The organism is Cupriavidus sp. 30B13 (assembly GCF_049059565.2).
Taxonomy (GTDB): Bacteria; Pseudomonadota; Gammaproteobacteria; order Burkholderiales; family Burkholderiaceae; genus Cupriavidus.
In genome coordinates this window covers 3057130-3169745 of the sequence record NZ_CP188224.1, presented here as the reverse complement: position 1 = coordinate 3169745, position 112616 = coordinate 3057130, and the positions used below count along the sequence as shown (strand labels likewise).

At 67.7% G+C, this 112616-nt stretch carries 95 protein-coding genes and 1 pseudogene (1 of these 96 running past the window's edge); 59 read left to right on the top strand and 37 right to left on the bottom strand.

Annotation, left to right across the window (positions count from 1 at the left end):
• Together ACKI2N_RS33215 and ACKI2N_RS33210 are read right to left on the bottom strand one after the other, a co-directional pair.
• Positions 1-521, bottom strand: partial view of an ABC transporter permease subunit gene (locus ACKI2N_RS33215; protein ID WP_420997298.1) — the 5' portion only. It extends 349 nt beyond the left edge of the window; 521 of the gene's 870 nt are visible here — the first part of the coding sequence; it begins with the start codon at positions 519-521; its stop codon lies off the left edge, out of view.
• Between the two features lie 94 nt (positions 522-615).
• Positions 616-1869 (bottom strand): urea ABC transporter substrate-binding protein, encoded by a 1254-nt coding sequence (locus ACKI2N_RS33210; RefSeq protein ID WP_420997299.1) that lies wholly within the window; start codon positions 1867-1869, stop codon positions 616-618.
• Positions 1870-2269: 400 nt separating this feature from the next.
• Between ACKI2N_RS33210 and ACKI2N_RS33205 the strand changes: the two genes are divergently transcribed.
• Together ACKI2N_RS33205 and ACKI2N_RS33200 are read left to right on the top strand one after the other, a co-directional pair.
• Positions 2270-2815: a redoxin domain-containing protein gene (locus tag ACKI2N_RS33205; RefSeq protein WP_420997300.1), complete on the top strand. Its 546-nt coding sequence runs from the start codon at positions 2270-2272 to the stop codon at positions 2813-2815.
• A gap of 176 nt (positions 2816-2991) precedes the next feature.
• Positions 2992-4044 (top strand): alpha/beta fold hydrolase, encoded by a 1053-nt coding sequence (locus tag ACKI2N_RS33200; RefSeq protein WP_420997328.1) that lies wholly within the window; start codon positions 2992-2994, stop codon positions 4042-4044.
• A gap of 19 nt (positions 4045-4063) precedes the next feature.
• Here the strand turns inward: ACKI2N_RS33200 and ACKI2N_RS33195 are convergent, their stop codons facing one another.
• Positions 4064-5383, bottom strand: coding sequence for a sensor histidine kinase (locus tag ACKI2N_RS33195; RefSeq protein WP_420997301.1), 1320 nt, complete (start codon positions 5381-5383; stop codon positions 4064-4066).
• On the bottom strand, positions 5380-6123 hold the full coding sequence (locus ACKI2N_RS33190; RefSeq protein ID WP_420997302.1) for a response regulator: 744 nt from the start codon (positions 6121-6123) through the stop codon (positions 5380-5382). The genes ACKI2N_RS33195 and ACKI2N_RS33190 overlap by 4 nt, the downstream gene beginning before the upstream one ends.
• A gap of 283 nt (positions 6124-6406) precedes the next feature.
• Between ACKI2N_RS33190 and ACKI2N_RS33185 the strand changes: the two genes are divergently transcribed.
• The 9 genes from ACKI2N_RS33185 (at position 6407) to ACKI2N_RS33145 (ending at position 16965) form a co-directional block, all read left to right on the top strand.
• The gene (locus ACKI2N_RS33185; RefSeq protein ID WP_420997330.1) at positions 6407-8191 is read left to right on the top strand and encodes a cytochrome c biogenesis protein DipZ; all 1785 of its coding nucleotides are present in this window, start codon (positions 6407-6409) and stop codon (positions 8189-8191) included.
• A 54-nt stretch (positions 8192-8245) separates the two neighbouring features.
• Positions 8246-8881, top strand: a complete 636-nt coding sequence (maiA, locus tag ACKI2N_RS33180) for a maleylacetoacetate isomerase (RefSeq protein ID WP_420997303.1) — start codon at positions 8246-8248, stop codon at positions 8879-8881.
• A 1110-nt stretch (positions 8882-9991) separates the two neighbouring features.
• Positions 9992-10138 (top strand): hypothetical protein, encoded by a 147-nt coding sequence (locus ACKI2N_RS33175; RefSeq protein WP_420997304.1) that lies wholly within the window; start codon positions 9992-9994, stop codon positions 10136-10138.
• Between the two features lie 34 nt (positions 10139-10172).
• Positions 10173-10913 carry a response regulator gene (locus ACKI2N_RS33170; RefSeq protein ID WP_420997306.1) on the top strand — a complete coding sequence of 247 codons (741 nt, stop codon included), beginning with the start codon at positions 10173-10175 and terminating at the stop codon, positions 10911-10913.
• Between the two features lie 89 nt (positions 10914-11002).
• Positions 11003-12274 (top strand): ATP-binding protein, encoded by a 1272-nt coding sequence (locus ACKI2N_RS33165; protein WP_420997331.1) that lies wholly within the window; start codon positions 11003-11005, stop codon positions 12272-12274.
• Positions 12275-12503: 229 nt separating this feature from the next.
• On the top strand, positions 12504-12926 hold the full coding sequence (locus tag ACKI2N_RS33160) for an organic hydroperoxide resistance protein (RefSeq protein ID WP_420997307.1): 423 nt from the start codon (positions 12504-12506) through the stop codon (positions 12924-12926).
• Positions 12927-13075: 149 nt separating this feature from the next.
• A complete protein-coding gene (locus tag ACKI2N_RS33155) occupies positions 13076-15868 on the top strand; it encodes a PAS domain S-box protein (protein ID WP_420997309.1) in 2793 nt (930 codons plus the stop codon).
• Positions 15865-16239, top strand: coding sequence for a response regulator (locus ACKI2N_RS33150; RefSeq protein WP_420997310.1), 375 nt, complete (start codon positions 15865-15867; stop codon positions 16237-16239). The genes ACKI2N_RS33155 and ACKI2N_RS33150 overlap by 4 nt, the downstream gene beginning before the upstream one ends.
• Before the next feature lie 87 nt (positions 16240-16326).
• Entirely contained in the window at positions 16327-16965 is a 639-nt protein-coding gene (locus ACKI2N_RS33145; RefSeq protein ID WP_420997312.1) for a response regulator transcription factor, read from the top strand.
• 49 nt (positions 16966-17014) lie between these two features.
• Here the strand turns inward: ACKI2N_RS33145 and ACKI2N_RS33140 are convergent, their stop codons facing one another.
• Positions 17015-18079, bottom strand: coding sequence for an ATP-binding protein (locus ACKI2N_RS33140; RefSeq protein WP_420997314.1), 1065 nt, complete (start codon positions 18077-18079; stop codon positions 17015-17017).
• A gap of 363 nt (positions 18080-18442) precedes the next feature.
• Here ACKI2N_RS33140 and ACKI2N_RS33135 point away from each other — a divergent pair, with 363 nt between their 5' ends.
• From ACKI2N_RS33135 to ACKI2N_RS33125, 3 genes are all read left to right on the top strand, one after another.
• The gene (locus ACKI2N_RS33135; RefSeq protein WP_420997316.1) at positions 18443-18817 is read left to right on the top strand and encodes a response regulator; all 375 of its coding nucleotides are present in this window, start codon (positions 18443-18445) and stop codon (positions 18815-18817) included.
• An 89-nt stretch (positions 18818-18906) separates the two neighbouring features.
• Positions 18907-19539, top strand: coding sequence for a response regulator transcription factor (locus ACKI2N_RS33130; protein ID WP_420997318.1), 633 nt, complete (start codon positions 18907-18909; stop codon positions 19537-19539).
• Between the two features lie 211 nt (positions 19540-19750).
• Entirely contained in the window at positions 19751-20779 is a 1029-nt protein-coding gene (locus ACKI2N_RS33125) for an alpha/beta fold hydrolase (protein ID WP_420997320.1), read from the top strand.
• A 1015-nt stretch (positions 20780-21794) separates the two neighbouring features.
• Here the strand turns inward: ACKI2N_RS33125 and ACKI2N_RS33120 are convergent.
• The 5 genes from ACKI2N_RS33120 to ACKI2N_RS33100 all read right to left on the bottom strand — a co-directional run bounded on the left by ACKI2N_RS33120 (position 21795) and on the right by ACKI2N_RS33100 (position 27663).
• Positions 21795-23156 carry an epoxide hydrolase family protein gene (locus tag ACKI2N_RS33120; protein WP_420996616.1) on the bottom strand — a complete coding sequence of 454 codons (1362 nt, stop codon included), beginning with the start codon at positions 23154-23156 and terminating at the stop codon, positions 21795-21797.
• 259 nt (positions 23157-23415) lie between these two features.
• A complete protein-coding gene (locus tag ACKI2N_RS33115) occupies positions 23416-23628 on the bottom strand; it encodes a hypothetical protein (RefSeq protein WP_420996615.1) in 213 nt (70 codons plus the stop codon).
• A 61-nt stretch (positions 23629-23689) separates the two neighbouring features.
• A complete protein-coding gene (locus ACKI2N_RS33110; protein WP_420996614.1) occupies positions 23690-24118 on the bottom strand; it encodes a copper resistance protein CopQ in 429 nt (142 codons plus the stop codon).
• A gap of 367 nt (positions 24119-24485) precedes the next feature.
• Entirely contained in the window at positions 24486-26636 is a 2151-nt protein-coding gene (locus tag ACKI2N_RS33105; protein WP_420996613.1) for a di-heme oxidoredictase family protein, read from the bottom strand.
• 58 nt (positions 26637-26694) lie between these two features.
• On the bottom strand, positions 26695-27663 hold the full coding sequence (locus ACKI2N_RS33100) for a glycosyl hydrolase (protein WP_420996612.1): 969 nt from the start codon (positions 27661-27663) through the stop codon (positions 26695-26697).
• A gap of 1 nt (position 27664) precedes the next feature.
• On the opposite strand from ACKI2N_RS33100, the gene ACKI2N_RS33095 reads away from it, so the two are divergent.
• On the top strand, positions 27665-28279 hold the full coding sequence (locus tag ACKI2N_RS33095; protein WP_420996611.1) for a hypothetical protein: 615 nt from the start codon (positions 27665-27667) through the stop codon (positions 28277-28279).
• Positions 28280-28344: 65 nt separating this feature from the next.
• On the opposite strand, the gene ACKI2N_RS33090 is transcribed toward ACKI2N_RS33095, so the two are convergent.
• Both ACKI2N_RS33090 and ACKI2N_RS33085 read right to left on the bottom strand, forming a co-directional pair.
• On the bottom strand, positions 28345-29298 hold the full coding sequence (locus ACKI2N_RS33090) for a helix-turn-helix domain-containing protein (RefSeq protein ID WP_420996610.1): 954 nt from the start codon (positions 29296-29298) through the stop codon (positions 28345-28347).
• Positions 29299-29652: 354 nt separating this feature from the next.
• On the bottom strand, positions 29653-30582 hold the full coding sequence (locus tag ACKI2N_RS33085; protein WP_420996609.1) for a LysR substrate-binding domain-containing protein: 930 nt from the start codon (positions 30580-30582) through the stop codon (positions 29653-29655).
• 375 nt (positions 30583-30957) lie between these two features.
• On the opposite strand from ACKI2N_RS33085, the gene ACKI2N_RS33080 reads away from it, so the two are divergent.
• Positions 30958-31392 (top strand): DUF6130 family protein, encoded by a 435-nt coding sequence (locus tag ACKI2N_RS33080; RefSeq protein ID WP_420996608.1) that lies wholly within the window; start codon positions 30958-30960, stop codon positions 31390-31392.
• Positions 31393-31417: 25 nt separating this feature from the next.
• Positions 31418-31864 carry a DUF4437 domain-containing protein gene (locus tag ACKI2N_RS33075; protein ID WP_420996607.1) on the top strand — a complete coding sequence of 149 codons (447 nt, stop codon included), beginning with the start codon at positions 31418-31420 and terminating at the stop codon, positions 31862-31864.
• Positions 31865-31957: 93 nt separating this feature from the next.
• Here the strand turns inward: ACKI2N_RS33075 and ACKI2N_RS33070 are convergent, their stop codons facing one another.
• From ACKI2N_RS33070 to ACKI2N_RS33060, 3 genes are all read right to left on the bottom strand, one after another.
• Positions 31958-34042: a pyridoxamine 5'-phosphate oxidase family protein gene (locus ACKI2N_RS33070; RefSeq protein WP_420996606.1), complete on the bottom strand. Its 2085-nt coding sequence runs from the start codon at positions 34040-34042 to the stop codon at positions 31958-31960.
• A 24-nt stretch (positions 34043-34066) separates the two neighbouring features.
• The gene (locus ACKI2N_RS33065; protein ID WP_420996605.1) at positions 34067-34684 is read right to left on the bottom strand and encodes a glutathione S-transferase family protein; all 618 of its coding nucleotides are present in this window, start codon (positions 34682-34684) and stop codon (positions 34067-34069) included.
• Positions 34685-34774: 90 nt separating this feature from the next.
• A complete protein-coding gene (locus tag ACKI2N_RS33060) occupies positions 34775-35422 on the bottom strand; it encodes a cysteine hydrolase (protein ID WP_420996604.1) in 648 nt (215 codons plus the stop codon).
• Between the two features lie 260 nt (positions 35423-35682).
• Here ACKI2N_RS33060 and ACKI2N_RS33055 point away from each other — a divergent pair, with 260 nt between their 5' ends.
• Together ACKI2N_RS33055 and ACKI2N_RS33050 are read left to right on the top strand one after the other, a co-directional pair.
• Positions 35683-36546: an AraC family transcriptional regulator gene (locus tag ACKI2N_RS33055; protein WP_420996602.1), complete on the top strand. Its 864-nt coding sequence runs from the start codon at positions 35683-35685 to the stop codon at positions 36544-36546.
• 104 nt (positions 36547-36650) lie between these two features.
• Positions 36651-37751, top strand: coding sequence for a Glu/Leu/Phe/Val dehydrogenase dimerization domain-containing protein (locus tag ACKI2N_RS33050; protein ID WP_420996601.1), 1101 nt, complete (start codon positions 36651-36653; stop codon positions 37749-37751).
• A gap of 33 nt (positions 37752-37784) precedes the next feature.
• Here the strand turns inward: ACKI2N_RS33050 and ACKI2N_RS33045 are convergent, their stop codons facing one another.
• Entirely contained in the window at positions 37785-38264 is a 480-nt protein-coding gene (locus ACKI2N_RS33045) for a DUF1348 family protein (RefSeq protein ID WP_420996600.1), read from the bottom strand.
• A 306-nt stretch (positions 38265-38570) separates the two neighbouring features.
• Between ACKI2N_RS33045 and ACKI2N_RS33040 the strand changes: the two genes are divergently transcribed.
• From ACKI2N_RS33040 to ACKI2N_RS33010, 7 genes are all read left to right on the top strand, one after another.
• Positions 38571-40523 carry an AMP-binding protein gene (locus ACKI2N_RS33040; protein WP_420996599.1) on the top strand — a complete coding sequence of 651 codons (1953 nt, stop codon included), beginning with the start codon at positions 38571-38573 and terminating at the stop codon, positions 40521-40523.
• Between the two features lie 37 nt (positions 40524-40560).
• Entirely contained in the window at positions 40561-41343 is a 783-nt protein-coding gene (locus ACKI2N_RS33035; protein WP_420996598.1) for an SDR family oxidoreductase, read from the top strand.
• Between the two features lie 36 nt (positions 41344-41379).
• Positions 41380-42228 carry an enoyl-CoA hydratase/isomerase family protein gene (locus ACKI2N_RS33030; RefSeq protein WP_420996597.1) on the top strand — a complete coding sequence of 283 codons (849 nt, stop codon included), beginning with the start codon at positions 41380-41382 and terminating at the stop codon, positions 42226-42228.
• Positions 42229-42246: 18 nt separating this feature from the next.
• Positions 42247-43092: an IclR family transcriptional regulator gene (locus ACKI2N_RS33025; RefSeq protein ID WP_420996596.1), complete on the top strand. Its 846-nt coding sequence runs from the start codon at positions 42247-42249 to the stop codon at positions 43090-43092.
• Positions 43089-43889 carry an IclR family transcriptional regulator gene (locus tag ACKI2N_RS33020; protein WP_420996595.1) on the top strand — a complete coding sequence of 267 codons (801 nt, stop codon included), beginning with the start codon at positions 43089-43091 and terminating at the stop codon, positions 43887-43889. The genes ACKI2N_RS33025 and ACKI2N_RS33020 overlap by 4 nt, the downstream gene beginning before the upstream one ends.
• A gap of 180 nt (positions 43890-44069) precedes the next feature.
• Positions 44070-45746 carry an MFS transporter gene (locus tag ACKI2N_RS33015; protein ID WP_420996594.1) on the top strand — a complete coding sequence of 559 codons (1677 nt, stop codon included), beginning with the start codon at positions 44070-44072 and terminating at the stop codon, positions 45744-45746.
• 106 nt (positions 45747-45852) lie between these two features.
• Positions 45853-47037: a CaiB/BaiF CoA transferase family protein gene (locus ACKI2N_RS33010; protein WP_420996593.1), complete on the top strand. Its 1185-nt coding sequence runs from the start codon at positions 45853-45855 to the stop codon at positions 47035-47037.
• Positions 47038-47092: 55 nt separating this feature from the next.
• Here ACKI2N_RS33010 and ACKI2N_RS33005 read toward each other — a convergent pair whose 3' ends face one another.
• Entirely contained in the window at positions 47093-47827 is a 735-nt protein-coding gene (locus tag ACKI2N_RS33005) for a GntR family transcriptional regulator (RefSeq protein WP_420996592.1), read from the bottom strand.
• Positions 47828-47999: 172 nt separating this feature from the next.
• Here ACKI2N_RS33005 and ACKI2N_RS33000 point away from each other — a divergent pair, with 172 nt between their 5' ends.
• From ACKI2N_RS33000 to ACKI2N_RS32935, 14 genes are all read left to right on the top strand, one after another.
• Positions 48000-49220, top strand: a complete 1221-nt coding sequence (locus ACKI2N_RS33000) for a pyridoxal-phosphate-dependent aminotransferase family protein (RefSeq protein WP_420996591.1) — start codon at positions 48000-48002, stop codon at positions 49218-49220.
• A 333-nt stretch (positions 49221-49553) separates the two neighbouring features.
• Positions 49554-50828 (top strand): MFS transporter, encoded by a 1275-nt coding sequence (locus tag ACKI2N_RS32995; RefSeq protein WP_420996590.1) that lies wholly within the window; start codon positions 49554-49556, stop codon positions 50826-50828.
• A 10-nt stretch (positions 50829-50838) separates the two neighbouring features.
• Entirely contained in the window at positions 50839-51603 is a 765-nt protein-coding gene (locus ACKI2N_RS32990) for a 2-keto-4-pentenoate hydratase (RefSeq protein WP_420996589.1), read from the top strand.
• Between the two features lie 42 nt (positions 51604-51645).
• Positions 51646-54675 (top strand): FAD-binding and (Fe-S)-binding domain-containing protein, encoded by a 3030-nt coding sequence (locus tag ACKI2N_RS32985; protein ID WP_420996588.1) that lies wholly within the window; start codon positions 51646-51648, stop codon positions 54673-54675.
• Between the two features lie 304 nt (positions 54676-54979).
• Positions 54980-56239, top strand: a complete 1260-nt coding sequence (locus ACKI2N_RS32980) for an MFS transporter (RefSeq protein WP_420996587.1) — start codon at positions 54980-54982, stop codon at positions 56237-56239.
• Between the two features lie 40 nt (positions 56240-56279).
• Complete coding sequence (locus ACKI2N_RS32975; protein ID WP_420996586.1) at positions 56280-57128, top strand: dihydroorotate dehydrogenase electron transfer subunit; 849 nt, start codon at positions 56280-56282, stop codon at positions 57126-57128.
• Complete coding sequence (locus ACKI2N_RS32970; RefSeq protein ID WP_420996585.1) at positions 57121-58071, top strand: dihydroorotate dehydrogenase; 951 nt, start codon at positions 57121-57123, stop codon at positions 58069-58071. The genes ACKI2N_RS32975 and ACKI2N_RS32970 overlap by 8 nt, the downstream gene beginning before the upstream one ends.
• A gap of 32 nt (positions 58072-58103) precedes the next feature.
• Positions 58104-59396 (top strand): Zn-dependent hydrolase, encoded by a 1293-nt coding sequence (locus ACKI2N_RS32965; RefSeq protein ID WP_420996584.1) that lies wholly within the window; start codon positions 58104-58106, stop codon positions 59394-59396.
• Positions 59397-59621: 225 nt separating this feature from the next.
• Entirely contained in the window at positions 59622-60254 is a 633-nt protein-coding gene (gene rrtA, locus ACKI2N_RS32960; RefSeq protein WP_420996583.1) for a rhombosortase, read from the top strand.
• A 148-nt stretch (positions 60255-60402) separates the two neighbouring features.
• Positions 60403-61305 (top strand): NAD-dependent epimerase/dehydratase family protein, encoded by a 903-nt coding sequence (locus ACKI2N_RS32955; RefSeq protein WP_420996582.1) that lies wholly within the window; start codon positions 60403-60405, stop codon positions 61303-61305.
• Between the two features lie 84 nt (positions 61306-61389).
• A complete protein-coding gene (gene dkgB / locus ACKI2N_RS32950) occupies positions 61390-62193 on the top strand; it encodes a 2,5-didehydrogluconate reductase DkgB (RefSeq protein WP_420996581.1) in 804 nt (267 codons plus the stop codon).
• 41 nt (positions 62194-62234) lie between these two features.
• Positions 62235-63233 carry an aldo/keto reductase gene (locus tag ACKI2N_RS32945; RefSeq protein ID WP_420996580.1) on the top strand — a complete coding sequence of 333 codons (999 nt, stop codon included), beginning with the start codon at positions 62235-62237 and terminating at the stop codon, positions 63231-63233.
• A 238-nt stretch (positions 63234-63471) separates the two neighbouring features.
• On the top strand, positions 63472-63801 hold the full coding sequence (locus tag ACKI2N_RS32940; RefSeq protein ID WP_420996579.1) for a PAAR domain-containing protein: 330 nt from the start codon (positions 63472-63474) through the stop codon (positions 63799-63801).
• Between the two features lie 137 nt (positions 63802-63938).
• A complete protein-coding gene (locus tag ACKI2N_RS32935; RefSeq protein ID WP_420996578.1) occupies positions 63939-64490 on the top strand; it encodes a hypothetical protein in 552 nt (183 codons plus the stop codon).
• Between the two features lie 113 nt (positions 64491-64603).
• Here ACKI2N_RS32935 and ACKI2N_RS32930 read toward each other — a convergent pair whose 3' ends face one another.
• The 3 genes from ACKI2N_RS32930 to ACKI2N_RS32920 form a co-directional block, all read right to left on the bottom strand.
• On the bottom strand, positions 64604-64909 hold the full coding sequence (locus ACKI2N_RS32930) for a putative quinol monooxygenase (RefSeq protein WP_420996577.1): 306 nt from the start codon (positions 64907-64909) through the stop codon (positions 64604-64606).
• Positions 64910-64990: 81 nt separating this feature from the next.
• Positions 64991-65965 (bottom strand): TIGR03571 family LLM class oxidoreductase, encoded by a 975-nt coding sequence (locus ACKI2N_RS32925; RefSeq protein WP_420996576.1) that lies wholly within the window; start codon positions 65963-65965, stop codon positions 64991-64993.
• A gap of 22 nt (positions 65966-65987) precedes the next feature.
• Positions 65988-67118 carry an alkene reductase gene (locus ACKI2N_RS32920; protein WP_420996575.1) on the bottom strand — a complete coding sequence of 377 codons (1131 nt, stop codon included), beginning with the start codon at positions 67116-67118 and terminating at the stop codon, positions 65988-65990.
• Positions 67119-67371: 253 nt separating this feature from the next.
• Between ACKI2N_RS32920 and ACKI2N_RS32915 the strand changes: the two genes are divergently transcribed.
• Positions 67372-68220 carry a D-amino acid aminotransferase gene (locus tag ACKI2N_RS32915; protein ID WP_420996574.1) on the top strand — a complete coding sequence of 283 codons (849 nt, stop codon included), beginning with the start codon at positions 67372-67374 and terminating at the stop codon, positions 68218-68220.
• Between the two features lie 105 nt (positions 68221-68325).
• On the opposite strand, the gene ACKI2N_RS32910 is transcribed toward ACKI2N_RS32915, so the two are convergent.
• From ACKI2N_RS32910 to ACKI2N_RS32900, 3 genes are read right to left on the bottom strand one after another with little or no spacing between them, the layout of a single operon-like run.
• Positions 68326-69897, bottom strand: coding sequence for a benzoate-CoA ligase family protein (locus tag ACKI2N_RS32910; protein WP_420996573.1), 1572 nt, complete (start codon positions 69895-69897; stop codon positions 68326-68328).
• 55 nt (positions 69898-69952) lie between these two features.
• Positions 69953-71506 carry a 3,4-dehydroadipyl-CoA semialdehyde dehydrogenase gene (locus tag ACKI2N_RS32905; RefSeq protein ID WP_420996572.1) on the bottom strand — a complete coding sequence of 518 codons (1554 nt, stop codon included), beginning with the start codon at positions 71504-71506 and terminating at the stop codon, positions 69953-69955.
• A gap of 46 nt (positions 71507-71552) precedes the next feature.
• Positions 71553-72032 carry a DUF4863 family protein gene (locus ACKI2N_RS32900; RefSeq protein ID WP_420996571.1) on the bottom strand — a complete coding sequence of 160 codons (480 nt, stop codon included), beginning with the start codon at positions 72030-72032 and terminating at the stop codon, positions 71553-71555.
• An 88-nt stretch (positions 72033-72120) separates the two neighbouring features.
• Here ACKI2N_RS32900 and ACKI2N_RS32895 point away from each other — a divergent pair, with 88 nt between their 5' ends.
• The 4 genes from ACKI2N_RS32895 to boxA all read left to right on the top strand — a co-directional run bounded on the left by ACKI2N_RS32895 (position 72121) and on the right by boxA (position 77851).
• Positions 72121-73113 (top strand): helix-turn-helix transcriptional regulator, encoded by a 993-nt coding sequence (locus ACKI2N_RS32895; RefSeq protein ID WP_420996570.1) that lies wholly within the window; start codon positions 72121-72123, stop codon positions 73111-73113.
• A gap of 137 nt (positions 73114-73250) precedes the next feature.
• Positions 73251-74909 carry a 2,3-epoxybenzoyl-CoA dihydrolase gene (gene boxC, locus ACKI2N_RS32890; protein ID WP_420996569.1) on the top strand — a complete coding sequence of 553 codons (1659 nt, stop codon included), beginning with the start codon at positions 73251-73253 and terminating at the stop codon, positions 74907-74909.
• A gap of 126 nt (positions 74910-75035) precedes the next feature.
• Positions 75036-76463, top strand: coding sequence for a benzoyl-CoA 2,3-epoxidase subunit BoxB (gene boxB / locus ACKI2N_RS32885; protein WP_420996619.1), 1428 nt, complete (start codon positions 75036-75038; stop codon positions 76461-76463).
• Between the two features lie 110 nt (positions 76464-76573).
• The gene (gene boxA / locus ACKI2N_RS32880) at positions 76574-77851 is read left to right on the top strand and encodes a benzoyl-CoA 2,3-epoxidase subunit BoxA (RefSeq protein WP_420996568.1); all 1278 of its coding nucleotides are present in this window, start codon (positions 76574-76576) and stop codon (positions 77849-77851) included.
• Positions 77852-77921: 70 nt separating this feature from the next.
• On the opposite strand, the gene ACKI2N_RS32875 is transcribed toward boxA, so the two are convergent.
• The gene (locus ACKI2N_RS32875; protein WP_420996567.1) at positions 77922-78368 is read right to left on the bottom strand and encodes a hypothetical protein; all 447 of its coding nucleotides are present in this window, start codon (positions 78366-78368) and stop codon (positions 77922-77924) included.
• 260 nt (positions 78369-78628) lie between these two features.
• Entirely contained in the window at positions 78629-79444 is an 816-nt protein-coding gene (locus tag ACKI2N_RS32870) for an IclR family transcriptional regulator (RefSeq protein ID WP_420996566.1), read from the bottom strand.
• Positions 79445-79543: 99 nt separating this feature from the next.
• Between ACKI2N_RS32870 and ACKI2N_RS32865 the strand changes: the two genes are divergently transcribed.
• The 4 genes from ACKI2N_RS32865 to ACKI2N_RS32850 are packed head-to-tail and all read left to right on the top strand — an operon-like array spanning position 79544 to position 83773.
• On the top strand, positions 79544-80533 hold the full coding sequence (locus ACKI2N_RS32865) for a tripartite tricarboxylate transporter substrate binding protein (RefSeq protein ID WP_420996565.1): 990 nt from the start codon (positions 79544-79546) through the stop codon (positions 80531-80533).
• 14 nt (positions 80534-80547) lie between these two features.
• Positions 80548-82068, top strand: coding sequence for a class I adenylate-forming enzyme family protein (locus tag ACKI2N_RS32860; protein ID WP_420996564.1), 1521 nt, complete (start codon positions 80548-80550; stop codon positions 82066-82068).
• 53 nt (positions 82069-82121) lie between these two features.
• Positions 82122-82928, top strand: a complete 807-nt coding sequence (locus ACKI2N_RS32855) for a citryl-CoA lyase (RefSeq protein ID WP_420996563.1) — start codon at positions 82122-82124, stop codon at positions 82926-82928.
• The gene (locus ACKI2N_RS32850; RefSeq protein ID WP_420996562.1) at positions 82925-83773 is read left to right on the top strand and encodes an SDR family NAD(P)-dependent oxidoreductase; all 849 of its coding nucleotides are present in this window, start codon (positions 82925-82927) and stop codon (positions 83771-83773) included. The genes ACKI2N_RS32855 and ACKI2N_RS32850 overlap by 4 nt, the downstream gene beginning before the upstream one ends.
• A 21-nt stretch (positions 83774-83794) precedes the next feature.
• On the opposite strand, the gene ACKI2N_RS32845 is transcribed toward ACKI2N_RS32850, so the two are convergent.
• The 3 genes from ACKI2N_RS32845 to ACKI2N_RS32835 form a co-directional block, all read right to left on the bottom strand.
• Positions 83795-84589, bottom strand: coding sequence for an HpcH/HpaI aldolase family protein (locus ACKI2N_RS32845; RefSeq protein ID WP_420996561.1), 795 nt, complete (start codon positions 84587-84589; stop codon positions 83795-83797).
• Between the two features lie 507 nt (positions 84590-85096).
• Complete coding sequence (locus tag ACKI2N_RS32840; RefSeq protein WP_420996560.1) at positions 85097-85792, bottom strand: fumarylacetoacetate hydrolase family protein; 696 nt, start codon at positions 85790-85792, stop codon at positions 85097-85099.
• 87 nt (positions 85793-85879) lie between these two features.
• Positions 85880-86302, bottom strand: coding sequence for a VOC family protein (locus ACKI2N_RS32835; RefSeq protein WP_420996618.1), 423 nt, complete (start codon positions 86300-86302; stop codon positions 85880-85882).
• A 146-nt stretch (positions 86303-86448) separates the two neighbouring features.
• On the opposite strand from ACKI2N_RS32835, the gene ACKI2N_RS32830 reads away from it, so the two are divergent.
• Positions 86449-87339: a LysR family transcriptional regulator gene (locus ACKI2N_RS32830; protein WP_420996559.1), complete on the top strand. Its 891-nt coding sequence runs from the start codon at positions 86449-86451 to the stop codon at positions 87337-87339.
• Positions 87340-87387: 48 nt separating this feature from the next.
• Here ACKI2N_RS32830 and ACKI2N_RS32825 read toward each other — a convergent pair whose 3' ends face one another.
• The 3 genes from ACKI2N_RS32825 to ACKI2N_RS32815 all read right to left on the bottom strand — a co-directional run bounded on the left by ACKI2N_RS32825 (position 87388) and on the right by ACKI2N_RS32815 (position 91129).
• A complete protein-coding gene (locus tag ACKI2N_RS32825) occupies positions 87388-89799 on the bottom strand; it encodes a TonB-dependent receptor (RefSeq protein WP_420996558.1) in 2412 nt (803 codons plus the stop codon).
• An 88-nt stretch (positions 89800-89887) separates the two neighbouring features.
• On the bottom strand, positions 89888-90256 hold the full coding sequence (locus ACKI2N_RS32820) for a DUF2946 domain-containing protein (protein ID WP_420996557.1): 369 nt from the start codon (positions 90254-90256) through the stop codon (positions 89888-89890).
• Positions 90257-90454: 198 nt separating this feature from the next.
• Positions 90455-91129: a DsbA family oxidoreductase gene (locus ACKI2N_RS32815; RefSeq protein WP_420996556.1), complete on the bottom strand. Its 675-nt coding sequence runs from the start codon at positions 91127-91129 to the stop codon at positions 90455-90457.
• Between the two features lie 164 nt (positions 91130-91293).
• Between ACKI2N_RS32815 and ACKI2N_RS32810 the strand changes: the two genes are divergently transcribed.
• Both ACKI2N_RS32810 and ACKI2N_RS32805 read left to right on the top strand, forming a co-directional pair.
• Entirely contained in the window at positions 91294-91614 is a 321-nt protein-coding gene (locus ACKI2N_RS32810) for an amidohydrolase family protein (protein WP_420996555.1), read from the top strand.
• Between the two features lie 180 nt (positions 91615-91794).
• Positions 91795-92013: a hypothetical protein gene (locus ACKI2N_RS32805; protein ID WP_420996554.1), complete on the top strand. Its 219-nt coding sequence runs from the start codon at positions 91795-91797 to the stop codon at positions 92011-92013.
• A 264-nt stretch (positions 92014-92277) separates the two neighbouring features.
• On the opposite strand, the gene ACKI2N_RS32800 is transcribed toward ACKI2N_RS32805, so the two are convergent.
• Positions 92278-94518 carry an NADP-dependent isocitrate dehydrogenase gene (locus tag ACKI2N_RS32800; RefSeq protein ID WP_420996553.1) on the bottom strand — a complete coding sequence of 747 codons (2241 nt, stop codon included), beginning with the start codon at positions 94516-94518 and terminating at the stop codon, positions 92278-92280.
• A 371-nt stretch (positions 94519-94889) separates the two neighbouring features.
• On the opposite strand from ACKI2N_RS32800, the gene ACKI2N_RS32795 reads away from it, so the two are divergent.
• From ACKI2N_RS32795 to ACKI2N_RS32780, 4 genes and pseudogenes are all read left to right on the top strand, one after another.
• Positions 94890-95051, top strand: coding sequence for a hypothetical protein (locus ACKI2N_RS32795; protein WP_420996620.1), 162 nt, complete (start codon positions 94890-94892; stop codon positions 95049-95051).
• Positions 95020-95611 (top strand): annotated as a pseudogene (locus ACKI2N_RS32790) (IS5/IS1182 family transposase); the annotation flags it as partial. The gene ACKI2N_RS32795 and the pseudogene ACKI2N_RS32790, both read left to right, overlap by 32 nt.
• 284 nt (positions 95612-95895) lie before the next feature.
• Positions 95896-97686, top strand: a complete 1791-nt coding sequence (locus tag ACKI2N_RS32785) for a YfjI family protein (RefSeq protein WP_420996552.1) — start codon at positions 95896-95898, stop codon at positions 97684-97686.
• A 1245-nt stretch (positions 97687-98931) separates the two neighbouring features.
• A complete protein-coding gene (locus ACKI2N_RS32780) occupies positions 98932-100119 on the top strand; it encodes a hypothetical protein (RefSeq protein WP_420996551.1) in 1188 nt (395 codons plus the stop codon).
• 105 nt (positions 100120-100224) lie between these two features.
• Here the strand turns inward: ACKI2N_RS32780 and ACKI2N_RS32775 are convergent, their stop codons facing one another.
• Both ACKI2N_RS32775 and ACKI2N_RS32770 read right to left on the bottom strand, forming a co-directional pair.
• Positions 100225-100395 (bottom strand): hypothetical protein, encoded by a 171-nt coding sequence (locus tag ACKI2N_RS32775; protein WP_420996550.1) that lies wholly within the window; start codon positions 100393-100395, stop codon positions 100225-100227.
• A gap of 180 nt (positions 100396-100575) precedes the next feature.
• Complete coding sequence (locus tag ACKI2N_RS32770) at positions 100576-100779, bottom strand: hypothetical protein (protein ID WP_420996549.1); 204 nt, start codon at positions 100777-100779, stop codon at positions 100576-100578.
• 374 nt (positions 100780-101153) lie between these two features.
• On the opposite strand from ACKI2N_RS32770, the gene ACKI2N_RS32765 reads away from it, so the two are divergent.
• Both ACKI2N_RS32765 and ACKI2N_RS32760 read left to right on the top strand, forming a co-directional pair.
• A complete protein-coding gene (locus ACKI2N_RS32765) occupies positions 101154-101837 on the top strand; it encodes a hypothetical protein (protein ID WP_420996548.1) in 684 nt (227 codons plus the stop codon).
• A gap of 972 nt (positions 101838-102809) precedes the next feature.
• Complete coding sequence (locus ACKI2N_RS32760; RefSeq protein ID WP_420996547.1) at positions 102810-103640, top strand: hypothetical protein; 831 nt, start codon at positions 102810-102812, stop codon at positions 103638-103640.
• Between the two features lie 388 nt (positions 103641-104028).
• On the opposite strand, the gene ACKI2N_RS32755 is transcribed toward ACKI2N_RS32760, so the two are convergent.
• Positions 104029-105006, bottom strand: a complete 978-nt coding sequence (locus ACKI2N_RS32755) for a PIN domain-containing protein (RefSeq protein ID WP_420996546.1) — start codon at positions 105004-105006, stop codon at positions 104029-104031.
• Between the two features lie 300 nt (positions 105007-105306).
• Here ACKI2N_RS32755 and ACKI2N_RS32750 point away from each other — a divergent pair, with 300 nt between their 5' ends.
• Positions 105307-109470 carry a PIN domain-containing protein gene (locus ACKI2N_RS32750; RefSeq protein WP_420996545.1) on the top strand — a complete coding sequence of 1388 codons (4164 nt, stop codon included), beginning with the start codon at positions 105307-105309 and terminating at the stop codon, positions 109468-109470.
• Between the two features lie 78 nt (positions 109471-109548).
• On the opposite strand, the gene ACKI2N_RS32745 is transcribed toward ACKI2N_RS32750, so the two are convergent.
• Positions 109549-110250 carry a hypothetical protein gene (locus ACKI2N_RS32745; protein ID WP_420996544.1) on the bottom strand — a complete coding sequence of 234 codons (702 nt, stop codon included), beginning with the start codon at positions 110248-110250 and terminating at the stop codon, positions 109549-109551.
• Positions 110251-111117: 867 nt separating this feature from the next.
• Complete coding sequence (locus ACKI2N_RS32740) at positions 111118-111588, bottom strand: hypothetical protein (protein WP_420996543.1); 471 nt, start codon at positions 111586-111588, stop codon at positions 111118-111120.
• Positions 111589-112616 lie beyond the last annotated feature (1028 nt).

Below are 112616 nucleotides of genomic sequence, written 5' to 3'. Positions count from 1 at the left end.
GCGTTCTGGATCGTGGCCCGCGCGCACACGCCGTAGTTGGTCTTGAAGAACAGCCAGTACAGCGCCAGCAGGATGCCGAGCGCGATGGCCGGCAGCACCGCGCGGTAAGTCGAGAACGAATACTCGCCCAGCGAGAACGAGCCGAACGGCGTGCCGATGCCTTCCAGCGACGGGCCGGCGGCCAGCAGCATGGTCTGCTGGACGATGAGGCTGATGGCCCAGGTGGCCACCACCGAATCGAACAGCCGGTCGTACAGGTGGCGGATGACGAGGCGCTCGACGGCGACCCCGGCCAGGGCCGCCGCGAGCGCGCCGAGCAGCATGGCCAGCGGCAGCGGCATGCCGTGCCTGGCCGTGGCGATGGTCACGTACGCGCCGCACATGATGAACTCGCCGTGCGCGAGGTTGATGACGCCCATCATCCCGAAGATCACCGCGAGGCCGAGCGCGGCGAGCACGAGATAGGCGAAGTTGTCGCCGAACTGGTAGATCAGCGAATAGAGCAACGATAGCGAAGTCACGGGTGTCTCCCCTGGATTGCCCGCCCGGCCGCCCGCGTGGAGCGGGGCGCCGGGGCAGCATCGATAAGCCATGAAACGTGCGGCGTGGCGGCGCTCACGGCGTCTTCGGCAGGTCGGTCGGCGTGTACTGGCGGCGGTCGGGCCGGGCCGGCAGGTCGCAGCCGGCCTTGCCGAGCCAGTACGGCTGCACGTCGCTCCAGACCTTGGGGATTTCCACCGAGTGATCGCCCTTCACGTGGACCAGGTAGATGGTGTGGCTCAGGTGGTGGCTCTTCGGGTCCACGCAGACCTTGCCCGAGGCGCCGTCGGTGCAGATGCCACCGCCTTCGAGCGCCTTGCGCACGGCTTCCTGGCTGGTGGACTTCGCTTTCTCGACGGCGGCCTTGTAGAGGTAGATGGCGTCGTAGGCGTTGGCCGCTTCCTGGTTGATGTAGGGCTCGCCGGGGAATTTCGCGCGGAAGCGCTTCTTGAAATCGTTGCTCGCCGGCGAATCGACCTCCTCCACGTAGTTCGCCGTGACGTACATGTCCTTCAGCGCGGGCGGCTTGAAGCGCTTGTGCTCGTAGGCCTGGCCCACGTTGACGGAACTGGCCATCGGCAGGTTCAGGCGGGTGGCGGCCTGCTGCTCGTAGTAGGACACCTGGTTGGCGCCGACCAGCAGCGTCACCACGAAGTCCGGCCTGGCTTTCTGGATGTTCTGGATGGTCTGGCCGAACTGCGAGACGCTGAGCGGGATGAATTCCTCGCCGACCATCGTGCCGCCGTTTTCCTTGACGATATTGCGCACCCATTCGGCCGAGATCTGGCCGAAGTTGTAGTCGGCTGCGATCGTGTACACCTTCTTGCCGAACTTCTGCATCATCCACGGCAGCAGCGTGGAGAACTGCTGCTCGGGGACCGCGCCGGTGACGAAGGTGTCGGAGTCGCAGACGCCGCCTTCGTACTGGTTGTTGTACCAGTAGAGCTGGTGGGCGCGGTCCATGATCGGGCGGATGGCTTCGCGCGACGCGCTGGAGAACGCGCCGAAAATGGCATCGGCCTTGTCGGTCTGGATCAGCCGGCGCGCCAGTTCCTGGAACTTGGTGTTGTCGGACTGGGTGTCGTAGGCGATCAGCCTGACCGGCCGGCCCAGGATGCCGCCCTTCGCGTTGATTTCGTCGACGGCCAGTTGCGTGGCGTGGATCTTGGGGATCGTGGCGAGCGCGAAATTCCCCGATGCGTCCTCGAGCAAGCCGATCTTGACGGGGTCCGCCGCCATGGCGGCGAGCGAGGTACAGGCAGATCCCAGGCAGATGGCGTGACGCAGCCGGCATGACCAGCGTGACCAGCGTGACGTATCGGGCGACATGGATTTTCTCCGGGGGAAGAACGCAAAGTGGAAAGACAATAAAAAAGCCCCCGACGAACCAGAGGTTCATCGGGGGCTTCTGCGCCGGGTCCCTGCGCGGACGTCGTTGTCGGCTGATCAGGGAAGTGGCTTGATGCTAGAGCACGAAAATCGCAATGTCAACGCGGAGTTTTGCTGCGGCGCAAAGCGCCCGCGCGCCGGCGATGCTCCGGCATGTGCGGTCCCGCGAGCATGACGCGCACCGGCCCTCGGCGCGCGAAGCCTTGTATCGCCCTGTATCCGGACCGCCGCCAGACATGAAACCTTGCATCCGGGGCCACTCGCCGAAACAGGCCCGATACGCGCGCGCGGTGAAATGCGTCTACCCGATCAACGCTCATGCCACCCTGGAGCCTCCATCATGCGTTATGCCATCCGCGCCGGTCTCACCGCCATCGCCCTTCTCGGCGCCATCACCCTGTTCGCGGCCACGGGCATCGGCACGCCGCCTCCCACGCCCGGCGGCAACGGCAAGGCGCCGGAATTCGTCGGCATCGGGCGCTGGCTGAATTCGGAGCCGCTGGCCATGTCGTCGCTGCGCGGCAAGGTCGTGCTGGTCGACTTCTGGACCTATGGCTGCATCAACTGCGTGCGCACGCTGCCGCACGTGACGCAGTGGTACGACAAATACCGCGACCAGGGACTGGTGGTGGTGGGCGTGCACACGCCCGAGTTCGCCGCCGAGAAATCGACCGCCAACGTGCAGGCCGCGATCAAGCGCTTCGGCATCCGGTACCCGGTGGCGCAGGACAACGCCTATGCCACCTGGGGCGCATACGGGAACCAGTATTGGCCCGCGCTGTATCTGGTCGACGCCGACGGCAGGATCGTCTACCAGCACTTCGGCGAAGGGCGCTACGCGGAAACGGAAGCCACCATCCAGCGCCTGCTGGCGCAGCGCAAATAACGCCGCTTTGTAGCGCCATGTATCCGCCGGCGGCGATGCTACACACGCATGCAAAGCACGGGCGGCGGCGATACACGCGCGATACACGCGGTCCCTATGCTGGAAGCAATCGCAAACCAATCAGCAATCGCAAACCAATCGCAAACCGCCAGTCGCAATCCACCTGGAGAGAGATGATGTCCGATGAAATCAATCCGTTGCGCCGCCGCCTCCTCGGCACGGCGGCCCTGACCCTCGCCGCCGCCCCGTTCGGCGCGATCCGTGCCGCGCAAGCGCAAGCGGCCAGCGCAGCGCCTGTCACCCTGCCGGCGATCCGGCCGGGCACCCATACCGCGTTCGGCCAGTTGCGGCAGGTCGACGCGGGCGAGCTGAACATCGGCTACGCGGAAGCCGGGCCGGCCAGCGGGCCCGTGGTGATCCTGCTGCACGGCTGGCCCTATGACATCCACAGCTTCGTCGATGTCGCTCCCGTGCTGGCGGCCGCGGGCTACCGGGTGCTCGTCCCGCACCTGCGCGGCCACGGCACCACGCGCTTCCTTTCCGCAAAGACGTTCCGCAACGCCCAGCAGGCGGTGGTCGCGCTCGACATCATCGCCCTGATGGACGCGCTCAAGATCCAGTCCGCCATCCTTGCCGGCTATGACTGGGGCGCCCGCACGGCCAACATCATCGCGGCGCTGTGGCCCGAGCGCTGCAAGGCGATGGTCTCGGTCAACGGATACCTGATCAACAACCTCGAGCGCAACAAGCTGCCGTTGCCGCCCAAGGCGGAATGGGGCTGGTGGTACCAGTTCTACTTCGCCACCGAACGCGGCCGGGCCGGCTACGAGGCGAACCGCAAGGCGTTCGCGAACCTCGTCTGGAAGGTCAACTCGCCGCAGTGGCACTTCGACGATGCCACCTTCGACCGCGCCGCGGCGTCTTTCGACAACCCGGACTACATCAGCATCGTGATCCACAATTACCGCTGGCGGCTCAGCCTGGCGGCGGGCGATCCGCAATACGACGCGCTGGAACAGCGGCTGGCCGCCGGCCCCGTCATCGCCGTGCCGACGATCACCCTGGACGGCGATTCCGACGGCGTCGCGCCGGCCACCGACGGCACCGCCTACGCCAGCAAGTTCTCGGGCAAGCGCACGCACCGGATCGTCAAGGGCGTGGGCCACAACCTGCCGCAGGAAGCACCGCGGGAATTCGCGCAGGCGGTGGTCGACGTCGACAAATACTGAACCGGCCGCGCGTGGCGGATCAGCGGATGGTGACCTCCGCGCACAGCCCGCCGCCATCGCGGTTGCGCAGCTGGAGCGAGCCGCCGATGGCCAGCGCAAGCTGCTGCGCGATGGCCAGGCCCAGCCCGGTGCCGCCGGTTTCGCGGCTGCGGGACTGCTCGAGCCGGAAGAACGGCTGCATGACCGCTTCGAGCTGGTCCTCGGGAATGCCCTGGCCACGATCCAGTACCTTGATGACGACCGCGCCGCCGGCCTCCTTCTGCACCGACAGCTCCGCGGCGCCGCCGAACTTCAGCGCGTTGTCGATCAGGTTGGTCAGGATGCGGCGCAGCGCGTGCGGGCGCGTGACGATGGCGCCGTCGATCTTGTCGACCAGGGTCACGGTCTTGCCGGTGTCCTGGTAGTCGTAGGCGAGGCTCTCGACGAAGGAGCCGATGTCGATGCGGGAGGATTTCTCGGCGTCGCCGTGCGCGCTGCGCGCATAGGCCAGCCCCTCCTGCACCAGGCGCTGGATCTCGGCCAGGTCCTGCACCAGCTTGTCCTTCTCGGGGGAGTCCTCCGCCATCTCGGCGCGCAGCTTCATGCGCGTGATCGGCGTCTGTAGATCGTGCGAGATCGCGGCCAGGATCTGCACCCGCTCCTCCACGTAATGCGCGATGCGCTCGCGCATGGCATTGAACGCCACCGCGGCGTGGGCTACTTCGGTGGGCCCTGCCTCGCTCAGGCGCGGCGCCTTCTTGTTCGGGTCCAGCGCGTCGGCGGCGTTGGCCAGGTCGGCGAGCGGGCGGATGGCCAGCCTGACCGCGAACCAGCAGCACAGCAGCAGCAACAGCAACTGGATCACCAGCACATAAGGCAGCCACTGCGCCAGCGGCATCGGCGCGGGGTGCACGTCGATGGTCAGCGGGCTGCCGTCGCTCAGGGTCAGGTGGGCCTGCAGGCGCTTGCCGTCGCCCGGTATGGACTCGATCCTGATCGGGTAGCGCTGGCCGGCGGCTTCCTGTATGCGCGCGGCGATGTCCGCGCCCCTGGCGCTGAGGTCGGGCACGCCCGGCAGGCCCGGGCCCAGCACGAAGCGATACGTGCCGCGGTCGAGCCGCGGCACCCACTGCGCGCGCTCGCCGGCGGGAAGGCGGTCGAGGATGGCGATGGAAGTCGCGACGTCGCTCTCGAGCGTGCCCAGCATCACTGCCCTGGCGGTGGCATAGCGCTCGGCAAAGAGCACGCCGAAGGCGAGGCCGTACGCGATGGTCAGGCCGGCGAGCAGGATCAGGAACAGCCGCGAGCCCAGCGTGCGGGGCCAGGGCAGGCGCCGGCGGGGCAGGGCGGCGGCGCTCATTGGCGCGGCTCGGTGATCTCGACCGGCATGGAGAAGACGTAGCCCTCGCTGCGCACGGTCTTGATATAGGCGGGCTCGCGCGCGTCGTCGCATAGGCGCTGGCGCAGCCGGCTGACCAGCAGGTCGATGGAGCGCTCGAACAGCTCGGCCTCGCGCCCCTGCGTGAGGTTCAGCAACTGGTCGCGGTTGAGCACGCGCTGCGGATGGTCGACGAACACGCGCAGCAGGCGATACTCGGCGCCGCTGAGTGCCACCGCCGTGCCTTCCCGGTCGATCAGCTGGCGCCCCAGGGTATCGAGCTGCCACGCGCCGAAGCTCAGCAACTGGCCGGCCTCGCTTACCTGCAGGTTGGGCGGCAGCATGCGGGTGCGGCGCAGCACCGCCTTGATGCGGGCCAGCAGCTCGCGCGCGGCGAACGGCTTTGCCAGGTAGTCGTCCGCGCCCATTTCCAGGCCGACGATGCGGTCGGTCTCGTCGCTGCGCGCGGTCAGCATCAGCACCGGCGTGGCCTTGTGCTTGCCGGCGCGCAGTTCGCGGCACAGGACCAGGCCGTCGTCGCCGGGCAGCATCAGGTCCAGCACGATCAGGTCGACGGTGTTGGTCTCGAGGAACGCGCGCATATGCCGGCCGTCCGGCGCGACGGTCACGCGCAGCCCGTTCTTGGTGAGATAGGCCGAGACCAGCTCGCGGATTTCCCGGTCGTCGTCGACGATCAGGACGTGATCGATATGAGATTCCATCGTAAGCACCTTCGGCGGGTGATTGGCGGACTGCGAGGAGCGGGCGGCGCCGCCATGACACTGCAACGGCACCGCAACGGCACCGAAAATACCGCAAGGCAGCCGTGCCCGGGGAAATTCGGTTCGCCTCTTTGTATCGCAGTGTATCCGGGAGCGTGCCGCTCACACTACCTTACGCTTGCCGCCGATCCCGATACACCGCGGATATGTCGGCGGTGTCTGATGCAGGCATGGCTGATCCGCAGCCGATACCCCCAGCATTCACGTGAAAGGAGAAACCATGATCGCGCTTCTGGTCATTGCCTACCTCGGGGGTGTGCTGACGATACTCAGTCCGTGCATCCTGCCAGTCCTGCCGTTCGTCTTCGCGCGCGCGGACCAGCCGTTCGTGCGCAGCACGCTGCCGATGCTCGCCGGCATGGCGCTGACCTTCGCCGCCGTCGCCACGCTGGCGTCGGTCGGCGGCGGCTGGGCGGTCCGGGCCAACGAATATGGCCGCTATGCCGCGCTGGCCATGCTCGCCGTGTTCGGCGCGACGCTGCTCTCGCGGCGGCTGGCCGATGCCCTGGCCCGGCCGGCGGTGGCGCTGGCGGACCGGCTGCTGGCCACCGGCGCCGCGCCGCCGCGGGCGCGCACTTCCGCGGGCGCCTTGCTGCTCGGCATCGCCACGGGCCTGCTGTGGGCGCCGTGCGCGGGGCCGATCCTGGGGCTGGTGCTGACCGGGGCCGCGCTGCGCGGCGCCAATGCGCAGACCACGGTGCTGCTGGCCGCCTACGCCGGCGGTGCGGCCACGTCGCTCGCCGTGGCGCTGCGGATCGGCGGGCGCGTGTTGGCGGCCATGAAGCGCTCGCTCGGCGCCGGCGAATGGGTGCGCCGCGGACTCGGCGTGGCGGTCCTCGGCGGCGTCGCCGTCATCGGGCTGGGCGCGGACACCGGCCTGCTGGCCCGGCTGTCGGGCGCCGGCACGGCGGTGATCGAGCAGACACTTGTCGACGCCGCCCGCGCGGCGGCCCTGCCCGGGCCGGCCGCCGCTGCCACTGCCGGGACCGGAGGCAGGATGGTCCGGACCGCCGCCGGCGCGCGTGAGACAGTGCGCAGCGGGCTGCCCGACGAGGGGGCCTTCCCGCCGCTGGCCGGCGCGGCCGCGTGGCTGAACTCGCCCGCGCTGACGCCGGAGCAGTTGCGCGGCAAGGTCGTGCTGGTCGATTTCTGGACCTATTCCTGCATCAACTGCATCCGCACCGTGCCCTACCTCAAGGCGTGGGCGGAAAAGTACAGGGACCAGGGCCTGGTGGTGGTCGGCGTGCACACGCCGGAGTTCGCCTTCGAGCGCAAGCCGGAGAACATCCGCAAGGCGATCGGCGACCTCGGCATCCGCTATCCCGTCGCGGTGGACAGCGACTTCAGGATCTGGCGCGCCTTCCACAACAACTACTGGCCGGCCCTCTACTTCGTCGACGCCGCGGGACAGGTCCGGCACCATCAGTTCGGCGAGGGCGACTATGAAAAATCGGAGCAGGTGATCCAGTCGCTGCTGGCCGAAGCACGCGGCCAGCGCATCGCGGCGGGCATGGTGACGCTCAACGCCAGCGGGGCGCAAGCGGCGCCCGACCTCGCCAACATCCGTTCCGCCGAAACCTATATCGGCTACCGGCAGGCCTCCGGCTTCGCCTCGGCGGAAGCGGTGAAGCCCGACGTGGCGCGCGACTATACCGTGGCCGCGCCGCGCCTGAACCGCTGGGGCCTGGCCGGCAACTGGACGATCGGCGCCGAACAGGCAACGCTGAACCGCGGCAACGGCGGCATCACCTACCGGTTCCACGCGCGCGACCTTCACCTCGTGCTGGGCCCCGCGGCCGACGGCACGCCGGTACGGTTCCAGGTAAAGGTGGACGGCAAGGCGCCGGCCGGGAACCACGGCGCCGACACCGACGCGGCCGGCTACGGCACCGTGGGCGAGACCCGCCTCTATCAACTGGTACGCCAGTCCGGCGAGGTCGCGGAGCGCACCTTCGAAATCCGCTTTCTCGATCCCGGCGTCCAGGCCTACGTGTTCACCTTCGGGTGACCCGCCGCCGCCTCGCCCCCGCCCTTCACGCACCCGCCAGCAAGGAGACCGGCCATGAAACTCTATGCCAACGAAATCTCGTCAGCCACGTCCCGCGTGCGCATCGCGCTAGCCCTGAAGGGTCTGCCGGTGCAGACGCACGCCGTCACCATCCTCGGCGACGACGCGCAGAACCGGCAGGCCGACTACCTCCGCGTCAATCCGCAAGGACTGGTGCCCGCGCTGCTGACCGACAACGGCGTGCTGATCACCCAATCGCTGGCCATCGTCGAATATCTGGACGATCGCTTTCCCGAACCCCCACTGTTGCCCGCGGACCCCGAGGACCGCGCCTTCTCGCGGTCGGTCGCGCTGGCCATCGCGTCCGAGATCCACGCGCTGCTTCCGCCGCGCGTGGCAGCGTATCTGCGGACCGTTCCGGGCATGGATGCCGACGGCGTCGCGAACTGGAATCGTCATTGGCTCACAGAGGGCCTGACCGCGATCGAAACGCTGATCGCGGGGCGGCGGACCGGCCAGTACGTGGCCGGCGACGCGCCGTCGGTCGCGGATATTTTTCTCTTTCCGCAAGCGGTCGGGGCGCAGCGTGCGGGTCTGGAGCTGGGGCGGTGGCCGCATATCGCGGAGATCGTTGATGCGCTTGGCGCGCTGCCTGCTTTTTATGCTAATTTGCAGGTGCCTCGGAGATAGGGTATTTTATTATTTTTGTGGTTATGAGAGTGTGTTTTGATTTTGTGGGCCTAGCGGCTTGAGCTTGGTAGCCCATTCGCACACATGTAAGTGTCACTTTTCTTTTCTCGAAAAGAAAAGTAACCAAAAGAAAGCGATTCTTGCAGAAGGCTGGGCGCTCAGACTTTAAATCCGATGGTGGTTTCGTGGTGGGCGCGGTGGCTTCGATAAGACTGCTGGCGCTACCGGTGCTAGCCACGGTACTATATCGAATGGTGTCCGATTCGTGGTGGCGCTGCATGATGGCAAAGGCCCAGGTGGTTCAGGCTGCTGCCGCGACCGGGGCGGATGCTACGTCATAGGACTGGCACTGGTTTCGTGGTGGGCACGGTGGCCCCAGTTTGAACGTAGCCCATATGCTCGCGCCCCGGTCCACCACGCCCACCACGAAAACACGAGGGTGCTATGTCGTGGCCGCCCAAGCCGGTAACGGCAGATGGCAAAACAAGCAGTGCGCCCGCCATCATAGGTCTGACCCCGAAACCAACATAATCCGCATCTTAGTGGCCGCCCGCACCGGTAACGGCAGGATGCCAGCAGAACCGCAGGCCCCACCACGAAACCACGAACAATCAGAAACCCAACGTTTCTGCCCCTGCCGGCCAGGCAGTCCGCTTTCTTTGCCTACTTTCTTTTCGGAAAAAAGAAAGTAGGTCGCTCCGGGGGAGCGAAAGCCTTTGACTTTAAGACTTTGACTTTGAAGTTGATTTAAGGATTTAAAAAAATCAGAATTTCAAGAAGACTGTGAATTTAAATTTCCAAAATAAATCACCAACTTCGTAATCAGAGAATGACAAAACCCATCCATCCGCGACCCCACCCCGGAGAAGCACAGCCCAACACCGACTGAATACCCACGCTCGCCCCCAAATTGCAACACCAGAACCCGGCAAAAAACCCCCACAGAACCTCATCCCCATCTCCAAAAAAACCAAAAAAATAACCCCAGATTGAAAAGTTTCTTATCTGGCAGCAGCCTGGATACAGAACGATACAAGCCCCACCCCAAGGCCCCACATAATTACCTCATCGCGCGATACCGCGCACCGAACCCATGAGGAGGGCCATCGAATGACGCGCCCGCTGCTTGTCGTCGCCATGATCTTGTCCGCGCTCGCATACGAGCTGCGCGCCTCCGCGGCCTGCCGCTGGGGCCCGTCGAATCCGCCCGCCGTGCGGCTCGCCGGCACCAGCCGGCGCAAGACGGTTTCCCGATGAGCGGCCGGTCTTTTTCGCCGTGGGGAAGGCCGCGATGATCCAGCCTGACCATATCCTCGTCGTGGACGACGACCGCGAGATCCGCGAGCTGGTGGCGGCCTACCTGGAGCGCAGCGGCATGCGGGTGACGCTCGCGGCCAACGGCCAGCAGATGCGCGCGGCGCTGGAGACGGGCGCCGTCGATCTCATCGTGCTGGACCTGATGCTGCCGGGCGAGGACGGACTGACGCTATGCCGCGACCTGCGCGCGGGCGCGCGCAGGAACATGCCGGTGCTGATGCTGACCGCGCGCAACGAGGAAACCGACCGCATCCTGGGCCTGGAGATGGGCGCGGACGACTACGTGGTCAAGCCGTTCGCGGCGCGCGAGCTGCTGGCGCGGATCCGTTCGGTGCTGCGGCGCACGCGCATGCTGCCGCCCAACCTGCAGGTCACCGAGGCGGCCACCGTGCTGGCCTTCGGCGCCTGGCGGCTCGACACCACCGCGCGGCACCTGCTCGACGAGAACGAGATCGTCGTGGCCCTGAGCGGCGCCGAATACCGGCTGCTGCGCACGTTTCTCGACCATCCGCAGCGCGTGCTCAACCGCGACCAGTTGCTCAATCTCACGCAGGGCCGCGACGCCGAGCTGTTCGAGCGCTCCATCGACCTGATGGTGAGCCGGCTGCGCCAGCGCCTGCGCGACGACGCGCGCGAGCCGCGCTATATCAAGACGGTCCGCAACGAAGGCTATGTCTTCGCGGCGGCGGTGGAGGTCCGCGAGGAGCGCGCATGAAGCTGCCGCACGGTGTTCCGCGTATCGGGCCGTACCTGTGGCCGCGCTTGCGGCCGCACCTCTGGCCGCGCACGCTGTTCGCCCGCCTGATGGTGATCCTCGTGGTCGGGCTCACGCTCGCCCAGGGGTTGTCCTTCGGGCTGGTGGTGATGGAGCGCATGGAGGCCGCCAACCGGCTGATGCTGGGCAATCTCGAACTCGACGTGGCCGCATCTGTCGCCATGCTGGACCGGCTGCCGGCGGCGGAGCGCCCGGCCTGGCTGGCACGCCTGCGGCGCGCCAACTATGGCTACCTGCTCGATGCCGGCAGGCCCGGCGTGCCGCTGAGCGCGGGCGAAGCGGAGCGCGCGGTCGCGGCGATCACGCAGGCGCTGGACGGACGCTACGACCTGGCCGCGAACGAGCTGCCCGGCCCGCGCAAGCATATCCAGGTGCATCTGCGCCTGCGCGACGGCAGTCCGCTCACCATCGACATCCATCCGGCGCGGCCGGCGCTTTCGGCGTGGCTGCCGGTGCTGCTGTGCGTGCAGCTGGCGCTGCTCGCCGGCTGCGCCTGGATCGCCGTGCGGCTGGCCACGCGTCCGCTCAAGCAACTGGCCGCGGCCGCCGAGATGCTCGGGCCGGACCTGTGGGCCGACCCGATCCCCGAGCGCGGGCCGGCCGAGATCGTGCGCGCCGCCACCGCCTTCAACGCCATGCAGCAGCGCATCGCGGGCTACGTGGCCGAGCGCATCGAGATCCTCGCCGCCATCTCCCACGACCTGCAGACGCCCATCACGCGGATGCGGCTGCGCCTGGACCTGATGGAAGACTCGGAGACGCTGGGCAAGCTGCACAGCGACCTGCGCGCGATGGAGCACCTGGTGCGCGAAGGCGTCGCCTATGCGCGCACCGTGCACGGCGGCGCGGAGACGCCGGTGCGCATCGATGCCGACGCGCTGCTCGACAGCCTGGCGGGCGATTACCTGGACGGCGGGCACGCGGTCGCCATCGAAGGCCGGATCCTGGCGCCGATCCTCACGCGGCCGCAGGCGCTGCGGCGCATCCTGACCAACCTGGTGGACAACGCGCTGAAGTTCGGCAGCGAGGTGGTGGTCTGCGTGTTCCGCGAGCCCGACGGCCGCCTTGCCATCGCCGTGCGCGACCGCGGCCCCGGCATTCCCGAGGCGGAGCTCGAGCGTGTGATGCAGCCGTTCTACCGCCTGGAGATGTCGCGCAACCGCGGCACCGGCGGCACCGGGCTGGGCCTGGCGATCGCGCAACAGCTCGCGCAGGCGCTCGGCGGCCGGCTGGTGCTGGCCAACCGCGAAGGCGGCGGCCTGCAGGCCAAGCTCAGCCTGTCCGCCGAGCTGCCTGGCTGACAACCGGCGCATCGCGCTGCCGGGCCGGGCGATTTTGTACGCCTTTGTATCGCCGGGCGCGCGCGATACGTGGACTCACAGATCCGCCCGCACGCCGATACCGTGCAGATACTCGGGTGGCCTTAAATGCGACCCATGGCGCGGCGCGGATGGCAAGCACACCGGATGTCGCGCCACTTACCCAACCGGCACCGCGTGCCTGCTTCAGACACCCAACGAGGAGTTCATCATGACCCAGACCCAGACCCCGAAAGTGCTGTACACCGGCAAGACCCACACCACCGGCGGCCGCGACGGCAAGTCGCGCAGCAGCGATGGCCGCCTGGACATCCAGTTGTCGTCTCCCGGCACCCCGGGCGCCGGCACCAACCCGGAGCAACTGTTCGCCGCGGGCTGGTCGGCCTGCTTTATCGGTGCGCTTGGACTGGCCTCGGCCAGGATGAAGGTGGTGCTGCCGGCGGACCTGTCGGTGGATGCCGAGGTGGATCTGGTCAAGTCGGCCGACGCCTATTTCCTGCAGGCCCGCCTGAACGTCAGCCTGCCGGGGCTGGACCGCGAGGTCGCGCGGGCACTGGCCGACGCCGCGCACCAGACCTGCCCGTATTCCAAGCTCACGCGCGGCAATATCGACGTGGCGATCAACGTGATCTGAGCCGGACCACGGACGTCGCTCGAGGAGCGCCGGCGGGAACGCCGGCGCGCGGTGCCGCATCGGCCACAAACCGAGACCAAAGTAGGATGGCCGCGCGCCGCGGAAAAGGCGCATCCTCGCATGAGCGAGACTGCCAACGGAGGGCCGGCATGGAGAACGACGCCAGTCGCGTCATCGACGCGCTTGCGGCACTGGTGTGGAGCGCGCGCCCCGACGGGCGGATCGACTTCGTCAACCGGCGCTGGCGCGAATATACCGGCCTCGCCGCCGAAGCCACCGAAGCTGCCGGACATGGCTGGCAGGCCGCGGTCCACCCCGACGACCTGCCCGCCGTGCGCGCGCGCTGGCAAGCCATGCTGGCCGGCGGCGAGCCGGGCGAGATGGAGGCGCGCCTGCGGCGCCGCGACGGCGCGTACCGCTGGTTCCAGTTCCGCATCGGCCCGCTGGCCGACGCCCGCGGGCAGGTCGACGGATGGTGCGGCATGCTGGTCGACATCGACGACCGGCGGCGCGCCGGGCAGGCGCTGCGCGCCAGCGAGCAGCGCCTGCGCCTCATCATCGACGCTCTTCCCACGCTCATCACCCTGCGGGACGCCGCTGGCGACCTCGAATTCGCCAACCGCCATTACCGCGATTACTTCGGCGCGACCTGCGAGGAACTGAAGACGTGGGGCCATACCTTTCATCCGGATGACCGCGAGCGGGCCGTCGCTTCCTGGCGGCGCTCGGTCCAGACCGGCGAGCCGTGGCGCATCCGGGCCCGCCGCCGCCGCGCGGACGGCGCCTACCGCCGCTTCGACTCATGCGGCTTTCCGCTGCGCGACGAGGACGGGCGCATCGCACTCTGGTACCTGCTGCACACCGACATCGAAGACCGCAGCCAGGCCGAAGCGCTGCTCTCGGGCGAGAAGCGGCTGCTCGAGATGGTGGCCGGCGGCGAGCCCATGCCGGCCATCCTCGACACGCTGTGCCGGCTGGTCGAGGGCACCGCCGACGGCGCTTATTGCAGCATCGTGCTGATTGCGCCGGACGGGGTCCATCTCGAGCACGGCGCCGCGCCGAGCCTGCCGCCCGCCTTCGTCGCCGCCATCGACGGCCGCGCGGTCGGCACCGAGTCGGGGCCGTGCGCGACGGCGGCGTACCTCAACCAGCCGGTCATTGCCGCCGACATCGCGTCGGAGACGCGATGGGCGCAGAGCGCGTGGTGCCCGATGGCGCTGGCGCACGGCCTGCGGTCGTGCTGGTCGATGCCGATCGCGTCCGCCGGCGGCACGGTCCTGGGCGTGTTCGCGATCTACTACGACCAGCCGCGCATGCCCACGCCGCACCACCGGGCCCTGACCGACCAGTTCACGCACATCGCAAGCATCGTCATCGAGCGCGCGCAGAGCGACGCAGCGCTCAAGCGCAGCGAGGCCCGCAAGGCCGCGATCCTGAACTCGGCCATCGACTGCATCGTCTCGATCGACCACGCGGGCCGCATCGTCGAGTTCAACCCTTCGGCGGAACAGACCTTCGGCCATGCCCGCGACGACGTGGTGGGCGCGCCGCTGGCCGACATCATCATTCCCCCGGCGCAGCGGCAGCGGCATCTGCGCGGGCTGGCCCGCTACCTGGCCACCGGCGACGCGCAGGCGATCGGCAAGCGCATGGAGGTGATGGCGCTGCGCGCCGACGGCAGCGAATTCCCGGTCGAGCTCACCATGACGCGCATCCCGCAGGACGGGCCGCCGTCCTTCACCGGCTTCTTGCGCGACATCACCGAACGCCGGCGCGCCGAGGAAACGCTGCGGCGCAACGCCGCCTACCTGGCGGAGGCGCAGAAGCTCAGCCTGACCGGCAGCTTCGGCTGGGTCGTCGCCACCGACGAGCATTTCTGGTCCGCCGAGACCTTCCGCATCTTCGGCTACGACGCCGCCACCCGGGTCACGCTCGGGCTGATCCTGGCGCGCGTGCACCCGCAGGACCTTCCGGTCGTGCAAGGGGCGGTCGCGCTGGCGGCCGCGGGAGCCGACCTGGACTACGAATGCCGCCTGTGCATGCCGGACGGCGCGGTGAAACACGTGCACGTGGTCGCGCACGGGAGCGCGGGCGAGGCGGGCCGGCTGGAATACATCGGCGCGGTGCAGGACGTGAGCGAGCGCCGCCTTGCGGAGGAAACGCTGGGCCGGGTGCGCTCCGAGCTTGCCCGCGTGGCGCGGGTCACGACGCTCGGCGCGCTGACGGCGTCGATCGCGCACGAGGTCAACCAGCCGCTGGCAGGCATCATCACCAACGCCAGCACCTGCCTGCGCATGCTGGCGGCCGATCCGCCCAACGTCGACGGCGCGCGCGAGACCGCGCGGCGCACCATCCGCGACGGCAACCGCGCCTCCGATGTCATCACGCGCCTGCGCGCGCTCTTCGGCAAGAAGGAGGCCACGGCCGAGATGGTGGACCTGAACGAAGCCGCGCACGAAGTGGCGGCGCTGTCGCGGGCCGATCTCCAGCGCAACAAGGTGATCCTGCAACTGGAGCTGGCGGGCGACCTGCCGCCGGTCCCCGGCGATCGCGTGCAACTGCAGCAGGTCATCCTGAACCTGCTGCTGAACGCCTCGGATGCGATGAGCGGCATCGAGGACAGGCCGCGGCGACTGCTGATCCGCACCGGGCCGGACGAGAGCGGGCGCGTGCGGCTGGCCGTGCGCGACGCCGGCACGGGAATCGGCCCGGAGGGCGCCGAGAGGCTCTTCGAAGCCTTCTACACCACCAAGCGCGACGGCATGGGAATCGGCCTGTCGGTGAGCCGCTCCATCATCGACAGCCATCAGGGATGCCTGTGGGCGGAGCCGAACGGCGACGGGCCGGGCGCCACTTTCTCGTTCTCCATCCCATGCGCTTCCGGCAGCGCGGGGCGGGCGCCGGATGTGGCGGATACCGTGCGCGCCATGAGGGAGGCATGATGGAAGTACGCTTGCTGGTGGCCGTCGTCGACGACGACGAGTCGGTGCGCGAAGCGCTGCCGGACCTGCTCAGGGAGTTCGGCTACGCGGTCCGGGCGTTCTCGTCGGCGCAGGCGTTCCTGGCGTCCGATTGCATCGGCCAGACGAAATGCCTGATCCTCGACATCGCCATGCCCGGCATGTCGGGCCTGCAACTCCAGCGGGAGCTGCGGCAGCGCGGCCAGGCGATCCCGGTCGTCTTCATCACCGCGCACGCGGACGAGTCCGTGCGCCCGCGCGTGCTGGAACAAGGCGCCGCCGCATGCCTGCTCAAGCCCTTCAGCGAGGAGGCCTTGCTGGCGGCGCTTAGTGCCGCGTTCCGGGGCAATTGAGCGCCACGCCCGCGCCGCGTTGGGGCTACACTGCCTCGAGCAGGCACGCTTGTCCATCCTTCGAGGTCCTTGCCCTTGTCCTTGCCCATGTCCATGCCGCACGCCCAACCCATCGTGTTCGTCGTCGACGACGACGTCTCCGTGCGCGAATCGCTGGAGTTGCTGATTCGCTGCGCCGGCTGGCAGCCGCAGACGTTCGCCTCGGCGCAGGCCTTCCTGGGCCGCCCGCGCACCGGCGACGCGCCGAGCTGCCTGGTGCTCGACGTGACGCTGCCCGATCTCAACGGCCTCGATCTGCAGGCGCTGGTGACGGCCGAGCGCAGCGACATGCCGATCATCTTCATCAGCGGCTACGGCGACGTGCCGATGACGGTGCGTGCCATGAAGGCCGGCGCCGCCGATTTCCTGACCAAGCCGTTCGGCGACGAGGCGCTGCTGGGCGCGATCCGGCACGCCATCGAGCGCAGCGGCAGCGCGCTTGGCCGCGCGGCCGAGCTGCGCGCGCTGCGCGACCGCTATGCCTCGCTCACGGGCCGCGAGCGGGAGGTGATGGCGCTGGTCGTGCGCGGCCGGCTGAACAAGCAGATCGGCGGCGAACTCGGCATCAGCGAGATCACGGTCAAGGCGCACCGCGGCAAGGTCATGCGGAAGATGCAGGCCGACTCGCTCGCCAGCCTCGTGAACATGGCCGGCAAGATCCGCCCCGCGGCCGCGCAGGAAGGCTGAGGCGCCGTCGCCGGCGCGTTCGCCGGCCATGTTTTCCGCTCGCATGCCGTCATGCATCCACGCGTGCCGCCGCGCGCGCGGCGGGCGCGATGGCCTCGGCCGCCACGCCGTGCAGCCCGGCGGGCGCGCCGGCGTGGCAGGGCAGCGCCGCGGGCGTGGCCAGGGCAAGCCGGGCTTCCAGCCCGCCTTCGGCGCGGTTGCGCAGCTTCAGCTCGCCGCCCATCGCCTTGGCGAGCTGCAGCGCAATGGCTAGCCCGAGGCCGGTGCCGGCGCCGGCGCGGTCGCACGCGCGCTCGATCCGGTAGAACGGCTTGAAGACGGCTTCCAGCTTGTCGGGCGAAATGCCCGGCCCGTTGTCGAGCACGGCGACCACCAGCTGGTGGGCGTCGGCATGCACGCGCACGCGCACCTCGCTGGCGAACTTCAGCGCGTTGTCGATCAGGTTGGCCAGGATCCGGCGCAGGGCATGCGGACGCGTCACGATCGGCTGGTCGATCCACCCCTCCAGCAGCACCGTGCGTCCGGCATCCCCGTAGTCCGCGACCATGCTTTCGAGCAGCGCGCGGGCGTCGACGCGGCGGGGCGGCTCCGCGGTGCCGTGCAGCGTGCGCGCGTAGACGAGGCCTTCGCGCACCAGCGCGTTCATGGCATCGAGGTCGCGCAGGAATTTCGCCTGCTCGCGCTCGTCGGCCATCAGCTCGGCGCGCAGCCGCATGCGGGTGATCGGCGTCTGCAGGTCGTGCGAGATGGCGGCCAGGACTTCGATGCGCTCGGCCATGTAGCCGGCCACTCGTTGCTGCATGGCGTTGAAGGCGCGCGCGGCGTCCGCCAGCTCGGCGGGGCCGTCTTCCGCAAGGGGCAGCGCCTTCAGGTCGGGGCCCAGGCCGTCGGCCGCCGCGGCGAGCTGGCCGAGCGGCCGGGCGACCAGCCGCACCGCGTGGCGCACGCAGAGGGCCAGCACCGCCATCTGGAGCGCCAGCGCGCACAGGGTCCAGGCCAGCCTCGCCGCGGGCGGCAGCGCGGCGTGGGCGGCCACGATGGCCACGTCCGTCAGCGCGGCCACCGCGACCACGGCGCCGAGCAACGAGCGTGCGACGGATTTCCGGATTAGCATGGGCGGGCTCCCGCGCGAACGTGATGTGCCGGGGCGCGGCGTACCGTCCCGCATACCTGTGAATCGCCGGCGAGGATGTGCATGGAGACGGTTTCCTTCAAACGGGTGGCGTGCTGGATTCGACGGCTGGCCCGCAGGACGGTCCGTCGCGGACAGGCGGCTCGCGTAAGCGCGGCCTGCAGATCCGATCAAACTACAAGCGCGGGCACGAATCGATTGCACGATGGTATCGGTCGATACTTTTGTGTCGGCCCGCGCGCGGCGGCGCCCGCCGCATACCGACACCAAAGCATCATGGACGTCCGGCGGCAACGTGGCGCATCCTCGCAGCACGGCGACTGCCATGCACGCCGGGAGAGGATCATGATGGCCCTGTGTCTGCTGGTATCGGTGGTCGATGACGATGAGTCGGTGCGCGAGGCGCTGCCGGACCTGCTGCGCGAGTTCGGCTACGCGGTCCGGGCGTTCCCGTCGGCCGAGGCGTTTCTCGGCTCCGATTGCGTAAGCCAGACCGGCTGCCTGATCCTCGACATCGCCATGCCCGGCATGTCGGGGCTCGAGCTCCAGCGGGCATTGCGGCTGCGCGGGCGGACGATCCCGATCGTCTTCATCACCGCGCACGGCGACGAGGCCGTCGGCCCGTACGTGCTGGCGCAGGGCGCCGTGGCATGCCTGCTGAAGCCGTTCAGCGAGGCGTCGCTGCTGGCGGCGCTCAGTGCCGCGTTCCGGGCGGACTGAGTGCCGTGGCGCGCGCCTGCCTTTCGTTATTCCCGGGCGGCGCATCGTGCCTGCGTGCCCGTTCGCTAATCCATCGAGCTTCCTACTCCATGCCGCAAGCCCAACCCATCGTGTTCGTCGTCGACGACGACGTCTCCGTGCGCGATTCGCTGGAGTCGCTGATCCGCTGCGCCGGCTGGCAGCCGGAGACGTTCGGCTCGGCGCGGGCGTTCCTGGCCCGCCCGCGCGTCGAACAAGCACCGAACTGCCTGGTGCTCGACGTGACGCTGCCCGATCTCAACGGCCTCGACGTGCAGACGCTGGTAGCGGCCGAGCGCGCCGACATGCCGATCATCTTCATCAGCGGCTACGGCGACGTGCCGATGACGGTGCGCGCCATGAAGGCCGGCGCCGCCGATTTCCTGACCAAGCCGTTCGGCGACGAGGCGCTGCTCGGTGCGATCCGGCACGCGATCGAGCGCAGCGACGCCGTGCTCGGCCAGGAGGCGTACCGGCGCGCGCTGCGCGGCCGCTACGCCGCGCTCACCAGGCGCGAGCGGGAGGTGATGGCGCTGGTCGTGCGCGGCCGGCTGAACAAGCAGATCGGCGGCGAACTCGGCATCAGCGAGATCACGGTGAAGGCACACCGCGGCAAAGTCATGCGGAAAATGCAGGCCGACTCGCTCGCCAGCCTCGTGCACATGGCCGCGGGGCTGGACCTCGCCACCGCGCGGCCAGGCTGAGACGGTGGCCGCGCGCTTTGTGTCGCCATGTATCCCGTGCGCGCGCGGACAAGGAACCTTGCATTTCCCGCCATTGCCGAAACAGGCGGGATACGCGCGCGCGCTGAAATGCCGCCATGGCGCCGTGGTGCCATCCACGCAGACCCGCGCAGACCCGCGCGGCCAAAGGCCACGGTCCCGACCATTCACTCCCCGCGGGGAAAGGATTCCCATGTCATCACCTGTCAACGACCGGCGCCGCCTGCTCCTGAAAGGCGCCGCCGCCGGCGCGGCCCTGTCCCGGCTGGCATTTGCCGGCACCGCACAAGCCGCCCCGGCGAAACTGGCGGCGGCGTCGCAGCTCGGCCCGCTCAGGCAGATCGACGCCGGCAGCCTCAATATCGGCTATCACGAATCCGGCCCGGCCGGCGGCCCGCCGGTGCTGCTGCTGCACGGCTATCCCTACAGCGTCTACAGCTTCGTCGAAGTCGCGCCGATGCTAGCCGCCCGCGGCTACCGCGTGATCGTGCCGCATCTGCGCGGCCACGGGCCGACGCGCTTCCTCGACAGCGCCACGCCCCGCTCCGGCCAGCAGGCCGCGATCGGCACCGACGTGATCGCCCTGATGGACGCGCTCGCCATCCCGCGCGCGGTGCTGGCGGGCTTCGACTGGGGCGGCCGCGCCGCCTGCGTGGCCGCCGCGCTCTGGCCGCAGCGCTGCGCGGGGCTGGTATCGGTCAACAGTTACCTGATCCAGGACATCGCCAGATCGGTGCTGCCGGTCCCGCCGCAGATCGAATCCGGGCTCTGGTACCAGTATTACTTCCAGACCGAAAGAGGGCGCGCGGGGCTGGAAGCCCACCGCCGCGACGTTGCGAGGGTGATCTGGAAACGGAATTCGCCAGGCTGGCAATTCGACGACACCGTGCTCGACCGCGCGGCCACCGTGTTCGAGAATCCCGACTACGTCGAGGTCGTGATTCACTCCTACCGGCACCGGCTAGGACTCGCGGCGGGATTCCCCGAATACGAAGCCGCCGAGAGACGGCTCGCCGCGCAGCCGGTCATTACCGTGCCAGCCGTCACGCTGGACGGCAAGACCGACGGGAACTATCCCGCAACGGACGGCAAGTCTTCAGCATCGCGATTCAGTGGGCCGCGGATACATCGGGTGGTGGAGGATGCCGGGCATAACCTGCCGGAGGAAGCGCCGGGGGCGTTTGCGGGGGCGGTGGTGGAGGTGGGGGGCATGGTTTTGTGATGGCTGTTTGCCGGGATCGATGGCTTGGGTGGGGCTCTTTGGTGTTTTTATGCGTCGGAGAGTCTGCCGGCTTTTTGTGGGCCTGGCGGATTGGGATTGGTTGGTTTATTTTTGTGTATTTTGGAGTATGCTTGCTTTTGTGGGCTTGGCGGCTTGGGCTTGGTAGCCCATTCGCACACATGTAAGTGTCACTTTTCTTTTCTCGAAAAGAAAAGTAACCAAAAGAAAGCGATTCTTGCAGAAGGCTGGGCGCTCAGACTTTAAATCTGATTGTGGTTTCGTGGTGGTCGCGACAGCTTCGGCTGGACTGCTGACGCTACCGGCGCTGACCATAGCGACATCCCGGGTGGTGTCCGATTCGTGGTGGCGCTGCATGATGGCGTAGGCCTCGGTGGTTCAAGCTGCTGCCGCGACCGGAGCGGATGCCACGTCATAGGCACGACACTGGTTTCGTGGTGGGCGCGGTGGCCCCGGCTTGAGACGAGCCCGGCACACCCGCGCCCCGGTCCACCGCGCCCACCACGAAACCACGAGGGCGCTACGTCGTGGCCGCCCAAGCCGGTAACGGCAGATGGCAGAACAAGCAGTGCGCCCGCCATCATAGGTCTGACCCCGAAACCAACAAAACCCGCAGCTTAGTGGCCGCCCGCACCGGTAACGGCAGGATGCGAGCAGAACCACAGGCCCCACCACGAAACCACCAACAACCAGAAATCCCAACGTTTCTGCCCCTGCCGGCCAGGCAGTCCGCTTTCTTTGCCTACTTTCTTTTCGGAAAAAAGAAAGTAGGTCGCTCCGGGGGAGCGAAAGCCTTTGACTTTAAGAATTTGAATTCAAGACTTTGACTTTGAAGTTGAATTAAACTTAAAAATATAAATGAGATTTAATTGTAAATAAATATACTTATTTTTCATGAAAATATTTTTAAATAAAATAAAAAGGCAGAGTCCGGACCAAGAGGCCCGAACCACCACCGCAGCGTATCTCCCCCTAAAATAGCCCGACCACACCTATCTCAAAACCCCTCCCCCCGCAACGACCTAAACGCCGCCCGCATCTCCTGAGCAAACAACTGCGGCTGCTCCCACGCCGCAAAATGCCCACCCTTGTCCACTTCATTGAAGTAGATGAGATTGTGATAGCTGCGCTCGGCCCAGCTTCGCGGCGCGCGATAGATCTCGCCCGGGAAGACCGTGATGGCGGCGGGAATCGAGATGTCCACGGCGTTGAAGTTGTTCGCGTTGTTCTCCCAGTAGAGCTGCGCGGCGGAGGTGGCGCTGTTGGTGAGCCAGTAGAGCGTGATGTCGTCGAGCATCTCGTCGCGGGTGAGGACCCGTTCCGGCACGCCGCCGCTGTGCGTCCAGGAGGCGAACTTGTCGTAGATCCACGCGGCCTGGCCGGCGGGCGAGTCCGCCAGGCCGTAGCCGACCGTCTGCGGGCGCGTCACCATCATGGCGGAGTAGCCGGTGTTCTTGCGGTAGAAGGTGTCTAGCGAGGCGAATGCCGCTTTCTCCTTTTCGGACAATCCGGCCGGCGCCGGCTCGCCGTTGTTGAGCGCGCGCGCCACGTCGGGCGGCACCGTTGCCGGCATGTTGACGTGGATGCCCAGCAGTCCCGCCGGTTTCTGGCGGGCCATCGTGTCCGCCACCACCGAGCCCCAGTCGCCGCCTTGCGCCACGTAGTGCTGGTAGCCGAGGCGGTCCATCAGCTCCACCCAGGCGCGCGCGATGTGGTCGGGGTTCCAGCCGGTGCCCTTGGGCTTGCCCGAGAAGCCGTAGCCGGGCATCGAGGGGATGATGACGTCGAAGGCGTCTTCCGCGCGGCCGCCGTAGGCCGTGGGGTCGGTGAGCGGGCCGATGACCTTCAGCAGTTCGAATACCGAGCCGGGCCAGCCATGCGTGATGATGATCGGCATGGCATGGGGGTGCCGCGAGCGCACGTGCACGAACTGGATGTCCACGCCGTCGATCCTGGTCACGAATTGCGGCAGGGCATTGAGCCTGGCCTCGGCCTTGCGCCAGTCATAGCCCTTGCCCCAGTAGCGCACGAGTTCCTGGATTCTCTCCAGTTGCACGCCCTGGCTTTCGTCGGCGACGGTTTCCTTGTCGGGCCATCGCGTCTGCGCGATGCGCTTGCGCAGGTCGGCCAGCGCGGCTTCCGGTACCTTGACGCGGTACGGGCGGATTGCGGTGTCCGAGGGGGCCGTGTCGGCTTGCGCGGACGGCTGCGCGGCCGTGGCGGCCGAGGTGGTGGCCGAAGTGGCGGCGAATGTGGCCGGCGCGTAGCCGGAAGCGAGCAAGGCGGCGCCGATGGCGCACGCGGTTGCCGAGCTGGCGAGCCGGTTGCGCCAGGCGGGTGTGGAAGGTAGTGCCGACATGATTTTTCTCTCCTTCGCGGTGAGGTGACGAAAAGGGTGCGCCGTGTGGGCGCTGACGATCTGCGGACGTGGCTGTTCTTCCTGGCGGGAGAGCCAGCCCGGCTGCAGGGGGTTGCGCGCGGCCGGCCCGAGGGGCGCGCTGCGCGAAACATGGACGCGATCAGACCAGAGGCGCGGGGACGGGTCGATAGCACGAAGGTATCGGCCGATACCCAGGTATCGGCCGGCATGGCGGGCGCCGTCCGCGCCGTCCGCGCCGTCAGTCGGCGCCCGGTGCCGGCGCCCGCACGCGCGGGCGCGGGGCATCCCACGCCAGCAGGACAAGCTTCCCCGCCAGGCCGCCGAGGCCGCCGTGCAGATACGCGCCGCACAATTCGTGCAGTGCCGCCCACTGCGGCTGGTCATGCAGGAACCGCGCAACGTCCAGGCGGGGCAAGCGCACGCGCGCCTGCGGCGGGAGGGATGAGGTCATCTTGCTGTTCCTGGTGGCGTGGGCGGCATCGGGACGGCGGTGTCCGGCGGCGCGGGACGGATCAGGCCGCCGCGCGGGCGCCCTCGGTGAAGACGTCGCGGTTGCCGTTGCGCGCGCCGTCCAGATAGGGATCGGCGGTGCGGGCGGGATCGGCCGAGACGCCGGTGCGGTCCAGGCCGGCGACGGTGCGGGCGCCCTCGGTGAAGACGTCGCGGTTGCCGTTGCGCGCGCCGTCCAGGTAGGGATCTGCGGTGCGGGCGGGATCGGCCGAGACGCCGGTGCGGTCCAGCCCGGCGACGATGCGGGCGCCTTCGGTGAAGACGTCGCGGTTGCCGTTGCGGGCGCCATCGAGGTACGGATCGGCGGTGCGGGCGCCGTCGGTGAAGCTGCTGCGCTCGCCGATGCCGGCGGCGAACGTTGCCTGTGCCGCGCCAGCGGCGGCGGCGAGGGCGATGACGGAGACGATGCGCTTTGCGAAGGTGGTGTTCATGATGAAGTCCTCGGTTGTGTGTGGGTCGGTAAGCCAGGCTTGGCGTGGCCGCTGCCGCAACCTCGGCGGGATCATCGGGATCTGTCGTCCGCCGTGCCATGAAGCGTATTTAATGCGGCGCAAGTATCTGGCCCGTACACACGCGGCGGCACTTCTGTGAGCGCGCGTATCGTGCCGGTCGCGCGATACATGCGAATACAAAAAAGCCTCGCGCCGCCGGCGGGGCGGGCGAGGGGGCCACCTGGGGAGGGGAGGAAAACGGGAGGGGCGCGGGAGCGGAGAGCGCGGCAGGAGCTGGCGGAAAATGATCCGGGGCCGCCTCCCGTGCCGCGTCGGAGGCCGCGGCGAGCGCGGCCCGCGCGGGCCGCTACAGCGACTGCAGGAAGGCCACCACCGCGGCGCGGTCGTCCTTCGACAAGGCCTCGAAGCGCAGGCGGCTGTCGTCCGCCTCGCCGCCGTGCCACAGGATCGCCTCCGTCAGCGTGCGGGCGCGGCCGTCGTGCAGCAGGCGTACATTCTGCTCGCCGCCCTGGACGAAGCGCAGCGAACCCACGCCCCACAGCGGCGCGGTGCGCCACAGGCTGGGCGTGGCGCGGCCTTCGGCGAGGGTGTCGGCCAGGCCAGGGCCCATGTCGTGCAGCAGCAGGTTGCTGTACGGATGGATGGTCTGGCCGCGCAGCTCGGCGAACGGGTGGGTGTTGCCGGTCTTCAGCGTCGGCGTGTGGCAGGCCACGCAGCGCGCCTGCGCGAACAGCGTGCCGCCCCGCGCGATCTGCGCCGGGTCGACGTCATGCTCGGGCGACACCCGCACGCCGTCCGGGAAGCCGCTGCGCAGGCTGCGCTGGGCCGGCACGCCGATCAGCGAGAGGTAGTGCGAAAGGCGCTGCAGCTCGGTCTCGGAGACCGAAGTGACGGCCGCGGCGCGGCAGTCGGGCGCGTCGCGCTGGCAGCCGCGGGTGGGAAACACCGGCGAGGTCACGCCCATGTCCTTGACCAGGGCGTCGCCCACCTGCTGCCGTATGCTGGCCTTGGCCGCCTTCCAGCCGAAACGGCCGAGGTGGGTCTTGCCGGTCTCGGGGTCGGCGATCCAGTTCGGGGCGCCGCGCACGCCGTCGCCGTCCTTGTCGTCGGGGTCCGACAGCGCGAGGATGGACGGCTCCGCCACCGCCTCGAGCAGCCCCATGCCGATGACCTGCGGCGCCTGGCGCGCCGAGAACTGCGCCGGCACCGGTCCCTTGAAGGCATAGGACGGCTTGACCAGCTCCACCGTCTCGCCGCCGGACAAGGTGCGTACCGTGGTCTCGTAGGAGCGCACGCTGACGCCGTAGTCGGGCGCCGCCGCGTCCTGCGCGTGCTGCTGCACGTTCAGGCCATAGGTGGGATCGGCCTTGCCGCCGGCGGCGACGAGGACCGACATCGTGTCCAGCCGCGCGCCGATCGCCGGCGCCAGGCTGCGGCCGTTCTGCGTATGGCATTCGATGCAGCGCGGCTGGTTGTAGCGCGGGCCGAGCTGGCCGATGTGTTCCTTGAACACGGGGTTGTCGGCGTCGTGCTCCGAGTGCTTGCCGTCGGCGAACGAGGTGTGGAATAGCCGGCGCCCTTCGACGAAGCGCTGGGTGTTGGCGATGCCGATGTTGTTGGCCATCTGCTGGAACACCCGCATCGGCTCTTCGGAGTAGTTGTACGAGATGCTGGCGTCGCCGCCGAGCAGCGTGTCGTCCGGCAGCGGCGCGGAGTCGAGATTGGGCGCGATGCCGTACCACGGCCGCATGCCCACGCCGACCACGTAGAGCTGCTCGAACGAGTAATAGCGGCTGCCGCCGCCGTCCACCACCGGGTCGCGCTTGAGCCGCGGCGCCGGCGCGAGCTCGATCGGGTCGCCGATCTTCAGCGGGCTGTGCGGATCGGTGCGCCAGTTGGAGTCGACCACCATCATGCAGTCTTCGCGCGGCTGGCCTTCGCGGCAGATGGGCAGGCCGCCTTCCTTCGGATTGTTGAAGCCGTAGTTGAGCGCCCAGCCGTAGTCGCGCACGGTCGGGTCGAGCACGTTGCGGAACAGGCTGAAGGTGGTGCCGTCGAAGATGCCCTGGTTGACGTGCAGGTAGATCTCGATGCGCTGGCGGCCGGCGGGCACGCCGTCGCGGATCTCCAGGCCGAAGGTCCGGTTCTGGAAATAGAAGGTGGGAAAGGTGAGATAGCGGCCCGGGCCGGCATCGGGCGCATCCCACGCCTCGCCGCGTTCGCGCGCGTGGCGCTCGGTCGGGCGCGAACCCATCAGCGTGACCAGCGTGCCGTCCGCCTCGCGGTACTGGATCTGCTCGTTGACCGGCGTGCCGGGCGCGAACAGCGGCGCGTAGGGGGCGGCGTCGGCAGGCGTGGCGGCGCCCGGCGCGCTCCCGCCGTCGCCGCCGCCGCCACAGGCGGCCAGCGCGAGCACGGCAACGAGTACCGCGGCCGCGCGCGGCGCGAGACAGGATCCGGCGCGGCCGGACCCGCGAGGTGGGGCTTGGATGGGCATGGCTATCTGGCTCGGTGGTGTGAGGGAATGCGCGCGGCCCGGGCAGGGCCTGGCGCGGTCAGCGGAACGGCAGCGATACATAGAGCGAGCCGAGTTCGGAGAGCCGGCCGTCGGCACCGAGCAGGCTGGTGAAATGGGTGTCGTTGTCCCAGCGGCCGGTGAACCACGCGTAGCGGAACACGTCGGCGCGCGCTTCGCAGGTCGCCACCATGTCCGTCATCTGCGCTTTCTGTCTGGCCGGCGAATCGATCTGCGCGCCGTCGGGCTGGCTGTGCCAGTTGGCGAACTCGGTGACCCAGAACGCCTTGCCGTATTTCTTGAGCCGGTCGAGCTGGCCGGCCAGGCCGTAGTCGTACCAGTGGAAGGCCAGGTAGTCGATGCGCGGGTCGCGGCCGCCGTTGGCGGTGCGGTAGGCATCGTAGAACGCGTCGAGCCACGCCACCGGGTCCGCATAGCCGGGCATCGTGCCCCAGTTCATGGCCGGGCCGACGATCTGCACGCCGGTGCGCGCCGCGATGCCCTCGAACACCGGCCAGCGCTGCGCGGCTTGCAGCGGCGTGAGATTGGACTGGTCGACGAGGTTGGGCTCGTTCATCACCAGCAGGTAGCGCACGCCGGGATTGGCCGCCAGGAAGGTCTCCACCTCGGCGGTGCTTTCGGTGCCGTTCCACATCATCGGCAGGAAGTCCATCGCGTAGCGCGCGCCGTGGTCCGCCGGCACGCCGGCATTGCGCCGCGGGCTCCAGTTGTACCACCAGCTCACGCCGGGCGACAGCGCGGCGAGATCGGCCGGCGATGCCAGGTCGTAGGCGATGCCGCGCTTCGCGCTCTTGGGCGCGGCCGGGTCCGGTACGCCGGGACCGGGAGCGGGAATGGCAGGGGGAAGGGGCGCGGGAACGGGCGACGCCGGCACGCCACCGGGCGTACCCGCGCCGGGGCCGCCGGATGGCGCGTCTTCGCCGCCGCCGCATCCCGGCAGGGAGGCGGACAGCGCCAGCGCGAGAAGCAGGCCTTTCAACAGGTTCACGTTGTCACCATGGATTGCACGCCCGCGAACGTTCGCCGGCCTTGGTCTTTATGCATTGCGGTTTTCCGGAAATCCGGAAGAACGTATTCCGGATTTCCGGAAAACCGGAGCGATGCGGGCGATATTCCTTCATCCGCAAACGCGAGCCGTGAATCGGATAAATTCGGCATGGCGATTATCGTCGCAATGCAAGAAGAAGTTAAAGGGCGCTGAATCGGTGGATGGCGAATTTCCGAATCGGCGTCGTTTCCACGCGACGGAAATCGACATGGCAATGCCGAAGGCATGCCGGATTCCGACCAGGCGGCAGCGCCGCCGCGGCGCAGGGGAAATGGCCGGAACCGGCTTGCCGATTGGGTTTCAGCGGGATTACCGAGGTCTGCTGGCGGGGTTGTATTGCAATGTATCTGTATTAACAATCAATACAAAGCAAGACAAGGCGGTCGGTGCGGTGTGCGATCGCGGCGGCGGCGATGATGGAGGGCGTCGATATAAATTAAAGGAACGCTTAAATGACAGGGCTGGCATTCATGGCGGTGAATCTTGGACGTACTTATCTTTGTCGCCGCCGGCCGCGCTGGCATTCTGCCGAATAATAAAAAATATTAAATACTGATATAAGGAATGGCGTTGTCGCGCGCGGCGCATTGCCCGCCGGCGCCGCCTGCCCGGACGGACGGCTCAGCGCAGTGCCGGGAGCGGTGCCGGCCGGTTCCTTTCCGCGCCGGCGCCGTTTGCCGCGCGGGCTTCCAGGCACTGGTTCCGCCATTGTCCCGGCGGCGTGCCCACTTCCTTGCGGAAGACGCTGGTGAAATGCGCCTGCGAATGGAAGCCGGTCTGCAGGGCGATTTCCGCCAGCGCGGCGGTGCCTTCCGTGAGCAGCCCTTTCGCCAGTTCCAGCCGCGTGCGGTTGAGATATGCATGCGGGGTCATGCCGGTGGCGAGCAGGAACTGCGCGGCGAAATGCATGCGGCTCAGGCCCGCCTGGTCGGCCATCGACTGCAGGGAGATCGCTTCGCCGGCGTTGGCGGCGATATAACTCATCACCTTGCGCAGGCGCCACGTCTGCAGCCCGGCGGGCCGCGCACTGCTGTTCTGCCGTTGCTCCTGCATGCGCACCAGGTAGGCGATCACGGTCTGGCAGGCGCTTTCCACGAACAGCGACGCGCCCGGCCCGTCATCGGTGCCGGCCTCGGAGAGCGCGGCCATGATCCTGCCCAGGGTCGGATCTGGCCGGTAGCCGGGGTCGCGCAGCACCGGCTGCGCATGCGCGCCGGCGTGGCAGCGCAGCAGGGCTTCGTGCATCGTCGCGCGCGGCACGAACAGGTGGATCGCATCGTTCGGCCGCTCGAAGCGGCAGCAGACCTGCTCGCCGGGCGCGGTGACCTGCGCGGCGCCGAACTGGCCGCGCCGCAGGCAGACGACGCCACCGTCCTTGACGCAGTCCACCACCGTGTCGGACATCAGGATCTCGATGGTGTAGTGATGATCGAGCCTGGGCGACATGACGTGGCGCGCCTCGTGGCGGCGGTCGCTCCATTTGCCGAGCGCGCACGCATGCGGCTCGTCGGCGAGGCTCACGCGGGGGCTGCGGCGCCATTCCGACTCGATCTCCACGCCGGCGGGATAGCGCATGCCGTTACGCGCCGGGCGCGGTGCCGCGGTGGGAGGGGAACGCCGTCGCCGTCGCACCGGCGCATGTCGGATCACGCTTCATGGCTTCCTCGGGTGATTGCGCGGCCGGCGCGCGGGAGCGGATGTCCCGGCCGGCCGCCGCCGCGGACGTGGCCTGCGACAGGCTATTTGCGCAGCTTATGGGCCGGCGGTGAAGACATTTTCGGCAATGCAGCAGCGCTTGGCAATACGCGGGGGCGCGAAGTCGATAAGCCTGCGTTATGTCTCTCCGGGGCGTCCCGGCCTGCGGCGATGGCCGGCAATCACCTTGAAGCCGCGCGGCCCGTGCGCCCGCCGCCATGCTGGCGGCCAGGCCTACAGCGCCGCCAGCCGGGCGGCGAGCGCCGCCGAGTCTTGCTCGAGCTGCACGCGCATCTGCCGGATCAGGCCCTTGGCGGGCTCGGACAATGGCGCGCCGGCGCGGAACGCAATCACGCTGTGGAGGACGACGTCGATCGAAAGCGGCCTGATGACCAGGCCCCTGGTAGCGAAGTCCGCCGCGACCAGCGGATGCGCCACGCCGATCCCGACCCCCGCGAGCGCGAGCTCGCACACGGTGTGCGAGTTCGGCGTTTCCACCAGCGGATTGAGGAAGACATCGGCTTCGGCGGTCAGCGTCTCCAGCAGGACCCGCGTCGGGTCTCCCGAGTTGAGCGCGATGAACGGCTGCTTCACCAGGTCCTGCGGAGTGACCGTGCGCTTGTGCGCCAGCGGGTGGCCGTTTTTCATCACCGCCACCGCGAGCAGCTGCGCGAACGTCGAGTGTTCCAGGCCCGCCAGGGACATGCCCTTGGCCATCAGGCCGAAGTCCACTTTGCCGGCCAGCACCGTCTGGTGGACCTCGTGCGAGTTCATGACCTGCAGCGAGATCTGGATGCCGTGCCTGCCGGCGTCGAACGCGGCGATCACGCGCGAGATGAAGCCGAAGCCGAATGCCGGGTTGATCGCGATGGTGAGCCTTCCCAGCCCGTACGAGCGCAGGTTGCGGATGCGGTGCTCGATGAATTCGAAGCCGGAGAAGAAGCGGTCGACGTCGCTCATCAGCGCGTTGGCGGCGCGGGTGGGGACCAGCCGGCCGCGCGTGCGGTCGAACAGCCGCAGCGCCGCCGTGACCTCCAGCTTGCGGATGGCCTGGCTGACCGCGGGCTGGGAGACGCCGAGCAGAAGCGCGGCCTTGCTCATGCTGCCGGAAGTCATTACCGCGCGGAAGATCTCGATCTCGCGAATGCCCATGGCTGTCTGCATCCAGTCGCGCCGGCGCCGCCGCTCGGCGCGGCTGCCCGGCCGTGAGGGGGAACGCACGGAAAACGCGCGGAACACGCGCGATCCCGCGTCTTTGTCAGGTCGCACTGGCGTCACCATGCATCCAATGTAGCCTGCGCCACCGCCGAGCGATAGGACAAGCACAAGCGGGACCCGCGGGCTCGCCGCGCGGCGAGCCCGCGCTCGTTTGATTTCTCTAGGCATCGTGCTATTCGGGAAGACCTGCCGGCGTGCCCGCCCGACAATGGAACAAACGGATCCGGTGCGCAGCCTGCGCCGGGCCGGGCAGGCCGCGGCCGGCGACATGGCCGCGGCGGTGGAGATGGTCGTGATGGCAGCATGTGCGGGAGAACCGATATGAAATATGCAATCGCCGGCGTCGTGGCCGCCCTGTGCTTTTCCGCCGCGGCGGCGCAAACGGTCAGGGATATCCGCGGCGCCGCGCCGGTCGTGCCGCTCGCCAGCGAGCCGCCGCCGAAGCTTTTCATCGATGCGCCGCTGGCGGTGCCGCTCACGCGCGGCCTGGTCTTCATCCAGTACCGCGCCGAGAACCTGCACATCGTGCCCGTGTTCGGCCCCAAGGCGCTCGACGACTCGCCGCGCATCGGCCACATCCACGTGAGCGTGGACGACCTGCCGTGGCACTGGGCGGACGCGAGCGGCGAGCAGCTCATCATCACCGGGCTGCCGGCGGGTCCGCACAAGGTCCTGATCGAACTGGTCAACGCCAACCACGAGACCATCGACCAGGGCACCGTCAGCTTCGTGGTGCCGGTGATGTTTTCCCGCTAGGCCACCGCACGCACCAGGAGGCGCCATGCCCCGCCATCGCTTCATGCCGGCCGTGCTGGCCGCCTTCGCACTGTCCGCCGCACTGTCCGCCGCGGCGGCCCCGGCCGGCGCGCCGGCGGACCGGACCGTGATCGTCCCCGCATCCGAGATGCGGTTCTACAAGAGCAAGGAGGGCCTCACCGTGGCCAACGGCTGGGGCGATCCCGCGCACGGCGCGCACAGCAACTTCATCCGGATGGACGGCAATACGGCGAGCCCGCCGCACACGCACACGGCGAGCTACTACGGCGTGGTCATCAGCGGCGTGGTGGCCAACGAGCCCATGGCCAGCACCGCCGATCATCCGCTGCCGGCGGGTTCCTACTGGTACCAGAAGGGCGGCGAGCCGCACGTGACCAAGTGCATCTCGCCGGATGCGTGCCTGATCTTCGTGACGTCCCGGGCATCGTTCGATTTCCATGTCGTGAAGTGAGGCGGCGAAGTGAGGCGGCGTAGCGGGGCGGGAGGCAGCCGGATGGCTGCACCTGCGCCGCGGGCGCTTTCCGGGAGATTTTCCCGGAGATTCTCAGAGATCGAGCAGGAGCCGCGCGCCGCCGCCGGTCTCGGCGCTCGCCGGCACCGCGCAGCAGATCAGCGCTTCGTCGTCGGCCACCTTGAACTCGGGCGCGCCGAGGTAGGCCACCGCGCCTTCGACCACCCTGGCGCGGCACGTGCCGCAACTCCCGCCGCGGCAGCCGAACTCCGGCGCCAGCCCGCGCGCTTCCGCGAGGTCGAGCAGCGAGCCGCTGTCCGGCGTCCAGCGCGCTTCCTTCCCCGAGCGCACGAAGGCCACCGGCACGGGAGACTGCGCCGCGCTGCGCACGGGACCCGCGTCCTGCTGCGCGGCGTCGCGCGTGCGCGCGATGCCGGCGGGACCGAAAGCCTCGGCATGAATGCGCGCATCCGCGACGTTCAGGCCGCGCAGGCCGTCATAGGTCGCCTGCATGAAGGCGGGTGGCCCGCACAGGTAGAAGTCGTAGTCGTCGAAGGGCAGCGTCCGGCGCAGCAGGGCCATGTCGATGCGGCCGGCGGCGTCGTAGTCGAGGCCTTCGCGCGCGCCTTGCGTATCGGCCAGCACGCTCACCACGCGCACCTTGCCGTCGGCGCTGTCGGCCACGCGGGCGATCTCCTTCGCGAAGGCGCGCTCGGCCAGCGAGCGCGCCGCATGGAAGATCCAGGTCGGGCGCACGCCGCGCTTGCGCAGCCCTTCGTAGACGATATGGCGCAGCATGGCCAGCAGCGGCGTCACGCCGACGCCGGCGGCCAGCAGCACCGCGGGCCGGCGTTCGGCCGCGTCGACGACGAACTGTCCGGCGGGCGCGCGCGCCTCGATCAGGCTGCCGACCTGCAGGCTGCGGTGCAGGTGCCCGGAAACCAGCCCTTCGCGTTTCACGCTGATGCGGTACAGGCCATCGGACGGCGCCACCGAGATCGTGTAGGTGCGGATCACCGGCCGGGTGCAGCACGGCGGCGTCACGCGGATGGGCAGGTGCTGCCCCGCCTGGTGCGGCACCAGCCCGGCATCGTCGGCGGGCTGCAGGTGGAACGAGCGGATCAGCGTGCTTTCCTCCACGATCTTCGTCACGCGGAACGGCCGCCACGCATCGGCGAGCGCGGCGGCCTTCAGGCGCTCGGCCGCCTCTTCCCAGCTGCCGGTCATGAGCGAGTTGGGCGACCAGCCGTTGGGCAGGAAGTGCCAGCGGATCGGCAGCGCCCCGGGCCGGAACAGCATGCGCTGCGGGGTGAAGTGCCACAGCCGCTCCGCGCCCTGGAACGCGGCGATCTCGGGCGAAGTGAAATCCACCGCGGCGGTGCCCGCCATCTGCAGCATGTCGCCGGTCTCGAAGTCGACGAAGGTGAGCCCGGCCCGCGCGTTGAGCAGGAAGTTGCCGAGCGTGGCGAAGAACAGGTTGCCGGCGAAATCCGGGATCGTGAGCACGCCGTCCTCGCTCAGCCGCACGAAGCCGGCCCGGCCGCCGCGGTTCGATACGTCGACCTGCCGCGGACCGCCGGCCAGGTCCGCATAGGAGGCGACGAACAGCATGTCCGCGCCGCCGATCAGCGCGCGCTCGCGCGCCGACAGCGCGGCCAGCGGCTGCGCGCCGTCCGGCGCCGGCGTGGACGGATCGCGCACGAACTCCACCTCGCGCATCTGCAGGTACTGCGGGCAGTTGCCGAAGCTCTGCGTCACCGCCACCTCGAACGCGGTGGCCGAACGGTTGGCCACCACGCCGTTGAGCCGGTTGCGCCGGCGCGTCTGGAATTCCACGCCGAGCAGGCCGATGCCGCCACCGTCGGCCAGGCCGGCGGCGGCGGGATCGCGCGGATCGGGCGCGATCCCGATGCGCAGCAGCCGGCTGTCCGGCGACGCCACGAAGCCCGGCTTGCCGGCCAGCAGCGTGGCCCACGGATCGCCGTCGGCATCCACCGTGCCCACCACGAGGAACGGCAGGCCGGAGAAGAAGAGCTGGTGCTGCTCCGGCATGAAGTCGCGGATGACGCGGCGGCCGACGTCGCGCATCCGCTCGGCGACGCCCAGGCTCTCCTGGATGCGGAGTTCGCCGGCGTGCCACGGCGAATCCCCGGGCTTGTGCGTGGGAGTCGTGTCCATGTTCGCCCTGTGCTGTGCTGCCGGCTATTGCGGGGCGTCGAGCCCGACCGGTGTCCTGGCGAAGGGCAGGAAGCCCGGCAGCGCCTCGATCCGCCGCAGCCAGGCGTTCACGTTGCGGTAGCCGGACAGATCCACGTTGCCTTCCGGCGCGCGCGCGATGTATCCGTACAGCGCGACATCGGCGAGGGTGGGCCGGGGCTGCGCGAGATAGTCCTTGCCCTCGAGTTCCGCGTCGATGAGCTTGAGCACCGCGTGGGCGCGCGCGATGACTTCCTCGGCGTTCAGGCGCGCGCCGAACACGGTGATCAGGCGCGCCGCCGCGGGGCCGTAGGCGATCTCGCCGGCGGCGACCGAGAGCCAGCGCTGTACCGCGGCCGCCGGCAGCGGCGCCTCGGGCAGCCAGTCGGGCTTGTCCAGCTTCTTGGCCAGGTAGACCAGGATCGCGTTGGAGTCCGTGACGACGTCGCTGCCGTCGACCAGCGTGGGCACCTGGCCGAAGCGGTTCAGCTTGAGGTATTCGGGCGACTTGTGCGCCCCGGCGGCGAGGTCGACTTCGATGGGCTCGTAGTCGACGCCCAGCAGCGACAGGAACAGGCGCACGCGGTGCGAGTGGCCGGAGAGGGGGTGATAGTAGAGTTTCATGGCGTGCTTCCGCGAAGAGGAGGTTGAGGGGCCGGCCGAGCCGGCCGCCGGGAGGCGCTGCGGTACGGCGTCAGTGGCGATGCGGCGGCCTCACGCCATGGCGGCGACCGCTTCGTCGGTCGACAGCGTGGCATGGGCCAGGAACTGGAAGTTGACCATCGCCGCGCGGTAGCCGTCGCCCCACACCGGATGGCGCGGGCCGGCGGTGGCGTCCTTGACCACGGCCACCTCGAAGCCCTGCTCGATCAGCTCGCGCAGATGCGACTCCACGCACATGTTCGCCAGCATTCCGCCCAGCACGATCTTGTCGATCTTGCGCTTGCGCAGCTGGAGGATCAGGTCGTTGGTCTGCGGGCCGAACACCTTGTGCGGCGCGACGACGACGGTGCGGCCGTCGTCGATATAGGGCTTGAAGCGGTCCAGCCAGTCCGCGCCTGAGTTCTCGAAGCCGGCCAGGCTCAGCATGCCGCTGCGGGCGAACGTGCCGGTGCGGAATTCGTCCGCCTCGAGCGGGCCGTTGGCTTTCCAGCCCTTGTCGGTCGGGTAGAAATAGTGCGGCGAGATGAAGACCTCGAAGCCGCCGGCCTTGGCGGCCTTGAACAGGCGCTCCATGTTCTCGACGGTGCGGTTCTCGGTGACGCTCGCGCCCACCGCGCCCCAGTTGGCGCCGCTTTCGCTGAGCACGTCGTTCTGCGGGTCGATCAATACCACGGCGCTGTCGCTTTTCCGGATTTCCATCGCATGCTCCATTCGAATCATCGTGCCCGCGCGGCGCGGGGAACGTTCGGCTCCGTTGGGGGGCCGTGCGGCTTCGGTGGGAAGCGCATCGCATGGTCAAGACTAGGCCAGCGCCGCGGCGCCGGTCTTGCAAGTTCGCACGGGTCGCGATCCTAATGCACGAGGCCATCCCGGCGCGCGCCCCCGCCGTGCCCGCCAGCGCGCGGCGCGTTTCCTTGCGATAATCCGGCACTCCGCACAGCGGCCGGATCCACCTGCACATGACGCATATTGCCCAGCCGGAAACCCGGCGCGCCGACCTCGCCCGCTACGGCGTGCTGCATGCGCCGCGGCGCGTCGAAGTGCTGCATGCGCGCTTCCAGCAACACCGGTTCGGCGAGCATGCCCACGACGGCTGGGCGCTCGGCGCGGTGCTCTCGGGCGCCAAGGACATCGCGCCCCGGGCGGGGCAGCCGAACCGCCTCGCGCGCGGCGACGTCTATGCGCTCGCGCCGCATCAGGCCCACGCCGGCAAGACCGTGGGCGAGGCCGGCTGCGAATACGCGATGATCTACGTGCCGGACGCCGAATGGCGCCTGCAGTGCGCGGCGCGCGGCATGCCGGCGGGCTGGCTTTCGTCCGCGGCGGCCGCGCATGCGCCGCTCTCGGATCATGTGCGGGCCTTCGTCGCGCTGGCGTTGCAGCATCCGCAGCGGCTGGCAACGTGGCCTGGCGAATGGCAACTGTTCTGGGACGGCGTGTGGGCACGATGGGGCGCGGCGCAACAGGCGCCCGGCGCGCCGCCTGCGGCGCCCGACTGGCGCGTCGAGCGCGCGCGCGAGTACCTGCGGGCGCACTACGCCGACGAGGTGACGCTCGACACGCTGGCGCAGGCCGCCTCGCTCTCGGTGTTCGCGCTGTGCCGGAAGTTCGCCGCCGCCTACGGGCTGTCCCCGCACCGCTACCAGCTGGTGCTGCGCGTCCATGAGGCGAAAGCGCGGCTGCTGCGCGGCGGCGCCATCGGCGACGTGGCGGCCGACACCGGCTTCGCCGACCAGAGCCACCTCGGGCGCCACTTCAAGTCCCTGCTGGGCATCACGCCGGGCGCGGTCGCGCGGCAGGCCGCGCGGGCAAGAACGTTCTAGATTCGTCCCGCCGCCGCGCCATAGACTCGGCTATCGCCGCGGCCCTTGCCTTGCGCGCCCCGCTCCGCGTCCGCGAGACGGGCAACCTTTCCCGAGGACAGTACATGCACGCCATCCAGATCCCGACCGACCACGAACACGTCCAGGTCAAGCCCGGGCGCCGCACCGGGCTGCCGGTCATGATCGGCATCCATTCCACCACGCTGGGCCCGGCCATCGGCGGCCTGCGCATCAAGCACTACGACACGCCGTCCGAGGGCCTGGCGGACTGCCTGCGCCTGTCGCACGCGATGACCTACAAGGCCGCGGCGATCGACAACGGCACCGGCGGCGGCAAGTCGGTGGTGCCGCTGCCGGCCGGCGCCAGCGTCACGCGCGCGCTGAAGGAAGCCATCCTGCTGGACGTCGCCGAGCAGATCCATGACCTGCAGGGCGCGTACATGGCCGGCCCCGACGTGGGCACCGGCCCCGAGGACATGGACTTCATCTTCCGGCGCACGCCGTGGGCCGGCGGGCGCAGCAAGGCCGCGGGCGGCGCGGGCGGCACCACGGAGGGCACCTTCGCCGGGCTGGAAAGCGCGATCGAAGCGGCCGCCGAGGTCGCGCTCGGCGCCAGCTCGGTGAGCGGGCTGCGCATCGCCATCGTCGGCCTGGGCGGCATCGGCACGCTGCTCGCGCGCGCGCTCAAGGCCAAGGGTGCCAGCCTGCTGCTCGCCGACATCGACCCGGCCCGCGAAGCGCTTGCGCGCGAGCTCGGCGCCACGTGGTGCGCGCCGCACGACGCGATGCTGGCCGAATGCGACGTCCTCGCGCCCTGCGCGCTCGGCGGCGTGGTGACGCCGGAAGTGGCGGGCCAGCTGCGCTGCCGCGTCATCTGCGGCGCGGCGAACAACATCCTGTCGCACGACGCGGTGGCGGCGCAGCTGCGCGCGCGCGGCATCGACTACGTGCCCGATTTCATCGCCAATGCGGGCGGGCTGAAGTATGCGTCCGCGGTCGAAGTCCACCGCCAGGCGCCGGCCGAGGCCATGCGCGGCACGTGCCGCGGCATCGCCGAGAACGTGCGCACCGTGCTGCGCGGATGCTGGGACGGCGCCGGCACTTCGGTGGAGCTGGCGCTCGCGCTCGGCCAGCGCAGGCTCGATGCGGCGCTGGCCCGGCCCGCGCGTCCCGGCCCGGCGCAGATGCAGGCCGCGCGCGGCTGACGGCGCCGCCGCCGGCCGCTCCCCGAACGGCCGCTACAGCCCGAGATCGCTCAGCGACGGATGATCGTCGGGCCGCCGGCCCAGCGGCCAGTGGAATTTGCGTTCGGACTCCCGGATCGGCATGTCGTTCACGCAGGCGTAGCGGTGATGCATCAGGCCGTCCGGCCCGAACTCCCAGTTCTCGTTGCCGTAGGAGCGGAACCAGTTGCCGGAATCGTCATGCCACTCGTACGCATAGCGCACCGCGATGCGGTCGCCGGTGAATGCCCATAGCTCCTTGACCAGCCGGTAGTCGAGCTCCTTCTTCCACTTGCGCTCCAGAAAGGCGCGGGCCTCGTCGCGGTTATCGGCGAACTCGGCCCGGTTGCGCCACTTGGTGTCGAGCGAGTAGGCGAGGGCGACCTTCGCGGCATCGCGTGTGTTCCATCCGTCCTCCGCCAGCCGCACTTTCTCGATGGCCGATTCGCGGGTAAACGGCGGGAGCGGCGGGCGGACGTCTTGGTTGTCGGACATGATCGGGTCTCCAGTCTTTACGCAATCCAGGGTGCCTGGCGCGGCTACGCCGATGCATGGCGCGCGCCCGGCCGGAGACATACTCTGCGCCCGCCCGCGACGCCGGTCTAGCCATTTCGCACGGTGAATTTCACATTGCCACGGGGTGGGGGGAGGTGCGCGCGCCCGTGCTACGCTGTCGCCGTCTCGCCATAAAAATCAAAGTACGGAACAAGGGCGAATGCGCGCTTGACGATGCTCGCCGGCCCTACGTTAAATGGGTGCCAGAACGAATACTCGGCAAGAGAGCAAACCGGAGACAAGTCCATGAACCACCCGAATTGTCCCGCCTGGGTACCCGGCGAGAGCGATATCGCGTCGTCGTGCTTCCAGTCGCTGGCAACGCAACTGGGTCTCGCCCGCCTGGAGGAACTGTACCCGTTCTCGGTCCGGCACCCCGACCGCTACTGGCGCGCCGTCAACGATTTCTGCGGCATCAGGTGGGACCGGCCCTACCTCCGGTATCTCGACGAGTCCGCGGGCGCGGCGTTCCCGCGCTGGTTCGCGGGCGGCCGGCTCAACTGGACGCGCACCATCCTGGCCTGGGCGGAGCAGCCGGAACATGCCGGCCGCATTGCCATCGCGGCGGAGAACGAACGCGGCGATGTGGCACGCCTGACTTATGCGGAACTGCGCGGGCGCGTGGCACGCTTTGCCGGCGGACTGGCGGGCCTGGGCATCGGCCGCGGCGACCGCGTCGGGCTGCTGATGGGCAATGGCATCGAGGCCGCCGTCTCGCTGCTGGCGGTGGCGTATGTCGGGGCCATCGTGGTGCCGTTGTTCAGCGGTTTCGGCGCGGATGCCATCGCGGCGCGGCTGGCGGCCTGCTCGGCCGGCACGCTGATCGCGTCCACCGGCTTCGAGCGCCGCGGCCGGCGGATCGACCTGCATGCGATGGCGGCGGGCTTGCGCGAGCGCCTGCCGGGGCTGGCGCGGATCATCTGGCACCAGACCGGAACCCGGCTGCCGGACCTCGGCGCGGATCTCGACTGGCAGGACGTCTGTGCCGGCGCCGGGCCGCTGGACGCGCCGCTGTCGATGGACCCCAACGACCCGTTCATGGTGATCTACACCTCCGGCACCACCGGCAAGCCGAAGGGCGCGGTGCACGTGCACGGCGGATTTCCTCTCAAGATCGCCCACGATGCCGCCGTGCATTTCGACATCAAGGCCGGCGACGTGGTCTGCTGGCCGGCCGACATGGGCTGGATCGCGGGCGCGCTGGTGACGGCCAGCGCGCTGATGCGCGGCGCGACGCTGGTGTGCTATGACGGCGCGCCGGACTTCCCGGACTGGTCGCGCATGTCGCGGCTGGTGGAGCGGCACGGCGTGACGCATTTCGGCTCGGCGCCCACGCTGATCCGCGGCATGGCCGCCAACGCCGCGGTGGCGACGCGGGGCGACGTCGGCACGCTGCGCCTGCTCATCACGGCGGGCGAGGGTATCGACCCCGAGCATTTCAACTGGTTCCAGGCCAGCTTCGGCCGCGGTGCCTGCCCGGTCATCAACTACACCGGCGGCACCGAGGTGTCCGGCGCGCTGCTGTCGAACGTGGTGGTCAGGCCGATCGTGCCGTCGGGCTTCAACATGGCGTCGCCGGGCGTGGCGGTGGAGGTGGCCGATGCCGCCGGCGCCACGCTCGAAGGCAGCGTGGGAGAACTGGTGGTGCGGCGGCCGTTCGTCGGCATGACGCATTCGTTCTGGCAGGACGACCAGCGCTACCTCGATACCTACTGGCAGGCCATTCCCGGCACCTGGGTGCACGGCGACCTGGCCATGCGCGACGCCGATGGCGTGTTCTACCTGCTGGGCCGCTCCGACGACACCATCAAGGTGGCCGGCAAGCGGCTGGGCCCCGCCGAAGTGGAGGAGGTGCTGCTGGAACTGCCCGGCGTGGCGGAGGTGGCAGCGATCGGCGTGGACGACGCGGTCAAGGGGCAGCGCCTGGTGGTGTTCGCGGTGCCGGCGGCGGGCCACGCCGGCGACCTCGACGCGCTCGGCCGGGTGCTGGCCGACCACGTGGACCAGCGGCTCGGCAAGCCGTTCCGCCCCGGCGGCGTGCACTTCGTCGCGCAACTGCCCAAGACGCGCAGCGGCAAGATCATGCGGCGGCTGATCCGCAGCGCCTATGCCGGCCAGCCCGCGGGCGACCTGACCGCGCTCGACGATCCGGCGGCGCTCGATGCCATCCGGCGCTGCGTGGGCGCCGCCGCCGCATAGGCCGCGGCCCGCAAGGACGAAAGGAAAAGGAGACGACATGGACCTGCACCTCAAGGGCAGGACGGTGCTGATCACCGGCGCGTCGCAGGGCATCGGCGCCGGGCTCGCCACCGCGTTCGCGCGCGAAGGCGCCGACCTGCTGCTGGTGGCGCGCTCGGCCGCGGCGCTCGAGGCGATCGCCGCGGATGCGTCGCGGCGCTTCGGCGTCTCGGCAAGCGTCCTGGCGCTGGACCTGACCGAACCCGGAAGCCTGGCCCGCGTGGTGGCCTTCGGCGGCGACGCGGACATCCTGGTCAACAACGCGGGCGACATCCCGGGCGGCAACCTGTGGGACGTCGACGCGCCGCGCTGGCGCCGTGGCTGGGAGCTGAAGGTGTTCGGCTACATCGACCTCACGCGGGAAATCTACCGCCGCATGCAGGCGCGCGGCGCGGGCGTGATCCTCAACAACATCGGCAGCGGCGGGGAGAACTTCGACTTCGACTACGTGGCCGGCTCCACCGGCAACGCCGCGCTGATGGCGTTCACCAAGTCCCTCGGCGGGCGCAGCCTGGATCACGGCATCCGCGTGGCCGGCGTCAATCCCGGCCCGGTCATGACCGCGCGCATCGTCAAGCTGATGCGCGGCCGCGCGCAGGCCACCCTCGGCGACGCCGAGCGCTACGGCGAGATGCTGGCGCGCTTTCCGCGCGGGCGCGCGGCGCACGTGGAGGAGATCGCCGACCTGTTCGTGTTTCTCGCCTCGGACAGGTCGGCCTATACCTCGGGCGTGATCGTTACCGTCGACGGTGGCCTGACCGCGCGCCGCTCGATCACCTGACCCGTCGGCCGCCCGCCCGGCAAGGAGCAACCCGAAGTGACCACAGCAGCCACCACAGCAGCCCCGACAGACCAGCGCTATGCGCGCTACCGGCGCCTCGCCTTCGACCGCCCCGCCGCGGGCGTGCTGCGCGTGACCATCGACCGGCCCGGGCGGCTCAACGCGCTCGACGCGCTCGGCCACCAGGAACTGACCGAGGTCTGGCGCGACATCGACGGTGACCCCGCCGTGCGCGCCGTCATCCTGTGCGGTGCCGGCGATGCCTTTTCCGCCGGCGGCGATTTCGACATGGTGCAGGAGATGATCGATTCCTTCGAGGCCCGCTGCCGGGTATGGAAAGAGGCCAAGGACCTGGTCTACAACATCGTCAATTGCGCCAAGCCGATCGTGTCCGCGATCCAGGGCCCGGCGGTCGGTGCCGGGCTGGTGGCGGCGCTGCTGGCGGATATCTCCATTGCCAGCAAGAGCGCGAAGATCGTCGACGGACATACCCGCCTGGGCGTAGCCGCGGGCGACCATGCGGCCATCGTGTGGCCGCTGTTGTGCGGCATGGCCAAGGCAAAGTACCACCTGCTGCTGTGCGAGCCGGTCAGCGGCGAGCGCGCCGAGCAGATCGGGCTGGTGTCGCTGGCGGTGGATGCGGCCGAGCTGGAGCGCACCGCGCTGCGTACCGCGGTGCGGCTGGCCGACGGCGCGCCGACCGCGATCCAGTGGACCAAGTACGCGCTCAACAACTGGCTGCGGCAGGCGGGGCCGGTCTTCGATGCCTCGCTGGCGCTGGAGATGTTCGGCTTCGGCGGGCCGGAGGTGCGCGAGGGGCTGGCCTCGTACCGGCAGAAGCGCCCGCCGGTGTTTACGGACCCGCCGGGCGCCGGCGAGCGCTGAAGCGCATCCCCGCACACCATGGCCCGCCTGCCGGACCTGCCGGACCTGCCGGACCTGCCGCCCGCGGCGCAGGCCGCCCCGGCGCCGCGCGTGGCGCCGTTCGCGCGCGGGCTGGCCTTGCTCGGCGCGTTCACGGCGCAGGAGCGATGGCTGAGCACGCGCGAAATCGCCGCGCGCACGGACATTCCCGCGCCCACGGTGTCGCGCCTGCTGCGCTCGCTGGTGGCCCTGGGCTACCTGCATCGCGACGCCGCGCTGCGCAAGTACGCGCTGGCCGCCGCGGTGCTGTCGCTGGGGTACGCCGCCATCGCCCACTCGGAGCTGCGGCTGGTGGCGCGCCGGCTGATGCAGGAGATGGGCGACAGCACCCAGACCCATCTCGCGCTGGGCACGCGCGACCGTCTCGACATCGTGGTGCTGGAGCATTGCAAGGGGCAGGGCGCCATGATCCCGCGCGACTACCAGGTCGGCGAGCGGCTCGGCATCTGCGGCTCGCCGCTCGGCTGGGCGCTGCTTGGGGCGCTGCCCGATTCGGAGCGCTTCTACCTGCTGGAGAATCTCGAGCGGCGCTTCCCGCGCGAGTGGAGCCGCTCGCGCCGGCGCATCGGCGAGGCCATGTCGCAGGTGATGGGCGGCGGCTTCTGCGCTTGCCCCGGCGAAGGCAGATCGGACATGGTCACCGTGGCCGCGCCGCTGATGCTGACCGATGGCGCGCCGCTCGTGCTCGGCTGCCTCGGCCGCGGCGAGCGCATGACCCGCGCGCGCGTGGACCGCGACATCGGCCCGCGCCTGCTGGCCATTGCGCTGCGCTTGCAGCAGGCGTACGCGAGCGGCCACCCGGCATCCGCGGAGGCCGCCACATGACCGGCGCCGCCGACGACGCCATGGCGGAGCAGGCCGTCACGCTGACGCTGCAGCGCGGGCTCGAAGTGCTGCGCGCATTCCGCGCGGACCGCGCGCCGTTGTCCAATATCGAGCTGGTGCGCCGCACCGGCTATTCCAAGGCGGTGGTGTCACGCCTGACTTCCACGCTGCTGCAGCTCGGCTTCCTGCGCCGCGCCGCGGGCGGCCAGCTGTTCGAACTGGGCAGCGGCGCGCTCGGCATCGGCCACGCGTTCCTGGAGGGCAGCCCCGTGCGCCGCCTCGCCAGGCCGCTGATGCAGCGGCTCGCCGACGAGCTCGACGTCTCGGTGGCGCTGGGCGTGGGCGATCATCTCGACATGCTCTACGTGGCTTACTGCACCGGCGAACGCATCGCCACGCTGCGGCTCGGCGAAGGATCGGTGCTGCCGATGAGCTTCACTTCCATCGGCCGTGCATGGCTGCACGCGCTGCCCCCCGCCGAGCGGGACACCCACGTGGGGATGCTGCTGGCGGCGGCCGGCACCCAGGCCGGCATCCTGCGCGAGAGCATCGCCAGCGCGTTCGAGGACATCGACGCATCCGGCGCCTGCGTGTGCATCGGCGAGTTCCAGCGCGACGCTTACGGCATCTCCACGCCGCTGCATGCCGGACGGCACCGCTTGCCGATGGCGCTGAGCTGCGGCGCCGTGGGTTTGCGGCCTAGCCTCGCCGCGGTGCGCAAGCGCGTGGTGCCGAGGTTGCGCCAGGCCGCGCGCGAACTGGAGGCCTTGCTGGCGGGCCTCGACGACTGCCATTGAGGCTGCCGGGCGGCAATCCGCCGGACTTCGCTCAAGGTACGGAACCGCCGCAGCCCCTTCGTTGACTTGCCGCGGCGCGTGCACCAACCTCGATGCAGGCGCCGCGGCATCCTGCCGGAATCGGAAGCCTTCGCGTCGTTACAGAGAAACGATCGGGCATACCCGACAACGGAGACTGCAATGAGCACTTCAATCGAGCTGGAAACCCGCGCGGTAGCCGCCAAGGCACAGGGCCGCGGGGTCTCGCGCATCGTCTCGGCGGCCGCCATCGGCACCGCCTTCGAGTGGTATGACTTCGTGCTGTACGGCGCGCTGGCCGGCGTGCTGGCCAAGCGCTTCTTCGCCGGCGTGGACCCCACCACGGGCTTCATCTTCGCGCTGCTGACCTTTGCCGTGGGTTTCATGATGCGTCCGCTCGGCGCGCTGGTGTTCGGGCGCCTGGGCGACATGGTGGGGCGCAAGAAGACCTTCCTCGTCACGGTGGGCATCATGGGCGTGGCCACCGTGGGCGTGGGCCTGCTGCCCGACTACGCCACGCTGGGCATCGCCGCGCCGGTGCTGCTGATCTCGCTGCGCATCCTGCAGGGTTTCGCGGTGGGCGGCGAATACAGCGGCGCGATGGTCTACGTCGCCGAGCACGCGCCGCCGTCGCGGCGCGGGCTGAGCACCTCGTGGATCTCCGCCTCGTCCACGGCCGGGCTGCTGATGTCGTTCGGCATGATCCTGCTGGCGCGCACGGTCTCGGGCGACGCCTTCGAAGACTGGGGCTGGCGCATCCCGTTCCTGTTCTCGCTGGTGCTGCTGGCGATCTCGGTGGCGCTGCGGCTGCGCATGGACGAGTCGCCCATGTTCCAGCGCCTCAAGCGCGCCGGGCAGATCTCGGCGTCGCCGGTGCGCGACACCTTCATGGACGGCAGGAACCTGCGGCGCATCTTCCTGGCTTTTTCGCTGTGCGCGGGCATGACCTCGATGTACTACATCGCGGTGCTGTACCCGACCTTCTTCCTGACCCAGACGCTGCGGCTCGACGGCAAGACGGTAAACACCATCGTGCTGTGGGTGGCTGCCGTGGGCACGCCGTTCTTCATCGCCTCCGGCTGGCTGTGCGACCGCTTCGGCCGCAAGCCCGTGCTGCTGGCCAGCTTCGTGCTGACGGCGCTGGCGGTGTTCCCGCTGTTCCAGGCGCTGGCCCACTACGGCAACCCGGAACTGGCCGCCGCCGCCGCGCGCGCGCCGGTCACCGTGAGCGCCGACACGGCGGACTGCACCTTCATGTTCAACCCGACCGGCACGCGCCGCTTCGACAGCGCCTGCGACGTCGCGCGCCAGGCGCTGGCCGGCATGGGTCTGGACTACGAGCTGGTGCCGGCGCGCGCGGGCGAGGCGGCGGCCGTCAGCATCGGCGCGGCCTCGGTCGCCTCGTACGACGGCCGCGCGCTGGCGGGCGCCGCGGCAACGCAGCGCGCCGCGGCCTTCCGCGAGGACATCAAGGCGGCGCTGTCGGCGGCGGGCTACCCTGAGCGGGCCACGCCTTCGCCGTCGGACCTGTGGGCCATCTTCGCTTTGCTGTCGGTCTTCTTCTGCCTGTCGATCCTGTCGGTGACGGCCATCGCGCCCACGCTGGTCGAACTGTTCCCGACGCGCATCCGCTATACCTCGATGTCGGTGCCCTACAACATCGCCAGCGGCTGGGTCGGCGGCCTGCTGCCGACGCTGGTGTTCGCGATCTCGGTGCAGAGCGGCAACAAGTACGCCGGCCTGTGGTATCCGGTCGGCTGGGCGGTGCTCGCGGCCGTGGCGCTGCTGCTGTTCTACCGGGAGACGCGCGGAGTGGACGTGGGGGTGGACGGTGCGTGAGCGGTGCGGCGCGCGGGCCGGCGCCGATGTTGCGCTCGATGGCGCTTGATGGTGCCTATTGGTGCCTAATGGCGCCCGTGGCAAGGATTCACCGGAGGGAATGTCCATGTCAGCGGTTTTGCAGGGTATCCGTGTGCTCGATCTCGGCCGCTATATCGCCGGTCCTTTTTGCGCCGCGTTGCTCGCGGACTTCGGCGCGGACGTGATCCGCGTGGACCGGCTGGGCGGCAGCGAGGACCGCTTCGTGATGCCGGTGGCGGCCGATGGCACGGGCGCCATCTTCATGCAGGTCAATCGCGGCAAGCGCTCGATCACGCTCGACATCGAATCGCCGCGGGGCCGGGAGGTGGTGCGCGACCTGGTGCGCAGCGCCGACGTGGTGGTGGTCAACATGCCGCCGGACACGCTGCGGCGGCTCGGGCTGGACTACGACGCGCTGCGCGCCGTCCGGCCCGACGTGATCGTCGCGGTGGCGTCGGCCTTCGGCATGGACCCGGCGGTGGCGGACCGGGTCGGCTTCGACGGCGTCGGGCAGGCGATGAGCGGCGCGGTCTACGCCTCGGGCATGCCGCTGCAGCCGGCCAAGGCAATGGTGCCGGTGGTGGATTTTTCCACCGCGCTGGCCTGCGCGCTCGGTGTCATGGCCGCGCTGCTCGAACGCCGGGGCAGCGGACAGGGGCAACTGGTGGAAGCGTCGCTGCTGCGCACGGCGCTCAACATGGCCAGCGGCGCACTGATCGAAGAATCGCTGCTCGGGCTGGACCGTCGGCCCAGCGGCAACCGCAGCCCGATCGCGGGCCCGTCGGACATCTTCCGCGTGCGCGACGGCTGGATCATCGTGCAGGTGATCGGGCAGCCGCTGTTCAACCGCTGGGCGGCGCTGATCGGCAGGCCGGAGGTGCTGGACGACCCGCGCTTCGCCGACGATCGCGGCCGCGGCGAGCACGGCGAGCAGCTCAGCCGGATGATGGCCGACTGGTGTGCGGGACTATCGCGCGAGCAGGCGCTGGCCGCGCTGGAGCATGCGCGCATTCCCGCCGGCCCGGTCAACTCGCCGCGCCAGGCATTGCGCGACGAGGTGATCGGGGCCAGCGGGGCGTTCTGCTGGGTGGCTTATCCGGGGCTGGAGCGTCCGGCGCCGCTGGTGGCGCCGCCGGTGGGGCTGTCGCGCACGCCGCCGGCGCTCGACCGCAGGTCGCCCACGGCGGGCGAGCATACGGACGAGGTGCTGGCCGGGATCGGCTATGACGCGCACCGCATCGGCGAACTCCGGCGGCATGGCGTGATCTGACGCGCCGCCGCTGCGCGCCGGCCCGCGCGCGCGGAGCAAGGCTGGCCTTGCCCCTTCAGGCGTTATGCGTCACCACGTCGCCGACCGGGTCGGGATGGATCTGCATCACGGCATCGCGCTTTTCCAGCAGGTGCCGCTTGAGGATCGCGCCCAGCAGCTTGCCGTCGCGCGCTTCCAGCGCCTTGATCATCTCTTCGTGGTCGTGCACGGCGCGGTCCCACTTGTCGGTCTGGTGGTTGGAGCGGAAGCGCAGCGCCTTCAGGCGCCGGTTGATCGACTGGTAGGTCTGGCGCAGCGCCGAATTGCGGGCCGCTTCGTTGATGCGGTCGTGGATTTCCTGGTTGCGGCTGTAGTAGCCGGGCAGGTCGTTCTGCACGCGGCAGGCCAGCATCGCATAGTGCAGCGCCTTGATCTCGGCCAGCTCCGCCGGCGTGATGCGCTCGCAGGCGAGCTCGCCCGAGAATGCTTCCAGGCCGCTCATCAGCTCGAAGGTTTCCCACACTTCCGCTTCCGTCATGCGCGAGACGCTGGCGCCGCGGTGGGGCGAGATCTCGATCAGGCCCTCGGCGGCCAGCACCTTGAAGGCTTCGCGCAGCGGCGTGCGCGAGATGCCCAGGGTTTCGCACAGCTCGCGCTCGTTGAGCTTCATGCCCGGCGACAGCACGCCTTCCACGATGAACTTGCGCAGGTGGTCGACCACCATTTCGTGCAGCCGCTGCCGCTCCACCTTGGGCAGGATCGGGGCGGGGCGGGCCAGGCCACCGTCGGCCGGATTTTGTGGATTTTGCATACAAAGTCCTTCCCGTTGCGTTTTTTCGCATTTTACTGCATCTCATCGGTCACAAGCGGCTTCGGGGTAAACACCAGCCGGGAGCGTCGATTCTGCGCTTGGGTCGGGTCGTTTCGTCTGCTAAAGTATTTTGAATGCAAAATTCATGATTCAAGACAAGGAGGCATCACTCATGATCAAGCTCGACTTCCATCCCGCCGGCCGCCACTTCCTGCAGATCCCGGGGCCGAGCCCGGTGCCCGACCGCATCCTGCGCGCCATGAGCTACCCGACCATCGACCACCGTGGTCCCGAGTTCGGTGCGCTGGGCCGCAAGGTGCTGGCCGACATCAAGAAGATCTTCAAGACCACGCAGCCGGTCATCATCTATCCGGCGTCCGGCACCGGTGCCTGGGAAGCCGCGCTGACCAACACGCTGAGCCCGGGCGACGCCGTGCTGATGTTCGAGACCGGCCACTTCGCCTCGCTGTGGAAGAAGATGGCCGAGGCGCTCGGCCTGAAGCCGGAGTTCATCGGACTGCCCGGCATCGAGGGCTGGCGCCACGGGGTGCGCGCCGACATGATCGAGGCGCGCCTGCGCGCCGACGGCGGCCATGCCATCAAGGCCGTGTGCGTGGTGCACAACGAGACGTCCACGGGCGTGACGTCGGACATCGCCGCGGTGCGCCGCGCCATCGACGCGGCCGGCCACCCGGCGCTGCTGCTGGTGGACACCATTTCCGGCCTGGCCTCGGCGGACTACCGCCATGACGAATGGGGCGTGGACGTGACGGTGTCGGGCTCGCAGAAGGGCCTGATGCTGCCGCCGGGGATCAGCTTCAACGCGCTCTCGCCGAAGGCCATCGCGGCCAGCAAGCAGGCCAGGCTGCCGCGCGCGTTCTGGGGCTGGGACGAGATCATCGAGGCCAACAAGAACGGCTACTGGCCGTACACCCCCAACACCAACCTGCTCTATGGCCTGTCCGAGGCGCTCGACATGATCCTGGACGAGGGCCTGGACAACGTGTTCGCGCGCCACCAGCGGCTGGCCGAGGCCACCCGCCGCGCGGTGCGGGCCTGGGGCCTGGAAATCCAGTGCGCCGATCCGGCGCTCTACAGCCCGGTGCTGACGGGCGTGATGATGCCCGAGGGTGTCGACGCCGATGCCGTGCGCAAGCGCATCTATGAACGCTTCGACATGTCGCTGGGGCAGGCGCTGGGCAAGATGCGCGGCAGGATGTTCCGCATCGGCCATCTCGGCGACTGCAACGACCTGACCCTGATGGCCACCCTGGCCGGCTGCGAGATGGGGCTGAAGCTCTCGGGCGTGCCGGTGGCGGCCAGCGGCGTGGCCGCGGCCATGGACTATCTCGTTTCGCTGGAAGACAAGCCGGCGCTCAAGGCCGCGGCCTGAGTTCGTCCGGAAAGGCGGCCGCGTTGCCGCGGCCTTTCCGGGCAGGGGCAGTGGGGTAACGGTAGTGGCAGTGGAATAGCAGCGAATAGCAGCGAATAGCGGCGAATAGCGGCGCACAGCGGCGGATAGCGGCGGATAGCGGCGAATCGCAGCGCCCATCAGTGAATCGCAATACGCACAGGCATGGCTTCACCCAAGCGGGCGAGGCCAGGGAGCGGTGTTGCCGGGCGCAGCCCCGCCGCCTGCCGCGCACACGGCAGCCCGCCGCAGAGCAGGCCCGACACCAGGCCCAGGCACGCGCCGGGCCGGCAGACAACAGACCGGAGACAAGCAATGAAGCGCTTTCGTGCGACCAGCATCGTGCTGGCGATGCTGTGCATCATGTATTTCATCACCTATCTCGACCGCGTCAACGTCAGTACCGCAGCAGCCGGCTTCGGCCAGGAGTTCCACCTCAGCAAGACCGAGATCGGCCTGGTGTTCTCCGCCTTCGCCTACCCCTACCTCGTGTTCCAGATCATCGGCGGCTGGGTCAGCGACCGCTTCGGCGCCAAGCGCACGCTGATCGTGTGCGGCGTGTTGTGGGCCATCGCCACGCTGCTGACCGGCCTTGCCGGCGGGCTGGTCTCGCTGCTGGCCGCGCGCCTCTTGCTCGGCCTCGGCGAAGGCGCGACCTTTCCGGCCGCGACCGCCGCCATGGCGCGCTGGGTGCCCAAGGACAAGCGCGGCTTCGCGCAGGGCATCACCCATGCGTGCGCGCGCGTCGGCAACGCGGTGGCGCCGGCGGCGGTGGTCGCCATCATGGCGGTCTACGGCTGGCGCGAGTCGTTCTACATCTGCGGCGCGATCAGCCTGGTCTGGGTCGGGCTGTGGGCATGGACCTTCACCGAGCAGCCGAAGGACCATCCCCGCATCACGCCGGCCGAGCTGGAGGCCCTGCCGGTCGCGCGCAGCAAGTCCGCCAACATACCCTGGCGCCGCCTGTTCAGGCGCATGGCGCCGGTGACCATCGTCTACTTCTGCTACGGCTGGACGCTATGGCTGTTCCTGAGCTGGATCCCGCAGTACTTCCTGCACAGCTATGACCTGGACCTGAAGAAGTCGGCGGTGTTCGCCTCGGCGGTATTCTTCGCCGGCGTGCTCGGCGACACGCTCGGCGGCGTGGTGACCGACAAGCTCTACGAGCGCACCGGCAGCCTGAAGCGCGCGCGCAGCTGGATGGTGGCGGCCTGCATGCTGCTGACCATGATCGTGCTGCTGCCGATGCTGTTCACGCACCAGCTCTATGTCTCGATGGCCTGCCTGTCCGCCGGCTTCTTCTTCGCCGAGATGACCATCGGCCCGATGTGGGCGATCCCGATGGATATCGCGCCGGAATACTCCGGCACCGCCAGCGGCATGATGAATACCGGCTCGGCGCTGGCGGCGATCATCTCGCCGGTGCTGTCGGGCTACCTGATCGACCGCTTCGGCAGCTGGGAGCTGCCGTTTATCGGCAGCATGGTGCTGATGGGGGTCGGCGTGGTGCTGGCCTTCCGCATGCAGCCGGAGAGCAAGTTCGAAACCGAGCCCGCCGCCGCGGCCGGTCCCACCCATCTGCACGCCTGAGCATCCCGCCATGAGCCATCCTCATCCGCCACAGGAACTCGCCGGCCTGCTCGTGCGCGCGGGCAGCGAGGGTCTTTGCTTCGCCGATCTGCCGCCCGCGCTGCTGCCGCGCGACGCCGGCGCGGCCTACGCCGTGCAGGCCGAAGTGCTGCGCCAGCGCCATGCCGGCATCGGCGGCTGGAAGGTCGGCGCGAAGTCCGCCACCGGGCCGGTCCAGGGCGCGCCGCTGCCGGCGGACTGCGTGCATCCGGGCCCCGCCGCGCTGAAGCTGGGCGGCTTCCGCCGGCCCGGGCTGGAACTGGAGATCGCGTTCTGCTTCGGGCGGGTCTTCGCGCCACGCGCCACGCCCTATGCCGACGAGGAAGTGCTCGACGGCATCGCGTACATGGCCGCCGCCATCGAAGTGGTGGCGAGCCGCTACCGGGAGTGGCCTGCGGTGGACAAGCTTGCCCAGCTCGCCGACCTGCAGAACCACGGCGCGCTGGTGGTCGGCGAGTACGTGCGCTACCAGCCCGGCTACCCGTTCGGGCATCCCGCGCTGTCCTTCACCTTCGGCGGCGCCGAGGTGGCCGCGGGCGCGCCGGCCAATCCCGCCGGCGATCCGCGCCGCCTGCTGCCGTGGCTGGTCAACCACTGCGCGGCGCGCGGCATCGCGCTCGGGCCCGGCACGCCGGTCACCACCGGGTCCTACACCGGCATGCATTTTCCGCAACGGGCGGGCGTGGCGCTGGGCACCTTCGCCGGCCTGCCGCCGGTCGAGCTCACCTTCGGGTAGGCAGGCACGCCGCCGCTCTCCACACGCATCGACACGAACGCCATGAACCCTCCTCCCTCCTCCCTGCTGGCCAAGCCGGTCCACCTCGTGCCGCCGCAGCGCGGCGCAGCCTCGCCGCTGTCGGCGCGGCTGCGCAAGGCGCTGCGCGGCGACGTGCTGTTCGACCGCGCCAGCCGTGGCCGCTATGCCACCGATGCCTCGATCTACCAGATCATGCCGCTCGGCGTGGTGGTGCCGCGCGACCAGGCCGACCTGCTGGCGGCGCTGGAAATCGCGCGCGAGGAACGGCTGCCGGTGCTGGCGCGCGGCGCGGGCACCAGCCAGTGCGGCCAGACCGTGGGCGAGGCGCTGGTGATCGACAACAGCAAGTGGCTCAACAGCGTGGTGGACTTCGATGCCGCGGCGCGTACCGTCACGGTGGAGCCGGGCATCGTGCTGGACCATCTCAATGCCTGGCTCAAGCCGCATGGCCTGTGGTTCCCGGTCGACGTTTCCACCGGGGCGCAATGCACCATCGGCGGCATGGCCGGCAACAACTCGTGCGGCTCGCGCTCGATCGAGTACGGCAACATGGTCCACAACGTGCTGGCCATCGATGCCGTGCTGGCCGACGGCAGCCAGTGCCATTTCGGCTCGCTCGCACATGCGGCCGAAGGCGCGCGCGTGGCGGGCCTCGTGCAGGAGCTGCGGCGCATCGCCACGCGCGAGCGCGGCGAGATCGCCGAGCGCATGCCCCGCGTGCTGCGCCGCGTGGGCGGCTACAACATCGACCTGTTCGATTGCCAGAACCCGCGCGCCTACACCGACGACGGCCACGCCAACCTGTCGCATATCCTGGTCGGCTCCGAAGGCACGCTCGCCTACAGCCGCCAGCTCACGCTGAAGCTGTCGCCGCTGCCGCGCCACAAGGTGCTGGGTGTGGTGAACTTCCCCACGTTCTACCAGGCCATGGACATGACCCGGCATATCGTCAGGCTGGGGCCGGTGGCGGTGGAGCTGGTCGACCGCACCATGATCGACCTGTCGATGGAGAACCCCGCCTTCCGCCCCGTCATCGAACGGGCCCTGAGCGGCGACCCGCAGGCCATCCTGCTGGTCGAGTTCGCCGGCGAGGAGCACGCCGCGCTGCTGGCCCGGCTCGACGCGCTGGCCGAACTGATGGGCGACCTGGGTTTGCCCGGCTCCGTGGTGAAGATGCCCGAAGCCGGGGCGCAGAAGGCGCTGTGGGACGTGCGCAAGGCCGGCCTGAACATCATGATGAGCATGAAGGGCGACGGCAAGCCGGTGTCCTTCATCGAGGACTGCGCGGTGCCGCTGGAGCACCTGGCCGAGTACACCCGCCGGCTGACCGAGGTGTTCCACAAGCACGAGACCGAAGGCACCTGGTATGCCCACGCCAGCGTGGGCACGCTGCACGTGCGCCCGATCCTGGACATGCGGCGCGACGGCGCGGCGAAGATGCGGGCGATCGCCGAGGAAGCCGCGGCGCTGGTGCGCGAGTACAAGGGCGCGTACTCCGGCGAGCATGGCGACGGGCTGTGCCGCGGCGAGTGGGTGGCGTGGCAGTACGGGCCGCGCATCCATGCCGCGTTCGGCGAGATCAAGGCGCTCTTCGATCCCGACAACCGCTTCAACCCGGACAAGATCGTGCGCCCGCCGCGCATGGACGCGCGCGAGAACTTCCGCTTCGCGCCCGGCTACGCGGCGCTGCCCCTCGCGCCCGCGCTCGACTGGTCGGCGTGGAACGTCACGCGCGATCCGCTCACCGGCACGCAGAGCGCGCCCGGCACCGGCACCGACCGCGCCGGCGGGCTGGCGGCCGCGGTGGAGATGTGCAACAACAACGGCCATTGCCGCAAGTTCGACGCCGGCACCATGTGCCCCAGCTACCGCGTCACGCGCGACGAGCAGCACGTCACGCGCGGGCGCGCCAACACGCTGCGGCTGGCGGTTTCCGGCCAGCTTGGCGAAGGCGGCCTGGCCAGCGCCGAGGTCAAGGAAGCGCTGGACCTGTGCGTGTCCTGCAAGGGCTGCAAGCGCGACTGCCCGACCGGCGTCGACATGGCGCGCTTCAAGATCGAGGCGCGCCATGCGTGGTCGCAGCGCCATGGCACCGGCCTGCGCGAGCGCATGGTGGCCTTCATGCCGCGCTACGCGCCGCTGGCCAGCCGGCTGGCGCCGCTGCTGGCGCTGGCCGATGGCATTCCCGGCGTCCCGGCGCTGGTCAAGCGCGCGCTTGGCTTCGCCCCGCAGCGCTCGCTGCCGCGCTTCCGGACTTCGTTCCTGTCGACGGCGCGGTCGGCGGTCGGCGGGGGCAAGGACGCGCCGGCGCGCGAAGTCCTGCTGTTCGTCGACACCTTCAACAACTACATGGAGCCGGACAACGCGCGCGCGGCGCAGCAGGTGCTGGAGGCCGCGGGCTACACCGTGCATTTCAGCGTCCGCGCGGGCGAGCGGCCGCTGTGCTGCGGCCGCACCTTCCTTGCCGCCGGGCTGGTGGACGAGGCGAAGGCGGAAGCGCGGCGCCTGCTGGACACGCTCGGGCCCTACGTGGAGCGGGGCGTGCCGGTCGTCGGGCTGGAGCCGTCCTGCCTGCTGTCGCTGCGCGACGAGTTCCTCGGCTACGGCTACGGCGAAGAGGCCGGGAAGCTGGCGGCGCAGGCCTTCCTGTTCGAAGAGTTCCTGGTGCGCGAGCATCGCGACGGGCGGCTGGCGCTCGACCTCGCCGCGCTGCCGGCCAGCGAGGCGGTGGTGCATGGCCATTGCCACCAGAAGGCGTTCGATGCCTTCACCCCGGTGCAGACCGTGCTCGGCTGGATCCCCGGCCTCAAGGTGACGCCGGTCGAATCCTCCTGCTGCGGCATGGCCGGCAGCTTCGGCTACGAGGCCGAACACTACGGCGCCTCCACGGCGATGGCCGAGCTATCGCTGCTGCCCGCGGTGCGCAAGCGCGCGGCGGACGCACTGGTGGTGGCCGACGGCACCAGTTGCCGCCACCAGATCCACGACGGCGCGCAGGCCGAGGCGCTGCACGTGGCGCGCGTGCTGGCGATGGCGCTCAAGCGCCGCTGAAAGGTGCGTGGCCGGGGTCCTTCGCACAATTTTGTCTCAGTAATTAGACGATCTTCCGCAATCGGCGCGCAGTGGCCCGAAGCCAGCGCGCAACTTCCGCGCGAACCTGCTGCGGGTGGGCAAGAAAGCCCTTGCCAAGGCACTGTCCCGGACGTAATCTAAAAAAAGAAATCGCGGAAAAGAGCCGTGGCCCGGTGCCGTCATCGACGACGCCGGGCAAATTTTCGGCGCTATTGTCTAAATATTGAGATTATCGGATGCCGGGCCATGCGGGCCCGGCCCACCCCCGGCAGGAGCCATCCCGATGGAAGCAAACGCAGAAGCGCCGGCCGCCCCCGCCGCCGCGATCCCCGCCAGCCCCGGCCTGCCCGAGCGCGCCTCGCCCTACGCCTGGAAGGCGCTGGCCGGCTCGGCCATCGGTTATGCGATGGATGGCTTCGACCTGCTGATCCTCGGCTTCATGCTGCCGGCCATCAGCGTGGCGCTGAGCCTGAGCACGGGGCAGTCCGGCGCGCTGGTGACATGGACGCTGATCGGCGCGGTGGCGGGCGGCATCCTTTTCGGCGCCCTCAGCGACCGCTATGGCCGCGTGCGCGTGCTGACCTGGACCATCGTGCTGTTCGCGGTGTTCACCGGGCTGTGCGCGTTTGCGCAAGGCTTCTGGGACTTGCTGGTCTACCGCACCATCGCCGGCATCGGCCTGGGCGGGGAATTCGGCATCGGCATGGCGCTGGCCGCGGAGGCGTGGCCGGCCAGCAAGCGGGCGCGGGCTTCGTCGTATGTCGCGCTGGGCTGGCAGGCCGGGGTGCTGCTGGCCTCGCTGCTGACGCCGCTGCTGCTGCCGCATATCGGCTGGCGCGGCATGTTCCTGCTGGGCGTGGTGCCGGCGCTGGTGGCCTGGGTGGTGCGCAACAAGCTGCATGAGCCGGAAGTGTTCGTGCGCAGCAGCGGCCAGGACAAGGGCAACGCGTTCAGGCTGCTGGTGGCGGATGCGCGCACCGCGCGCACCAGCCTGGGCATCGTGGTCCTGTGCGCGGTGCAGAACTTCGGCTACTACGGGATCATGATCTGGCTGCCGACCTACCTGTCCCGCACGCTTGGCTTTTCGCTGACCAGGTCGGCGCTGTGGACCTCGGTGACGATCATGGGAATGATGGTGGGCGTCTGCGCGTTCGGGCACCTGGCGGACCGCATCGGCCGCAAGCCTACCTTCCTGATCTTCCAGGCCGGCGCGGTGGCGATGGTGCTGGCCTATGCGCGCATGTCGGACCCGCTGACCATGCTGTGGGCCGGCGCGGCGATGGGCATGTTCGTCAACGGCATGATCGGCGGCTACGGCGCGCTGATTTCCGAAGCCTACCCCACCGCGGCGCGCGCCACCGCGCAGAACGTGCTCTTCAACATCGGCCGCGCGGTGGGCGGCTTCGGGCCGGTGGCGGTGGGCGCGCTGGCCACGGCCTATTCCTTCCAGGTCGCCATTGCGCTGCTGGCCAGCATCTACGTGCTGGACATGCTCGCCACCTTCTTCCTCATTCCCGAACTGAAGGGCGTGGAGCTGGAGTAGGCCGTCCGCGGCAAGCCCCCGAAACCAGACAGGAGTCCCCATGTCAGCATCCCTGTGCGGCGCCGGCGGCGCCGCCACGGTCGCGTCCTATCGCTGCCGCGTGGTCGAGCACCGCTGGGTCAACCGGCGCTACAAGTACCTCCGGCTCGAAGCCGATGCGCCGCTCGCCGCCATCACGCGGCCCGGCCAGTTCTACCAGCTCAGGTGTCCCGTCACCGACGAGGCGCAACCGTTCCTGCTGCGGCCCATGAGCGTGTACGGCGCGGGCCCCGAGGATGGCCGCCTCGAGTTCCTCTACAACGTGGCCGGCGTGGGCACGCGCGCGCTGGCGGGCCTGCCGGCCGGCGGCAGCATGGACATCGTCGGTCCGCTCGGCAATACGTTCGCGCTCGACCCCGCCTTCCGGCGCATCCTGGTGGTGGCGCGCGGCGTGGGCCTGGCCACCATGGCGCCGCTGGTGCGGCAGGCCGCCGGGGCGGGCGTGGCGATCACCGCGCTGATGTCCGCCCGCAGCCGCGCGGACCTGATGGAACGGGAATTCCTGCGCGGCGCCGCGGCGCAGGTGCATGGCGTGTTCGACGAAGACGGGTCCTCCGCGGTGGCGGCGGTCGAAGGCCTGCTGCGCCGGCTGCTCGCCGGGCAGCGCCCCGATGCCGTCTACACCTGCGGCTCGCACCGCCTGCTGATGCTGCTGCAGCGCGTGCTGGCGGACTATCCGCAGGTGCGCGGCGAAGTCGCCATGGAGCAGCGCATGGCCTGCGGCATGGGCGTGTGCCTGTCCTGCGTGCGGTTGTTCGAGCGCGGCGGCGACAAGCAGTTCCTGCGGGTCTGCCGAGAAGGCCCCGTGTTCCCGATCCGCGACGTCACGCAGGAGGTGGAGTTTGGCTGACTTGTCCGTGCGCATCGGCGGCCTGACGTTGCGCAACCCCGTCATGCCCGCCTCCGGCTGCTTCGCGATCGAGTATCTCGAAGCGCTGGACTTCAACCGGCTCGGCGCGCTGGTGATCAAGAGCGTCTCGCCCCGGGCACGCGCCGGCAATCCCACGCCGCGCGTGGCCGAGACCCACGGCGGCATGCTCAATTCCATCGGCATTCCGGGCAAGGGGCTGGACCACTACCGCACGCATGTGCTGCCGCCCTACACGCGCTACGACACGCCGGTCGTGGTCTCGGTCTCCGCCGACACGGCCGAGGAATTCGCGCTGGCGTGCGAGGCCCTGTCGCTGCCCGGCGTGGCCGCGCTCGAAGCCAATATCTCCTGCCCCAACCTGGAAGCCGACGGCATGGCCTTCGCCATGCTGCCGGAGACCACCCGCCAGGCGGTGGCCGCGATCCGCCGGCGCACGCGGCACCCGCTGTGGGTCAAGCTCACGCCCAACGCCAGCGATATCGCAGCGGTGGCGCGCGCGGCGGAAGACGCCGGCGCGGACGCCATCGTCATGGGCAATACCGTGCTCGGCATGGCGATCGACGTGCGCACGCGCAAGCCCCGCCTGGGCAACGTGATGGGCGGCCTGTCCGGCCCCGCCATCAAGCCGGTCGCGGTGCGGCTGGTGCATCAGTGCCACCGCGCGGTGCGCATTCCGGTGATCGGCTGCGGCGGCATCCAGAACGCGGAAGACGCGGTGGAGTTCATGCTGGCCGGCGCCAGCGCCGTGCAGGTCGGCACCGCCTCGTTCCGCGATCCCGGTGTCATGGGCAAGATCGTCGACGGCCTGCATGCCTACTGCGGCGAGACCGGCACCGCTGCGCTGCGCGAGCTCACCGGGCAGGTCAGCCTGGACCGCCAGCTCAGCGACCGCTGGCTGCGCTTCGCGCAACAGTCGGGCTGAGCGGCCCGCCCCCGCAAACGATGGACACAGTCATGGATATCGAGGCACTCAAGCCCGTCGCGCAGACGCTGTTCGACGACATCCGCACGCTCTCGTTCGACGGCGTCGGCGTCACGCGCGACAGCTACGGCGCCGGCGAGAGCGCGGCGGCCGACTACCTGCGCGATTTCGCGCGGCGCGAGGGCCTGCACGTGGAGGCCGACGGCGCCGCCAACCTGGTGTTCCGCCTGCCCGGCGAGCGCGCCGACGTGCCCGCGGCGTGGATCGGCTCGCACCTGGATTCGGTGCCGCAGGGCGGCAACTTCGACGGCCTGGCCGGCGTCGTCGCCGGGCTGCTGTGCCTGCTCGCGCGGCGGCGCGCGGGCGGCGCCACGGCCGCGCCGCTGGGGGTGATCGGCCTGCGCGGCGAGGAAAGCGCGTGGTTCGGCAAGGCTTACCTGGGCTCGGGCGCCGCGCTCGGCAAGCTGGGCGCCGGCGACCTCGCGCTGCGCCACCGCCGCAGCGGCCACACCGTGGCCGAGTGCATGGCGGCGCTCGGCGCGGACCTGGCGTCGATCCGCGCGCAGCGGCCGCTGTTCGACAAGACGCGCGCGCTGGCCTATCTCGAGCTGCATATCGAGCAAGGCCCGGTGATGGTGGCGCGCGGCCTGCCGCTGGCGGTGGTGCCGGGCATCCGCGGCAACGTCCGCCACAACCGCATCACCTGCAGCGGCGAGGCCGGCCATTCCGGCGCGGTGCCGCGCTGGCTGCGCAAGGACGCGATGTTCGCCGTGGCCGAGCTGATCGTGCGGCTGGACACGCGCTGGCGCGAGCTGCTGGAGCGCGGCGCCGACCTCGTGGTGACCACCGGCGTGGTCGGCACCAGCCCGGAGGAGCATTCGGTGTCGCGCATTCCGGGCACCGCGAGCTTCAGCTTCGAGGCGCGCAGCAAGAGCGTGGCGGTGCTGGAGGAGTTCTACCGCTGGATGCGCGCCGAATGCGAAGCCGTCGCGCGCGAGCGCGGGGTCTGCTTTGCGTTCGACGCCCGCGTCGATGCCGCGCCGGCGACCATGGACGCGGGGTTGTCCGAGCTGCTGGCGCGGCAGTGCCGCGCGCGCGGCGTGCCGTTCGACCTGGTTCCCAGCGGCGCCGGGCACGACGCGGCGCAGTTCGCCAACGCGGGCATTCCCACCGGCATGCTGTTCATCCGCAACGAACATGGCTCGCATAACCCGCGCGAGGCCATGGATCTGGACGATTTCATGCTTGGCGTGGGAGTGCTGGCCGCGGCGGTCGACAGTCTCCGCAGCGGCGGCGTCAGCGAGGCAGCCCGCGGCAGTATATGAGGCAGTGCGGGCCGCACAATTCTTGCCAGTTCCCCACTTAATCGATAATAATTCTCATTTATCGATGGGGCGGACGCATCAGCATGGCCACGATCTGGCCACCCGCGTCTTCGCGGCTGCCGGGCGAGATCGACCCGCACCGGCGCGCGAAAAATTCCCGTTCCCCCTGTCACTTTTCGGCACGAATCATCGAAACCGCATCGGCACGGAACGAGCCCACACCCCATGACACGACACAGCGAAATCGCCACCCGTCTCCCGCCGTGGCTGCGGACCGCGAGGCGCTGGCTGCCGTGCGCGCTTGCCACGCTGCTGCTGCTCGCGCTGCAGGCCGGCGGCGAGCCGCTGCGCCTGGCGCTGCGCTTCGAGCGCGCGGCCGTGCTGGACGGGCAGTGGTGGCGCCTGTTCGGCGCGCACGCGGTGCACCTGTCCCCGGCCCACTGCCTGCTCAACATCGCGGGCCTGTGGCTGGCGGCGGCGTGGACGCCGGGTGGCCTGGGCGCGTGCGCGCTGCTGGCGCGCTGGCTGCTGCTGGGCGGCGGCATTTCCGTGCTGCTGCTGGTAGCCACGCCGGTGCCGGACTACGTGGGGCTGTCGGGCGTGCTGTATGGCCTGTTCGTCATCGCGCTGCTGCCGCAGGCGCTGCGCCGCGACGGGCCGGCCGCGCTGGCGCTGGCCGGCGTGGCCGGCTGGGCCGCGTGGCAATGGCTGGCCGGCCCGGCCGCCGCGGAGGAGCGCCTGGTGGGCGGCCATATCGTCGCCGCGGCGCACCTGGCCGGCATGACGCTGGCGCTGGCCTGGCTCGGCGCGCGCCGGCTGGCGGCGCCGTTCGCGTCCTTTTTCCGCACCTCGTCATGAGCAGTTCATTCCCCGGGCGGCCCGCCCCGCGATTGTTGCGCTCCGGTCAAGTATCTTCTGCGCACCGGCAGGTTATTCCCGCCCGGACTTGAGCGGATACTCCTGCCATGTGCAAAAGCCGGGGCTTGCCCGGCGCGAGGAGTCTCCCATGCAGATCTTCATCACCGGCGCCGCGGGCTTCATCGGCGGTTCGGTCGCGGCGCGCTTGCTGGCCGCCGGCCACACCGTGCGCGGCCTCGTGCGCAACCCGGCCCAGGCCGACGGGCTGGCCCGCCTCGGCATCGCGCCGGTGGCCGGCACGCTCGACGACGCGGCCCTGCTGACGCGCGAGGCCGCCCGGGCCGACGCCGTCGTCAACACCGCCAGCAGTGACCACCGCGGCGCCGTGGAGGCGCTGCTGGCCGGCCTGCGCGGCTCCGGCAAGCCCTTCCTGCATACCAGCGGTTCGAGCGTGATCGGCGACGATGTCGGCGGCAACGTGCTGTCCGCGCGCATCTTCGACGAAGACACGCCGCTGGTGGTGGAAGCCGGCAAGCAGGCCCGCCACGCCATCGACCAGATGGTGCTGGCGGCCGCCGCCGACGGCGTGCGTGGCGTCGTGCTGTGCAACAGCATGATCTACGGCACCGGTACCGGGCTGCACGCGGACAGCGTGCAGATCCCGCCGCTGGTGGCGCAGGCCCGCCAGAGCGGGGTGGTGCGCATCGTCGGCAGCGGCGTGAACAGGTGGTCCAACGTGCATATCGCCGACGTGGCCGAGCTGTACGCGCTGGCGCTCGCACATGCGCCGGCCGGTACTTTCTACTTCGTCGAGAACGGCGAGGCGTCCTATGCCGAGATCGGCGCGGCCATCGCGCGGCGCCTCGGGCTCGGTCCCGTGCAGTCGTGGACCGTGGCGCAGGCCGCCCCGGTGTGGGGCGAGGGCGCGGCGCGCTATTCCTTCGGCTCCAACAGCCGCGTGCGCGCCCGCCGCGCGCGCGCCGAACTGGGCTGGCGGCCCGTGCACGACTCCGTCACCGGCTGGATCGAACACGACATGCCGGTGGACTGAGCGGCCGCGCTGGCCCATTACCCGCGATTTCCGGCCGGGCCGCTGCCAGCCCCGGCCGCCACTTAACTGACAAAGGAACGAATCATGAGCATTCCCGCACTCGGCCTCGGCACTTTCCGCCTGCAAGGCCAGGCCGCCATCGACTCCGTGCGCAACGGCCTCGAAGCCGGCTACCGCGCCGTCGACACCGCGCAGATCTACGGCAACGAAGCCGAAGTCGGCGAAGCCATCGCCGCCAGCGGCGTGGCCCGCGCCGACCTGTTCCTGACCACCAAGATCTGGATCGAGAACCTGTCGCGCGACAAGCTGGTGCCCAGCCTCAAGGACAGCCTCGCCAAGCTGCGCACCGACCACGTCGACCTGACCCTGATCCACTGGCCCTCGCCGGGCTGCGCGGTGCCGGTGGCCGAGTTCATGGGCGCGCTGGCCGAGGCCCGCGAGCAGGGCCTGACGCGCCAGATCGGCGTGTCCAACTTCACCATCGCGCTGATGCGGGAAGCCATCGACGCCGTCGGCGCCGGCGCGATCGCCACCAACCAGATCGAGCTGCATCCGTTCCTGCAGAACCGCAAGGTGGCGGAATTCGCGCGCAGCCAGGGCATCCACATCACGTCCTACATGACGCTCGGCTACGGCAGCGTGCTGCAGGACCCGGTGATCCGGCAGATCGCCGCGCGCCTGGCCGCCACGCCCGCGCAGGTGGTGCTGGCCTGGGCCATGCAGCTCGGCTATGCGGTGATCCCGTCGTCCACCAAGCGCGCCAACCTCGAAAGCAACCTCGGCGCGCTCGCCGTGCGCCTGAACGACGGCGACATGGCCGCCATCGCCGCGCTGGACCGCGGCGGGCGCCTGACCAGCCCGGACGGCCTGGCGCCGGCCTGGGACTGAGGACCGCACCTCCACCGAAGACCACGAAACAAGGCTCCATCATGCGTATCACTCTCCCCGGGCGCGTCGGCTTCGGCACGGCGCCGCTCGGCAATATGTACCGCGACATCCCGCAGCAGGAAGCCATCGACACCGTCGAGGCCGCCTGGCAGCAAGGCATCCGCTACTTCGACACGGCGCCCATGTACGGCGCCGGCCTGGCCGAACTGCGCCTTGGCGAAGCGCTGCGCCATCACCCGCGCGACGAATACGTGCTCAGCACCAAGGTCGGCCGCCTGGTGCTCGATGAAACCGAAGACGCCGCCGCGCGCGATTTCGGCGAGAAGGGCGGCCTGTTCGAACACGGCCTGCCCAACAAGATCGTCTACGACTACTCCGCCGACGGCACCCTGCGCGCCATCGAGGCCAGCCTCGCGCGCCTGCAGACCGACCGCCTCGACATCGTCTGGATCCACGACCCCGCGCGCGACTTCCACGGCGACGCCTGGCAGGACGTGCTGCGCACCGCCATGGACGGCGCCGCGGTCGCGCTGACGCGCCTGCGCGAGCAGGGCGTGATCAAGGGCTGGGGCCTGGGCGTGAACCGCGTCGAGCCCTGCGTGCTGGCGCTCGAGCAGGCCGACCCCGACGGCTTCCTGATCGCCGGGCGCTACACGCTGCTCGACCACGAAGCCGCGCTGGCCCAACTGCTGCCCGCCTGCGTGGCGCGCGGCGCCGGCATCGTGGTGGGCGGCCCGTACAACTCAGGCATCCTGGCCGGCGGCGACCACTACGAATACCAGAAAGCCTCGCCCGAGCTGCTCGCGCGCGTGGAGCGCATGCGGCAACTGTGCGCGCGCTTCGGCGTGGACATCCGCGCCGCGGCGCTGCAGTTCTCGCTCGCGCATCCCGCCGTGGCGGCGGTGATCCCGGGCGCCAGCCGGCCCGGGCGCATTGCCGAAAACCTGGAATTCGCCGAGACGGAGATCCCGGCGGCATTCTGGACGGCGCTGCGCGAAGAAGGACTGGTGTCGGCGGCGGCGCCGTTGCCGGCAGGCTGAGCGGGGAAGGGCAGGGTCCCGGCGAAGCGATGGCCTTCGCCATTCGCGAGCGCCCGCCCCCTCTCCCATTGCATGGGAGAGGGGAGCAAACCGTCGGCAATGTCGGGTTTGCAGGCAGACGGAAGCCCGGTTCATGACCGGGCTTTTTTATGTTTGCAAGAAAGTGTAGCAACGCATCTATTTCAGCGTGTTCCTATAGACGCCGTGTGCGTGGTTCCGATAATGGGGCTTTGATCTCATGGATTGGAAGGAGCTTCGCATGATGAGGGGAATTGCCCGCAAAGGAGACGAGACAACGCACGGAGGAAAAGTACTAGAAGGAATACCAGATTTCCTTATTGACGGAATTCCTGCTGCGGGTGTTGGGCACATGGTGTGGTGCCCCCGGTGCAATGGCATTTTTTCCATAGTTGAGGGTGGCTCCAGTTTTACCGCGTACGGTTACCTTGTCGCACTACATGGAATGCGTACCGCCTGCGGAGCGGAGTTGATCTCCTCCGTGGGCGGATTTGCGGACGTTGAGCATCCACGCGACGGTGTACAGTCGCGCCCCGTCGACCTACTTTAAGGGGTCATATACCAAGTACCTTAGAAGCAATACGGCACTCGTTGTCGAGGACGCGGAGGGCTCGCGTCCAGGCATGTTCCGGGATGCCGTCGGCCTGAAAATGTGGGTCTCGCCGCGTGAGAAGAAGCTGATTCGCGATGAGCTTGAACGTCGTGTGGCGGCCGATTCGAAATACAGTCTATTTGGAAATTCGTGCAGCAGCAACGTTGCTGACGTTCTGGAATTGGCGGGAATCATGGCGCATGATCCTCGCGGTTTCCAAATGCCCGTTACGCCGGCCGAGTTGCTGGCAGTATTGGAAAAATCAAACCGCCTGGTTCAACGGCGATTCTATGGAAAGGGCTATGAGGGTGGCGCGTCGGGAAACTGGTAGGCGGAAGCTATGGTGCGTCCTCTGCCTTGTTGTCGTTCTGGCCGGTGGGCTGTATCTGCTGTCGAGCGGCTATCGGTTCCGCGTCGGCGACAGCCAGGCGATGAAGCGCGTCGTGCTGTACCGCGAATGGGAAGGTATGCTGGATCCGCGAGGCGAGGTGGAGGGCGAAGTGAAGCCTGGCGACAGATGCCGGCTCGTTCAGGTCGGCACAAAGACCGTGGCGAATTTCCGCATCAAATGCGGAAACCTTGAAGGGTGGACGGCCGATGGAAATGCCTTTGATCCGCCACTGAAGCTTGACCTCTGGGAAGGGTAGACCCCTCGCAATCGGTCATCGCTGTCTTCGCGTGCGAGCATTCCGGAATCCCCTCCGGCCCGTAGTCTCGGCATGCCCATCTTCATGCGCGCTGGCCGGCCGCGCAAGGGCGGCTATGCCACCGCACGCATCTCGTAAATCGAAGTCTGCGCAATGCATTCCCCGGCCGCGTTGCGGAACGCCGCCATATAGCTGCTGTCGAGGTGATCGCGCCATTGCGCTGCGGAGGTCCAGGTTTCGACGAAGATCACCAGGCCTTGTTCGGTGTCGGACCGGTGCAGCTCGTAGCGCAGGCAGCCCGGATGCTGCCGGGCCGCGGCCACCAGTTTGAGCTGTTCGGCCAGCAGGCGGGCCTGCTGGCCGGGCTTGGCGTGAACGTGGGCGATGACGGTAAGCGGTGTTGCGGTATTCGTTTCCATGACGGATTCCTTGGTCCTTGAAAGGGGGATGGCTGTCTCCCTCTCCCATGCGGCGGGAGAAGGGAGACAGGATTCGCAGCCTCACGCTGCCAGCGTTGCCTGCGTGTTTTCCTGAGCCTGGGCCGCCCCGGCATCGCCATGAAAATGCGGCAGCACATGCGCGGCGATTTCTTCCATCACTTCGCGCACCGGCCGCTGGCTGCGGCGGAAATGCAGGCCGATGTGCGCGGCGCCGGCCGCGCGCATGGCGTGCAGTTCGCCGATCAGTCCGTTGCGCCCGACCGCCGCGCCGAAGCGGTGGCGGCGGATCGGTGCGTCGGGGTCGTCCAGCAGGTCGAGGTGGATGAAGCTGATGTAAGGCCTGGCGCCGGCCGCGGCGCGCCACATGGCGCTGCGGCGCACGTGATCCTCGGGCGTGCCGGGGTAGGCCAGCCAGCCGTCCATGTGCTCGCCCACCCAGGCCGGCGACTGCTGCGCCAGCCCGGCCACCAGCAGCGGCAGCGGCTGGTCCGGGCGCGGCAGCATGCGCACGCCGTCGGGCAGGTGCGATGCGCCGGCGTCGCGCAGCAGCGCGACCTGTTCGCGGAAGGCTTCGCCGCGGCGTGCGAAGTCGCGGCCGAAGACCGGATATTCGACGGGACGGTCGCCGCTGGCCACGCCGAGCAGCAGCCTGCCGTGGCTGAGCCGGTTCACCGTGGCGGCGGACTTGAGCGTCAGCATCGGCTCGCGCAGCGGCAGCACCACGGCGGCGGTGCCGAGCAGGATGTGCTCGGTCACGCCGGCCAGGTAGCCGAGATAGCTGAAGGTTTCGAACACCTGCGCGGCGTCGCCGAACTGCGGGTCGTAGAGCGGCACGTCGCGCACCCACAGCGCGCGGAAGCCGAGCCGGTCGGCCAGCCGTGCCAGCTCGCCGTGGCGCGCCATGTCGGGCTCGCCGGGCAGGCGGCCGGACTGGCGCCGGGCCAGCTCGCCGGCGGGCGACCAGTCGTTGTCCAGCGGCAGTTCCACGCCGACGCTGAAGCCGCCGGCGGTGAGTCGGTCCAGTGCGCCAGGCATGGCGGTCTCCTTGGCGGTGGGTTTATGCGGCATCGGCTTGCGTGCCGGTGTTGCTGGCATGCCGCGGATAGTCGGTGTAGCCGGCCTCGCCGCCGCCGAAGTACCTGGCGCGGTCGCCGGTGGCGAGCGGCAGGTCGTGCTGCAGGCGGTACGGCAGGTCCGGGTTGGCGATGAACGGACGGCCAAAGCCGATCAGATCGGCCCAGCCCTTGGCCAGCGCTTGCTCGGCGCGCGGCTTGGTGTAGTTGCCGGAATAGATCAGCGTGCCGGGGTAGACTGCGCGCAGCGCTTCCTTGAAGGCGGCGGGCATGACGGGGGCGTCTTCCCAGTCGGCCTCGGCGATGTGGATGTAGCCCACGCCGATCTGGCCGAGCGCGTGCGCGGCGGCCAGGTAAGTGGCCTCGGGGGTGTCGTCCACCGCGCCCTGCAGCGTGGTCAGCGGCGCCAGGCGCACGCCGATGCGGTCCTTGCCGACCACGTCGGTCACGGCCTGCGCCACTTCCTTGAGGAAGCGCAGGCGGTTGGCCAGCGAGCCACCGTAGGCATCGGTGCGGGCGTTGGCCTGCGAGTCGATGAACTGGTTGATCAGGTAGCCGTTGGCGCCATGCAGTTCCACACCGTCGAAACCGGCTTCCAGCGCATTGCGCGCGGCGCGGGCGTAGTCGGCCACGATGCCGGGGATCTCGTCGGCGGACAGCGCGCGCGGCGCCGAGTGCTGGACCATCTCGCCCACGCCGCCCTGCGGGCCATGGCCGCTGGCGTCGACGAACACCTTCACGCCTTCGGCCACCAGCGCCGACGACGATACCGGCGCGGCATTGCCCGGCTGCAGCGAGGTGTGCGAGACGCGGCCCACGTGCCACAGCTGCGCGAAGATCCTGCCGCCGGCGGCGTGCACCGCGTCGGTGACCTTGCGCCAGCCGCGCACCTGCGCTTCGGTGTAGATGCCGGGCGTCCAGGCGTAGCCCTGGCCCTGCTGGCTGATCTGTGTGCCTTCGGAGACGATCAGGCCGGCGCTGGCGCGCTGGGCGTAGTACCTGGCCATCAGGTCGGTGGCGACGTCGCCGGCGGCGGCGCGCGAACGGGTCATGGGCGGCATCACGATGCGGTTTTGCGTGGTGATGTTGCCAAAGGTGTAGGGGGTGAACAGCATGGTTGCCTCGCTCGTCGGGTATCGGTTGATGAGGCGATTATCGGGACGGACCGGCTTTGCAAAAACCCCGCGGCAGGCAAATGATTCTTGCGGCGGGATCAAGGAAGGGGTGGATGTCCCGGTGCGGTGCGCGGCACAAGGCGGCGCCGCGGCCGGCCTCGCGCGCGTCATGCTTATTTTGCATAGGGCGCCGCCGTGGCTTGTGGAAGAATGCCGCATTCCCCCTCCACCCTGCCCCAAGCCTCTGCCCACCATGAACGAAGACATCGTCTACCTCAACGGCGAACTCACGCCCCTGTCCGAAGCCCGCGTCCCCGTGCTGGACCGCGGCTTTATCTTTGGCGACGGGGTGTACGAGGTGGTGCCCATCTACGGCGGCAGGCCTTTCCGCCTGCAACAGCACCTGGCGCGGCTGGCCCGCAGCCAGGAAACCATCGGCATTCCCAATCCGCATACGGACGCCGAATGGATGGCGCTGATCGACCGCGTGGTCAAGGCCAACGGGCTGTCCGACCAGATGATCTACATCCAGGTCACGCGCGGCGTGGCGCGCCGCGCCCATGCCTTCCCCAGGGAAGTGACGCCCACGGTGCTGATCATGACCAACCCGATGACGCCGCCGTCCGCGCGGATGCGCGAGCAGGGCGTGGCGTGCGTGACGCAGGAAGACAAGCGCTGGCTCCATTGCCAGGTCAAGTCCACCTCGCTGCTGGGCAACGTGCTGGCGGCGCAGAACGCGGTCGAGCACGATGCCACCGAGAGCATCCAGTTCCGCGACGGCTTCCTGACCGAGGCCTCCGCCTCCAATGTGTGGATCGTCAGGCAAGGCCGCGTCAGCGCGCCGCCCAAGGACAACCTGATCCTGGAGGGCATCCGCTACGGCTGGATGGAAGAGCTGTGCGCCGCGCTGGACATCTCGCTGGAAGCGCGCCGCATCGCGCGCGAGGAAGTCTTCGCCGCGGACGAGGTGCTGCTGACCTCGGCCAGCAAGGAAGTGCTGCCGGTGGTCACCATCGACGGCAAGGCCATCGGCGCGGGCGTGCCGGGGCCGGTGTTCAAGCGGCTGTACGCGGCTTACCAGGAGGCGAAGGCGGCGGCGTGAGGCGCGCGGCGGAATGACTGCGGGTCTGCTCCCCCCCGCTTGCGGGAGAGGGGAGCAGACCGTCGGCAGGTACGCGGCCATCGTAGAGCTTTGCGCGACCCGGCCTCAGGCCGCCGCGCCCTCCATTTCGCGCAGCCGGAAGCGCTGGATCTTGCCGGTGGCGGTCTTGGGCAGCGCGGGCACGAACTCGATCGCGCGCGGGTACTTGTAGGGCGCCAGGCGCTCCTTGACGAAGGCCTTGAGCTCGGCCTCGCCGGCCTGTGCGCCGGGCTTGAGCACCACGAAGGCCTTGGCCCTGGTCAGGCCCGCGCCGTCGGGCACGCCGATCACGGCCGCTTCCAGCACGGCCGGATGCTGGGCCAGCGTGGCTTCCACCTCGAATGGCGAGACGTAGATGCCGCTGACCTTGAGCATGTCGTCGCTGCGCCCGGCATAGCGGTAGCTGCCGTCGGGGTTGCGCACGTACTTGTCGCCGCTCTTGGTCCAGCCGCCGCGGAAGGTCTCGCGCGATTTCTCGCGGTTGCCCCAGTACATCAGCGCGGCGCTGGGGCCCTGGATATAGAGGTCGCCGACCTCGCCGTCTGGCACCGGGCGGCCTTCCTCGTCGCGCAGCTCCACCGCGTAACCCGGCACCGGCCAGCCGGTGGTGCCGTAGCGCACCTGGCCCGGGCGGTTGGAGAGGAAGATGTGCAGCATCTCGGTGGAGCCGATGCCGTCGATGATCTCGCAGCCGAAGTGGGCGGTGAAGCGCTCGCCGAGCTCGGCGGGCAGCGCCTCACCGGCGGACGAGCACAGGCGCAGCGCGACTTCGCCGCGCGCGGGCAGCGCCGGCGAGGCGAGCATGCCGGCGTAGCCGGTCGGCGCGCCGAAGAAGACCGTGGGCCGGTGATCCCGCCAGCGCCGGAAGGTGGCTTCGGGCGTCGGCCGCCCGGCCATCAGCACCACGGTGGCGCCTACGCTCAAGGGGAAGCTCAGGCCGTTGCCCAGCCCGTAGGCGAAATACAGCTTGGCGGCGGAAAAGCAGATGTCGTTCTCGCCCAGCCCGAGGATGGGGCCGGCGTACAGTTGCGCGGTCCAGTACGGGTTGGCCTGGCTGTGCAGCACGCCCTTGGGGCGGCCGGTGGAGCCGGACGAATAGAGCCAGAAGCCGGGGTCGTCGGGGCCGGTGCCGGCGGGCGCGGCCAGCGGCGCGTGGCGGTCGAGCAGCGCCTCGAGCGCGACCGCGCCATCCCCGGGCGCGCCGTCCGGGTGCGAGACGATGATCGCCTTGACCTCGTGGCTGCCTTGCGCCATGGCCTGCCGCAGCACCGGCAGCAGCGCGGCCGACACCAGCACCGCCTGCGCGCGGCTGTGCGCCAGCATGTAGGCGTAGTCGTCGGCGGTGAGCAGGGTGTTGACCGCCACCGGTACGATGCCCGCATACATGGCGCCGAGGAAGGAAACCGGCCAGTCGTTGCAGTCGTGCATCAGCAGCAGCACGCGCTCTTCGCGGTGGATGCCGCAGCCTTGCAGCGCGGCGGCCAGGCGGCGCACGCGCTCGGCCAGCGCGCCGTAGGTCAGGCTGCCGTGGTCGTCGACATAGGCGGTCTTGCCGGCGCGCCGCGCGTTGGCGGCGAGCAGGTGCGCGGCGAAATTGAAGGGCGTGCCCGGCGGCCGGGCGGATGCTTCGGTGGTCATGCTGGTCTCCCCTTGTGGGTGGCGGGTCGTGCTGGTGGCGGGTCGCGCGCCCGGCCTACAGTTGCGCCAGCACGCTGGTGCTGGCCTGCACGGCGCTGCGCCGGTGATAGAAGTTCAGGGCGCGCAGTCCGCCCAGTTCCTCGCCGCCGCCCGCGCGGCCCGGGCCGCCGTGCAGCGACTGCGGCATGACGTTGCCGTGGCCGGTGTGTGACTGGCCCACCTCGGGCGAGATCACGTGGACGCGGCCGTGGCTGTCGGCCAGCTCGACCGCGGCGGCGGCCAGCGCGGCATCGTCGCCGCCGTACAGCGAGGCCACCAGCGAGCCTTGCCCGCGCCGCACCAGCGCCAGCGCATGGGCGGCATCGCGGTAGGGCACCAGCGTGGCCACCGGGCCGAACACCTCGGTGTCGTGCACGCGGTCGGCGAGATCGGCGCGGTCGGCGCCGGGCACGCCCAGCAGGGTGGGGCCGACGCAGCAGGCCACGGCCGCATCGGCATCGACCAGCGCGTGCGTGGCGCCGTCGTGCAGCACTTCGGCCTGTTCGCGCAGGTAAGCCAGCCCCGCGCGCACGGCATCCAGCTGCGCGCGGCTGACCAGCGCGCCCATGCGCACCGCGTCATTGCGCGGGTTGCCCACGGTGGTCTTGCGCAGGCGCGCGCCGATGGCCTCGGCGGCGGCGCCGTACAGCGCCTCGGGCACGAAGATGCGGCGGATGGCCGTGCATTTCTGGCCGGACTTGACGGTCATCTCGCGCGCGGCTTCGCGCACCAGCAGGTCGAACGCTGCGCTGCCGGCGGCCTCGCCGGGCAGCAGCAGCGCCGAGTTGACGCTGTCGGCTTCGATATTGACGCGCACCGAGCGCTGCGCCACGGCCGCGTGCGAGCGGATCAGCGCGGCGGTGTCGGTCGAGCCGGTGAAGGACACCACGTCGAACGGCTGCAACTGGTCGAGCAGGCCGGCCGCGCTGCCGCACACCACGGACAGCGCGCCGGGCGGCAGGATGCCGGCCGCGATCACGTCGCGCACCATGCGTTGCGCCAGCCATGCCGTGGCCGTGGCGGGCTTGACGACGACCGGCACGCCGGACAGCAGCGCGGGCGCGGCTTTCTCCCACAAGCCCCAGCCCGGGAAGTTGAACGCATTGATCAGCAGCGCCACGCCGCGCGTGGGCGCGAGCACGTGCTGCGACTGGAACAGCGGTTCCCTGCCCAGGCGCGCGGCCTCGCCGTCAGGCAGGAAGCCGCGCTCGCCGAGCGATTCGCCGAGCTTCGCATAGGTGCCGAGCGTGAAGATGCCGCCGTCGATGTCGACGGCCGAGTCGTTCCTGACCGTGCCGCTGTTGGCGGTGGCGATGTCGTAGTAGGCCTCGCGGTTGGCCTGCAGCACCTTGGCGATGGCGCCCAGCATGGCGGCGCGCTCGCGGTAGCCGAGCGCGCGCAGGGCCGCGCCGCCCTGCGCGCGGGCGAAGGCGAAGCCGGCGGCGAGGTCGAGCCCGGTGGCGTCCACGCGCACCAGTTCGTCGCCCAGCACGGGGTCGAGCAGCGCCGTGCCGGCGCCGGTCCCGGCTTGCCAGCGGCCGCCGAGATGGTTGGAAAGCAGTTCGGTCATGATGCGGGTTCCTGCGGGTGGGCGGATGGGAAGCGGGCAGGCGGGGCTATCGCGTGAATTCGATGCGCCCGGCGGGCAGCAGATAGAGGACCAGGGCGCGGCCCTGGGTGACGGTGGGCCGGTGCGCGCTGCCGGGAGGGCAGACCAGCCAGCCGGCCGGGCGGCCGTCGAAGCGCGCCTCGCCTTCGACGGGCATGATCAGGTCGATCTCGCCTTCGGGATGCGCGTGGTGCGGCCCGGCGATGTCCTGCATGTCCACCACGTCGACCGAGAAGCCGTGCAGTTCGTCGTCCGGCTTGAAGATGCGGCCGTAGCGGATGCCGCCGCCTTCGCGGTTGCACAGCCAGCCGTCGGCCACGCCGGCTTCGCAGGCGGCCTTCAGTTCGCGGTAGGTCAGGCTGCCGGCACCGTGTCCGGCGTTGAGCCAGGCGTCGAGGGCGGCATCGAGCGGGCGGCCGGCGATCCCGGCGGTCAGCCGCGCGATCTGCCCGCGAAATGCCTGGACGCGAAATTCGGTTGGGGACATCTGGGGGCTCCATTAGACTTAGCCGGGTTGCATACCCATGCGTCATGCATTATTGTGCATGAACGAAACATAGAGCCGACCAGAAATCATGTCAAGCAATATATTGCATGCGACCGGGTTAACTCGGACCGCGCCGACCGACGGACCTGCCGCGCAACCGGGTCCGGGGGCCGGGGGCGCGGGGGGCGAGAGCGCTGCGGCGGTCAATGCGGGCGAGAAGAATCCGCTGCTGGTGGCGCTGGGCGAACGCGTGCGCGAGCTGCGCGCCCGCCGCGGCCTGACCCGCAAGGCCACCGCGCTGGCCGCGGACGTGTCGGAGCGGCATCTCGCCAACCTGGAATACGGCAGCGGCAACGCCTCCATCCTGGTGCTGCAGCAGGTCGCCACGGCGCTGCAATGCTCGCTGGCGGAACTGCTGGGCGACGTTTCCACCTCGTCGCCGGAATGGCTGCTGATCCGCGAACTGCTCGAACACCGCGACGAGGCCACGCTGCGGCGCGTGCGCATCGCCATCGGCGAGATGCTGGGCACCGGCGGCGGCAACGCCGCGCGCAGCCCGCGCGTGGCGCTGATCGGCCTGCGCGGCGCCGGCAAGTCCACGCTGGGCGCCATGCTGGCCGAGGACCTCGGCTTTCCGTTCGTGGAACTGAGCCGCGAGATCGAGCAGTTCGCCGGTTGCAGCATCTCGGAAATCCAGGGCCTGTACGGCATGAACGCCTACCGCCGCTACGAGCGGCGCGCGCTGGAAGAGGCCATCCAGATCTACCCGGAAGCGGTGATCGCCACGCCGGGCGGGCTGGTGTCCGACCCGGCCACCTTCAACCTGCTGCTGGCCCACTGCACCACGGTCTGGCTGCAGGCCGACCCGGAAGACCACATGAGCCGCGTGCGCGCCCAGGGCGACCTGCGGCCGATGGCCGCCAGCAAGGAAGCGATGGAGGACCTGCGCCATATCCTGGCCGGCCGCGCGGCGTTCTACTCCAAGGCGGAACTCAGCGTGGACACCAGCGCCGCGCCGCTCGAAGAGACGTTCCAGGCGCTGCGGGACGTGGTCCGGCGGGCGTTGCAACTGCCGCTGTAGCGGCTGGAAGGCGTCGCGGGCTCCTCTGGGAATGATGCACAATAGTGCTTGACTCGAATTGGATTGGTGAACTATATTTCTTTTCACCGGATTCCCGATCACTGCACTATCGTGCTTCATTGCTGAGGAGACACAGCATGGCTACCGCCCCCCGCGTCGATTACCAGACCGACCCGTCCCAATACAAGCACCTCAAGCTGACGTTCGACGGTCCCGTTGCCACGCTGGCGGTGGACATCGACGAAAACGCCGGCCTGCGCCCCGGCTACAAGCTCAAGCTCAACAGCTACGACCTCGGCGTCGACATCGAGCTCAACGACGCGGTCAACCGCGTCCGCTTCGAGCATCCCGAAGTGCGCACCGTGGTGGTCACCAGCGGCAAGGACCGGGTGTTTTGCTCGGGCGCCAACATCTTCATGCTGGGCGTGAGCAGCCATGCCTGGAAGGTGAACTTCTGCAAGTTCACCAACGAAACCCGCAACGGCCTGGAAGACTCGTCGAAGCACAGCGGCCTGAAGTTCCTCGCCGCCGTCAACGGCGCCTGCGCCGGCGGCGGCTACGAACTGGCCCTGGCCTGCGACGAGATCATCCTGGTCGACGACCGCGCCTCGGCCGTCAGCCTGCCGGAAGTGCCGCTGCTGGGCGTGCTGCCCGGCACCGGCGGCCTGACCCGCGTGACCGACAAGCGCCACGTGCGCCATGACCTCGCCGACATTTTCTGCACCACCACCGAGGGCGTGCGCGGCCAGCGCGCCAAGGACTGGCGCCTGGTGGACGACATCGCCAAGCCTGCCGCGTTCGCGCAGAAGGTGCGGGAGCGCGCGCTGGCGCTGGCCGCGCAGAGCGACCGCCCGGCCGACGGCCGCGGCGTGGCGCTCTCGCCGCTGCTCCGCAGCGTGGAGGCCGATGCGCTGCGCTACGAGCACGTGCGCGTGGAGATCGACCGCGCCGCGCGCCGCGCCACCTTTGTCGTCAAGGCACCGTCGGCCACGCAGCCGCAGACGCCCGCCGCCATCGCCGAGGCGGGCGCCGCCTGGTACCCGCTGCAACTGGCGCGCGAACTGGAAGACGCCATCCTGTCGATGCGCACCAACGAGCTCGACATCGGCACCTGGCTGATCAAGACCGAAGGCGAGGCCGCCAACGTGCTGGCGATGGACGCCACCCTGCTCGCGCACAAGGACCACTGGCTGGTGCGCGAGACCATCGGCCTGCTGCGCCGCACGCTGTCGCGCCTGGACGTGTCGTCGCGCAGCCTGTTCGCGCTGATCGAGCCGGGCTCGTGCTTTGCCGGCACCTTCCTCGAACTCGCGCTGGCCTGCGACCGCAGCTACCACCTCGCGCTGCCGGACGACGCAGCGCGCGCGCCCAGGATCACCGTGGCCGAGACCAATTTCGGGCTCTACCCGATGGTGACCGGCCAGAGCCGCCTGGGCCGCCGCTTCTATGACGAGCAGCCCGCGCTCGAAGCGGTGCGCGCCCAGGCCGGGCGGCCGCTCGACGCCGACGCGGCCCATGCGCTCGGCCTGGTCACCGCCAACCCGGACGACATCGACTGGGCCGACGAAGTGCGCATCGCGCTGGAAGAGCGCGCCGCCATGTCGCCCGACGCGCTGACCGGCATGGAAGCCAACCTGCGCTTCAACGGCCCGGAGAACATGTTCACCCGCATCTTCGGCCGGCTCACCGCCTGGCAGAACTGGATCTTCCAGCGCCCCAACGCGGTGGGCGAGAAGGGCGCGCTCAAGGTCTACGGCAAGGGCGACAAAGCCGCGTTCGACTGGAACCGCGTCTAGGCCGCATGCCCCCAAACGGCGCGGCGCGTTTCCCCGGTGGGGGCGCCGCGGCCGGCACCGACCCCGCTCCACCAAAGCCGACGCACAACGCCAACGCACAACGCACAGCCAGCCACGGAGACCATGATGTCCGGCATCAACTACAGCGACAAGATCCCCAACAACGTCAACCTCAGCGAAGACCGCACCCTGCAGCGCGCGCTCGAGCAATGGCAGCCCAACTACCTGAGCTGGTGGAACGACATGGGCCCGGACGGCTCGCACGACTTCGACATCTACCTGCGCACCGCCATCAGCGTGGATCCGCAGGGCTGGGCGCACTTCGGCCACGTGAAGATGCCGGACTACCGCTGGGGCATCTTCCTCAACCCCGCCGAGGCCAACCGCAAGATCCACTTCGGCGACCACAAGGGCGAAGACGCCTGGCAGGACGTGCCCGGCGAATACCGCGCCAACCTGCGCCGCATCATCGTCACCCAGGGCGACACCGAGCCCGCCTCGGTGGAGCAGCAGCGCCACCTCGGCCTGACCGCGCCGAGCATGTACGACCTGCGCAACCTGTTCCAGGTCAACGTGGAAGAAGGGCGCCACCTGTGGGCCATGGTCTACCTGCTGCACAAGTACTTCGGCCGCGACGGCCGCGAGGAAGGCGAGGCGCTGCTGGAGCGCCGCAGCGGCCAGCAGGACAACCCGCGCATCCTGCAGGCGTTCAACGAGCAGACCCCGGACTGGCTGTCGTTCTTCATGTTCACCTACTTCACCGACCGCGACGGCAAGTTCCAGCTGTGCGCGCTGGCCGAATCGAGCTTCGACCCGCTCGCGCGCACCACCAGGTTCATGCTGACCGAGGAAGCGCACCACATGTTCGTGGGCGAGAGCGGCGTGTCGCGCGTGATCCAGCGCACCTGCCAGGTCATGAACGAGCTGAAGACCGAAGACCCGGCCCGCCTGCGCGCGGCCGGCGTGATCGACCTGCCGACCATCCAGCGCTACCTCAACTTCCACTACAGCGTCACCATCGACCTGTTCGGCGCCGACGAGTCGAGCAATGCCGCCACCTTCTACAGCACCGGCCTCAAGGGCCGCTACGAAGAAGGCAAGCGCGCCGACGACCACGTGCTCAAGGGCCAGAGCTACAAGGTGCTGCAGGCCGTGGGCGGGCAACTGGTGGAGAAGGAAGTGCCGATGCTCAACGCGCTCAACGAAGTGCTGCGCGACGACTACATCAAGGACAGCGTGGCCGGCGTGGAGCGCTGGAACAAGGTCATCGAGAAGGCCGCCATCCCGTTCCGCCTGAAGGTGCCGCACAAGGCTTTCCACCGCAATATCGGCGCGCTCTCGGGCGTGAAGATCTCGCCGGACGGCCGCGTGATCTCCGAAGCCGAATGGCGCGACAACGTGGACCGGTGGCTGCCCGGCGACGGCGACCGCGCCTTCGTGGCCAGCCTGATGGGCCGCGTGGTCGAGCCCGGCAAGTTCGCCAACTGGATCGCGCCGCCGGTGATGGGCATCAACCGCCAGCCGGTGGATTTCGAGTACGTGCGCTTCAACTGAGCGAAGCCCCGCGCGCGCGGGCGCCACCGGCGGCAGGGACCCCCGCGCCTGCCGCCGCAAGCCAATGGGGAAGCCCCCGGCCACAGGGGGCACGATACCCGGAGATCGCCATGGACATGTCCGACATTCAGGTCATCAGGCAGCACCTGATCGACCCCGAGATCTGCATCCGCTGCAATACCTGCGAGGCCACCTGCCCGGTCGCGGCCATCACGCACGACGCGCGCAACTACGTGGTGGATGCCGACAAATGCAACGGCTGCATGGCCTGCATCTCGCCGTGCCCGACCGGCTCGATCGACAACTGGCGCACCATGCCGCGCGCGCGCGCCTACGGCGTCGACGAACAGCTTGGCTGGGACGAACTGCCGGCCGAGCTCACGCCCGAGCAACTGGCCGCCGCCGGCGTGGCGGCCGGCGCGGAAGCGCCGCCGGAGCCGGCCGCCGTCCCGCTGCCCGCCGCCGCCAGCGGCGAGGAGGCATTCAACAGCGCGCAGTACGGCGCCACCGTGCCGCCGTGGTCGGCCGCGCACGCCTACACCAACCTGTACGGCGCCAAGGCCGCCAGGACCATCACCGCCACCGTGACCGGCAACGTGCGCGTGACCGAGGTGGGGCGCGACTACGACACCCACCACATCGTGCTGGACTTCGGCGCCTCGCCGTTCCCGGTGCTCGAAGGCCAGTCCATCGGCATCGTGCCGCCCGGCGTGGACGCCAGCGGCCGCCCGCACCACGCGCGCCAGTATTCGCTGGCCAGCGCGCGCAACGGCGAGCGGCCCGGCTACAACAATATCTCGCTGACCATCAAGCGCGTGCTGGAGGACCACCAGGGCAATCCCGTGCGCGGCGTGGCGTCCAACTACATGTGCGACCTGCAGGTGGGCGACAAGGTGGAGGTGATCGGCCCGTTCGGCAGCAGCTTCCTGATGCCCAACCACCCGCGCTCCAACATCGTCATGATCTGCACCGGCACCGGCAGCGCGCCCATGCGCGCGATGACCGAATGGCGCCGCCGGCTGCGCAAGTCCGGCAAGTTCGAAGGCGGCAAGCTGATGCTGTTCTTCGGCGCGCGCACCAGGGAGGAACTGCCCTATTTCGGCCCACTGCAGAACCTGCCCAAGGATTTCATCGACATCAACATGGTGTTCTCGCGCACGCCGGGCCAGCCCAGGCGCTACGTGCAGGACGCCATGCGCGAGCGCGCCGCCGACCTGGCCGCGCTGCTGGCCGACCCCGACACGTATTTCTACGTATGCGGCCTCAAGAGCATGGAAGAGGGCGTGGTGCTGGCGCTGCGCGACGTGGCGCAGCAGGCCGGGCTGTCGTGGGAGACAGTGGGCGCCGACCTCAAGCGCGAGGGGCGCTTGCACCTGGAGACGTATTGAGCGGTACGGACGGCGCGCGGCCCGGAGGGCCCGGGCCTGCCGTCGGCCCGGCGCCCGCGCAAAGCCCTGGCTACTTCGTCGCCTTGTCGTGCTCGGCGAGGCCGACGGCCTTGTAGTCGTAGCTCGGGTAGAACTCCGTGCGATACGCGCCCCAGGCCGTATCCTCGAGCACGCGGTTGACTTCGCGAATGCGGGTGGCGGGCAGGCGCAGCGTGATGACCTGGCCGATCCCCATGGCCACATACCAGCTCATCACCTCGACGCCGGCGGGCGGAAACGCCTTGTAGAAGCCCTGCTTGGCCAACTGCGCGTTCAGCTCGCTGAGCGGGCGCGACTGGTCATGCCGCAGGAACACCGTGAGCAGCACCGCATTGTCCGGTGTCGCGGTGGCCGTTCCCGCGGGCGGCGCGCTGACGGTCTGTGCACTGGCGCTGCCGCTGTACAGGCATGCGGCATTCAGGGCCGCGGCGGTGCCGACGATGCTCGCCGCGAAACGAAGCTTGCTGGTGATGCTCATGAGGGCCTCTTGAGGTGGGGCCGGGCCGGTGCCCGGTCTGAGCTTGGGGGTTTGCACCATCCTGGTGGATGACAGGTTCGCCACGTCACGGTGGCCCGGGTAGGCTACTCGCGCGACATGGGGTTGTCCAGCGAACGGGGCGGTGGCATGCGCGTTCTGTGCGTCCCGTCTTGCGGTCCCGGAATCGCCGGCTTCGATGCACCGGCGGTCATCAATCTGTCGCCCCGCGGTGGTACCCAGCGGGCCCTGCTCCGAATCCCTCACAACCCCTTCGGCAACAACGTCGCCAGCGACTCCCGCATGGCGCGCGCGATCAGTTGCTGGCGCTCGCGCGGCATGCGCGCGAGCGTGGAAGCCACGCTGATGCCCGCGACCGGTTCCCCGTCCGGCGCCTGCACCGCCATGCCCACCGCCAGCACGCCGCTGGTGGCGTGGTTGCCGATCACCGACCAGCCGCGCTCGCGCGTGGAGCGCACCAGGATCCGCATGCGCTCGGGCGTCATGCCGCCGTAGCGGCCCAGCGCCGGCGCGTTGGCGGCGATGCAGTGCTCCACTTCTTCGTCGGGCAGCGCGGACAGCAGCGCCAGCCCCGCCGCGCCCACGCCGAGCGGCTGGCGCGTGCCGATCTGGATGACGAGGATCTGCACCGGATGCGTGCCCACGTGGCGCGCGATGCAATGCGAGATCGGGCCTTCGCGCACGATGGCGAAGGCGGCGTCGCCGCAGGCGGCGCTCACGCGCGCCAGCACCGGCTGCAGGCGCGCGGCGAAGCCGGGGGTGGCGCGCGGCTGTGCCAGCGCCGCCGCGCGCGGGCCTGCCACGTAGCGGAAACGCCCGCGCTGCGCCACATATCCGCTTTCCATCAGGGTCGCCAGCAGGCGATAGACGGTGGCGCGTTCCAGCGCCGCGATGCGGCACAGGTCGACCACGCGCAGGCCGTCGCGGCCGCTGTCGAGCACTGCGTCGAGTAGTTGCAGGCCGCGCCGCAGGGTGCGCGCGCCGGTGTCTTCGGCCGTCTCGGCGGCGGATGGAACGTCCGGCTGGCGGACGTTTCGGCTGGCAGTGCGGGCAGGCATGGGGAAGAATTTCTCGGGTCGACGGAGCCACCCCGCAGTATGCCGCAGCGCAGTCAGAAGGGGGCCCGCGACGGCATCGCATCGCCAACAGGAGACAACATGACTTCGCACAATGCACTGCGCCGGCGCTTGCTGGCATTCGCCGCGGCGCTCGCCTGCGGCGCCGCGCCGGCCTTGCGGGCCCAGCCCGCCGGGTGGCCCGCCAAGCCGGTCAGGCTGGTGGTCGGCTATTCCGCCGGCGGCGCCACCGACGTGATCGCGCGCCTCGTCGCGGTCAAGCTGGGCGAGCAGCTCGGCCAGTCGGTGGTGGTGGACAACCGCGCCGGCGCCAACAGCAACGTGGGCGCCGAGCTGGTGGCCAAGTCGCCGCCGGACGGCTACACGCTCTACGTCTACACCATCGCCAATACCATCAACGCGTCGCTGTACGACAAGCTGGGCTACGACCCGCAGAAGGACTTCGAGCCGGTCGGCCTGATCGCGCGGATTCCCAACATCCTGGTGGTCAACCCGAAGCTGCCGGTGAAGACGCTGGCCGACTACATGCGCCTGGCCAAGAGCTCGCCGGAAGGCGTGACGTTCGCCTCGTCGGGCAGCGGCTCGTCCATCCACCTGTCGGGCGAGATGTTCAAGATGCAGGCCAGGCTCAACATGCTGCACGTGCCCTACCGCGGCAGCGCGCCGGCCGTGACCGACCTGCTCGGCGGCCAGGTGCAGTCGATGTTCGACAACACGCCGTCGTCGCTGCCGCACGTGAAGGCGGGCCGGCTGCGCGCCATCGCCATCACCAGCGCGCAGCGCTCGCCGCTGCTGCCGGACGTGCCGACCGTGGCGGAGTCCGGCTTTCCCGGCTTCGACGTGCAGTCGTGGTTCGCGCTCGCCGCGCCGGCGGGCACGCCGCAGCCGGTGGTCGAGCGGCTCAACGCCGCGCTGGGCAAGGTGCTGGCCATGCCGGACGTGCGCCAGCGCCTGCAGGACCTGGCGGCCACGCCCGAGCCCGGCACGCCGGATCAGCTGCGCAAGCTGATCGCATCCGAAACCAGGCGCTGGCGCGACGTTGTCAAACAGTCTGGCGCCAAAGCCGAATAAGGAGAATGACCGCCATGTTCCCGATCGATTTCTTCTGGCGCGCGGCCGCGCGCTGGCCCGGCAATATCGCCATCGACGCGCCCGAGGGCGCCATCCGCTACGACGCGCTGGCCGAGCGGGTCGCGGCGCTGGCCGCCGCGCTGGTGGCGCTGGACGCCGCGCCGCAGAGCCGTGTCGGCATCTGCGCGCGCAACAGCGCCGAGCACATCGTGGCGCTGCTGGCGGTGCTGGCCTGCGGCAAGGTCTGGGTGCCGCTCAATCCCAAGAGCACCCGGCCGGAGATCCGCCGCATCGTCGATGCGACCGAGCCGTCCATCCTGGTGATCGATCCGGCCTGCGCCGGCCTGCTCGAAGGCGCGCCCGGCGAGCGCATCTACTGCGGCCCGCCGCCTGCGGGCGAGCGCACGCTGGCCGGACTGGTCGCGCAGCATGCCGGCGCGGCGCGCCCGGCCTTCGCGCTGCCGCCCGAGGCCACGCAGGCGATCAAGTTCACCGGCGGCACCACCGGCGCGCCCAAGGGCGTGATGCAGACCTACCGCGCGTGGATGGCCAACATCGCCAACCAGATCCACGCCTGGGGCTTCGACGAGCATGAGCGCTACATCGTGGCCGCGCCGGTCACGCACGGCACCTCCACCTACCTGCTGCCGATCCTGGCGCAGGGCGGCTGCCACGTGGTGCTGGCGGAGGCCGGCGCCGAGGCCGTGCGCACCGCGTTCCGCGAGCGCGGCGGCACCGTGTGTTTCATGCCGCCCACGCTGGTCTACATGCTGATGGCGCTGCCGGGCGCCTCGCGCGCGGACTTCCCGCACCTGCGCCGCCTGATCTACGGCGGCGCGCCGATGCCGCCCGAGAAGATCCGCGAGGTGCGCGCGTTCTTCGGCCCGGTGCTGGGCACCACCTACGGCCAGACCGAAGCGCCGCAGAACCTGACCGTGATGCGCCCGGAGGATTTCGAGGACGAGCGCAACTGGGCCGCCGTGGGCCGCGCCACGTGGTTCAGCGACGTGGCCATCATGGCGCCCGGTGGCCGCCTGCTGCCCGCCGGCGAGGTGGGCGAGGTGGTGGCGCGCGGCGACCTGCTGATGAGCGGCTACTGGCGCCTGCCGGAAAAGACCGCCGAGACCCTGGTGGACGGCTGGCTGCACACCGGCGACCGCGGCCTGATCGACGAGCGCGGCTACCTGTATCTCAAGGACCGGCTCAAGGACATGGTCATCACCGGCGGCTTCAACGTCTATCCGATCGACGTCGAGAACGCGCTGGGCCAGCACCCGGCCGTGCACGAATGCACCGTGTTCGGCGTGCCCGACGAGAAATGGGGCGAAGCGGTGCAGGCCGCGGTGGAGCTGCGCCCCGGCCAGCAGGCCAGCGAGGCCGAGCTGATCGCCTTCGTGCGCGAGCGGCTGGGGCCCGTGCAGACGCCCAAGCGCATCCACTTCCATGCCAGCCTGCCGCGCTCGCCGGTGGGCAAGGTGCTCAAGACCGCCGTGCGCGACCGCGCGCTGGCGCCCGCCGCTGCCGACGCATCCTGATCGTCCGCATAGATCGTCCGCATAAATCGTCCGTATAAGAAAGAGACCAAGCCATGACCGACTCCGCTTCCTCCAAGCCCGCTACCCCCGTCACCCGCCTGTGCACGCACACGCTCACCAGCCTGCATTACCGCGACGCCGACCTGGTCGAGGACCTGATGGGCAAGAAGACCTTCACCGAGGTGATGCTGATGCAGATCCTGGGCCGCGCGCCGCGCCCGGTGGACCTGCGCATCACCGACGTGGTGCTGGTCGTGCTGATGGAGCACGGCCTCACGCCCAGCGCCATCGCCACGCGCCTGATCTACATGAGCGCGCCCGAGAACCTGCAGGGCGCGGTCGCCGCCGGCCTGCTGGCCGTGGGCAGCTCCTTCGTGGGCACCATGGAGAACTGCTCGCAGCTGCTCGACCGCATCGGCACCGCCGCCGACCCGGATGCCGAGGCGATGGAGATCGCGCGGCACTACAAGTCCATCAAGGCCCACGTGCCCGGCTTCGGCCACCACCTGCACAAGCCGGTGGACCCGCGCGCCTACAAGCTGCTTGAGCTGGGCCGCGCCGAGCCCGAGCTGGCCGGCGACAAGATCCGGGCGCTGGAGCGCCTGTCCGCGGCGGTGGATGCCGTGGCGGGCCGGCCCATCACCATCAATGCCACCGGCGCCGTGGCCGCGCTGCTGGGCGAGCTGGGCGTGCCGACGGCCGTGATGCGCGGCTTCGCCGTGATCTCGCGCGCCGCCGGGCTGGTGGCGCATATCGTCGAGGAACAGCAAAGCCCCTCGGGCCGTTTTATCTGGGACACCGTCGAGCATGCCATTCCCTACGTGGGCGAAGGCGGCCGCACGGAAGAGGAGGGCGCATGACGGCGGGCGTGGCACGCGATGCCGGCGCGGCGCGCCCGCCGGCATTGCCGCTCGATCTGTCCGGCCGCACGGTATTCGTGGCCGGAGCGGGCTCGGCCGCGCCGGGCTGGAGCATCGGCCGCGCATCGAGCGTGACTTATGCGCGGCTGGGCGCGCGGGTGTGCGTGGTGGACCGCGACGCGGCGTCGGCAGAAGAAACCACGGCGCTGATCCGCGCCGAAGGCGGCGTGGCCGAGACCTTCGTGGGCGACATCGCCGTGGAGGAGGACGTGGCGCGCCTGTTCGCCGAGGCGCGCGAGCATTTCGGCATGGTCGACGTGCTGCACCACAACGTGGGCATCGGCAAGACCGGCGGCCCGCTGGAAACCAGCGCCGCCGACTTCGACCGCATCCATGCGGTCAACGTGCGCAGCCTGCTGCTGGCCAGCCAGCAGGTGCTGCCCGGCATGGTGGCGCGCGGGCGCGGCGCGGTCATCGCGATCTCGTCGGTGGCCGGCATGCGCTACCTGGGATATCCGCACCTGGCCTACAGCGTGACCAAGGCGGCGGTGATCCAGTTCACGCGCATGCTGGCGCAGCAATACGCGCCACATGGCGTGCGCGCCAACACGGTGGTGCCGGGCCTGATCGACACGCCGCGCATCGCCACCACGGTGGCCAGCATGTACTCCGGGACCAGCCTGGAGCAGGCCAGGGCAGCGCGCGCCGCGCAGGTGCCGCTGGGCCGCATGGGCAGCGCGTGGGAGGTGGCCCACGCCTGCGCTTTCCTGGCGTCCGACGCGGCGGCCTACATCACCGGCACCGAGCTGGTGGTGGACGGCGGCATCACCGGCAAGTACGTGTAGCGCGCCGGTAGCCGTCAGGCGTCAGTAGCCCTGGGCGCCGCCGCCGGCCGGCGCGCACCCGGCGCGCATCTGCGTCACCACCTGCCGGGCGCCGGCGGCCATCAGGCGCGCGTCGGAGCCGACCGTGACGAAGCGAAAGCCCTGCTCGACGCGGCGCAGCGCCGCTTCCGGCGCGCCGTTGTGGATGCCCGCGACCACGCCGTGGGCGCGCGCGCGGGCCAGCACGTGCGCGATGGCGTCGGCCACCGGCGGCTCGACGTCGTCGAAGGTGGGGCGGCAGCCGAGCGCGAGCGAGAGGTCGGACGGGCCGATGTAGACCGCGTCCAGCCCCGGCACCGAGAGGATCTCGTCGAGGTTGTCCAGGCCCTGCCGGGTTTCGATCATGGCGAAGGTGACGATGGTCTCGTTGGCGCGCTCGGGATAGTCGGCGCCGCCGTACAGCAGCCCGCGTATCGGCCCGAAGCTGCGCGAGCCCAGCGGCGGGTAGTGGGTGGCGGCGACGAAGCGCTCCGCGTCCTCGCGCGTATTGATCATCGGGCAGATCACGCCGTAGGCGCCGGCGTCCAGCACCTTCATCAGGATGCCGGGCTCGTTCCACGGCACGCGCACCACGGGCACGGTGTCGGTGGTGGACACGGCGGTAAACAGCGCCAGCGCGTCGCGGTAGTCAAGCACGCCGTGCTGGAGGTCCACGGTAAGCGAGTCCCAGCCCTGGTGGGCCATGGTCTCGGCCGCGAAGCTGCTGGGGATGGAGAGCCAGCCATTGACGACGGCCTGGTCGGCCGCCCACATCTTTCGAATCCGGTTCTCGCGCATCGGGCTTGGTCTCCTGTCTTGTCTTCGCCAGGCGACACGTGCCCCCAGCGTGTTCTCGATGGCGGATCGCGGCGATCCGCGCTGCTGCGGGGAAGTATAAGCCGGGGGCTGCTGCTCAGGTTGCCGCGACTGCGGGTTTGCTCCCCACTCCCGCTTGCGGGAGAGGGGTTGGGGGAGAGGGCCGGCGCTGGCGAATGCTGCCGTGTTGGAAACAACCGGCGGCTTCGTTGGTGGCCCCCAAGCCGGACAACACCGTTGGCTTCGCTTGATGTGGCTCCTAGTCAAACCGCCCCTCTCCCCGGCCCTCTCCCCGTGAGGGGAGAGGGAGAACACCTTGCTTGGGCTAGCTCTTGCGGTTTGGGCCCATTCGGGGGCTTCGTCAATCGCACGGGGGGTTGCTCCCCTCTCCCGCTTGCGGGAGAGGGGACGGGGGAGAGGGCCAGCGCCGGCCAATGCTACCGGACTGGAAAAAGCCGTCCGCTTGCGATGCCGGGCAACGCCGCTGCCTCAGCGCTTGCCGACCGTGAACGCGATCTCGCCCACGCCTTCCACGCCCGCGGTCACCTTGTCGCCCTGGCGCAGTTCGCCCACGCCGGCCGGCGTGCCGGTGAAGATCAGGTCGCCCGGGGCCAGGGTCACGCTTTGCGAGACATAGGCGATCACGTCCGCCACCGGCCAGATCAGTTCGTCGAGGTCGCCGTCCTGGCGCGTCTCGCCGTTGACCGCGAGCCAGATGCGGCCCTTGGCGGGATGGCCGACGCTGGCCACCGGGTGCAGCGGGCCGCACGGGCCGGAGGCGTCGAAGCTCTTCGACCAGTCCCACGGGCGGCTCATCTTCTTGGCCACGTCCTGCAGGTCGCGGCGGGTCATGTCCACGCCCACGGCGTAGCCCCAGACGAAGTCCAGCGCCTGCTCGGGCTTGATGTCGGCGCCGCCCTTGCCGATCGCCACCACCAGTTCGATCTCGTGGTGCAGGTTCTCGGTCAGCGGCGGATAGGCCACGGTGCCTTCGGCCGGCACCACGGCGTCGGCCGGCTTGGTGAAGAAGAACGGCGGATCGCGGTCGGGGTCGTTGCCGAACTCGCGCGCATGCGCGGCGTAGTTGCGGCCCACGCAGAACACGCGGCGGATGGGGAAGCGGGCATCGCTGCCGGCCACGGCGACGCTCGCCTGCGCGGGCGGCTGGAACACGAAATCGGTCATCTTTGAATCCGTAGTTGAGGGGGCTGGGTGAATGCGGTTGGCAATGCGCCGGCCAAGGGCTTGCCTGGCGCAAACCTGCTTGCAAACCTACTTGGCGAAGACCTGGCTCAGGTCGCCGAAGGCCTTGAACTCGAGCGCGTTGCCCGACGGGTCGAGGAAGAACATGGTGGCCTGCTCGCCCACCTGGCCCTTGAAGCGCACATGCGGCTCGATCACGAAGCGGGTCTCGGCGGCGCGCAGCCTGTCGGCCAGCGCCTCCCACTCGGCCATCGGCAGGATCGCGCCGAAGTGCCGCACCGGCACATTGTCGCCGTCGACCGCGCTGGTGGCGCGGTGGCCGCATTCCTCGGGCGCCAGGTGCGCCACCACCTGGTGGCCGTAGAAATCGAAATCGACCCAGGCATCGGAACTGCGGCCTTCGGGGCAGCCCAGCAGGCCGCCGTAGAAACGGCGCGCTTCGGCGAGGTCGTTGACGGGAAAAGCCAGGTGGAACAGCGGGATGGCGCTCATGTCGGGGGCTCTTTCGGGGGAGGTGGTCATGCCGGGGTCATGCCGGCTCGCCGCACGGGCGGCGGCCGCGGTGGATTGATTGTAATCAGCAGAACTCGTAATATGAAACGAATGTTTTCTGCTCTCAGCATCAATAATTTCGATACATGATCCGCTACTTCCAGACCTTCCTCGTGGCCGCGGAGACCGCCTCGTTCTCTGCCGCCGGGGCGCGGCTCGGCCTGACGCAATCCGCCGTCAGCACGCAGATCCGCCGGCTGGAGGAAGACCTCGGCTGCAACTTGTTCGAGCGTGCCGGCAAGTCGGTCGCGCTCAGCGAGGAAGGGCGCAGGCTGGTGCCGGAAGCGCAGCGCTTCATCGAGCTGTACGAGTCGATGAAAGGCCACGCGCAGGCGGCCCCGGACACCACGCCGCTGGACCTGGGCGCGGTCTCCACGGTGCAGGCGGCGCTGCTGCCGCGCGCCATGAAGCGCTTTCGCGACGGTTTTCCCAAGACGCACGTCAACATCGTCCCCGGCATGTCCACCCAGCTGCTCACCCAGGTGGACGCCCGCGAGCTCGATGTGGCCGTGCTGGTCAAGCCGCGGCTGGGCATCCCGCCGGAGCTGAAGTGGGTGCCGCTGATGCAGGAACGCTTTGCCGGCATCGTGCCCAGGGGCGCGCCGCGCGAGCTCAAGGCGGCGCTGGCGGTGCTGCCGTTCATCCGCTACAACCGCCACTCGATGGGCGGCCAGCTGGTGGACCGCTACCTGCGCCGGCAGCGGCTGTGGGTGGACGGCGGCATGGAGCTGGACGAGCCGGCGGTCATCCTGCAGATGGTGAGCGAAGGCCTGGGCTGCGCCATCATCCCGGCCGAGCTGGTTCCGCTGCGGCAGGCGCGCAACGTGGTGGAGATCCCGCTGCCGGGCGAGCCGGTGTTCCGCGAGATCGGCGTGCTGGTGCGGCAGTCGGCGCTCAAGCGGGCCCCGGTGGCGGGGCTGATCGAGGCGCTGGTGGAGGTGGCGCGGGCGGCGCAGGCCCGCCGTGGCGCCGCCTAGGGCGGTTTTCCCCGGCGGCGATCCCCTGCGGCTTCCCCGGCGGCTCTTCTACAGCGAATACCGCAGGCTCAGGTAGAACGTGCGCTGCGGGAACGGGTGGAACAGGAAGTACTTCCGGTTGTTCAGGTTGTCCACCCCGAGCGCGCCGCTCCAGTGCTTGTCGAACTCGTAGCGCACGCGCGCGTCCATCACGAAGAAGCTCTGGAAGCCCTGGTAGGTGGCGGGATTGACGTCGGTATTGTCGACCGTGGCGTACACGCGCGAGCTGTAGCGGCCCGCCAGCGTGTAGGTCCACTTGTTGTCCGGCCGGTAGGTGGCCGCCAGCGTCGCGCGCCAGGTCGGCACATAAGGCACGCGCTTGCCGGTGGCGGTGGCGCCCGCCACGGTGGGCACGTAGCTGTCGTCGGAAAGGATGCGCGAATCGACGTAGGTCGCGTTGCCCGACAGCGACAGCCCGCGGACAAGCACATTGTCCTGCTGGCCGGCCAGTTCCACGCCGGTCTGGCGCGTCTTGCCCACGTTCTGCGTGAACGATACCGGCGTGGCGAAGCCCGCGATGTTCGAGGTCTGCGAGATCAGCGCGTTGGAGACGTACTCGTTGAAGACCGAGAGGCGGATCTTGCCGTTGCTGTCGTGGCGCTCGACCGCCAGCTCGCTCGACAGCACGCGCTCGGGCTGCAGGAACGGGTTGGCCTGCGTGAAGGTCGTGCCGGTCTGCACGCTCTGGTAGAGCTCGCCGACGGTGGGAAAGCGCAGCGCCTTGCCGAACGAGCCGGTGACCGACCAGCGCTCGGTGGCATCCCAGGTGACCGAAGCCTTCGGCGAGAAGCCGGACTTGTCCACGCTCGGCTGGTCGATCGACACCCCGGCGCCGTTGCTGCCGAGCGAGAAGTTGTAGCCGTCGTAGGCGCGCCACCATTCGTAGCGCCCGCCCAGCGTGGCCTGCACGCCGGGCGCCACGCGCCAGACGTCCTGCAGCCACAGCGCGGTGGTCTGGGTCTTGCCGAGCGAGTTGCTGAACAGCGGGCCGCTGCTGCCCGCGGTCCAGTCCGCGGTGGTGTAGGTCGGGCTGACCAGCTTGAACTGGTCGTAGTGCGCGCCGAAGCTGACGATGTTCGCGCCGGCGATGCCCTGCGGGCGCCACGTGCCCTTGAGGTCGAGCGTGGTCCAGCCGGTGCCGCTCATGTCGGTGGCGCGCCCGGGGCCGCCCGTCAGCGCGGCCGGGTAGGTGCCGGTGGACAGGCGGCTGAGGTCGCGCAGGTAGTAGAAGTTGCTCACCGTCGCCTCGCCGTCGAACACGCCCTGCGTGTGGCTCTCCACCTTCAGGCTCTGCATCAGGTGCTGCTGCTCGACGTTGTTGCTGGCGAACTGCCCGGCGATGGTGCTGGCGTTGTAGGCGAAGCCGCCGATGTTGACGCTGCCGCTGGCGCCGCCATAGTACGGCGTGCCGCCGGCGGTGCTCAGGTAGGTTTGCGCGCTGGCCTTCGAGTCGTTCTGCCAGTAGCCGAGCGTGTAGACCGCGCTCAGCGTGGGCGTGAAGTCGTAGGCCAGCTTGATGGCCGCATTGTCCTGCAGCGTGTGCAGGAAGTTGCCCGCGCCGATCACCTGGATGGCGCCGCCGGTGCGGTTGCGGTCGGCGAAGGCGCCGCCGACGACCGGCAGCGCGGCGCCCGCGGGCGTGGCCGACTGGCTCACCGTGCCGAAGCTCAGCGGCTGGCTGAAGCTGTTGAGATGATTGGCGCTGAACCACCACGACAGCTTGCCCGCGCGGTCGCCCAGCGTGAGGCTGTACTGCTGGGACGGCTCGTTGTCGCTGGTGCCGTACTGGCTGAAGTGCTGCATGGCGCCGGTGACTTCGATGCTGCCCTCCAGCGTCCTGGGCATGCGCGTGGTGATTTCCGTCACCGCGCCGTAGGAGTTGCCGGGATAGGCGGCCGAGAACGGCCCGTACATCACGTCGATGCGCTCGACCTGCTGGGGCGTCACCATGAACCACTGCGGCGAGCCGTTGCCGTTGTTGTTGTTGATCAGCGCGGACAGCAGCACGCCGTCGGCATAGACCAGGCTGCGCGCGCTGGCGTTGATGCCGGTGGTGCGCGTGGCCATCGGCGATTGCGTGTCGCCGATGAAGCGCTTGCGCACCAGCACGTCGGGCAGGTACTTGAGCATGTCTTCCGTGCCCATCGCGTTGATGGTCTCGGACGCCTGCCGGGCCGTGATGCCCTCGGTGGTCTGCGGCAACTGGTTCTTCTCGGCGAAGGAACGGGTGCCGGTCACGCTCACGGCGGGCAGGTCCTGGCCGGCGGCGCCGGCGCTGCCGGCCGCGGCGGCAGGCGCATTGCCGGTGCTCTGGGCATGGGCGCCGAGCGCGGCCAGCGCGGCGGCGGACAGCAATGTGCGCGCGGCGGCCGGCGCGGCCTCGCGCAGCGCGGTGCGGCCGCGGAATAGCATCTTGTGCATCTGGGTCTACCTCGATTCGATAACCGTCGTCCGCATGCCGTTGCATGCGAACGCCGCAGTCGCGCAGGGGCGCCGCGGATACGCAGGGCTACTGAAGAGGCTGGACGGGCGGGGCGCGCGGGCGCCCGGAAGGAAACGCGCCGAGCGGCACGAAACGCGTGAAAAGCGTTGGCGCCGCGGCAAAGGCAGCCAGCAACGGCAGCGCGGGCGGCGGCACGGGGATGCCCGGCGCCGCCGGATGATCGGCCAGCAGGTCGCAATAGCCGCAGGCGCTCAGGTCGACGCCCGGCGCCTGGTGCGCGGCATCGTCGGGATGGGCGGCGGAACAGATGTAGCCGGCGGGATCGGCGGCATGCGCGGACGCCACGAACTGGCTGACGGCCGGCGCGAACACGATCAGCCACATGGCGAGCAAGCCAAGCCATGCGGTGGTCGATATGCGTTTGCGGGGCGTCATGTGGTTGTGCGATTGGGGCGCGTGCAGTCTACCCGAAGCCCGGCGCAATGGTTCCCGCCGAGGTTGCGGCATTTTGACACATTCGCTGCGCGGCTCGTCGTCCGGCAGCCAGCAGGCCATCGATCGCCGCCTGTCCCTTCTCGCAGGTGCCCGAAGCCTTTGCGCACATGAAGCGCGGGGCATTCGGGACGGTCGTGGTCAGCCTGGCGTGACTGGCGCGGAGGCCGGTTGCTGCCTTTGCGCCAGGATCTGGCGGATCGCCTGTTCGAAGGCTTCCACGGGCTGTCCGCCGGTCACCAGGTAGCGGCCGTCGAAGACGATCGACGGCACCGACTGGATTCCCATGGCCTGGTATTCCCGCTCTTCGGCACGCACCTCGTCGGCATAGTCGCCGCTTTGCAATACGTGGCGCGCCTGCGCGGCGTCGAGCCCCGCCGATGCCGCGGCCTCGACCAGGACCTCGTGGCTGCTCGGATCCTTTTCGTCGGCATGGTAGGCCCGCAGCAGCGCCAGCTTGAGCGGCAGCTGCCTGCCCTGGAGGCCGGCCCAATGCAGCAGGCGGTGCGCGTCGAAAGTGTTGTACACGCGCGTGCGCGGGCCGAAGTCAAAGCCGACGCTCGCGCCGCGCTCGCGGATCATGGCCTGTGTCTCGGCGATCTGGGCCGGCGTGCGCCCATACTTCTTGCCGAGATAGTCGACGATGTCCTCGCCGTCCGGTCCCATCTGCGGATTCAGCTCGAACGGATGCATGACGATGTGGGCGTCGACGTCGTCGCCAAGGCGCGCGAGCGCAAGCTGGAGCGAGGACAGGCCGATGGCGCACCATGGGCATGCGATGTCCGAGACAAAATCGATTCTGAGCGGTTGTGTCATGGCTTTCCTGATGGTGATGGCTGGGCTGCGCGCTCGGTCCGACCTGCGGGCAGCAGGTGCCGACAGGGTAGCCCGAATCGCCGGGGCTTGCAGGATGGCATCTGCGGCGGGCGGCCCGTGGGCGCCATGCATCGCGTCGCTGGATGCGCAAGGCACGCGCCAATATGATCGAGCGCAAGCTGGCAAGGCCAGACGACTCCACTCGCCGAGGAATGCCCCATGCGCCGACTGCTCGCGACGAGGACAAGGCCGAGGAGATCGGGCCGCCGGTCGTCGATGCCTGCAATGCGCTGCAGCCCGAGTGGCGCGCCACCCTGATCCGCTTCCATGACCGGCTGATGTTCGCCACCGACGCGCACAAGGCGCACCGGTGGAGCAATTACGCGCGCATCGTGGACCGGTGGCGCGGGATATTGGGGCAGTTGCCGCCGGAGGTGGCGCAGGACATCGCCGACAAGAACGCGCAGCGGCTTTACGGCCGGTAGGGGCGGGCGGCTTTGGCCGCTTGCCGGGCCGTAGCCCGGTGGCATTTGCGACGCCCGGGGAAAATGAAACGCGCGTCACAAGCGGGCCGGCGGCCCGCCCGGAGATCGGTATTCACGCTGGCGCAGGCTGGAGTAGACTGGATAAACCGGATGCCCGTCACGACCTGCTTCGGAGTTGAAATGGACACGCCTTCCACCAAAGAGCGAGCGCAAAAACGTCCGTCGGACCGGACCTTGAATGTGCTCTCTGTGCTCGTGGGCCTGGTCACGCTGGCGCTCGGCGTCGCCTGGCTTATCTACAAGCGGTACGTCGATCTGGACCTGCCGTATTTCGCGATTCCGCTGGTGCTCACCATTCCGGTGATCGCGGCGGCGGCGTTCCGAAGTCTCTGGGATTAGCCCGGCGCGCGGCCGGATGGCGCGCGGCGGCTTGCGGATGCCTGCCGTGCGCCCCGGAACGGGTGCTCGAGGCGCCGGCGGCGCGTGCCACCGGAAGCACATCGCGGCTGCCTTCCCGCGGTACGTCTTTCCCCTGCCGCAAACGCAAAGCGCCCGCCGGAGGGCGGGCGCGAGGGAACGACCGGACAAGCAGACAACCAAACCAGGAGAACCACCGGGCCGCCCCCGCTCTGCGGGGCGGCCCGGTTTTTCTTCCGGCCGGCGTCAGGCCTGCGCTGCCTCCAGCGCGGCGTTGAGCGTCTTGCTCGGGCGCATCACGGCTTCCAGCTTGGCGAAGTCGGGCCAGTAGTAGCCGCCGATGTCGGCCGGCTTGCCCTGCACGTCCGACAGCTCGCCGACGATGGTCTTCTCGTTGTCGGTCAGCTTCTTGGCCAGCGGCGCGAAGTGGGCGGCCAGCTTGGCGTCGTCGGTCTGCGCCGCGAGTTCCTGGGCCCAGTACATGGCCAGGTAGAACTGGCTGCCGCGGTTGTCGAGCAGGCCGGTCTTGGGCGACGGGCTCTTGTTGTTGTCGAGCAGCTTGCCGGTGGCGGCGTCCAGCGTCTTGGCCAGGATCTTGGCGGCGGCGTTGCCGGTCTTGATGCCGAGGTCTTCCAGCGACACGGCCAGCGCCAGGAATTCACCGAGCGAGTCCCAGCGCAGGTGGTTTTCTTCCACCAGTTGCTTGACGTGCTTGGGCGCCGAGCCGCCCGCGCCGGTTTCGTACATGCCGCCGCCGGCCATCAGCGGGACGATCGACAGCATCTTGGCGCTGGTGCCCAGTTCCATGATGGGGAACAGGTCGGTCAGGTAGTCGCGCAGGATGTTGCCGGTGACCGAGATAGTGTCCAGGCCGCGGATCACGCGCTCCAGCGTGTAGCGCATGGCGCGAACCTGCGACATGATCTGGATGTCCAGGCCCTTGGTGTCGTAGTCCTTGAGGTAGGTCTCGACCTTCTTGATCAGCTCGGCTTCGTGCGGGCGGTACGGGTCCAGCCAGAACACGGCGGGCATGCCGGAGTTGCGCGCGCGGGTGACGGCCAGCTTGACCCAGTCGCGCACCGGCGCATCCTTGACCTGGCACAGGCGCCAGATGTCGCCCTGCTCGACCTGCTGCGTCAGCGCGCTCAGGACTTCGCCGGTGGCGTTGTCGACCACGCGGGCCTCGCCGTCTTCCGGAATCTCGAAGGTCTTGTCGTGCGAGCCGTATTCCTCGGCCTTCTGCGCCATCAGGCCGACGTTCGGCACCGTGCCCATGGTGGTCGGGTCGAAGTTGCCGTTGGTCTTGCAGAAGTTGATGATTTCCTGATAGATGCGGGCGAAGGTCGATTCCGGGATCAGGCACTTGGTGTCTTTCGGACGGCCGTCGGCACCCCACATCTTGCCGCCGATGCGGATCATGGCCGGCATCGACGCGTCGACGATCACGTCGTTCGGCGCATGCAGGTTCGAGATGCCCTTGGCCGAGTCCACCATCGCCAGCTCAGGGCGATGCTCGTGGCAGGCGTGCAGGTCGCGGATGACTTCCTCGCGCTTCGATTCCGGCAGCGCCTCGATCTTGGTGTACAGGTCGACCAGGCCGTTGTTGACGTTGACGCCCAGTTCGTCGAACAGCTTGGCGTGCTTGGCGAAGGCGTCCTTGTAGAACACCTTGACGGCGTGGCCGAACACGATCGGGTGCGACACCTTCATCATGGTCGCCTTGACGTGCAGCGACAGCATGACGCCGGTCTTGCGCGCGTCTTCCATCTGTTCTTCGTAGAAGGCCAGCAGCGCCTTCTTGCTCATGAACATGCTGTCGACGATCTCGCTGTCCAGCAGCGCGATCTTGGGCTTGAGCACGATGGTCTTGCCGCTCTTGGTCACCAGCTCCATGCGCACTTCGCGCGCGCGGTCCAGCGTGACCGACTTTTCGCCGTGGTAGAAGTCGCCGTGCTTCATGTGCGCCACGTGGGTGCGCGAGGCCATGCTCCACTCGCCCATGCTGTGCGGGTTCTTGCGGGCGTAGTTCTTCACCGCGGCGGGGGCGCGGCGGTCCGAATTGCCTTCGCGCAGGACCGGGTTCACGGCGCTGCCCAGGCACTTGGAATAGCGCTGGCGGATGGACTTTTCTTCGTCGGTCTTGGGATCTTCCGGGTAGTCGGGCACCTTGTAGCCCTTCGACTGGAGTTCCTTGATGGCGCTGACCAGCTGGTGCACCGAGGCGCTGATGTTGGGCAGCTTGATGATGTTGGTGTCCGGCAGCAGCGTCAGGCGGCCCAGCTCGGCCAGGTTGTCCGGCACGCGTTGCTCTTCGGTCAGGAATTCGGGGAATTCGCCCAGGATGCGCCCAGCCACCGAGATATCGCTGGTCGTGACGTCGATGCCTGCCGGCGCGGTGAACGTGCGGATGATGGGCAGAAAGGCACTGGTCGCCAGCAGCGGGGCTTCGTCGGTCAGCGTGTAGATGATGGTGGGCTGGGTACTCATTGCTTACCTCAAGGTCAAGAAATAGGTAGGGAAGGCGCCGCCGGCTGGATCGCAGTCCGCGGTAAGGATCGAATTTTGCCTCATTTTACTTTCTGTAGCCTGTCGACAGCCCCGTTTCCCGCTCTGCAACCGAATCATTGCTGAATCCGGACCAGTATCATCCTGGCTGTTGATCGTCGGTTTGTTGTCTAAATGTGCCGATTTTTGATTTTTATAGGCGAATATTTGCGTTTTTTGGAAAAATTCCGTCTGGATCGGAGATCTGCTGGGAACAAAGGGCCGTAGTCTGCGCGAGAGTGCCGATCGTCTCATACAGCTGCCAAAGCGCATCTGGTCGCTTCAGTAGCCGACAGCAGCAGGGAAAAGACGGAATGGCCATCCACCCGGCCGATGCTGACATGTTGATGACAGCTATTGGTTTTCCTGTGACGATAGTTGCAACGTCCTTTGAAGGCAATCTGCAATCGCAACCGCAATGCGCCCGCCTCTGCTTCGACGCTATCGCTCAAAGTTGGCCGGCCAAGGGTGGATGACCAAGCTGCGCTCAAATGGCATCGATTCGTCCTGCAAACCCGTATTCAATGGGACATGCCCCAAAGAACTGGGCTTCGGCAGCGGAATGACTTGCCGACGTTGCGTAACTGGTAAGCCTGTGGCGTATGGGAGCGCCCGCACTTGGCGGTGCTGACCCGCCTGCATGAGTAGGACCAGATTGGCTCAAGCAGGCAAGCCTCGATGGAGCCAATGTCGCCGGCCGCGGCGGCAACAGAAAGGCCCTAGTCCCGCGGGCCGCGGCCAAACTCCATTTCGTCGTAGACCGGCGTGGTGTGCTACCGGCGCGACTGTGACCGGTGCCAACCGCCATGACTCGATTGTCTTGGAGGCGTTGATCGATGTGCAGGGGTTGTCCGGCCGGCCAGGATGTCGTGCCGAGACGTTGCGCGCTGACAAGCGATACGACTTCGCGTGCTGCCGTCGATATCCGCGCAAGCGTGGCATTGAACCACGCATTGCCAGTCGCAGCGTGGAAAGCCATGAGCGCTTTGGAAAGCACTGGGTCGTCGAGCGGACGCACGGGTGGGTTGCGGCGTACGTCTCAAGCGGTCGAGTGTAAGATTTGTCATGTCGTTCGAGGCGAGCGGCATCCCCCTTGGAACGTGCTAAGCGAGTGTCGGCGGAACCAGCGCGTTGCTATGCCTCCTTCTTCTGTTTCACTCTCTGCCCAAACTTTGGATTTGCAGTGCCAGATTTTTTCCTTCGTTTGCCTATTTTTTGCTTTTGGCGGTATCCGATCGCATGTTCTCTTGTTCGGCGCCATGGCTTGTGTGGAATGCCAATTTTGCTTAGAGCGCACGATCTGCGCACGCGGGAGGCGCGGTGATACACGACGAAGATGAACGGACGCCGCAGGGTCGGCTCAGCGTAAATTCCATGTATGGCGCGGGCAATACGCCGCTAGCCGACGATGCGCGCGACGAGCGAAGTTCAACGATATTTGTGGACTCGCTGCTTAAACAAGATGTGAATCCGCCGGCAATTCAAGGGGGGAGCCGCAAGCCGCCTTTGCCCAAATACGAATTGCCCGGGGATTTTCCATGGCAGGCATTGCCAGAAACGATCCGTGGCGCTGTGCAGGAGATCTGCGAAAACGACAAGCTTGCCGTGCCGCTTGCCGTGCAGGCGACGCTCGCTGCCGTTTCGGTCGTGTGTCAGGACTTGATCATGGTGGACCGGGGCTTCGGAGAGGTATCGGTCTGCTCGCTATTCATGATGGCCGTCGCCGATTCGGGGGCACGTAAAACACGAGCGGATCGCGCCGTTACCCCGACCATTGAGAAGAATGACCGGGGCCGAGCGATCGAGTACGAGCGAGCAAAGACGGCGTATGAGAACGAGCAAAAAGTGCGGCGGATGAAAGAACGTGCACTTGAGCGCACCTATATTGGCCTGACACGTAAGGCGTATGCTGCGGGAGACGAAAAGGCTGAGGTTGCCAGGGAATCGCTGAAGGAAATCGAGGGCCTGCTGGAAGAACTGCGCAGTCAACCGTTGACTTGTCCCGAGCCACATCTCAGGCGCTCACTGTATTCGAGCATTTCGATGCGTGAATTGGAGCGCAGCCTGTGCGAGAACTGGCCGTCCGCCGGCCTGGTTTCGAGCGAGGCGGCAGACATCCTGAATGCGCGCAGCGAGTCGGACATGGCGCGACTCGACCGCCTCTGGGATGGTCAAGGTATTGATGTTGTTGGACGGACGGCACGTGAAAGCTTCTCTGTGAGCGATCCTCGATTGACAGTTTCGCTCATGATCCAGCCTACGGTTTTCGACCGTTTCATCGAACGCAAGGGGGATCAAGCCAAAGGAGTGGGTTTTATTCCTCGCACTTTGATCTCTCGACCCGAGACCCCCTACGGTCAGCGTCAAGCGGACAGTGCTGCACCACGGTCCAGGGTCTGGACCGATATATTTAACCGGCGGGTGCTGGATTTGCTCGATCACGGTTTTATGGACATTGGGCAGCGAGCTCAATGTCGCAAGGTCCTGTATTTCTCATCAGCAGCGCAACTGTTGTGGGAGACTGATCACAACGAAAAGGAAGCGCAGACGGTAGATAATGGTCGATACGTTCACGAGCGTGAATTCGTCAACCGATATTCGGAGCACGTGGCACGGCTGGCGGCCCTGTTTCACTTCTTCGAGACGTATCAACTAGCAGGCGAAGATCACTCAGGTCGGCTTGAGATTCCAGAATCAACGGTAAAAGCAGCCATCAACGTGTGCGAATGGTATCTGAGTGAATTTAGTCGCATATTCAATCCAGAAAAAGCTATCGAAGAGGCAGCGGAATATGTGTTGAAAAAACTGAGAGAGCGTGTGGCTTCAAAAAACGGCGGTGAGCTACCTGATGAAACCTTGAGTAATCGGTATCTTGAACTTCCTGAGAATGAGCTGCGGCTTTTCTGTTCCAGATATGGTCTCAAAACCGACACGGCGAAGTTCAAGATGGTGCTGGACTGGCTCGCTGACAAGAAGTATGTCTCACGCCACTCCATATCCAGTGCGACAACGGGCAAATCGACCGCTACGGTGAGACTGGAGATAAGTAGAAATCTTAGTTACCACCAGAGGAGACAAATGGAGGAGCGTCGGGATCTGGGTGGGGAATGAGAAGGCGGAGAATATGGCTTGCCGAAGGCAATCAGCATTGGAACCTCCAATTGTGGCGAAACATCCTCAGAAATCGAACGACGACCAACCAGCAGATAGAGAACCGGCAGGCGTCAGGTCTTGGCGACTTGATCCAGCAAGGCGCTCGGCAGGTTGCCGCTTGATTATACGATCGGCACTGTAAGCTGCCTTTGGCCTTTGCCCGGCAAGGAATCGATGCGCTAGATTGAGAAAGTTGGAATGGCATCGGCGTCCTATGAGCGGGAAGTTGTGCCATCAGCTGTCTCTTTCCTTATGTCCTCGCGCCCGGCCGCTTCCGTCGGCGGGCCGCTCAAGCATTTCTGATCTCCCCTCGGGCGGGCGAAGTTGCTGCCTCGGTTCCCCCTGATCCGCTTTCCGTTGACCACTGCGCGCTCCCGTTAGCGCATGAGTCCTCCCGCATCTAGCAGTTTAACGTCATCCACGCAGTGGTAGAGAGATCGCTTTTTTCGCTCTTTAAGAGCGAAAAAAGCGATCTCTAATGCAGTGCGTGTGACGAAGATTTATTGATCTCTATCCAGCCGATACTGACGACGCTGTTGAGGCCGCTTGCGATCACGGCGCTGCGCGACAATCCAAGCTTTCAGTACGACTTCGGTCGAGATGCTTGCGAAGAGATGATGTCGCTCGCAGTGCGGTAGGTTCCCGGCTTGCAAGGGTGAGGGAGAGATGGTGCCAAGGTTATCTGGAAAGGCTTGCAACGCTTTGTCACGGTGTTCGAAGCCATCCATGTCCGACCTGGGAGCAGGGCTTGGTGTGAGCTCTGGGTAACGAGGCAACTCGAGCCTGAGTGTCATGGACTGGATAATTCTTAATGCCTCAAGCCTGTGTGTTAATGCAGGATGCGCCAGTGTAATGGTGCTGCTTGCTCTTGTATATTTCAGGTTAATCGATATCCATCATTTTAGGTAATGTAATAAGGTGGTGTTTGGGTGGAAGGTCATAACGAGAAGGTGTAAATGGGCGAATTATAAGTCAGGCGGCTTGCAGGAGGGCTTGCCTTGCCAAGTTAGTACTCTGCCAGATTGTAATGGTGAGATTGAGGGGGAGTGAAATAGAGCGGGTTATTGGATAATCTTAGCGGGGCTGTAAAAATTACCAAGCAGGAGAAGTATATGGAGTTGCTACGCATTATCGTCGCATCAGGTAACCTGTTAGGATCGAGTGAAAAATGTTCTCATCCTGTCCCCCGAAACGGAAATTAACATGGATGTCAGAGGCCCCAAAAAAATATTGGTCAACGATGTTGCCCGAGATGGCGATCGGAATAAATTGATCGCACTTCCATCTGGGGTTAGATTGTGGGGGGTTAAGGAATATTCTCGGATTTTCAAGAGATTATTGGTTTTCGTTGAGGTGGTTTTGACGACGAATGATAATCCATTTGTCATCACGAATTTGCCATATGGGAAGTCTTATCGCATACGATCGCATCGGCTGGCTCATTGTTTCCGACACTTCGATCAGTTACTTGAGATCTGCCCAGCTGGATTTGTGTACGCACCCGATGTTGAGCTTTTCCGGGTCTGCTACCAGTCTCATGCCAGAATCGCCGGTTGCACGTTTGAAAACCCGAAATGGCTCTGTACGGATGGGCTCCTAGAGGCTGAGGTCTTCAATGACTTCATCGCTTATATGCGTCAAGAGGCCGCGCGCCTAGAGGTGAGAAAGGCAATACGTGACTGGAAATACGGGATGACCAGCGTGCAAAAGGAGGGGATTACTGAGTATCTGCGCACGATGCCGAATCGCACGACGAAGCTGCTTGCGGTTCGCTGTGAGTTGCAGTATCGCGAGGTGGCTCAATCTGTCGCAGACATTCTGGTTCGTGCTGTCGAAGAGGGAATGCCGGCTCTTCGTGTCGAAGATCTGGTAGAGGAGGAGTTACCCGAATGCAGAGCACGGCTCGATAGTGCCGTAGCCATGCGGGACCGAGATCGTTTCCTTTCCAACCGATATGGAAGGGACAGGTCTCTCTTCGATCCCATGATCGGCCATGTATGGAAAATCGAACAGTCGGGTGCGGGAATTATCCACCATCACGTCTTGTTCCTTTTTGACGGTCAGGTCGTGAAAGACGATCTGACACGATTGGAACTTATATTTCGGCGATGGGAGGCCATTACCGGTGGAGCAGGTTATGGACACAGTAGTCACTACGACAAACAGAGGTTTGCGTCGATAGGGCGTTGGCACTACGGGAATATCGATGGTCCAGTGGCTCTTGAGGCGATGATTGCTGACGTAGCCAATTATTTCACGAAAGATACGCAGCTTCTCCGATCGAAGCCTGCGCTCAAGGCGCGTACTTTGACTATGGGCAGAGCACACAAGCAACGTGAGGGAGGACCTGGGCGGCCGCGGAGCCAAAAATGGTCAAGCATTGCGGCCTGATGCCAAGTGTGGACGACCAAGTGAGCCACCGACGTGTCGATGGAGACGACGGCGTTGAGCTGCTCCATTAGCGCGGCCGTGTCCCCAAAATGCTTCACAGCGTCGTCAAAAGCGCTGCAAGCGCGCCGCATGCGGGGGGGCTTTGAGTCTGCCGAGATCGACCTCGTTGATATCGCGCTGGAGAATGACCCAGTCGATATGATCCAGTGCGAATAAAGGCGCGAACTTGCCAGTGGTGTGGCCCGGTTCTCGTTGCGCCGGATGCGGCCAGACCATGTCAGCCCGATCTTGCGGCGCGCGAGATTCTGCAGCGCATCGCGCCATTTGGCCCGATAGCTTTCGGGTGACGCCAGATAAGGAGTGAGCGGAAGGGAAGGGATGTCTCTAATGTGTGTCGAGCCGGTACGGCAGGCTTAGCCAGGAGCACTGAAGGTTGGCTTCCGAGCAGAGATCGTTTTAGGCGATCAGCTTGAGGCCCCACGCCTTGGCGCTCCAGGAGCGGAACGGGTTTCGGTTGTAGCGTTCCGTTTTCTGACCGTCCCACCAGACTTCGGTGTTGCCGGAGTAGACGGGGCGGCCGTGGTGATCGAAGCCGGTCACGCAGGTGCAGCCCGGAATTTGCTTGAGGGCGCGGACAATGCGCAGGCCGGTGTGTTTCACCACCGTAGCGTGGAGGGGCACTGCGAAGCGCGCACTATTCCTCATTCGCTCAAGGCGAAGAGAATGTCGGGCGCCTCAGATCGGCCATGAGCTGCCCATCAATCCGGTGCCGACGGCTGACCGGCTTCCGGCCAGCTTCGGTTAGTCGATGCCGGCCTCCATTTGACGCCTGGGCACGCCGTCCCGATATCCGAATACGCGCATAGTGCACGCGATAGGGCCTCCATTTTCTGTGTCGGTGAGACAACACCACTGGTCGTTTGCCTCCTCGGCTCGCTAGGCGGCTGTTACCCTCGTGCGATTGCTTTTCGAATTGATAAACACCGATTGCATTTTCTACGGCCGCGTATCGGTGGATGCCGCGCGAGGGTGAGATGAAATTCCCGTTGCACATGCAGATCTTGTTGGCAATGACGGTAGGGATGGCTCCCTCCATCTATGCCGAGGTTCTCCCCGCGCCTGCGACTGAAGGGGCGGACCCCATCGTCGCCGTCCGTGGCCGCGACTCGATTGTCGAGAGCATCGATATGTCTCCCCAGGCTACAAGCTTTTGGCGCAATCTACGTGAAACAGTCAACAACATCGATCTGAACGACCACGAGAAAGTATCAAATCAGCTCACACTAGAAGGCAACCGTCGTCGGCCACTGCAAGGCCCAATGCAGTTCAGCTATCCAAGTTGGTTGCCGCTTCGCGAACCCGTACAGGCAAGGACTTATCGGGTCCAGCGGGGCGGATCCATAACGCGATGGAGCTTCTTGCCTGACTTAAGATTCGTATGCCTTTCACGCAGAGAGATCGAGCGGAACTTTGGGGCTGGGAAGAGTGATTCCCGCATTCCTGCACAGGTTGTTGAAGAGGGATATGGTGGGCCATTGGAGACAGTAACGAGCCGACTTGGCTACTTCCATTCGATGCGTTACAAGGTAAATGGCGGGGACCGATACATCGAAGCGAGTTTCTCTCCTGGAGGATGTGCTGTCTTCATTGGGTTGATGCAACCCAACTCCGACGAATTTGGCTTACCTGAACCATCGACCTCAGTCTCGATAGAGTAAGGTTGGCCGCGGCAGCATGTCTTGCCTCCAAAATACTGGCTCACCCGTCCGTGGGCGAGTGCGCTAACGGCGCCGGAATGCGAAAATCTATCCGCACAGCGTCCGCTTCGGGGTGGGACTCTGCCCTTCACCTATCCATTAGCCAATGACAGAGAAGGGTCGTCAACTGCCTTCCGTGCCCGGTGCTTCTCCCCGTATCGAGGTCGCATGCAGAGCTCGTGTGCGGCAGCCTGCCAGGCGCGCGCGGGGCAGAGCCGGCTTCGGCGTGCAGGCAATCCTCGGCGTCGAAGATCCCAGCCAGCCTGGCCGGTGCCGCCGGCGCCCGCACGCATCAGCGCACTTCCGGCATCGAGGTTGGGTCGGCGTGCTGTCGGCGCCTATTGGCGGTGCAGGCTTTGGGGGCGAGCTGGCCGGCGCTGGTGTCGCCTCGGTTCGGACTGCATGGTGAGCCAGCATGTGGGCGATGGTGTTTTGCGCTCGCTCGCGCTGGTGTTCGTGCCGGCTGTTGGTCGCGCCGCTGGCTCCCCCGGCCGGCGCCGCGGTGCTGTGCGGGCGCTGGCCGGCTCGCGAATGAACGGTTCGCATCGGCGTGCCGGCAGCTGGTGGACCTGTCCGTGGGTGGCGTACAGTGAGTGCGGCGGCCTGGGTCGGGCGCGTGCTTGGCCAAGCCGGCATGCTGGCAACCGACGACTCGGTAAAACCCGGCAGCCTGGCCGCCGGTGGCCTGGACTTGCCAGAGAATTCTGAGCAGCGCGAGCAGGGGGGACGGGCACGTCGCTACAATGGCAGCGACCGGCCATGAACGGTCAGTCCGCTACGCAGTCGCTCGGACATTCAGGCGTCGGCCCCATGTCCCTGGGCAACCATTGATGTCGTATCTGAGCGATAGCCCGGTTGATTCGCCTCCGATAGCGATTGCGCGTGGAAGCGCCATAGTCTGAGGATTGAGGCGATTTTCGCCAAGGAGAACCCGTGTCGATCTACCGTTACAGGCAATACCGTGCCGCGTTGAAGGCCGCCCCCCGCAAAGGCAAGCTCATGCCGTATGACTGGGGAGCGCTTCCTCAACGATTGTCAGGTGATTGGATGGCGTACGCCGAGATGTTCAATGAGTTCTCTCAGGAACTTGCCAATACTATCAACGATCTGACCCGCTACACCCACCAGTTAACTGCTTGGCGCGACGTGATGGACAAGCTTGATGATGAGGGGAAATTCAACGTCGCAGTAGAGTTCGTCGATCCGCTAGCAACCATCACACTAAATCTGCCCTACGTTATCCGGTCACGCTTCATCTTTGCCGCAGCACACCTCAGCCATCAAGCGGGCAGGACTAAGGTGCCCAAAGGATGGAAGGACGACCTACCCTTAGACGACGAAATTTACTTCAAGCAGGCGGATACGGTAGGTGGTCCGTGGAAGACCTACACCAAGCTCAAGATGAAACTCGAGCGAATTAGTGACCAAGCCTACCAAGTGAAGACCAAGAACTTCCGAAACACTTACAACCATCGCTTCTCTCCACGCGTCGTCTTTGGTCAAACGAGCATTGTCACGCGCCGTGTCGACGCGGAGACCAAGCAGGTGAGTTATGGATTCGGTGGCACTGAGCCTCTGACTTTGAGGTTGGTTGTCGAACTGCTCGAAGAGCAGTGCCAACACTGCTACAAAGCGTTCGAGGCGTTTCAGAAACTAGTTCAGGAACACGAGAAGGCTATCTCCGCTGCATCGACCGCGACGCTTGCGGTGATGACCACAGCGGTCCCGCTAGCTCGCTCCGGTAACATCTACCCGAACGAATGACGAGGTACACTCGATACCAGCCATCGGGACCAAGATGCATCGTGAGACCGCTTCGGGTCGTCGGCAGCCCTCCGCGCCCAGTGCTCGTCCCCGTCTCAAGGTCGCATGCAGACCCAGTCTGCGGCAGCGCTGCCAGGCGCGCGCGGCAGCGTCGGCTTCAGCGTGCCGGCGATTTGCGGCTCAGGAGATCCTGGCCAGACCGGCCAATGCCGGTGGCTGCACGCGGAGTAGCCCAGTCTCGCATCGGGCTGGCATGCTGGGGTTGGCAGGGTGCGCGCATGGGGCTCGCGTGCTGGCGCACGAGGGCCAATGGCGCTGCTGGTCCGCCCGCGCGATGATGCCGCCATCCTTGCGGTGGTCTTGTCTTGGTTCCCCGCCAACGGCCGCGTCAAAAATGATAGGTAATTTCCCCTTCGGCGTCGCTGATGGAGCGGTTGGCGATGAGCTTGGCGATGATGGACTCCACCTCGCGCTCGGCGATGGCATGCACCTTAAACATGGCGTGAATGTGCTTGGCCAGGGTCGCCCGGCGGCGCGGCCGGGTCGCCTTTTGCGAGCGGGCCAGGATTTGGCGCGTGAGATCGGCGCTCGGCTTGCCGCCTCCCTTCTTACCGTTGCCCGGCTGTGGTTGGGTGGTCTTCTTGGCGGGCATTTTCGCCGGGGCGGCCTTGGCCGCCTTCGGGAGTGTGGAGGCCGTCGGCTTCCCGTTCGCGCTCGGCTTCGAGGTGGCCACGGGGGCCGCGGCTGGAGCCGGCGTCGCGCGCGCGGTTTGCACGGGCGTGGAGCTCGGATGAGCCGGGCCTGATGCGTGGCGTTCGGCGTCCGCATCAGCGGGGCCGGTGCCGAACGCCTCGGAGAGACAGGTCACGTGCCGCGCAGGAATCCTATGCTCCACGCCGAGCCAGGTGAGCAGCGGGTCGAATCCCCTGTCGCGGGAGAGCACGAAGACGGGCCCCCTTTCGCCTTTCTCCACTATGCGGCCGATCTCGAGGGCGATGTGGAAGTCGAGGGCGTTGGGCCCGACCCCGCTCGAGCGAACCCATCGGGCACGCTCGCCGAGCGCTTGCAGCCCCATGGCCACTTCAATGGGAACCTTCCTCTGGACCTCGCCGGCGAACACCACCAGGCGCGAGCCCTCGAGTTGGGAGAAGTCGATGTTCTGGACGTTCTCGAAGTCGACCAGCACCACGGCACTGGCGCCCATCATTGAACCTCCCACCGCAACCCAGCCGATCTCGTCGATGTCGCTTCGGCCAAGGCGGTGCGCCTGCCAATCTTCTCCCGAAAGGCCCCCATGGCTCATGCTCCCGATGATATTCTTAGTTTCGACCCCCATTTTACCCAATGCGCCCGGCGCGAAGAGCATCGGCGAGAAACATGGGCTCGGGCGTAGATGACCGTGGCCACCGCCCCTTCGGAACCGCCCGGGATCGCATGGCGCGGCGGGAGGAAGTCGAGCGAAGAGTGGCCATCGTCGGCTTGCCGGTGGGTGGCCCAGCCCGGCCATGAGTAGGCGTTTGCGATGACCCTACGTGTGGCTCCTCTTTAGGTATATTACGGTCATTCAAATCCGCTTTGAAATGTCATCGACCGCAGTAGAAACGATTGGTTGAGCATACACACGTTCCGGTACGCAAAGCGCTCAAGCGTTGGGCGAATACTCCGGATGCAACGGGTATTCTGGCGCAGAATCAAGAGAGAGGGCTCCGGCTTGCACATCATTCCGTTCGAAATTCCCCTGCCAAAAAATGAGGCAGACTTTGAACGCATGTGTGCGCAGGTGTACGGCGTGGTCTTCAACGACCGGATGCCGAAGATGAATGGCCGTCGCGGCCAAGTTCAGGGTGGTGTTGACGTCTTCGTGAAGGAGCCTAGCGTTGGGCGCGTGGGCATCCAGTGCAAGAAGTACACGATGAAGCCGGTCAAGTGGGAAGACGTCGAGGACGAAGTTGGCAAGGCCGACAAGCACAAGGCACCCATCAAGAAGCTCATCCTTGCTACCACCGCACCAAACGACGCGCCGCTGCTGAAAAAGGTCCAAGAACTCTCGGACGACCGTGAGGCCAAGGGGCTGTTTCCCGTCGAAGTGGAGTTCTGGGAGGACATCTGCAACCATATCGACCGGTTCCCGGTCCTGCAAGACAGCTACGCGCCACACACTCCGGGCGCAGCCTATCATCGTCAAGAGACGTCGCTCAACGCGATTCGCGACATCGTGCTGGAGACGAACGCGACCATGCAAAGCGTTGCCGGTTTGCCGCTGGCGCGACCTGATTCAATCGACCGACTCATCTCGGATCAACTTGATCGCACCAATGAACTGTTGAAATCTGGCCGGTTCCGCGACGCGCTCGACCATCTGGTGGTCGTTGGCAAGGACCTAGAGCCCTTCGATGCGCACCAAAAGGCTCGCTGGTACCTGCAGAAGGGTCTCAGCATCTGGTTCATGCGCTTGGACGACCAAGAGTCCGCCGGCCTGTTTCTCAAGGCCTTCGAGCTCTATCCGGACGACGAGCGGATGGCCGCCGCCCAAGTTCGAGGCCTCATGTTACAGAAGAGGCTTGACGGGGCGCGCGCAGCCGGGGAATCCGCCCTTGAGCGATTCCCAGACTCTCAGCAGATCTGGTTAGCGCTGGCCAGCGTCAGGCTCCTACAAGGCCAACCCGTGCAGATGAAGGATGTGCCTGATGCGTTAAAGCAGGAGCCAGACACCCTTCAGTTCGTCGCACATGCGGAACTCACAGCTGGGAATCTGGACGAGGCCATCAAGCTCAGCCAGGAGGCCGCCAACCACCCCACGGCGGGGTTCTTTATCCGCGCGAACACACTTCGGATTGCCGCGGAGTGCGGGTCACGGTTCCCTGTTGGAGCGATGGCAGGTGCACTTCCGCTGCGCGAGACGAAGGCACTTGATTTCGCAGTCAGCTTGTTCAACCCGTGGCATGAGCGCCTCTGGGACGTTCAGTCTGACTCAGTGGGCGAGACAGTCGCTCACTTGGGCTACGCCCTGCTGATGCTGCATCGTTTCCCTGCGGCACTCGCCCTTGCGAGGGAAGCCGAAACCCACGGGTACCGATCGGCCGAAATTTTGCGCACGCAGGTGACCTCTCTGGTTGAGTTGGACAGGGAGGGGGAACTCTTGAGTCTCGCTGCCGACCGGTTGACCCAGATGAACCCCGCCAGCCTAACTATCGTGGGCGAGGCTGCCGCCAAGGACGGCAATCTTGCGCTGCTCAAGCAGACTTTAGACGCAGCACTGGCCTTTGATCCCGTCGACGAGGAGACCACGGAATTGCTCGCAGCTCTTCGCTGGGACGCGTTGATGCACGCCGGCCAGCAGGACGCTGCCGTCCGTGAGGTGATTGCGGCAAAAGTCGAGGTCGCCGGAGGGATCATCTCAGCCTGCGTCGCAGCACGCGTCCTGAATCGAGCCGGACAAACGCTGGAAGCTGATGCAGTCGTGCAACGGGCGAAGACCCTGGTGACGCCCGAGAGCACTGACGCCCAGAAGCTCATGCTCGCAGAGCTGCTGTTCAACGTCGGACAGTTCGCCGAGGCCGGAGTGCTGTTCGAGCGATTGGTGACTGCAGACCGCGTCTCTGACCTGCACAACAGGTTACTTGCGTGCTATGTGCGGTCTCACAATCGACGCAAGGCGAAGGAGTTAATTGCTGGGCTGCCTGCCGAGTGGATTGAGAACGACGAAACCCGCAGCCTTGCCATTGAACTTGGCCAACAAGCTGCGGACTGGGCATTCCTGCGTCCGTTGGTGGAGGCTCAGCTAAGAAAGCATCCAGACACTGCTGGAAGCTGGCTCTTCAAGTTGAGCGTGAGCTTGCACTCATCGACGCCGGCTGAGTTTCAAAACGACCTTCGCAGCGTCCCGGATCTGCTTGAGGGACCGATACGGGCAACCACTCAATTGGTCGGGCTGGAGCTTCGATACGGTGAGGCCGAGCGCGGGATACGCCGACTGTATCGAATGCTACGTTGCAATCTTGATGAGCCTGAAGCGCTGTCGGCGTATTTCATCGCCATCCTAGGGGCACCCGGCGAGCTTCCCTTGATGGAGGAGAAACTGCCTGCAGTTGCAGCTGGCACCTGCGTCGCATTGGTCGATGAGTTCGGCCAACCCACACGGTTGGTCATCGACCCGTCGGATGTGGGAGAGCTTCCGAAGCGCGAGGGCTACTCGGATGGTGCTGCACCTCCGGCAGCGGCTTTGCTGGGGGCGGTCGTGGGTCAGCAGGTGAACCTTCCGGAACTTGCCTTCGGCGACACCCGGCAATACACGGTGACTGCTGTCCAATCGGCCTGTCGGCACATGCTGCAGGTCGTGCGGGAACGTGCCAACGCGCTGGGCGGGCTGCCTCATATGAAAATGGTCCACGTCGGAACGACCGGCGATGGCGAACGCGACTTGGCCCACATGAAGGCCGAGGTCATGCGTTCCTCAGCCATCTCGCGTCAACTGTTTGACGTCTATGCCACAGGCGGCATGACGCTCTCTGGGTTCGCCGAGTGCCAAGGCCGTAGCACGGTCGAAGCTGTCTTGGGCTGGCCGACCGATGGGCCGCCACTCTTCGTTGGAACTGGTGCCGAAGCGGAGCGCGTCGCGGCACTTGAACTCCTCGCCCGGCCTGATGCGATCTACGTCATCGACGCGCTGACCCTCGCTGAACTCGTCAATCTGGGGCTTCAGGAGGCACTGGGCCACCTCCCAAAGGTGCTTGTGTCGCCGGTGACGAAGGCGATGTTGGAGGAGGTGCTTCGTGGAGCGGAAGAGGACAGGAGCGTTGCGACCAGCACTGAGGTGAATGGGGAGCTTGCCCTTATCGAACACGACGCCTGCTACCACGCACGGCGAATCGAGTTCTTCAACGCTGTTCTCGCAGCCGTCGAGAAGTACTGTGAAGTACAGCCTGCGTATGGCGAGCTGGAAGACGAAGGCGAGATGCCCCGCTTGACTGACGTTCTTCAGAACGAGGAAATGGAGGTGCTGCTGCTCGCAAAGGCAGTCAACGCAACGGTCTTGACGCTGGATGGCCGATTCCGTTTCGTTCTGGAGGTTGTAGCGAAGGTCGGCGGTGTCTGGCCACAAGTCTTGCTGATGTACTGCAGGAGCAGGAATCTCGTCGACCCTATGGTGCTTGCTTCAGCCACCATTCGGCAGTTCCTCCAGAATAGAAGTTTCGTGTCGCTGGGTTCAGGTGACCTTACTTGGATGGTTCTGCAGGGGGGCGCGTACCTGCAGCAGGGCATGCGACGCTTCAAGGTCCATCTGTCGTCGGACGATGCTGAGTTCACTTCCACTGTCGACGTGGCCTTCGAGTTCCTAGCGCGAATCGCTGCGCTCCGAATCAATCTTGGGGCATTCGGGGAACTGTTCGAGCACGTAGTTGAGGCGGCGATGCGCCATAGGAAGTGTCCGGCTGATTTCGAGCGCGTCGTCACGGAGTTCATCATCGACCTGACTGCCTCGCTGAACCAGAGTACCCACCTCTATGAACTCGTGAATATCCGAACGATTCAACGTATGCACCTTCAGCGGCGGTATCTAGCGGAACGGTTGATTCGTGCTCGAGACCGTCTCAAGGTACCGGTGGACAATCGCCCCATTGCAGTGCGAGCGGTCTTCGTTAGCAGCATTCCTTGGCTGATAGAGGACAAATCCAGTCCGGTTGCCGGGGCGGCAACCAAGGTACACCTGCCATCTCAAATAGCCGATCCAGCTCAGGCTATTGAGTCGAGCGAGGCGTCGGCAACGTCAGGGCAAGGCGGAAAGGCACTCCTAGTCGCAGAGCCGGAGGCGAGGCTCAACCGCGGCTGAACACAGACGCCGGCAGAAACTACCGCCAGATGCTGCGCCGCACCATCCGAACCCACCGGGTTCCTGCCGAACGTTTGCCTAGGCTAAGAGCACCGGGAGACTATGAAGGCTTGCCGTGTCGATCGCCAGAAGTGGAATTTCTGATTTTTGACCGATTGCTTCAGCGAATGCCTGGCCGACAGCCATGGGAAAGTAGCGGTGATGATGCAGGACGTTGGGATCGCGCCCCCATACGACCGCCCCGCTCATCTTCGCATAAACGTCTCCACCAAAAGCAGCCAGCGAGCTTGCGAATGTCGGTTCAATTATCTCTCCGGATTGGACAGTCAGCCACGCATGAAGATTTATACCCATGCGTCCCTCGATAAGAAGCTCGTTAAGGGTAATGCCAGTCCGACTCCAGCGTCTGAGCTCGTTCCAAGTAGGGGAGAATACCGGTCGGTCGTCCTTCCACAACTGCCCGATGGTCACCCAGACTTTGGCGCCGATCTTCTGTTCGAAGTATGGCGCGAGATAGTGACACCATTTAAGACATTGGCCGGCAGCCTTTCCGGGGTCTACAACTCCAGCGGCGTGGAAGGCGGGTCCAATGAACTCGCCGTGGACATCAAGGATGTCTTGGTCGAGCCAATCCGGCAGGGCTACTTGGAAGCCACAGCTTCTCGTGAACTTGACCGCGTGCTGGAAATTACTGAGGTAGTCACCGATGTCATCGTGCCGGGTCGGTAGCGCGCCGGCATCAAACCGGCCCCGCAGGCGTTCAATCAATTGCAGCAACATCTTGTTTCCCGTGGTGGTAGGAAAGGTAAAAAAAGTCTCTGTTAGGTGGATGCATCCCTGTATCGCTCCGATATGTAACGGCAGCGAACACGTAATCTTTATCTTTCCGGTTGGTGGAGTCGTTGTGGCAAGAGGGTCTATGTAGCCTGTTGGTCGTGCCAGCCGGGGGATCACGGGCATATCCGAGCCTTCAGTGGAACTCAGCAGGAGGGCGAGGGCACATGCGCACGTGAACGGTGGATGCTGGTGCGCCGATCGATGATGGCTCTGATGGGACCTGCCCGTATTGTCGGCACACTTGGGGGACCGGTGGCCGTGCTGCATGTGCGAGCTTGACCTAGGTCGCGCGCAGATCCAGTGCGCGGAGGCATGCCAGGCGAGCTCGGGGCAGCGTTGGCTTCGGCGTGCAGGCAATCCGCGGAGTCGAAGATCCCTGCCAGCCCGGCCGGCGCCAGCGCGCGACAGAGCACTCCCTGCATTGAGATTGGCTCGGTCGCATGTTGCCGGCAACTGGTGGTGTTGGCCCGTGAGACGTCCAGCGCCGGCGCTGCCTCGGGTTCGGCCACAGATATGCCCAGGTAATCGATGGGGTGGAGCTGCTGGTGGACGGTGACTATTGTCTGCTGGCGCCGAATTCTTGGTGATCGGTGGACACATCGGTGTAGGACGGTGCCAAATACATCCAGGAGCTGCGGCTGCATGGGAGCAAGGCCTCGCGATCTTCAGCAACTATTCGCCGACCTGCTACCAAGTCACGGCACAGGCGCCAAGCGCGGGCCTCTACTTAATGCTGAACGTCTTTCTCGATCGGATCTAACCATGGGCCTCCCACCTCGGTTGATCTGCGGCCCAGGTGTCTGAAATGGCCTATGCACTCTTGATTAGCAGCATGCAGATCATCACCACAGTGCCCAGGATGGCCGCAGATGCCGAAGCCTTGCCGGCTCTGACCGCCCAGGTATTCCGTGGCATCCCCTTCTCAGGCATCCGCAGAATTTTGGCGGTAATCGGCACTTGAACGTTGTCCACTTCGTTGTCGATCCGCTCATTGATACCTTCTGACATCTCATTGAACGACAAGGCACCCAAGTGAAGATTGGCGACAGCTAGAATGACGCCGATGACATAGATCGAGAGGGCGACTGCCAAGCCTAGCTTCAGTTCGCTATTGTTCGTGATGAGCGTCGCAGCGCCCGCAACGCCTGCCGCGTTCAGCACCACCAGATGCTTCACCGTCTCCAGGTCCCACTGGGTGGCTTGCTCATTCAGATCATGAGCCCACTGCGCCAGTCTCTCCCTGACAAGCCCCCGGCGTTCCTCATCACTCAGATTCGACACAACTATCACCTTAGACGATGTAAGGGCCAAATTGTAATGTCATACTGGGTTGAAATTGAAATGTCGTATCTCACGCCTTGGCTGAAGCGCGATATAACACGACCGCGCAGTATCACCATGGGAATGCGGGAACTGGACTGTTGCAAAGACATCGAGGCCGTCGTGAGAGCCCGCCTGATAGCTTGGCGCGCCGTGGAGAGGCTCGATGCGAGAGCGTTATCCAAAGTTGTAGGAGATGTTTTGCTCGCTCCTACCCCCGCAATGGCCGGCACCGGCTTGGGCGGCGAGCCGGCCGGCGCTGGCGTCGTCTCGGTTCGGGCAGCATGGCGGGCTGGCACGTGGGCGCTGGCGTGTCGTGCTCTCCCGCTATTGTGCATGCCAGCAGTTGGTCACGCCGCTGGCCCTCGTCGGCCGGCCGCAGCCGGCGCTGTTGGGCTGTGCGGTCGCTGGTCGGTTCGCGAATGAACGGTTCGCACCAGCGCACCGGCCGCTGGTGGGCCTGTCCGAGCGTGGCGCTACAGTGAGTGCGGCGGCTTGGTCGGGCGCGTGCCTGGCCAAGCCGGCATGCTGGCAACCGACGAATCGGCAAAACCCGGCAGCCTGGCCGCCGCCGGTGGACTGGGCCTGCCAAGGAATTCTGAGCAGTGCGCGAGCAGGGGGGCCGAGCACGCCGCTACCATGGCCGCGACCGGCTTCTGCGGTCATTCGCCAGTAGACCAATGCCGACGTTCGAGCGTCCCTTCCACACTAAACAACGGTCACTTGTGGCCTGCTTGCAGCCGTTGCCTCTTCAGTTATCTTGGCCGTTCGTAACAGAGGATTTGTCGTGACGAGGGGCGCTATGCATCCAACTTGCTTCCGTCGAAGGGGCACAAGGCGCGGAAAGCGCCCGATCCAGCGAAAGCCCAATGCCTCGTCGATTACCCAATCGATCTGCTAGAGGAGCTTCTTGGCCTGGTGCTAAACTCAAAAAATTGACCATCGCAGATTCGCCGTCCGGCCGAACGAAACGGTCGTGCCGACTAAAA

What these genes read in the sequence shown, in the direction of transcription:
- ACKI2N_RS33085 (WP_420996609.1), bottom strand. Translation starts at nt 30,582, where the DNA reads ATGCAGACAGCCATGGGCATTCGCGAGATCGAGATCTTCCGCGCGGTA.
- ACKI2N_RS33135 (WP_420997316.1), top strand. Translation starts at nt 18,443, where the DNA reads ATGATGGCCCTGTGTCTGCTGGTATCGGTGGTCGATGACGATGAGTCG.
- ACKI2N_RS32900 (WP_420996571.1), bottom strand. Translation starts at nt 72,032, where the DNA reads ATGTCCCCAACCGAATTTCGCGTCCAGGCATTTCGCGGGCAGATCGCG.
- ACKI2N_RS33200 (WP_420997328.1), top strand. Translation starts at nt 2,992, where the DNA reads ATGTCCGATGAAATCAATCCGTTGCGCCGCCGCCTCCTCGGCACGGCG.
- ACKI2N_RS32955 (WP_420996582.1), top strand. Translation starts at nt 60,403, where the DNA reads ATGCAGATCTTCATCACCGGCGCCGCGGGCTTCATCGGCGGTTCGGTC.
- ACKI2N_RS33150 (WP_420997310.1), top strand. Translation starts at nt 15,865, where the DNA reads ATGATGGAAGTACGCTTGCTGGTGGCCGTCGTCGACGACGACGAGTCG.
- ACKI2N_RS32895 (WP_420996570.1), top strand. Translation starts at nt 72,121, where the DNA reads ATGTCAAGCAATATATTGCATGCGACCGGGTTAACTCGGACCGCGCCG.
- ACKI2N_RS32930 (WP_420996577.1), bottom strand. Translation starts at nt 64,909, where the DNA reads ATGGAAACGAATACCGCAACACCGCTTACCGTCATCGCCCACGTTCAC.
- rrtA (WP_420996583.1), top strand. Translation starts at nt 59,622, where the DNA reads ATGACACGACACAGCGAAATCGCCACCCGTCTCCCGCCGTGGCTGCGG.
- ACKI2N_RS33020 (WP_420996595.1), top strand. Translation starts at nt 43,089, where the DNA reads ATGACCGGCGCCGCCGACGACGCCATGGCGGAGCAGGCCGTCACGCTG.
- ACKI2N_RS33175 (WP_420997304.1), top strand. Translation starts at nt 9,992, where the DNA reads ATGACGCGCCCGCTGCTTGTCGTCGCCATGATCTTGTCCGCGCTCGCA.
- ACKI2N_RS32825 (WP_420996558.1), bottom strand. Translation starts at nt 89,799, where the DNA reads ATGCACAAGATGCTATTCCGCGGCCGCACCGCGCTGCGCGAGGCCGCG.
- ACKI2N_RS32980 (WP_420996587.1), top strand. Translation starts at nt 54,980, where the DNA reads ATGGAAGCAAACGCAGAAGCGCCGGCCGCCCCCGCCGCCGCGATCCCC.
- ACKI2N_RS33160 (WP_420997307.1), top strand. Translation starts at nt 12,504, where the DNA reads ATGACCCAGACCCAGACCCCGAAAGTGCTGTACACCGGCAAGACCCAC.
- ACKI2N_RS32830 (WP_420996559.1), top strand. Translation starts at nt 86,449, where the DNA reads ATGATCCGCTACTTCCAGACCTTCCTCGTGGCCGCGGAGACCGCCTCG.
- ACKI2N_RS32975 (WP_420996586.1), top strand. Translation starts at nt 56,280, where the DNA reads ATGTCAGCATCCCTGTGCGGCGCCGGCGGCGCCGCCACGGTCGCGTCC.
- ACKI2N_RS32835 (WP_420996618.1), bottom strand. Translation starts at nt 86,302, where the DNA reads ATGAGCGCCATCCCGCTGTTCCACCTGGCTTTTCCCGTCAACGACCTC.
- ACKI2N_RS33070 (WP_420996606.1), bottom strand. Translation starts at nt 34,042, where the DNA reads ATGGACACGACTCCCACGCACAAGCCCGGGGATTCGCCGTGGCACGCC.
- ACKI2N_RS32910 (WP_420996573.1), bottom strand. Translation starts at nt 69,897, where the DNA reads ATGACCACCGAAGCATCCGCCCGGCCGCCGGGCACGCCCTTCAATTTC.
- ACKI2N_RS33170 (WP_420997306.1), top strand. Translation starts at nt 10,173, where the DNA reads ATGATCCAGCCTGACCATATCCTCGTCGTGGACGACGACCGCGAGATC.
- ACKI2N_RS32995 (WP_420996590.1), top strand. Translation starts at nt 49,554, where the DNA reads ATGAAGCGCTTTCGTGCGACCAGCATCGTGCTGGCGATGCTGTGCATC.
- ACKI2N_RS32870 (WP_420996566.1), bottom strand. Translation starts at nt 79,444, where the DNA reads ATGCCTGCCCGCACTGCCAGCCGAAACGTCCGCCAGCCGGACGTTCCA.
- ACKI2N_RS32920 (WP_420996575.1), bottom strand. Translation starts at nt 67,118, where the DNA reads ATGCTGTTCACCCCCTACACCTTTGGCAACATCACCACGCAAAACCGC.
- ACKI2N_RS33005 (WP_420996592.1), bottom strand. Translation starts at nt 47,827, where the DNA reads ATGCAAAATCCACAAAATCCGGCCGACGGTGGCCTGGCCCGCCCCGCC.
- ACKI2N_RS32845 (WP_420996561.1), bottom strand. Translation starts at nt 84,589, where the DNA reads ATGCGCGAGAACCGGATTCGAAAGATGTGGGCGGCCGACCAGGCCGTC.
- ACKI2N_RS33120 (WP_420996616.1), bottom strand. Translation starts at nt 23,156, where the DNA reads ATGTCGGCACTACCTTCCACACCCGCCTGGCGCAACCGGCTCGCCAGC.
- ACKI2N_RS33010 (WP_420996593.1), top strand. Translation starts at nt 45,853, where the DNA reads ATGTCAGCGGTTTTGCAGGGTATCCGTGTGCTCGATCTCGGCCGCTAT.
- ACKI2N_RS32875 (WP_420996567.1), bottom strand. Translation starts at nt 78,368, where the DNA reads ATGAGCATCACCAGCAAGCTTCGTTTCGCGGCGAGCATCGTCGGCACC.
- ACKI2N_RS32935 (WP_420996578.1), top strand. Translation starts at nt 63,939, where the DNA reads ATGAGCTTGAACGTCGTGTGGCGGCCGATTCGAAATACAGTCTATTTG.
- ACKI2N_RS33060 (WP_420996604.1), bottom strand. Translation starts at nt 35,422, where the DNA reads ATGGAAATCCGGAAAAGCGACAGCGCCGTGGTATTGATCGACCCGCAG.
- ACKI2N_RS32915 (WP_420996574.1), top strand. Translation starts at nt 67,372, where the DNA reads ATGAACGAAGACATCGTCTACCTCAACGGCGAACTCACGCCCCTGTCC.
- ACKI2N_RS33140 (WP_420997314.1), bottom strand. Translation starts at nt 18,079, where the DNA reads ATGCTAATCCGGAAATCCGTCGCACGCTCGTTGCTCGGCGCCGTGGTC.
- ACKI2N_RS33110 (WP_420996614.1), bottom strand. Translation starts at nt 24,118, where the DNA reads ATGAACACCACCTTCGCAAAGCGCATCGTCTCCGTCATCGCCCTCGCC.
- ACKI2N_RS33155 (WP_420997309.1), top strand. Translation starts at nt 13,076, where the DNA reads ATGGAGAACGACGCCAGTCGCGTCATCGACGCGCTTGCGGCACTGGTG.
- ACKI2N_RS33040 (WP_420996599.1), top strand. Translation starts at nt 38,571, where the DNA reads ATGAACCACCCGAATTGTCCCGCCTGGGTACCCGGCGAGAGCGATATC.
- ACKI2N_RS32805 (WP_420996554.1), top strand. Translation starts at nt 91,795, where the DNA reads ATGGACACGCCTTCCACCAAAGAGCGAGCGCAAAAACGTCCGTCGGAC.
- ACKI2N_RS32940 (WP_420996579.1), top strand. Translation starts at nt 63,472, where the DNA reads ATGGATTGGAAGGAGCTTCGCATGATGAGGGGAATTGCCCGCAAAGGA.
- ACKI2N_RS32865 (WP_420996565.1), top strand. Translation starts at nt 79,544, where the DNA reads ATGACTTCGCACAATGCACTGCGCCGGCGCTTGCTGGCATTCGCCGCG.
- ACKI2N_RS33075 (WP_420996607.1), top strand. Translation starts at nt 31,418, where the DNA reads ATGCCCCGCCATCGCTTCATGCCGGCCGTGCTGGCCGCCTTCGCACTG.
- ACKI2N_RS33000 (WP_420996591.1), top strand. Translation starts at nt 48,000, where the DNA reads ATGATCAAGCTCGACTTCCATCCCGCCGGCCGCCACTTCCTGCAGATC.
- ACKI2N_RS32905 (WP_420996572.1), bottom strand. Translation starts at nt 71,506, where the DNA reads ATGACCGAACTGCTTTCCAACCATCTCGGCGGCCGCTGGCAAGCCGGG.
- ACKI2N_RS32840 (WP_420996560.1), bottom strand. Translation starts at nt 85,792, where the DNA reads ATGACCGATTTCGTGTTCCAGCCGCCCGCGCAGGCGAGCGTCGCCGTG.
- ACKI2N_RS33195 (WP_420997301.1), bottom strand. Translation starts at nt 5,383, where the DNA reads ATGAGCGCCGCCGCCCTGCCCCGCCGGCGCCTGCCCTGGCCCCGCACG.
- ACKI2N_RS33105 (WP_420996613.1), bottom strand. Translation starts at nt 26,636, where the DNA reads ATGCCCATCCAAGCCCCACCTCGCGGGTCCGGCCGCGCCGGATCCTGT.
- dkgB (WP_420996581.1), top strand. Translation starts at nt 61,390, where the DNA reads ATGAGCATTCCCGCACTCGGCCTCGGCACTTTCCGCCTGCAAGGCCAG.
- ACKI2N_RS32800 (WP_420996553.1), bottom strand. Translation starts at nt 94,518, where the DNA reads ATGAGTACCCAGCCCACCATCATCTACACGCTGACCGACGAAGCCCCG.
- ACKI2N_RS32750 (WP_420996545.1), top strand. Translation starts at nt 105,307, where the DNA reads ATGCAACGGGTATTCTGGCGCAGAATCAAGAGAGAGGGCTCCGGCTTG.
- ACKI2N_RS32855 (WP_420996563.1), top strand. Translation starts at nt 82,122, where the DNA reads ATGACCGACTCCGCTTCCTCCAAGCCCGCTACCCCCGTCACCCGCCTG.
- ACKI2N_RS32925 (WP_420996576.1), bottom strand. Translation starts at nt 65,965, where the DNA reads ATGCCTGGCGCACTGGACCGACTCACCGCCGGCGGCTTCAGCGTCGGC.
- ACKI2N_RS33210 (WP_420997299.1), bottom strand. Translation starts at nt 1,869, where the DNA reads ATGTCGCCCGATACGTCACGCTGGTCACGCTGGTCATGCCGGCTGCGT.
- ACKI2N_RS33055 (WP_420996602.1), top strand. Translation starts at nt 35,683, where the DNA reads ATGACGCATATTGCCCAGCCGGAAACCCGGCGCGCCGACCTCGCCCGC.
- boxB (WP_420996619.1), top strand. Translation starts at nt 75,036, where the DNA reads ATGTCCGGCATCAACTACAGCGACAAGATCCCCAACAACGTCAACCTC.
- boxC (WP_420996569.1), top strand. Translation starts at nt 73,251, where the DNA reads ATGGCTACCGCCCCCCGCGTCGATTACCAGACCGACCCGTCCCAATAC.
- ACKI2N_RS32820 (WP_420996557.1), bottom strand. Translation starts at nt 90,256, where the DNA reads ATGACGCCCCGCAAACGCATATCGACCACCGCATGGCTTGGCTTGCTC.
- ACKI2N_RS33080 (WP_420996608.1), top strand. Translation starts at nt 30,958, where the DNA reads ATGAAATATGCAATCGCCGGCGTCGTGGCCGCCCTGTGCTTTTCCGCC.
- maiA (WP_420997303.1), top strand. Translation starts at nt 8,246, where the DNA reads ATGAAACTCTATGCCAACGAAATCTCGTCAGCCACGTCCCGCGTGCGC.
- ACKI2N_RS33015 (WP_420996594.1), top strand. Translation starts at nt 44,070, where the DNA reads ATGAGCACTTCAATCGAGCTGGAAACCCGCGCGGTAGCCGCCAAGGCA.
- ACKI2N_RS32775 (WP_420996550.1), bottom strand. Translation starts at nt 100,395, where the DNA reads ATGGTCTGGCCGCATCCGGCGCAACGAGAACCGGGCCACACCACTGGC.
- ACKI2N_RS32965 (WP_420996584.1), top strand. Translation starts at nt 58,104, where the DNA reads ATGGATATCGAGGCACTCAAGCCCGTCGCGCAGACGCTGTTCGACGAC.
- ACKI2N_RS32815 (WP_420996556.1), bottom strand. Translation starts at nt 91,129, where the DNA reads ATGACACAACCGCTCAGAATCGATTTTGTCTCGGACATCGCATGCCCA.
- ACKI2N_RS32990 (WP_420996589.1), top strand. Translation starts at nt 50,839, where the DNA reads ATGAGCCATCCTCATCCGCCACAGGAACTCGCCGGCCTGCTCGTGCGC.
- ACKI2N_RS32795 (WP_420996620.1), top strand. Translation starts at nt 94,890, where the DNA reads ATGGCCATCCACCCGGCCGATGCTGACATGTTGATGACAGCTATTGGT.
- ACKI2N_RS33165 (WP_420997331.1), top strand. Translation starts at nt 11,003, where the DNA reads ATGGTGATCCTCGTGGTCGGGCTCACGCTCGCCCAGGGGTTGTCCTTC.
- ACKI2N_RS33050 (WP_420996601.1), top strand. Translation starts at nt 36,651, where the DNA reads ATGCACGCCATCCAGATCCCGACCGACCACGAACACGTCCAGGTCAAG.
- ACKI2N_RS33190 (WP_420997302.1), bottom strand. Translation starts at nt 6,123, where the DNA reads ATGGAATCTCATATCGATCACGTCCTGATCGTCGACGACGACCGGGAA.
- ACKI2N_RS33145 (WP_420997312.1), top strand. Translation starts at nt 16,327, where the DNA reads ATGTCCATGCCGCACGCCCAACCCATCGTGTTCGTCGTCGACGACGAC.
- ACKI2N_RS32850 (WP_420996562.1), top strand. Translation starts at nt 82,925, where the DNA reads ATGACGGCGGGCGTGGCACGCGATGCCGGCGCGGCGCGCCCGCCGGCA.
- ACKI2N_RS32780 (WP_420996551.1), top strand. Translation starts at nt 98,932, where the DNA reads ATGGATGTCAGAGGCCCCAAAAAAATATTGGTCAACGATGTTGCCCGA.
- ACKI2N_RS32810 (WP_420996555.1), top strand. Translation starts at nt 91,294, where the DNA reads ATGATCGAGCGCAAGCTGGCAAGGCCAGACGACTCCACTCGCCGAGGA.
- ACKI2N_RS33025 (WP_420996596.1), top strand. Translation starts at nt 42,247, where the DNA reads ATGGCCCGCCTGCCGGACCTGCCGGACCTGCCGGACCTGCCGCCCGCG.
- ACKI2N_RS33125 (WP_420997320.1), top strand. Translation starts at nt 19,751, where the DNA reads ATGTCATCACCTGTCAACGACCGGCGCCGCCTGCTCCTGAAAGGCGCC.
- boxA (WP_420996568.1), top strand. Translation starts at nt 76,574, where the DNA reads ATGGACATGTCCGACATTCAGGTCATCAGGCAGCACCTGATCGACCCC.
- ACKI2N_RS33035 (WP_420996598.1), top strand. Translation starts at nt 40,561, where the DNA reads ATGGACCTGCACCTCAAGGGCAGGACGGTGCTGATCACCGGCGCGTCG.
- ACKI2N_RS33115 (WP_420996615.1), bottom strand. Translation starts at nt 23,628, where the DNA reads ATGACCTCATCCCTCCCGCCGCAGGCGCGCGTGCGCTTGCCCCGCCTG.
- ACKI2N_RS32860 (WP_420996564.1), top strand. Translation starts at nt 80,548, where the DNA reads ATGTTCCCGATCGATTTCTTCTGGCGCGCGGCCGCGCGCTGGCCCGGC.
- ACKI2N_RS33130 (WP_420997318.1), top strand. Translation starts at nt 18,907, where the DNA reads ATGCCGCAAGCCCAACCCATCGTGTTCGTCGTCGACGACGACGTCTCC.
- ACKI2N_RS32755 (WP_420996546.1), bottom strand. Translation starts at nt 105,006, where the DNA reads ATGCTCTTCGCGCCGGGCGCATTGGGTAAAATGGGGGTCGAAACTAAG.
- ACKI2N_RS32985 (WP_420996588.1), top strand. Translation starts at nt 51,646, where the DNA reads ATGAACCCTCCTCCCTCCTCCCTGCTGGCCAAGCCGGTCCACCTCGTG.
- ACKI2N_RS33090 (WP_420996610.1), bottom strand. Translation starts at nt 29,298, where the DNA reads ATGCGCTATCCCGCCGGCGTGGAGATCGAGTCGGAATGGCGCCGCAGC.
- ACKI2N_RS32765 (WP_420996548.1), top strand. Translation starts at nt 101,154, where the DNA reads ATGAAATTCCCGTTGCACATGCAGATCTTGTTGGCAATGACGGTAGGG.
- ACKI2N_RS33045 (WP_420996600.1), bottom strand. Translation starts at nt 38,264, where the DNA reads ATGTCCGACAACCAAGACGTCCGCCCGCCGCTCCCGCCGTTTACCCGC.
- ACKI2N_RS32945 (WP_420996580.1), top strand. Translation starts at nt 62,235, where the DNA reads ATGCGTATCACTCTCCCCGGGCGCGTCGGCTTCGGCACGGCGCCGCTC.
- ACKI2N_RS33065 (WP_420996605.1), bottom strand. Translation starts at nt 34,684, where the DNA reads ATGAAACTCTACTATCACCCCCTCTCCGGCCACTCGCACCGCGTGCGC.
- ACKI2N_RS32745 (WP_420996544.1), bottom strand. Translation starts at nt 110,250, where the DNA reads ATGTTGCTGCAATTGATTGAACGCCTGCGGGGCCGGTTTGATGCCGGC.
- ACKI2N_RS33205 (WP_420997300.1), top strand. Translation starts at nt 2,270, where the DNA reads ATGCGTTATGCCATCCGCGCCGGTCTCACCGCCATCGCCCTTCTCGGC.